Consider the following 110,853-nt stretch of genomic DNA (forward strand, 5'->3'; position numbering starts at 1 on the left):
GCCACGAGCGTAGGTCCTTGTGTCGTGCGAACTTTGGTCGGTTCAACACGGCAACCTACGCTCGTTTCCTTTTACACCGCAGCTCGGACGCGACCAACCCCTGTCGTTGTGGCCTTCGTTGTAGTAGCGGGCCTAGATCTTCTGCATCGCTCCCCCGTGGGCGACTCGCGGTTGGGTCGCCGGGGGGATGCCGTTAACGTCGCGTCACCCTGCTCCAGGCGCCTCGCGCCAGCCTGGAGCGGCCACTCTCCAATTCCTGGGCGCGCCCGTCGATCTATGCACATACTGGGCGCATGGAGCCACAAGATGCGTTTGACATGGTCATCAAGAAGAACGTCCCTCTGTGGACCCAGCTACTGGACCTGAGGGTGGAGGGTTTCTACAACAGTGCGCTGCTTATCAAGTTCCCCTGGTCCGACATCCTGGCCCTGCAACGCCTGACGCTGTCCACCGCGGCGATCACGGCAGCCGCCGACGTCGCCGGTCAGGTTGCAGTTGCCTGCGCGCTGGATGAGCTCGGTCAGACATGGGAGTCGATGCGGGTGTCAGAGTACGTAATGAAGAGCTACAGACCGATATCGAGACCGGACGGTGACTACTCCGAGATCTTGATCTTCGCCAGGGCGACGGGATGCACCAAAACAGACGCCCGCTGTGAGATCACCATAGGGTCGTCGAACATGGATGTGGATGATTTCCCGGTCGCAGCCACAGTGACCTACGCACTTCAGCCCTGACGACCGTCCCCGGCACTCACACGTCGGCACCGTTGGACCGGGCGCGGTTATGCCGGCCCGGCATCCAGGTGGGTGCCGCGTGGTACGGCGTCCGGGGACAGGTCGAGTCGCAGCCGCCGGTACCGCATCGGGTGCCGCCACCGGCCGCGCTCGTCGGCGACGTCGGCCAGGACCTCGACCACCAGTTCGGGCACGACCTGCTGGTAGGTGATCGGGTCGCCTTTGCCGGGCAGGTCGCTCGCCCATCCGTGAACGCACTTCTGGGCGTGGAAAGGGTCGTCGGGCGCCGCCTGGCGGGCGGCGGCCGGGACCGGCCGGAGAGCCGCATGCCCGGTCGGCCGATCCATCAGGCGGCGCCCGGCGCGGTGCGCGGTGAACTGGAGCAGATCGCCCCGGTAGGCGCGCACGGTGTGCGGGGAGGCGCCCGCGTTCTTCTGGTCGGTGAGGAAGTCGTCCAGATGCCGGGCGAGCGCGTGGTCGCGTCCGAGCTGTTCGACGATCACTGGATCCACTCTGGACCTTCCATCCGCCAGGGTGCCTGATAACTGGGAAACGAACCATCAGCGCGGGAGGTGCGGTCTCCAGCTCACGATTGGCGTCCGATCTTGTTCTTGCCAGATAACAAGGGCTATCTTGCAACCCCTCCGGAAGCTGCGTCTGGCGGCATCCCCCGGGGTCTCCAGTTCCGGCAAGTCGGCGTGGGGCTCAGTCGGTGAAGGCGACGGATGCCGCCAGGTCCTTCTGGGCTTCCAGCGCGGCCAGTCGCTCGGTGAGTGCGTTGTGCATGAGGTGGAGGCCGTCGGCACCGAGCGCGAGGCGAAGGGGCGGGTTCGGGTCGCGGGTGGTGTCGTAGATGGCGGCGGCGACCTTGGCCGGGTCGCCGGTGAAGATGCTGGGATCGGGGTTCTGCATGAAGCCCCGGATCTGCCCGACGGCGTTGGTGCGGTAGGCGCCCGTTTCGGTGGTGTAGCGCATGGCTGAGTTGAAGCCGGTGCGCATGGCGCCGGGCTCGATCAGGGTGAGGCGGATGTCGAAGTCGGCGACTTCGCCGCCGACGCTCTCGGTGAAGCCTTCGAGCCCCCACCGGCCCGCGTGGTAGGCGCTCTGTGCCGGCATGGCCATCTGGCCGCCGGCGCCGGACATCTGGATGATCCGGCCACCGCCCTGCTTGCGCATCGGCTTCAGGAAGGCCCGGGTGATCAGCATCGGCGCGAGCAGGAGGACCTCGATCTGGTCGCGGATCTGCTCGGCGGTCATCTCCTCGGCGGCGCCCATGAGGGCGTATCCGGCGTTGTTGACCACGATGTCCACCGGTCCGGACTGGAGGGTCCGGCTGATCACCGTGTCGATGTCGGCGGGCCGCGTGAGGTCGAGGCTCTCGACGGTCAGCCGGTCGCCGTAGGTCTCGCGCAGGCCGTTCAGGGCTTCGGCTTCGGTGGGGCGGACCGTGGCGGTGACGTGGTCGCCGTGGCGCAGGGCGTGCTCGGTGAGGCGGCTGCCCATGCCGCCGGAGGCTCCGGTGATGAACCAGCGGCGTACGGCCTTGTCGGCGAGGGTGGTCATGAGTTCTCCTGAGGTAGAGTCGTACCGGAATGCTTTCCGCTTAAGACCTTAAGCGGAACGCGTTCCGGAATGCAAATGGAGACGATGCCGGAGGTAACCGCATGTCCACCCCTCGCCGGACCAGGAGTGACGCGCTCCAGAACCGGGAGCGCCTGCTGGAGGTCGCCGCACGCGTCTTCGCCGAGCAGGGACTGGACACCGCTCCGGCCGCCATCGCCAAGCAGGCGGGCGTCGGCGTCGGCACGCTCTACCGGCACTTCCCGACCCGGGAAGCCCTCATCGTCGCCGCCCACCGGCAGCAGCTCGCCGGCGTGTGCGAGACGGCAACAGAACTCCTCGCCCGGCACTCGGCCGCCGAAGCCACCCGGGCCTGGCTGGAGAACTTCCTCGACTACGCCACAGCCAATACCGAGATGTGCGCGGCGCTCAACACCGTCATCGCCTCTGGAGCCGATCCCTACGCCGACAGCAGCACACTCCTCACCAGCGCCGTCGCCACCCTCCTCGACGCGGGCGCCCGCGACGGCAGCCTGCGAACCGACGTCACCCCCGCCGACGTCCTGCTCCTCATCGGTGGCGTCTCCTATTCGGTGCAGCACAGCACCAAAGAGCAGGTCCGTCGCCTCATCGACCTCCTCATGGACGCGCTGACCAAGAACGCGACCGTGAGTTGAACCCCACGCCCGTGGCCGGGTACTGGTCGATATTCCCTGACGGCGTCGGGAGCTACGCAACGTCCTCGTTGGGGAGATCGGGGATCTGCCCGAGCTCTCGCAGGCCATGCGCCCAGGCATGTTTTGCCTGCTTATCGTGGTTGCGGTCATGCAAGCGAGGGCGAATATTTCGTCTTGAAGGGTTCCGCGTGGAGCCGGCGCTAACCGGGCTCACCCCTTCCAGACCAGACACCATCAGGGTGCTTACCGGCGATCCGGGCCGGCGACCCACACAGACGGCAACCGTCACTGCGGAGGGAGCGATGCAGAAGATCCAGGCCCGCTACTACAACGAAGGCCACAGCGACAGGGGTTCACTGACCTGGGAAAACCCCGCTAACGCCGGATTCCGTTCCAAATCTCTCTGACCCCCACGCCCGCCAGGGCGTGCAGACCACTCGGTGGTGATAGTTGCCGATGGCATGCATGCGTACCAGCTCGGCCTGCTGCCGCGCGGTCTGTGCGGGGGCTCTATCCGAAGAAAGTTTTTGCAACGAGGACGTCGGCCCGTGCGTCCCTGGAAGGTGGAGTTCGAGGAGTTCGTCCGCGCCAGGAGTCATGCGTTGCTGCGCTACGGCCTGGTGCTGACCGGCAGCGCCGACGACGCGGCTGACCTGGTCCAGGAGGCTCTGCTCAAGTTGAGCTCCTCGTGGCGGCGTGTACGCAGCAAGGACGACCCCGAGGGGTACGTTCGGACGATCATGGCCCGGCAGCATGTGAGCTGGTGGCGCAGACGACGGCTGGAACACCTCACAGCGGAGGTTCCCTCGCCGGTCCATGAGGACGAACACGAGCTCGGCGAGATCTGGCAGCGCCTGCGGGCCTTACCGGCCAGACAGCGCACGGTGCTGATCCTGCGCTACTACGAGGATCTCGCCGATGAGGAGATCGCGGCGAGGCTCGGCATCTCGCAGGCGACCGTCCGCAGCCAGGCATCGCGCGCGCTGGCCACACTGCGCGTCCGCGCGGACGCACTCACGGGGAGGTGGAGATGACAACCGAGGAGAAGCTGGCTCAGGCGTTGCGCACCATTGCCGATCGGGCCGAGGACCAGGATGTGTTGCCCGGCGTGATGGCCGAGAGACGACGCCGGAGGCGTAGAAAGGCGAAGGGGGCGCTCGTGGCGGTCTGCGCGGCGGCCCTGGGATGGGGTGCGATGGTCGCCTGGCCTGCACCGCAAGTCGTCGTGGACACGGCTGAGCCGGGGCTGTCGCAGCCGGAGGGCAACGCGGTCGAGCGGGTGTGGCCGCAGGCCGTGTTCACGATGCCCGCGCGCTCCAGGCCGCTGGCGGCGATCAGCGCCACAGAGGTGCTGGTCTGGGGCGAGCGAGGGACGCTTGAGGTCTACGACGCCGCTTCCAAGGGTTCACGAATCGTCGCTGCCCTCAGGCAGGCGCCGCAGCATCTGGCCGTCGATCGTGAGCGGGTGGTCTGGCTCGTCGACGGGCAGGCCTGGGTCGCTCCCTTGCGGGCCGGTGGGCAGGCGAGGAAGGTCGGGCCTATCTCGGGTGAGAACGTCGATCGCATGGCGCTCGCCGGCCAGGATGTCGTCTGGTCAGCACCGCTGGACGGGGTCTGGCGGATGAGGATCGACGGCGGAGTCCCCGAACGGGTGCCCGGGTCCAAGGGCCTGCAGCTCGTGGAGTGGCCGTGGGCGACAGACGAACCTCTGGACGTTCGCACGAATCCGACCAAAGTCGTCAACCTGCAGACGGGAGTCACCATCAAAGTTCGCCCCGCAGTAGGCGTTGAGGGCCTGCGCTGCGGGCCGACCTGGTGTACCGGGAGGCGCGGAGACGACACCGTTGTCCAGCGCAGCGACGGCAGCTGGAACGACGTCCATCGAGGGCTGCGCGACTACCCGTATCGGGATCGGTTCTTCACCGGCTCCGGCGAAATCTACGACGCCCGCACGCGGACGACCGTGACCTTCGAGGGCGCCCAGCTGCCGTCGGGTGGCCAGCAGTGGTCGTCAGGTAGCGGTGTCATTTTCTGGACGCAGGACGCCGGCGTCCGCGTGGTGAACCTGGCTGCCGTTGCTCAGCCGTAGAACGCATCGACAACAGGTACGCGCAACCAGCCCGAGAGTAGCTTTCTGTAATCGCGCTCACGGATTGTGTTACCAGGGGCCATTCGGGCGGTGTTTCATAAGCGACGACGCATGAAACGCGATCAACGGCCGGTCGCGTCCAGGCGAACACCGTTTCATAGGTCAGTGCAAACAGGTGGTCGGTTGAAACGCCCCTATGCAACGCTTCCGAGGTGCGCGATAACGACTACCTCCGTGTGGAGGCCACGCCTGCCCGATGAGCTCCTGCGCCGCCCCTAGCCGACTCGCCCTGCCGGACCGGCAAGGACAAAGTGGCCGTCCAAAACCACATCGCCCGCTTCCGGCTCGTGCCCGCACTCGCCAAGGCGCTCACCGTGGCCACCCGGCCGTGCGTAAACCGGGCACTTTTGTGGATCGAGTTGCCCGCCCGACCACGCGGGGTGGTGTGGGTCGTCTTGCACGACGCCCCCGCCTGTCAGGCCTCGATGGCCAGCAGCGAGCGCAACTCCCCTACTGCTGGCCGGTCCCGCTGCTCTAGCGGTACCGCGCGCAGGACCATGCGCGCCGTCTCCAGGATGTGGTTGGTCTGGAAGCCAGCGGGCAGCGAGTCGATCAGCTCGGCTGCGAGTCTGGCGCCCTCGTCCGCTCCGCCAAGCGCAGCCGTGCTGATCGCCTCATGTAGTTTGGCGTTCATGCGGTACTGGTAGGACCGCTCGGGAATGATCTGAAGAACCTGGTCGCGAGCAGCGTCTGCCGCTGCCTCGTTGTGCGAGTAGGCCGCTACCCAGCTTTCGGCGAACGGGATCTGATCCGGCTTGAAGAAGTCCCAGCGATCGCCAGCGATCCCCTTGTCCATGTGATCATGGAGATCTCGCAGGATACCGGCCGCTTCCTTTGAACGATTCAGCAGCGCCAGCGCCTTGGCCCTGGCGGTCATGAGCCGAGGCCATGGACGACGACTGATCTGGCGAGCATTCTCGATCAGCCGTAGGACGGTCTCAGGCTCTCGCTGCCCGTAAAGACCGTGAATTGCCTCTTCGCTGCGAACCAGAAGGCGGAGCTCAAGGTCTCTGGAGGCGTCAGCGGTCTTACGAGCGGTGCTCCACCAGCGGATGGCGGCCCCGTGGTCGCTGACCCGGGTCAGCGCGTTGGCCTGGATGACGGCCAGCAGGGCCGCCACTCGGTACAGCTCGGTCAGCTCGTCGCCGGACGTGGTGTGCATCTGCTGTCGAAGGGCGTAGAGGTCGATCGACAGGTCCTTGATGACCTGGGCGGGTGGGCGTGTGCGCAGGGCGTGCAGGTGATCGGCCCGTGCGATATCCCAGTCCTCGGCACTGCGAGGTCGATCAGTCGTGTGATCGAGTTCCTGTCGAACGATCTCGTCGAAGCCGACGATTCCAACACTGGCGGCTAGCCCGAACAGCCGTCGGCGTTCCGTGGCGTCCTCCCCGGTCTCCCCCATACTGGTCGTTTATATCCAGAGTACGCACTGGACTCAGTGGGGCGATAGGAGGGAGGATCTCCGCATTTGGAGCGGATTTATTCTCATTTCTCTCAGATGCCTCGATAAGCGCGCCTTGCGCATTGGTCGCGGCTTCCAGCGCTTCGACCACTGTACGGGTTGGCTTCCTCTGCCCGTTTTCCAGCTTGTAGACGTAGCTAGTGGAGATGCCCGCCGCATTCGCCACCGCTCCCAGAGTGCGGTTGCCGCGTAGGTGGCGCAGGACCTGCCCGAACGTCTCTTCGCCCACCATCGCCTCCGTGCGCCCGAGATCTTTTTCCCTACCCGCAGCCCAGGGAACGGCGGGGAACGTGTGTCCAACGCGAAATATGGACTGCGACTCCCCGTGCTGGCCACGCTACTGCTGAACGGCGTAAACGTCGCACGGAATCACTTCGGCGCACCTCAATACGCATGCGGTCCACGTTTGGAGCCTGGAATGTCCCTCGTCAATGCCGAGTTGCACGCTCTCGCTGATCTCGCGGCCCATGACCCTGAGACCAGGGCGTTGCTCCACCTCGATCTGAAGGACTTCCAGCTCTCCGTCCTGCGCACCGCCTTTCAGAGTTGGGATATCTGGTACGGGCTCGACTCGTCAGGTCATTGGGTGTGGACGGCTCGGCCGCACTGGGTGCTGACGCTCGAGACGGCCAGGGCTGGCGTGCTGCCGGAGGTTCAGAGGGGCGACCCGATTGCTCTCATGGCCGTGCTGGCGACGCAGCAGGAGATCGTCCAGCGCCTGGCCGGTTCCCGCCCGTGAAGCCCCCGGCCCGCCGTGCCGGGCAGGCGGCGGGCTGGGCACCAGGCCGGGCCACGGTGTCCGGCGCCATCGAAGAATCAACTCAAGGGAGAACTCCCATGACAGCCAGATCGATTCAGCCCGACCTGTGGGGGGTAGCCGTGGAAGAGGCCAAGTTCACGCTGCTTGACGGCACGGGCATCGAGTACGCGGCGATCGGGGACAGCGACGACTACGCCGTTCGCGACAAGGACCGGCCGGAGGTCGAGCTCCGCCGGCCCGGTGGCGACTTCCGCACGCTGGGCGCGCTCCTCGGCCGCGGCCCCGGAGGCGGCTCCTCGGACGAGGACCTCCACGACATCGACGTGGATGAAGACCGGTACGAGGTAGCCGAGCAGACGCGACTGGAGTACGCCAGGGTCAACGACCACGACGCCTACAGCGTTCGCGACCAACAGCACCCGGGCGTGATTCGCAGGCCCGGCAACGACTGGCGCAGGATGGCCGGAGAGGGCAGGACCCCGCCGCTGGATCTCTACTCGGGTGTTTGTGCCCCTTCTGGAGCTCGCTGAGAGCTCGCAGTGCGGCTGGCCCCGACCACCCACAGGGTGGCGGGATCCGCGCGTTGACGACCGGCATGAAACCTCGTCACCGCGCCAGGCCGAAGTCCCTGGTTCGGTGACGAGTGGCCATTCAGCTGACGCTCTTGGCGGCTTCGATGATGAGCTCGGCCACGGCGTCGGGCTGGGAGATGGACGCGGCGTGGGAGGCCTTGATGCGCACGGCGTGCGATCCGGCGCGTTCGGCCATGAACTCCTGGGCCTGGGCGGGGATGGCGTTGTCCTCGGTGGCGATGACCGCCCAGGAGGGCAGGGTCCGCCAGGCCGGCTGGCCCGAGAGCGGGGCCGTCAGGGCCTTCTGGGACACGGGGCGCTGGGTGACCGCCAGGACGTCGGTGGTCTCGGTGGGCAGGTCGCCGGCGATGACGTCCTGGTAGTGCTGGGGCAGGATGCGCAGCTCCGGCTCGCCCTCGTGCTCGATCGCGCTGGTGGTGTCCGGGCCCATCTTGGCGCCGGGGAAGCGGGCGGCGTTTTCCAGGGCGCTCTCGCCCTCGTCGGGCTGGAACGCGGCGACGTAGACGAGCGTGTCGACGTTGGCGGCGTCGCGGGCGGCGCGGGTGATCACAGCGCCGGCGTAGGAGTGGCCGACCAGGACGACCGGGCCCTCGACGGCGTTGGTGACGGTGGCGACGTACGCCGCATCGGATTCGAGGTCGCGCAGCGGGTTTGCGGCGGCGACGGCGGTGTAGCCCTGGGCCTGGAGGTTGGCGATGACGCCCCTCCACATGCCGGAGTCACCGAAGGCGCCGTGGACCAGGACGATCGTGGGTGTGGTGCTCATGGTTCCTGTACTCTCAAGGAAGGGAGAATGATCGGTCTTTCTGCGAGAAAGACTAGTCGTTCTCTATGAGGGCTGCAAAGTGATCATCTTTGCTGACAAGAACGACTGATCTTTCTCTAGGCTGGATATATGAGGACCCCTTCGGAACTGCACCCCAAGGACCGGCTGCTGCACACCGCCTCCCGCCTGTTCTACGCCGAAGGCATCCACGCCGTCGGCGTCGAACGCCTCATCAACGAGGCCCAGGTCACGCGCGCCACCTTCTACCGCCACTACCCGGCCAAAGACGACCTGGTCGCCGCATACCTCACCACCACCGCCGAGGGCATCCGCGAAGCCGTCGCCGCAGCCCGGGAAGGCAAGCCCCCACACGAGGCGCTGCACGCGGTCATGGCCGTGCTCGGCGACGCGACGCTCGAGGACGGCTTCCGCGGCTGCCAGTTCCTCAACGCCGCCGCCGAGTACCCCGACCGCGCCCATCCGGTGCGCGCGGTCATCGACGACCAGCGGTCGTGGCTGTTCGGAGTCCTGCGCGACCTCGCGGCCGACCTCGACCACCCCGATCCCGACCACGCGGCACGCCTGCTCGTGCTCCTACACGACGGCGCGTTCCAGTCCGCCGAGCTCGACAACCCGACCGTCGTCCGCGAGACCCTGCGCCGCACGATCAACCAGCTCTTCCCCGCCCACGAGGCATGAAGGGCCCGCCTCGCACCGCGAACACCGCAGCGACGGGGCAAGCAAGCAAGTTCCGCCAGCTTCCATCGCATTCGTCGCTGTTCACTACTTGAGTCCGTTTGGAGTACACACCCGCCATGGCATTGTTCGACCTTCCCCTGGAGCAGCTCCGCGATTACCGGCCCGACATCCCCGAACCGGCCGACTTTGACCAGTTCTGGAAGACCACCCTCGCCGAGGCTGCCGCCCACGATCTCGACGCCCGGATCGAACCGTATGAAACCGACCTGGTCACCGTGGAGGCCTTCGACGTCGTCTTCGCCGGGTTCGGCGGCCACCCGATCAAGGCGTGGCTGGTCAAGCCCAAGGGCATCGACGGCCCGCTGCCGTGCGTGGTCGAGTACATCGGCTACTCCGGTGGCCGCTCCTACCCATGGGCGCACACCACCTACCCGGCCGCGGGCTGGGCGCACTTCGTCATGGACACCCGCGGCCAGGGCTACGGACACTGGAACCCCGGCGACACCGGCGACCCGTACGGGACCACCGGCCCCACCGCCAAGGGCTGGGTGACCCAGGGCCTGGAAGCCCCCGAGCACTACTACTACCGGCGGGTCTTCACCGACGCCTACCGCGCCGTCGACGTCGCCAAGGGTGCCGAGGGGATCGATCCGGACCGGATCGTGATCGCCGGCGGCAGCCAGGGCGGCGCGATCACCCAGGCCGTCGCCGGCCTGCGCGCCGACATTGCGGGCGCGATGGTCGACGTGCCGTTCCTGTCGCACATCCGCCGCGCGGTGACCATCACCGACGCACCCGTGTACGGCGAGTTCGTCGAGTTCCTCGCGGGACAGCGCCTGAGAGAGGACCAGGTCTTCGCGACCCTCGACTACTTCGACGGCGTCCATTTCGCCGCGCGCGCCACCGCCCCGGCGCTGTACTCGGTGGGCCTGATGGACGCCGACTGCCCGCCCTCGACCGTCTTCGCCGCCTACAACCGCTGGCAGGGCGAGAAGCGGATCACCGTGTGGCCCTGGAACCGCCACGAAGGCGGCGGCATCCGCCACCGCGGCGAACAGCTGAAGTTCCTGGCCGAACGCAAGTAGCAAGCGGCATTCGCAGATGAAGACAGGGGCGGGACCATCGGTCCCGCCCCTGTGCTTTGGACCGCATCGGGTTGTCCCGCCGCTTGCAGCCGCCCGGAGGTACCCGTGGAAGACAGGCGACTTGTCCGACCACACGCCGATCCGTCCCTTCTCGAAGATGACGTCTGGCCACCGCACCCCGACCCCCTCACCACGCCGCAGGCCGCGTACCGCGATCAGAAATGGCGGCTACCAGGAGACCGGGCGCGGCGGGGACGCCAAGACCATCACCACCGTCCACGCGACTCTCGTCACGAAGCACCAGACAGCCCATCGCCACCGAGGCCGACGGCGACCAACCGGGACACCACGTTCTCCTCGGCGCGTCCGGTGGACAGGAATGTTCGGCCCGGTCAGCGTGAACCCGCGCCGCACCAAGCCCCCTCCGCGAAGCCGCCGACCAGACGACACAACGCAAGGAGATCCATCTGTGAATGACGAGACCATCGACCAAGCGCGGGCCGCTGAGCTGAGGGACAAGCTCGCGGACGAACTCAAGGAAGCCGGATTCATCGCGTCGGCCCAGGTCGAAGCGGCGTTCCGCACGGTACCTCGGCACGCGTTCGTGCCGGCCGGCACCCCGCTGGAAGTCACCTACCAGGCCGACAGCGCCGTGGTGACCAAGAAGGACGAGCACGGGGTCGCGATCTCCTCCGTCAGCGCCGTGTTCATCCAGGTGGCGATGATCGAGCAGGCGCGGTTGGAGCCGGGCATGGCCGTGCTGGAAATCGGTTCAGGTGGCGTCAACGCGGCGATGCTGGCCGAAGTCGTCGGGCCGGACGGCCAGGTGGTCAGCGTGGACATCGACCCGGAGGTGACCGACCGCGCCATCGCGCTTCTGGACGCCGCCGGGTACGGCGACCGGGTCACGGTGCTCACCGCCGACGCCGAGCACGAGATTCACGGGTTCGGGCCGTTCAACGCGATCATCGTGACGGTCGGCGCGTGGGACCTGGCCCCGGCCTGGCTACGCCAGTTGGCCGAGGGCGGCACGCTGGTGGTGCCGTTGCGGATGAACGGCATCAGCCGCTCCATCGCGTTCCGCCGCACGAACGACCATCTCGTCAGCACGTCCGCCGTGGTGTGCGGGTTCGTCCCCATGCAGGGAGTTGGTCAGCACAACGACAGGGAATTCCGCCTACCGGAACCGCACGGCCACACCGTCACGCTCCGGTTCGACGACGGAGCACCCGACAACCCCAGTCTGCTGGACGGGGTGCTGGCCGGCGACCGCAGCGAGGCGTGGTCCGGCGTCACGGTCGAGCACGGGGTGTCGTTCGCCGACCTGCACCTGTGGTTCGCGAGCTTCCTGCCTGGCTTCTGCAAGCTGGCCGTTGAGGAGGGAAGCGAGCTGGCCCAGGAGCGCAAGAGCTGGTTCCCCTTCGCCGGAGTACGCGGCGACTCCTTCGCCTACCTTGCGGTGCGGCCCGCGTTGGAGGGCGCGGGCGTGGAGTTCGGGGCAGGAGCCTACGGTCCGCACGGCCCGGAGGCGGCGAACGCGATGGTCGCCCAGATCCAGGCGTCGACCTCCACATCGCCGTTGGACGTCGCCACGTTCACGCTCAGCTGGTGGCGGCGAGCCGCGTCGGTGATCTGCTGGGTCAGCCCCGCGAAGTAGGACGGCGTGATCTCAGGCAACACCAGCCCGACCGAGTCGGTGCTGCCCGTCTTCATGGCCCGCGCCACGACGTCGCGGCGGTAACCGAGCTCCGAGATCACGTCGAGCACCCGCTGCCGGGTAGCCGGCGCGACCTGACCAGGAACGTCGTTCAGCACATAGGAGACCACGGCAGTGGATACACCTGCCGCGCGCGCGACGTCCTTGCGCGTGACTGCCATGCGTCGATCTTACGGCAGGCTTGCCGGGCCACGACTGGCATCGCGACTACAGAGAGTTAGTTTTGGGCCGGCTGTACGGACCCGAGTGGAGGGCCTGGGAGGAGGGCCTCTGCACCCAACCGAACCCCCCTCTTCGCTAGCGTCGGTAGAGGGCCAGAAGTCGAACTCGCCCTTTTTCGCACCGTCAATGAATGTGGCCCATACCTCGGGCCGAACGACGAAGGGAGCCTGGTCAGGCGCTTCGGTGTCGCGAATGCCGACACGGCCGCCGGACAGTGGCGCGACTTCGATACAGTCTCCGCCGTTTCCGGTCGAGCGTGTCGCCTTGCGCCAGGCCGCCGTCTCCAGCTCGGCCGTCAGGTCCATTTCTCCACCATCTTCCTGATGAATTCGACCGACGCCCTCTGGGGGAGAGCATCCGCCCTGATGGCGTCCAGCTTCATGGTAACCAGCTCAACCACCTCGGCGTAGCTCGTCACGACGGGCTCGGTAGCGGTCTCCAGATAGACCGTGTGACGGACGCCGTTGGGCGCTTGCGCGATGACGATACCTCCGCTCAATGCCCTGCTGATCGGCTACCTCTCCGCCGCTATTCGGTCGATCCGCCGCGCCCGGCGAGCCGCCAACCGCCACCCGGCCCACCCGGAACACCCCCAGCCGCCGTACCCGCCCGCCTCGTGAACAGCAGGCACTTCCTCTCCCCACCACCTGTCCATTCTTTGGAGCCCGCCATGCCCGAGCCTGTTGCCCCCGCCATAGCTGCGCATGCCGCCGCCCACCTCAGCAATCTGCGGGAACTACTGCACGATCTCGGCCTGCACGCCCACCTGCTCACCCCGGACGAACGGCTACCGCGCCTACGGGCGATCAACCCCCCAAGCCGCCACCCTGTCGGAGCTCATCTTCGCTGCCCCGATGGACGACCAATGGCTGTTCTGGTGGTACATCGAGACGGCGTTGGACACCACGCCAATGCCAGGACGTACCCGGCCGTGCGACACGGAAGACCCGCCGCTGCGGGATTGGACGGGCACCGAGCAGCGGAAGAAGTTTCCCAGGAATTGGGCCGCGCCAGCCAACACCATCGCCGGGAATCCGCCGACGCGAGCGACGAAAGACGAGAAGGCGGACAACCGCGGCGTCTTCAACCACAGTACCTTCACCGTGAACGGCCAGCAGTACACCAGAAACTACTGCAGGTACTACTATGAGGATCGATACAACGACCCGGGTTATATCAGGTTGGTCGACCCGAAATACCAAGAGCTGCAGTGCGATGAATATCCCTTCGCCTCGACTAAGCAGGGTGCGAACAACGAATTCTACGATTATTCACTCAGAGCGCTCGGCAGACAGCACAACGGACTACAGGGCTCGGCCCTGAACTCCTTCTACACGAAATACCGGGTGGTGAATCCCGGAGACCCGTTCTGGGTCATGATCGATCCCTGATCTCCAGCGCGGAACCGGACGAATGACTCGCGTAACGAGAGGAACCGAGTGCCGAACAACGCTCATCCGCGTCCCGCCGAAGACCAATGGGGTCTCCTGTCCTCGCACGGCTTCTCGGAGCGCTTCGCAGGCACCTGGGTCGAAGGAAACGCCCCCGAGTCCGTGGCCCAGCAGCTTGGCGCCGACCTGGACAGCCGGCTGGTCTGCGATCTTCCGACCGCCATGCGGTGGTACGACCCGTACTCTCCTGAGGAGATCATCTGGGTCGGTCCGCACGCGCCCGGATGGTTGCACATCATCAGTCTCAGCGGCGGGCCCGTCGCCCCCTTCCCCATCAGCGGGAGCGGCCGCCGGCTGTTCTACCTGGAATACGATGACGGGGAGGGCGGAGCGCACGGCCTCTCCTACTGGCGTGACGGCCAGAACAGAGGTCAGTGCGGGCGCGACTCCAACTTCCTCGGAGAGCTGGAGCCGCTGCTCGGAGAGTACAACCTCGAATCGACCGCTACGGCCGGCTTCGCCGACGAGGAGGACGAACTCAACGACTACCTCCATCTGATCGGACTGGTCACCGGCCGCTACATCGACCACGAATGGTTCGGCACCTCCGGCACCCTGTACCACATCCCGGACGAAGCCTGAAGTCGACGGCGCCCCAACCCGACCGCATCTACCTCGCCGACCACGTCAACGATGGTCGCCTGCTCGTGGAAGATCGAAGGTGAGCAGCCAGAAGGGACCGATCATGTCTGTTCGCTTGAGCGCCGTCGTCAAAAGGCCGGACGGGCGGCTATTGGCCCTGGGGCAAGGCTTGCCGGACAACGCCCAACGCCACTTCTTGCCTGGTGGTGAGGTCGATGCTGCCACGACGACCTTCGAGGACGCTCTGCGACGCGTCCTGCACGAGCAGCTCGGCATCGAGTTGACAATCGGTTCGCTCATTCACGTCGACCGGACGGGCGACCACGATGAGTACGTGTTCGTGGCACATATCGCAGACCACGACGACACGCGATTCCGCATCCCAGCGCCCAACGGATGCTTCTGGGATGGCATCGAACTCACCCCTGCCGCTGTCCATGCTGCCAACTTCATGCCCAGGGGGATCGGCGCGCTCATCGCCGGTCACCTGCGTCACGGCCGGCCTCCGTGGGCCCTGCCCGACCTGCGATCGCGGCCCCAGGCGAAACGACGCCACCGCAAGACCCGCTGAGTGTCCCCTCGCCACCACCTCACACACGTTCGCGCGAACACCCGAGGCTGTCAGCGTCACCCGTCGCCTGACCGATCTCGAAGGGTCAGGCGGCGCGGCATGGGGTGCCGGTCCCGGTCGGCGGCGGGGCTCAGGGTGCCTGTCGGCCGAAGCCGGCCCGCCGCTCAGGGCGCGGGTTGACTTCAACCTAAGTTGAGGTTGAAGACTGCTCTCGCAGGCCTCGGAGAGGTCGAGTACCGCACATGCCAGCCGCTGCCGGATGCGCGGGGTGCCTGCTCGGTCGGCAAGACATCTGTGCGCTCTGGCAGGGCGACTCAAAAAAGGAGAACCGGCATGGCGACGCCACAGGCTGACACCGCGGATCAGCGACTGACGACCAGGCTTCTGCTGTTCTCTGGCGCGATCGGCCCGGTGGTCTTCGTGGCCGTGTATCTCATCGCCGGGGCTGCCCGTCCCGGGTACAGCACCTGGCACCACACCATCAGTACGCTCAGCCTGGGCGATCAAGGGTGGATACAGATCGTCAACTTCATGCTCTACGGATTGCTCACGCTGTGCTTCGCAGTGGGCCTGAGGCGCGTTTTACGGACCGGGGCCGGCTCCCTGTGGGGGCCGATCCTGTTCTTCGTCGTCGGGCTCGGCCTCATCGCCATCGGTCCGTTCGTGACGGACCCGATCCTCGGCTATCCGACGGCGACGCCCGCTGTCGCGAGCCTGGGCGGTTCCATCCACAACCTCACGAGTCTGATCGTATTCATCGCCCTCCCTGCCGCCTGTTTCGTGCTGGTAAGGCGATTTGCTCGCGACAAGTGGCGTGGATGGGCTTCCTACTCGATCGCGACGGGCACCCTTGCCGTCGTGTTCTTCGTGCTCTTCTTCGCCGGCGTTTCGGCTGCCGACGGTCAGGACGGGGGGACCTCGGCAGCCGGGCTGTTCGAGCGGATGCCCACCGTCATCCTCGGCGTCTGGCAGAGTCTGCTCGCGCTCCGGCTCCTGGGCGCGAAGACCTTCGAGCATGGCGCTTCAGCTGAGGTGACGACTGCGACAAGGTGATCGGGCAGCGAAGATGTGCGGGTGATGAGCAGGCTCGGGTTGCGGTTCACCTCCGTACCATGCCGTTACCCGAACGAGCCGTCCTCGCGGTCGACGAACCGTACGCAGCCGTCGTGCTCGAACCGCACCCGCCCGTCGAACGACGAGGCCGGGTTGGTGCAGGCCCCGTAGTCCAAGCCGAGCTGACCGCTCAACGCGATCCAGAAACGGCATCCTCCGCACTGGGCGTAGTACCACTCGTCCAGGTACTCGGGTTGGGCGGTGGAGCGATTCAGCGACGCGCCCCACCGCGCATGGCACTGATCGTTGTGAGCTCGATCATTACCCGTCCAAGGCTCACCAGTGGCCATTCTTGGCGCCTCCGCCCGAATCCGAAATCGCGGTGTTGCGTCGGCGGGTGGCAAGGCCTCGGTCGTCGTGGCCGGATCCCACGCGCGCCTCCAGCCCGATCTTGGCACTTCGGCGGGCGTGGAGAGTGCGTTCAGCCGAGTTCCGCAGGCCGGGGGGCGGTGGTCGGCGGATGGCGGGTGGCGGTCAGGTAGGCGATCGCCGCCCCGAAGACCAGCAGCGCGGTCCAGACGTTGAAGCGCAGCCCCAGGATGAGAGGGGCGGGGTCCATGCGCAGCCACTCGATCCAGGCGCGGCCGGCGGTGTAGGCCGCGGCGTAGAACGCGAACGTCCGGCCGCGGTCGAACCGGAAGCGCCGCTCGGCCCAGAGGACGAGCCCGGCCACGCCGAGGTTCCACAGCGACTCGTAGAGGAACGTCGGATGGTAGGTGGCCGTGGATTCCAGGCCGGGCGGCCGGTGGGCGGGGTCGATCTCCAGCGCCCAGGGCAGGGTGGTCGGCCTGCCGTACAACTCCTGGTTGAACCAGTTGCCCCAGCGGGCGATCGCCTGACCGAGGGCGATCCCGGGCGCGACGGCGTCGGCGAAGTCGCGCAGCGGAATGCCGCGCCGGCGGCAGGCCAGCCACGCGCCCAGCGCGCCGCCGGCGACGGCGCCCCAGATGCTGATCCCGCCCTCCCAGATCGCGAAGACGCGCAGGGGGTCCTTGCCGGGGCCGAAGTACTGCTGCCAGTCGGTGGCCACGTGGTAGATCCGCGCACCGACCACGCCGAACGGCACGGCCCAGGTGGCGATGTCCCCGACCGTGCCACGCTCGCCGCCGCGGGCGGTCCAGCGGCGCTGGGTGACCCAGATGCCGACGGCGATGGCGAGCACCATGAGCAGGGAGTAGGCGCGGATGGGCAGCGGGCCGAGGTACCAGACGGCCTGGGACGGGCTGGGGATGGCTGTCACGCCGTCGAGTCTGGCTCCGGTGCGGCCGCGCGCGCATCGAGCGGGACACCGATCGCCGGGTCAGTCGACTGGTTGATGCCGGAGCGGCGGGTGGTTGATTATCGTCGGTGCTGTGGAGTCCTGGGAGCGGTCCCGGCGCCGGTGGCAGCACGCCTTCTTCGTCTCGTGGCTGGTGCTGACCTCGGCCGGGCCACTGATGGAGGTGGGGCACGCCCTGCCGGTGGCGCTCGTGGCCGGGCTGGCCGCCTGGTATGCGGTGTGGTTCGTGCTGCGTACGCCTCCTGCGGGTGAGGTGCCCCTGCCGTACGTGGTCGGCGGCGGGTTGCTCTGGTTGGGGCTGTTCGCGATCGACTCGTCCTTCCTGGTGGTCTGCCTGAGCGTGCTCGTCCCGTACTGCATGGACGCCCTGCGCGTCGGGCTGGTCGCGGTGCTGTCGTGCGCCGGGGGCTGGTTGTGGCACAGCTACCACGAAGGCGGGTCGATCACCTGGACCGAGATCGCCATCACCGCGCTGATCGCGATCAGCGCGGCCACCGCGGTCGGATACTTCTATTCGGTGGCCCGGCAGAGCGACGAGCGCAAGGAGCTGATCGACCAGTTGCAGGCCGCCCAGGAGGCGCGGGCGACGGCCGAACGGCAGGCGGGCGTGGCCGCCGAGCGGCAGCGGCTGGCTCGCGACATCCACGACAGCCTGACCCAGGGGTTCGCCAGCGTGGTGATGCTGCTGGAGGCGGCGCAGGAGCGGTTGCCCGACGACCGGCACCTGACCCAGGCGTTGCGGGCCGCCAGGGAGAACCTCGCGGAAAGCCGCCGCGTGGTGCGGGCGCTGCGGCCCGGCGAGCTCGACGACGGCGGCCTGCCGGAGGCGCTGCGGCGGCTGTCGGGCCGGCTGTCCGACGAGACCGGCATCGAGGCGCACACCGTGATCACCGGCACGTTCCGGCCGCTGGAAGCCCAGGTCCAGGCAGAGCTGCTGCGCGTGGCGCAGGAGGCGGTCGCCAACGCCCGCCGCCACGCCCGTGCCGAGCAGGTCACCCTGACGCTGTCGTACATGGAGGATTTGGTCGTGCTGGATGTCCACGACGACGGCGACGGCTTCGATCCGGAGCGGACCGCCTCCGGCCACGGCCTGCTGATCATGCTTGAGCGGATGGAGCAGCTCGGCGGCACGCTCCTCGTGGAAAGCGCGTCCGGGGAGGGCACCACGGTCGTGGCCAGCCTCCCGGCGGTGGCGCGATGACCGCGCGGGTCGCCTCGGTCGTGGCCAGTCTTCCGGCGGTGGCGCGATGACCGCGCGGATCGCGATCCGGGTCCTGATCGCCGACGACCACCCGGTGGTCCGTGACGGCATCCGGGCGATGCTCGGCACCCAGGACGATCTGGAGGTGGTCGGCGAGGCCGTCTCAGGCTCGGACGCGGTACGGCTGGCGCGTGACCTGCGGCCGGACGTCACGCTGATGGACCTGCAGATGCCCGAGCTCGACGGCGCGACGGCGATCGGCCGGATCCGCGAGCACGACCCCGGCGCCAGGGTGATCGTCCTGACCACGTATGACACCGACAGCGACATCTCCCGTGCCATCGACGCCGGAGCGATCGGATACCTGCTCAAGGACACCCATCGGGAGCAGCTGTTCGACGCCATCAGGGCGGCGGCCCGAGGGGAGAGCGCCCTGTCGCCGGCGATCGCGACCCGGGTGTTGTCGTGGGCGCGCGCCGACGCGCCCGGCGCCCTCAGCGGCCGGGAGATCGAGGTACTGGGCGCGGTCGCCCAGGGGATGAGCAACAAGGCCATCGCCGCCCACCTGTGCATCAGCGAGGCCACGGTCAAGACCCACCTGCTGCACATCTTCGCCAAGCTCGACGTCGACGACCGCACCGCCGCCGTGACCGTGGCGGCCACACGGGGGATCATCCGCCTCGGCGGCTAGGAGAGGTCCTTCTCCGTGCTCGCCGAGCCGTGCGTCGCCATGAGCTGAGCGGCCGGCGCTCACGCGAAGCTCGGCCCCTCCCGTGTCGGAGCCGGCCGCCGTAACCGGTTCCCGACCGCGGTCAGCCGGCCGCCACAGCCGGTTCCCGATTGCGGTCAGTTGAGCCCAAAACTCGTCGGCCTGAGCCCCATTTCGGGCGGCAACGGGACCCGCAGGCCGTTCGCGGAGCGGGCTGCCCTCGTCAGCGGCCCCCTCAGGTCGCCTTGGACGAACGCGCGCCCACCTACCGCGTCATACCCGGTCTGAGCTGGCGTTTCCACCTGTCAAACGGCGCGTACGCCCGTACGGAGAAGTTCGTCGAACAGGCTGACAACACCGATCTGCTACCGGACACGCGAGCGAACCGAAACCTTGGATTCCGCCACACAGGAATCGCCCCAGCCCCTGAACCGGGAGTAACGATGAAGCTGCCCTCACGCGCCGCTGCCCTCTTGGCGGCCGCCCTCTTCGCTTCACTGACTGGAGTGTCCGAGGCGTCGGCGGCACAGACGGCTGACGCTGAGGCCCTTCCGAGCCTGAACATGGAAGCCGCCGTCAAGGCGGCCCAGATCGACCCGCGGCGGCCCGACAACACGCTGACCCCGGGCGCCAAGGCCAGCGTGCTCCTCGTTGAGCAGGCGCTGAGTGACCAACGTTTCCTCGACGCGAAGTGGGTGGACGGCTACTTCGGCACCACAACGGTCGCCGCCTACGCGAAATACCAGAAGTCGCTCGGCCTCACCGGTCTCGACGCCAACGGCCTGCCAGGCAAGACGTCGCTCACCAAGCTCGGCGCCGGCCGCTTCAAGGTCACCAACGTCATCGACCCGGGCGCCCGGGTGTCCACCGGCGGTTTCGTCATCAACGCCCGCACGCGAAGCATGCTGGCGGAGGCCAAGCGGCTGCTCGGCCGCGACCTCAAGCTGGATCAGGGTTCGTACAACCCCGGTGGCGACCCCACATCCGCGGGCACCCACGACGGCGGCGGCGTGGTCGACATCTCGGTAAAGGGGATGAGCTCCGCCACCCGCACCTCGGTCGTCCGCACGTTGCGCCTGGTCGGCTTCGCCGCATGGCTGCGTAACCCCCAGCAGGACGACTGGCCGTGGCACATCCACGCCACCGCCATCAACGACACGAGCCTCTCCGGCCAGGCGCAGCACCAGATCGGTGACTACTACCTCGGCTTGAACGGGCTCGCCGGCCGCGGCCCGGACGACGGCCCGAAGGTGACCATCCGTACCTGGGAGGAGTACCAGCGCCGCTGACTCCCCCATCCGAAACCCAGACTCCGCAAGCAGTCCGCAGACAGAAGGAGAACAGCATGAGCAAGCTGACCAGGATCCTCGCCACGGCGACCACCGCGATGGCGCTCGGCGGGACGGTCCTCGCCGCCGCACCGCCCGCCTCGGCCGCAAGCCGCGACGGCGTCTGCGATACCGGCGAGTTCTGCTACTACTTCAACAGCAACAACCAGGGATCGCTCTCCGACTTCACCGGGTCGATCGACGACTACGCCACCACCCAGCCCACCTGCTACGACTTCAAGGGGGCGGGCGAGGGCAAGGGCAAATGCATCAAGAACGCCGCCGCCTCCGTCTGGAACCGCAGCAGCAAAACCGTCCGCGTCTACTTCAACAGCGGCCACACCGGCACGTACCAGGACTTCGCCGCAGGCGCCAAGGGCAACCTGAACGCCTCCCTGAAGAACCAGAACGCCTCGCACCAGTTCAGCCCGGGGTCATCACCGTCGCGCAGCAACATGTCGACCTCGCTCTACAAGGCCGCCGGCACGATCACCTGCGGCTTCGACGGTTACACCTCCACCGCCGGCCGGCATGAAGGCATCGACATCGCCCGCGGCATCGGCTCGAATGTCTACAACCTGGTGGCGGGCAAGGTCATCAACGTCGTACGCGGATCCACCGGCAGGGCGGGACTTTCCACGATCGCCGTCTACAACGCCGCGGCGAACAAAACGGTGATCTACCTGCACTCCGCTCCGTCGTCCTCCCTGCGCGTGGGCCAGCAGGTCAGCCGCGGCCAGGTCATCGCCACCGAGTCGTGGCATGGAGTGTCGAGCCGTTCGTCCGCGCACACCCACGTCGAGATGCGTCCCGGACAGCAGACGCGTGCGGCCAAGAGCGTCGGCGACTCGCACCTGGAGAACCCGAACCCGACCTCGTTCTGGAACTCCCAGGGCTACACCGTCCGATAACGCTTCGCGGCCACCGACAAGATGAGGAAGACAACTGTGCCTTTACGAACTGTCCGGCTGATCTCGCGGCTCGCGGCCGCGGCGACCGCCGTGATGGCGCTCGGCGGGACGGTCCTCGCCACCGCACCGCCCGCCTCGGCGGCGAGCCGCGACGGCGTCTGTGACACCGGCGAGTTCTGCTACTACTTCAACAGCAACAACCAGGGATCGCTCTCCGACTTCACCGGGTCGATCGACGACTACGCCACCACCCAGCCCACCTGCTACGACTTCAAGGGGGCGGGCGAGGGCAAGGGCAAATGCATCAAGAACGCCGCCGCCTCCGTCTGGAACCGCAGCAGCAAAACCGTCCGCGTCTACTTCAACAGCGGCCACACCGGCACGTACCAGGACTTCGCCGCAGGCGCCAAGGGCAACCTGAACGCCTCCCTGAAGAACCAGAACGCCTCGCACCAGTTCCTGGGCTCCACGACGCCGACGCCGACGCCGACCGGGTGCAAGACCGACGGCACGGACACCAAGCTGCCCACGACGATCCTCGTGTACCGGAAGTCCATCGATCGCGTGGAGCGGGTGGATTTCAAGACCTACGTCAAGAACGTCCTGCCCAACGAGTGGGTGACGAGCTGGCCGAGCGAGTCCCTCAAGGCCGGGGCGATGGCCGTGAAGAACTTCGGCTGGTACTGGGCGCTGCACTCCAACCGCAAGACGTCAGACGGCCGGTGCTTCGACGTCTACGACCACACGTCGAGCCAGGTCTACAAGCCCGGCTCCGCGAAGGCGGTGACGAACGCCGCGGTCGACGCGACCTGGGGCGCCCGGCTGACCCGCAGCGGGAAGATCTTCCGGGCCCAGTACTGCTCCACGACGACGGCGTGCGGCAACTGGGTCGACGGCGACTGGATGTCGCAGTACGGCTCCCGCGATAAGGCCAGAGCGGGCTGGAGTTACTCCAGGATCCTCAAGAACTACTACACGGGGATCGTTCTCGGCTGAACCCCCTGAGCAGGTCGGACTCTGGTTCCCCGCCGTGTCACACATGGCGGGGAATCAGAGTCCGTCGACGATGATCTGGAAGTTGATCGGCCGGCTTCCGGGGAACACGACCGCTCCCGAGGCGTCTACCATCTTGAACCTCACGTAGCACAGGCCCAGCTTCCTGGGCGTGGTGATGACGGTCTGGATGTCGACCGTCTCGCCAGGTTGCGTGTCCTTGATCGGCACGTCGGAGATGGTCTGGCAGTGATCGGCTTGCTGCGTGGAGTCGAGGCGCCGCAGCGAATATCCCTTCCACGGCACGTCCCCGGCGTTCTTGAGGCGCCAGATCTTGGTCATGGTCTGGCCGGGACCGACGCGCGAGCAGTCGGCGAGCGTGACGTCCTCGATGAACACGGCCGCATCGCCCTTGTACAACGGCGGGGCCCACGGCGGGTTGGTCGAGCGCACCGGGCATTCGGCGGCCGCGGCAGGCGCGGCGATCGACGGGCTGCCGGTCGGGTGCAGGCTGTTTCCACCGGGCGTGGAGCCGCGATTGACGACGGCCGCGGCGACGATCGCCGCCCCCAGGATGACAGCCGCTGCCGTGAACGCGGCCGGGCGCGTCAGCCGTAATCGCTCTCTGCTCCCCGACGCAGGGCGCGGAGGCTGGACGTCGCCCGCGAAGGACAGTGGCGGCGTACGCACGAATGCCAAGGTCTCGCCGGCCGACCGGGGCGGTTGCGACCCGCTGGCGAGTTGCATGGTACGAAGCTCCGCGGCGCCTGTGACGGCGACGGCGAGCCCATCAGCCGGCCGGTCCGCCAGGGTGTCCACGCGCATTGAGGGATCCCCGGCGCTCGTCGACCTGACCGCCAGGTTCGCTCTCTCCCAGCGTTCGCGGTACGCCGCCGGGTCTGCGTCACACGCCTTGACGAATTCGACAGTGGTCTCCCAACTCGGGAGCCGGTTACCCTTCGTGGCTTCATGCAACGTCGTGTGAGAAATCGCTCCGGACCGGCCGGACATCTCACGGAAAGGTGGGTTACCGACCGCGTTGCGTAACTCCCGCAGGGTCCCCGCGAATTCCTCGATTATCTCCGCCCGTGCACGCTTGTCGTCCACCGTGCGAAGGTAACAGCACCCACGGTCTTCACTCAACTCAACCGGAGGAATCGGTCCGAAGCCAGACGCGATGAATGTGCAATAAGCCGTACGGCCCATCCCCGCCACGCCTTGAGACGGCCGCACACCAGGCCGAACAGGCCCGTATCCTGGTCTAACGCGCTGGAGGAGGCCGCGAAGCCGCCCGGACCGCCCTCCCCACCCAATAATCAGGAATATAGACGATTACACCTATTAGTCAGGACACTGCCGGGCCTCCACGTTGACCTGAACGCCCTTAGCCGAGCCGGTCTCGGCGGCGAATGCTCACGTCCCGGGTCCGTGACCGGGGACGGGACAGTACGCGACGGAGCGGCTCGGGTCAGGCGGCGAACGGCACGGGTCGAGTGCCTGATCAAACCTCCAGCGGGCGGCGAGGTCTGCTGTAAATAGGAACGGTCAAGGAACGCCCGCCGAATGCTTCCACCGACATTTACCGGCAGAGCGCTACATTTAACTACGACACAAAAGGCCCGAGATAATTCTGTCGGCTTTTAATCCGCAGGCAGGGCAGCGGGGACAGGATGCACGGCTGTCGACGTAGGCTGGGTGGTGCGCGCTCAGGGCGCGCCCGGTCCGCGGGAAGGGTCAAGCCCACCTGACGCTCGTCGAACGACCCGGCCCGACCTCTTTTCCGGCCTGATCATGCGGACACCAGGCCAGACGGAAAGGAGGCCCTTGTGCCCATCCATCGCCTGCCCGACAACCCCAGCATCGAACGGCTCCGCAAGCAGGCCAAGACGCTGCTCCAGTACGTGAAGGCGCAGGTCCCCGAGGCGCTCGGGCTCGTCGCCGAGTTCCATCCCCGGCCGCCGGAGACGCTCAGGCTGTCCGACGCGCAGCTCGTCACCGCCCGCATGTACGGCTTCGCGAGCTGGCCCAGGCTGAAGGAGCACATCGACGCCGTCAAGCGCTACTCCCGGTCGCCGCACCAGGTCGCGCCGAGCGAAGAGCTGCCCGAGGAGTTTCTACGGCTCGCCTGCCTCACCTACGGTTCGGACTACCCGGGACGGACCGAGGAGGCCGACCGGCTGCTCGACCGGCATCCGCACCTGGCCACCGCGAACATCTTCACGATGGCCGCCACCGGTTCTGCCGACGCCCTGGCCGGTGCGCTGGCCGGAGATCCCGGGCTCGCCCGCGCGCAGGGCGGCCCGTTCGGGTGGGAGCCGCTGCTGTACCTGGTCTACGCGCGCCTCAAGGCTCCCGGCCGCTCCGTGCGGGCGGCCCGGCTCCTTCTCGATCACGGCGCCGATCCCGACACCGGTTTCCTGTGGGACGGGCTGACCTCGCCGTTCACCGCGCTCACCGGCGCGTTCGGCGGCGGGGAGGGCGACCAGCCGCCCCATCCGCAGGGCCTGGCGCTGGCCAGGCTGCTGCTGGAGGCCGGCGCGAGCCCCAACGACAGCCAGACCCTCTACAACCGGGGGCTCGGCGGCTCCTTCTCCGACGAGACGACCCATCTTGAGCTGCTGCTGGAGTTCGGCCTGGGCCGCGGTGCGGGCGGACCGTGGCATGCCCTGCTGGGTCCGACGCTGCAGTCCCCCCGGCAACTGCTGCGCGAGGAACTGGCCACCGCGGCGCTGCGGGGCGGCCCGCGGCGAGCCCGGCTGCTGCTCGCCCACGGCGCCGAGGCGGACGGCCTCGGCGAGCATCCGGCGTACGGGGGCCGCACGCCCTACGAGCTTGCCGTGCTGAACGGGCACACCGAGGTCGCGGACCTCCTCGCCGCCGCGGGCGCCTCGCTGGTCCTGGACGAGATGGACGCGTTCACCGCCGCCTGCATGCGCGCCGACGCCGACGCGGTGGCCGGATTCGCCCCGTACGTACTGGAGCGAGCCCTCGCGCGATCCCCGGAGCTGATCAACCGCGCGGCCGAGCACCGCAAGCCCGCGGCGGTGCGGCTGCTCGCCGGGCTCGGCTTCGACGTGAACCACCCGCACCGAGCCACCCCGCTGCACCAGGCCGCCTGGAACGACGACGTCGAGACGGCCAGGACACTGATCGAGCTCGGCGCCGACCCCATGATCAAGGACACCGACCACGACGCGACCCCGCTCGGCTGGGCCGAGCACGGCGACAGGCACCGCGTGGCGGCGTACCTGCGAGCCGTTGGCCCGTAGCGTGCGGCGGCGGTCCGGCTGAGAGGGGTGGTCGAGGCCCGGACGGCGTCACGGCGCGCGTAGTGCCGGGCGGCGCGCCCAGGTGACCCATCGCCACAGCCACTCGATCGGCCCCTGCAGATAGCGGCTGAGCCAGAGAGTGGACCAGATCCATTGGACGGGCAGGATGACGCCCGCGATGATCAGGACCGTGGTGGCGGGCCATTCGTGCGGCGCGCCGCCCACCAGCGGGGCGGCGGCCAGCACGAGTACGGTGGCGCTCAGGTAGTTGGTCAGCGCCATCCGCCCCAGCGGCGCGAAGAGCACCTCCAGCGCGCGCCGCAACGGCGTCCTGAGCAGCACGAGCATCCCGCAGATGTACGCGCCCGCGATCAGCAGCCCGGCCAGGGCCAGGGTAAGGCTGAAGCGCACCTGCTCGACCTGCAGCTTGACCACGGGCACCGCCAGCACGGCGAACAGGACGGCGAGCAGCGCCGGCACGCGGGCGGAGTGCTCGATCCGGTCGATCACGCCGTACCGGGTCAGCGCCGAGCCCAGCAGGAAGAGCCCGGGGACCAGCGCGAACGGCCCGGCGGCCAGGGCCAGCGCGACCGCGAGGAACACGAACGCCAGCCCCGCCACCGCCCAGCGCGGCAGCCAGGTCGAGGGCAGCAGCACCACCAGCCCGACGACGGCGTAGACGGCCAGGATGTCGCCCTGCCACAGGAGCAGGTGGTGCGCCAGGCCCATCGCGAGCAGCGCCAGCAGCCTGCGCGACAGCAGCAGCCGCGGCCGGGCGGTCCGTTCTCCGGCCGAGCGCAGCAGGAGCGAGAACCCGACGCCGAACAGCAGCGAGAAGATCGGGTAGAAGCGTTGTTCGACGAGGAGGCCGAGCCAGGCATCCCCGGGGCTCGCCGAGGGCTCCGACACGGCCGGCGCGCCCAGACTGGCGATCGGCTGGACGTTGGCCAGCAGGATTCCACACAACGCGAACCCGCGGATCACGTCCAGCGCCGCGATCCGCGGCCGTCCTTGCCGTAGTTCAGGTGACATGAGGCCTCATCCTGCAAAACAGGACCAGCCACCCACATCGACAGAAAGCAGGGAACGCGACAGTACTTTCGGTCGATACAGGCTCCTGAACGTGGGGCTTGCGCCGACCATACATCACTGAGAGTATCGCTTTGATTACTCATTGCACATGAGGCTTTCGGGAGGCGCTGTGTCCGGTCCTGCCCTGCGATGACCTGCCCCCGGCCGGGCCCGGCGCGCTCGTCAATCCCGTCACGCCCAGGGAGGCCCCATGAACCGCCTGTCAGGCGCGCTGGCCGCCGTCGTCCTCGTGCTCGCCGCCGGCTGCTCCGACCCGACCAACACCCCCGCCCAGGGTTCCCCGCAGAACGTGATCAACATCTACCTGTACCAGAAGCCGAAGCGTTTCTCCCCGCTGGATTCGCCCAGCGGCCCCGACCAGCAGGTCATGACGCTGATCTACGACAACCTGCTGACCGTCGACGATACCTACGCCTACGCGCCGCGCCTGGCCGAGCGGTGGGAGGTGGACAAGGACCGGATCACCTTCCACCTGCGCCGGGGGCTGAACTGGAGCGACGGCGAGCCGTTCACCAGCAAGGACGTGCTGTTCACCTACAAGCTGCTGGCCGACGCCAAGACCGGCAGCGCGATGGCGGGCAAGCTGTCCGGGGCCGTCTTCGAGGCCCCGGACGACACCACGTTCGTGATCAGGCCGGCCAGGCCGAACATCGGCTTCCTCAGCCTGATCGCCGGGCCGTTCGCCTTCATCCTGCCCGAGCACGTGCTCGGTGAGGAGCCGGTGGACAAGATCGCGGGCAACGCCTTCTTCAACCACCCGACGGTCGGCATGGGCCCGTACACCTTCGTGAGGTACCAGACCGACCAGTACGTGGAGCTGGCCGCCAACCCGCACTACCGCAAGCCCGTCGCGATCCCCAGGATCTTCCTCAAACCCATCAGCTCGGACGTGGCGACCGCGCAACTCGGCACCGGCGAGATGGATCTGGTCCAGATCTCCCCCACCGATCTGCAGGTGGTGAAGACGTTCAAGGGCGTCACCGTCTCGGCCAAGCCGAGCTCCGGCTTCATCAGGCTGGCGGTCGACCAGAGCGACCGGCGCTTCGCCGACCCCCGGGTACGGCGGGCGATGCTCCACGCGATCGACCGCGAGGCGCTGGTCGCCAAGCTCCTGGCCGGCAAGGGCCGGGTGCAGAACTCCTCGTTCGTCACCCCCTGGGCGCTGCCCGGCACGCTGGAGGAGTACGCGTACGACCCGGCCAAGGCCAGGTCGCTGCTGGCCGAGGCGGGGTGGCGGGCCGGCGAGAAGGTGACGCTGTCGTGGGTGCCCGGCCAGCGCGACCGCGACGTGGCGGCCACGGTGGTGCAGGGCGCGCTGAACGCGGTGGGCATGACGGTCGAGCTCGAGCAGGTACAGGTGGCCGAACTGCTGGAGTCCTTCGAGGAGCGCACGTTCGACCTGGTGCTCTACGGCGGCGGCACCTACGCCGTGGACCCCACCAGCAGCGCCACGATCATCAGTTGCGGCACCTTCTACCCTGCCGGCGCGAACGTCAGCAACTTCTGCGACCGGTCGCTGGACGCCCTCACCACCCGGGCCGACGCCCGTACCGACCAGGACCAGCGCGCCGAGCTCTATCAGGAGGCCGCGAGCAAGGACAACGCCCAGGTCCCGTACCTCTGGTTGTACAGCCCCGACACCCTGTGGGCCACCAGCTCGCGGCTGCGCGGCTTCAAGCCCAGCGGCGACTTCACCGCCGGCTTCTGGAACGCCGACGAGTGGACCCTGGCCGGCTGATGCTCGCCTACCTCGTGCGCCGGCTCCTGGTCAACGCCGCCGTCTTCCTGCTCATCAGCGTCGCCGTCTTCCTCCTGGTCCGCGCCGCGCCCGGCGACCCGGTCCGGATGATGGTCAACCCCGAGCAACTGGCCTCGGGCGGCCCGGCGTTCGTGGCCGCCAAGCGCGCCGAACTCGGCCTGGACCAGCCGGTCCTGATCAGGTACGGCATCTGGCTGCGCAACGTGCTGGGCGGCGACCTCGGCTACTCCTTCGTCAGCCACCGCCCGGTGACCGAGGTGCTCGGCGAGCGGATGGGCCCCACCGTGCTGCTCATGGGCACCGCCCTGGCGATCGGCCTGGCGCTGGCGGTGGCGGCGGGCACGCTGGCCGCGGTCCGGCGCAACACCGCGGTCGACTACGCCGCCACGGTCGCCGGCCTCGGCACGATCTCGGTGCCCAGCTTCTTCCTGGGCATCGCCGCGATCTACCTCTTCTCGCTGAGGCTCGGCTGGGTGCCGTCCTCCGGCATGTCCACGCCGGGCGACGGCGGCGGCGCCGACATCCTGGCCCACCTGGTGCTGCCCGCGGCCATCCTCGGGCTGTCCATCGCCGGGCCGCTCACCCGGTACGTGCGGGCCGGGCTGCTGGCGGAGCTCAGCGCCGACTACGTGCGTACGGCCGAGGCCAAGGGCGCCGGTCCGGGCCGGGTGCTGATCCGGCACGCGCTGCGCAACGCGCTGGTCCCGCTCATCACCGTCGTGATGATCTACATCCCCCAGTTGCTGGCCGGGGCGGTCGCCCTGGAGCAGGTCTTCGCCTGGCCGGGCATGGGGCAGCTCGCCATCAGCTCGATCAGCCAGCTCGACCACCCGGTGGTGATCGGGTTCGCGATGTTCGTCGCGGTGCTCGTACTGGTCTGCAACCTCGTCGCCGACCTGCTCTACGCGCTGGCCGACCCGAGAATCAGCCTGTCATGACCGCCGCCCCCGCCCTGCTGGCCGCCCGGCGCTTCCGGCGCAACCGCATGGCGCTGGCCGGCGCCGTGTTCCTCACCGCCGTCGGCGTGCTGGCGCTGGCCGCGCCGCTGGTGGCCGGGCATGACCCGAACGCGGTGGACCTGGCCGCCTTCCGCGAGCCGCCGTCGGCGGCGCACCTGCTCGGCACCGACTCCACCGGGCGGGACGTGCTCGCCAGGCTCGTGCACGCCGGCCGGATCTCGCTGCTGGTCAGCCTGCTGTCGTCGCTGGCGGCGGCCTGCCTCGGCACGCTGCTCGGCGCCCTGGCCGGCATGTTCGGCGGGCCGGTCGACGCCGTCGTCATGCGCGCCGCCGACGTGGTGCTCTCCTTCCCGCCGCTGGTCGTCATCGTCGTGCTGGCGGGCGTGCTCGGGCCGGGCACCGCGATGCTCGTGCTCGTCTTCGCCGCGTGCAACTGGCCGACCGCCTGCCGGGTGGTGCGCGGGCTGACGTTGTCGCTGCGCGAGCAGGAGTTCGTCCAGGCGGCGCGGGCCTTCGGCGCCGGGCGGCTGGCGGTGATCGGCCGGCACGTGCTGCCCGCCGTCCTGTCGCAGGTCGCGGTGGTCGGCACGCTGCTGGTGGCGCACATGATCCTGCTGGAGGCGGTGCTGTCCTTTCTCGGCCTCGGCGTGCAGCCGCCCCGGGCCAGCTGGGGCAACATGCTGACCGACGCCCAGAACCTCACCCTCATCCAGACCATGCCGTGGTTGTGGCTGCCGCCCGGCCTGGCCATCGCGCTGACCGTCCTGGCCGTGAACTTCGTCGGCGACGGCCTGCGCGACGCCGTGGACCCGAAGGGAGCCCGCAGATGACGCCGCGGATGACGCCGCTGCTCACGGTCGACGACCTGGCGGTCGAGTTCCCCACGGAGGGCGGCGTGGTGCGCGCCGTCGACGGAGTCAGCCTGGAGGTGAGGCCGGGCGAGATCCTCGGCGTGGTCGGCGAGTCCGGCTCGGGCAAGAGCGTCACCGCGATGTCGGTGCTCGGCCTGGTCCGGCCGCCGGGGCGGGTGGTGCGCGGCAGCGTGCGCTTCGACGGCGAGGACCTGCTGGCCCTGCCCGCGCGCCGGCTGCGGCGGATTCGGGGCCGCCGCATCGCGATGATCTTCCAGGACCCGATGACGGCGCTCAACCCGGTCGTCCCGGTCGGCGCCCAGATCGCCGAGGCCGTCAGGCTGCACCAGCCGCGCCTCGGCCGCGCCGCCGTGCGGGCCCGCGTGCTGGAGCTGCTGGCCTCCGTCGGCATCGCCAACCCCGCCGACCGGTACGGCCGGCACCCCCACGAGTACTCCGGCGGCATGCGCCAGCGCGCGGTGATCGCGATGGCCCTCGCCAACGAGCCCGACCTGCTCATCGCCGACGAACCGACGACCGCGCTGGACGTCACCGTCCAGTCCCAGGTGCTCGGCCTGCTCGACACGGCCAGGCGGGAGGCCGGCGCGGCGGCGGTGCTCATCACCCACGACCTGGGCGTGATCGCCGAGCTGGCCGACCGGGTCGCGGTCATGTACGCGGGCCGCGTCGTCGAGCACGGCGACGTGCACCAGGTCTTCACCACGCCCCGCCACCCCTACACGCGCGGCCTGCTGTCCAGCCGGCCCGGCCTGGAGCCGGCGGCGGGAGAACTGGCGCCGATCCCGGGCAGCCCGCCCGACCTGCTGACGCCGCCGCCCGGCTGCGCCTTCGAGCCGCGCTGCGCGCTGGGCGCCGGCCGCGCCACCTGCCGGGCGAACCGTCCCGAACCGGTCGCGGTGGCCGGCGGTCACCTGTCGGCCTGCCACTTCCACGAGGAGCCGGCGTGAGCGAACCCGTGCTGGCCGCGGAGGGCCTGACCAAGCACTTCCCGATCCGCACCGGGATCCTGCGCCGTCGTACCGGGGCGGTCCGGGCCGTGGACGGCGTCGACCTGGCGCTGCACTCCGGCCGTACGCTCGGGCTGGTCGGCGAGTCCGGCTGCGGCAAGTCCACGACGGGCCGGCTCGTCGTGCGCCTGACCGAGCCCACCTCCGGCCGCATCCTGTACGGCGGGCGCGACCTGGCCCCCATGTCGCACACCGAGCTCCGCCCGCTGCGCGGCGAGATCCAGATCGTCTTCCAGGACCCGTACTCGTCGCTGTCGCCGCGGCTGACCGTGCACGAGATCGTCGCCGAGCCACTGCGCACCCAGGGCCGCTACCGCGACGGCGGCCGGGACCGGGTCGGCGAGCTGCTGGAGCTGGTGGGCCTGTCGCCCGAGCACGCCAACCGCTACCCGCACGAGTTCTCCGGCGGCCAGCGCCAGCGCGTCGGCCTCGCCAGGGCGCTGGCCCTGAGCCCGCGCGTACTGGTGCTGGACGAGCCCGTCTCGGCGCTGGACGTCTCGATCCAGGCGCAGGTCGTCAACCAGCTCGCCCACCTGCAGCGCGAGCTGGGCCTGGCCTACCTGTTCATCTCGCACGACCTGTCGGTCGTGCGGCATCTGTGCGACCGGGTGGCGATCATGTACCTGGGCCGGATCGTGGAGGAGGGCGAGCGTACGGAGATCTTCGCCCGGCCCGCCCACCCCTACACCAAGGCGCTCATCTCGGCCGTGCCGATCTCGCATCCGTCGCAGCGCGGGGAGCGGCGGCGGATCGTGCTCGCCGGTGACGTGCCCAGCCCGGCGGACCCGCCGTCGGGCTGCCGCTTCCGTACCCGCTGCTGGAAGGCCCGGGAGCGATGCGCCGCCGAAGAGCCGGCGCTGTCGGGGGCGGGACACCGCGTCGCCTGCCACTTCCCGGAGTAGAGCGACTCGCTGGGGCCGTGACGATCGCGCTGTCCGTGATGGTCATTCGCGTCGCTTTTATCGACATTAAATATGACCCCCTACTCGGGCCATCGATACTCACCTAACCTGGCTGGACGCGCGCGAGGAGGAGAGAGTCACGAGTGCACGACCAGCAGGGTGATCCAGATGTTGAGGGCCGGCGCACCGATCCTCTCGTGCGGCTGTCGCTCGGACAGCTTCGCAAGCGCACGAGCATGAAGTGGCGTGCGCATCCCGACGACGTGCTACCGCTCTGGGTGGCGGAGATGGACGTGCCGCTGGCTCCTCCCATCGCCGAGGCCCTGCACCGAGCGGTCGACCTCGGCGACACCGGATACCCGTACGGGAGCGCCTACGCCGAGGCCCTGGCGGAGTTCGCTCGCGAGCGGTGGCGGTGGGACGGCGTGCGAATCGAGCGCACAGCCGTCGTGCCCGACGTCATGATGGGCATCGTCGAAGTCCTGCGCCTGATCACCGAGCCCGGGGACGCGGTCGTCGTGTGTTCGCCGGTCTATCCGCCTTTCTACGCCTTCGTCACGCACGACTCCAGGAAGATCGTCGAAGCGCCGCTCGGCCCGGATCTGCGGGTCGATCTCGACGCTCTGGAAGCGGCGTTCGTACGCGCGCGGAGCCAGGGCCGTCGCGCGGCGTTCCTCATGAGCAACCCGCACAACCCGACCGGCGTCGTCCACACCCGCGATGAGTTGCAGGCGATCGCCCGGCTCGCCCGCAAGCACGACGTGCGGGTGATCTCCGATGAGATCCACGCCCCGCTCGTGTTGCCCGGAGCCGTCTTCACCCCGTTCCTCAGCATCGAAGGGTCCGAGAACGGCTTCGCGCTGACCTCCGCGTCCAAGGCCTGGAACCTCGCCGGTCTCAAAGCCGCCCTGGTCGTCGCAGGTCCCGACGCGGCCGACGACCTTCGGCGCCTGCCCGAGGAAGTCAGCCACGGCCCCAGCCATCTGGGCGTCATCGCTCACACTGCGGCGTTCCGCGAGGGCGGGATCTGGCTCGACGAGCTGTTGCGGGGCCTCGACGCGAATCGCACCCTGCTGGGGCAACTGATCGCGGAACACCTCCCTGAAGCGCGCTACCACCGGCCCGAGGGCACCTACCTCGCCTGGCTCGACTGCTCCTGGCTCGGCCTGCATGATGACCGGCAGCGCGACGAACTCGGCGTCGTCAGCGACGTCGCGGGACCGGCGAAGATGTTCCTCGACCGCGCCCGCGTCGCCCTGAGCTCGGGACATGTGTTCGGCTCCGGCGGGGCAGGGTGCGTGCGGCTCAACTTCGCCACCTCACCGGCCATCCTGCGCCAGGCGCTGTCCAGGATGGGACGTGCGGTGCGTGACCTGGACGGGCTCCCCGATCTCGACGGTTAAGGCCCGACCGGGAGAGCGAGATCGCCTGGCTGGCGATGGTCAGCTGCTCGTGACCGCGGCTCGCCCGGCGTCTTGAGGGCGATCATGGTTCGCGAGGCTGCACAGGAAGTCCTTCGCTTTCAGGCTATCCCGCCGGCCCCTGGAGCGCCTCAGCTGAGGTCGGGAAGCGTGAGGAGATGCAGGCCGCCCTCCGGCAGCCCGGCCGCCGTCACCTCCAGCACGCTGCCGCTGCCGTCGACCTTCGTGGCGCCGGCGTCCCAGACGCCCCCGGCGCTGCGCCCGCGATCCCACACCCCGGCCCCCGGCACCACGCTCTGCACGTGCAGGGCGCCGTCGGGCAGGGCCGCCGCCGACACGCGGGAGATGGAGCCGTTGTCGTCGATCTGCGTCGCGCCGGCGTCCCACGCTCCGGCGGCGCTGCGCGCGCGGTTCCAGACTCCGCTCCCGGGCACCACGGTCTGCACGTGCAGGGCGCCGTTCGGCAGCGCGGCCGCCGAGACGGCGCTCACGGCCCCGTTGCCGTCGATCTTCGTCGCACCGGCGTCCCAGACGCCCGCGGCGCTTCGGGTGCGATCCCACACCCCAGTCCCCGGCACCACGGTCTGCACGTGCAGAGCGCCGTTCGGCAGCGCGGCCGCCGAGACGGCGCTCACCGTCCCATTGCCGTCGATCTTCGTCGCACCGGCGTCCCACACACCGGCGGCGCTTCGGGTGCGATCCCACACCCCGGCCCCCGGCACCACGCTCTGCACGTGCAGGGCGCCGTCGGGCAGGGCCGCCGCCGACACGCGGGAGATGGAGCCGTTGTCGTCGATCTGCGTCGCGCTCGCGTCCCACGTGCCGGACGGGCTGCGGGTGCGGTCCCAGACCCCGCTCCCCGGCACCACGGTCAGCACGTGAATGCTGCCGTCCGGCAGCGCCGCCACGGCCACGTCCGAGATGGAGCCGTTGCCGTCGATCCGCACCGCGCTCGCGTCCCACGCGCCGGAGGAGCCGCGGGTACGGTCCCAGACCGTGCCGCGCAGGGGCCGGTCGACGGCCCCGTAGTAGGGGCTCCACACGCGTGCCTTGTAGAAGGCCGCGCCGGCGCGAGTGCGGCTCATGGCGGGCGCGAAGAAGTCCACGGTGTTCGTGCACCAGGTGTTGTAGGTGCACTTGGCCGAACTCGCCTGGGTCTGGACGATCTGGCCGGACGGCTGGTTGCTGATGGACTTGACGGCGCCCCGGTTCGCGCCGCCGGGGAGGGCGGCGTCGAAGGTCTTCCTGGTCTTGTCGTACAGGTAGGCGGCCGAGCCGGTGGTGAGCCAGAGTTTGTTCGGGTCGTGGGCGTGGGCGTACACGTCGTGGCCGCCGGGTGTCGGCAGGCCCGACCTGCGTGCGGTGTCCTCGCGCAGCTCCGGCTGGGCCGGGGTGCCCTCGACGGCCAGGGCGGTCAGGATGGGCTGCTCGGTGGCGGGGTCCTGGCCGATGACCCACAGCCGCCTGATCGCCGGGTCCCACAGGGCGGCGTGCGCGTCGGTCAGCTTGTACTCGGCGTACGCGCCGGCGTTGGGGCCCTGTGAGGACGCGTACACCCTGACCCAGCCGCCGGCGGAGGCGGCGACCGCGATGTTGCCGTCGGGCAGCAGCTCGGCGGCGTGCAGGTTGCCCGGCAGGAGGCGCGCCCACTGGCGGACGCCGTCCGGGTAGGAGACGACGGCGGCGATGCCCTGTCCGCCCCCGGCGGCGACGACGAAGCTCTGCGCGCCGGACGGGAGCTCGCGGAGCTTGAAGTCGGCGATGAGCCCGAACGCCGACACCTCGTCGCTCGTGAAGCGGCCGGGCGACACGCTGGGCTGCCACGTCCACTTCACGGCCGGGGAGCTGTTCCAGTCGGCGACGGCCGGGTCGAACGCGATCAGCCGCCGGGCCGCCTGATCCCCGCCCACCACCCAGTAGTCTCCCGCCGCGGCGGCGGCCCGCCCCGTGGGGAGCGCCATGCCCAACAACATGACGACGACCATTGCCGACCTCTTCATGCGGCCCTCCACGATCGATACTGATCATTGATCATGAAACGAGTTCGCCCCGGTTTCAAGAGCAGGATCAGGTCCCCCGATGATCACCTTCGTCCCCGGATGGACGGTGCGACTCGTTAGGCTGCGTACCACTGAGATCGCGAGCGGCGAGCTGAGAGGTGACGGTTGCCCGGGGAAGCAGCGCGGTTGCTGGTGCGCTTCGGCCGCCGGTACGCGGCCGCCGTGCGCCTGGCGACGCTCGTTCCGATCTGCGCGATCGCCCTGTTCCGCGCCCCTCCCGAGCACTTGACGAGCACCGCGTACGTGGTCGGCGTCGCCGCCGCCTGGACCTGCGGGTACGCGTGGTGGCTGCGCGCGGGCCGGGGAAACGCGCCGGTGGCCCTCGACGTGATCGTCCTGCTGGGGCTGTTCATGAGCGTGTTCTGGACCGGCGCCGTCGAGGACAGGAACACCGGGTGGCTGCGGCTGCTGGTCACTTTCGCCTGTGTGACGTGCCAGTGGCACACTCCCGCGCTGGCGGGCGGCGCGGCGGCGCTGGTGGCCGGGGGTGGAGCGGTGGCCACCCTCGTCGTGGCAGGAGCGCTGGACGCGGACTCGACCCTGGTGACGGGGACGATGTGGGCGATCCCGGCGGCGGCGCTGTCCAGAGCGGCCTGGGTGCTCGTGCAGCGCGCGGCCGGACGGGCCGACCGGATGGCGGCCGAGGCCGCACGGGCACGCGGCGAGTCGCTGGTGGCCGCGGCGGTCCGTACGGAGGAGCGCGAGCACGCCAACTCGCTGCACGACACGGCGGCGACGACCCTGCTGATGGTCGGCATCGGACAGGTGCAATCGGACGCGGACTGGCTGGCGCCGCAGGCCCGCCGCGATCTGGACCGGCTGCGCTCCGACAGCAGGCGGGCACCGCAGTACGCGGACCTCGTCGACCTGCTGCGCGCCGACTTCGCTGTCACCCATCTGACCGTGGAGTTCGACGCCCCGGCGCAGGTGCGGCTGCCGTTCGACGTCGCCAGGGGGATCGCCGACGCGGCACGGGAGGCCCTCACCAACGTACGCCGCCACGCGGGCACGACCCGCGCGACCGTCCGGCTGCGCGGGGACGAGAGAACGCTGTGCCTCGACATCACCGACCAGGGAAAGGGGTTCTCGCCGATGGACGTGCCGGCCACCCGGCGCGGCATCCGCGAGTCCGTACGCGGCAGGATGGATCGCGTCGGCGGCACGGCCACGATCACCTCCGCCGAGGGAGAGGGCACCCTCGTACGGCTGGAATGGCGAGCCGGCCATGACTGACGCCGTCGAGGAGGTGACGCGCGCGCAGCTGCGGCACGGCCTGCGGATCGCGACGGCGATCGTCGCCATGGCGACCGTGTTCGGGCTCGGACTGGCCAACCTGCTCGGCCACCGGGAGGCCCATGAGTCACTGGGCACTCAGCTGGTCGCGTTCGCGGCGCTGGGGGCCGTGCTCGTCGGCGAGCTTGTACTGCTCGTCCGGGGGCGTGCGTGGGGCCGGCTGCGTGGGCCCGCCATCGCCGTCGTGCTCGGCGCGTCCGTACTGTCGTACGCGGCCCTGCCCGAGGGACGCACGTCGACGGGCGTGGACTGGATCTTCGGCGCGGCCAACTGGGTGGGCGTCGTCGTGCTGCTCGACCGTCCGCTGCGGGCGGCGGCGTCGTTCCTGCTGGCCCACGAGCTGATCGCCCTGCTCCACCTGGTCCTGTTCGACAACCTCAGCCGGGGGGCGCTGGCCAGGTTCGCCACCGGCTCGGTGTCCGTCATCGGCTTTCCGCTGTGCCTGGCCGTGGTGGCGGCCGTGCTGCTCCGGCTCAGCGCGGCGGCGGCGAGCTCCCAGAAGGAGATCGAGCAGGTACGCGTCGCCGAGGCCGTCGCCGTGGAGTCCCATCGCCGCAGGCAGCAGCGGTTCGTGGAGCTGTCGGCCACCACGGTCCCGCTCCTGGAGGGGCTCGCCGACGGCTCGATGCGCCCCGAGGACCCGGCGGTCCAGCGGCACTGCGCCATCGAGGCGGCCCGGATGCGCAGGTTGTTCGCCGAGGCCGACAATGTCGCGAACCCCCTGCTGCACGAGCTGCGCCACTGCATCGACGTGGCGGACCGCAAGGGCGTCGTGGTGGAGCTGGACACCCGCGGACACTGGCCCGAGCCGCCCCTGGCCGTTCGGCGCGACCTCACCGAGGCGGTGCTCGTCGTCCTCGCCACCACCGTCTCCCGGGCCCGGGTCACCGTCCTCGGCGGTGCGGACCTGGTGTCGGTGAGCGTGGTCGCGGACTGCGGCGAGATGGACCTGCCGAGCCCGGCCACACCCGGCGTGCAGGTCGAGGCGTTGAACAACGACGACACAGTCTGGGTGGAGGCCCGATGGCAGCGGACGAGCTGATCACCGCGGTGATCGTGGACGATCACGCGGCCATCTCCGCGGGTGTGCTCCTGTGGTGCTCCCAGGCCGTGCCACCGATCGACCTCATCGACGCCGGCGAGCGGCTCGCCGACGTCTGGACCGGCCCCGGCGCGCTCGCCGACGTGGTGATCTTCGATCTGGAGCTGGTGCCGCGCCGGCCGGACTTCGGCGAGCTTCGCCGGCTGGTCGACAACGGGCGGCGCGTGATCGTGTACTCCCAGCACACCGACGACGCGACCGCGATCAAGTGCATCGACCTCGGCGCCCTCGCCTACCTGACCAAGCGTGAGGGGCCCGAGCACCTGGTGCCCGCCATCCGGGCGGCCGCGCGGGGCGAGCCGTACACCGCGCCGTCGCTGTCCGGGGCGCTCATCGCCAACGACGATCCCGGCCGGCCGCGCCTGTCGCAGCGGGAGACCGAGGTGCTGCGGGCGTGGTTCGTGTCGTCGTCCAAGGAACTCGTCGCCGCCAAGCTCAACATCACGGTCAAGACCGTGGACACCTATATCGCGCGGGTGCGGGTGAAGTACGCCAACGTGGGGCGGGCCGCCCGTACCAAGAGTGAGCTCGTCGGCCGCGCGCTCGACGACGGGCTCATCACGCTCGCCGAGCTCAACCAAACGGTGACCTCGTTGTAGGGCGTTCACCGGACACCAGCGCGCCCCGTGCCTTCGTAGAGTGGCGATCAGTCGCGGCGAGGCCGCGCGGACACCCCCTGCGGGGGGCAGCGGGGGTGACGTACACCAGCACTCGAACGGGGGCCGGCGGCGGCGTTGACGCCGTGCCGGCCTGATCGTCAACGTCGCGCGTCCGCTCACTGATAGGGACAGCCGCCGGCGCGGCCCGGCTGTCCTGCTCCTACGTGCGGGCGTCGCCTTCCACTTGTGTCGGCTATCCACTGTGACAAGGAGAGCCTTGATGGGATTGGAGATCAAAATCCTGGGGCCGTGGGAGACCACGGCCGACGGCGCGCCGGTGGGGGTCTCCGGCGAGCGGCGGGTCGGGGTTTTGACCAGATTGGCACTGAGCGCCGGGCAGCCGGTCCCCGCGGACGAACTCCTCGCCCAGGTGTGGGGCCACAGCACGGCCACCACAGCGGGCAAGCAACTGCACATCGTGGTGTCGAAGCTGCGGGCATTGCTCTCGCCGCACCACGACGACGAGATCATCGCGACCGTCGCCGGCGGTTACCAGCTGAACCTCGCGTGTGAGCGCGTCGACGCCCACCTGTTCACGCTCCTGGCCCGCCAGGCACGGGCGGCGCGGGACCGCGGTGCGGTCGCGACGGCCGACGCGCTGTTCCAACGGGCCCTGGCGCTGTGGCGGGGCAACGCGCTGGCGGGCATGACCGCCTTGTGGGCCCAGGTCGAGTCCGCCCGGCTGGAGGAGGAGCACCTGACCACGCTGGAGGACCACATCGACCTGCGCCTGGCCGCCGGTGATCACCACGCGGTGGTGCCGGTGCTCACCACCCATGCCGAGGCGAACCCGCTGCGGGAACGTCCCCGCGCCCAGCTGATGCTGGCGCTGTACCGGGCCGCTCGGTCGTCCGAAGCCCTCGCGGTGTACCAGGAGACCCGCCGCGTCATGATCGACGAGCTGGGCATCGAGCCGGGCGCGGCGTTGCGCCGGATGCAGCAGGCGGTGCTGCGCCGGGATCCCGCGCTCCACCTCGCCCCCCGGGCGCAACGGCCCACGCCCGCCAGGCCTGTCGTCCCGATCGAGCTCCCCGCCGACACCCGGGCGTTCACCGCCCGTACGGCGGAAGTCGCCTGGCTGCGCCGGACGCTCTCCGACACCGTGCCCGGACTGCCGACCGTCGCCGCGATCCACGGTCCCGGCGGGATCGGCAAGTCCGCGCTCGCCATCCACGTCGCGCACCGCGTCGCCGGCCGCTTCGCCGACGGCGTGCTCTACCTCGACCTGCGCGCCGCCACCGCCGGGCGCGAGCCGCTGTCGCCGTACGAGGCCCTGAGCCGGCTGCTGCGCTCGCTCGGGCTGGACGGCGGCGCCGTACCGGCCACGCTGGACGAGGCCGCCGCCCGCTACCGATCGCTCACCTCGACGCGCAAACTGCTCGTCATCCTCGACGACGCGCTCGACGCGGGCCAGGTCCGGCCGCTCATCCCCGCAGGGCCCTCGTGCGCGGTCATCGTCACCAGCCGCCTGGTCATGGCCTCGCTCGACAACGCCAGCCACCTGCGCCTGACCGGGCTGGAGGAGGCCGACGCCGCCGCGCTGTTCGCCGGCATAGCGGACGCCGGGCGGGTCCGCGCCGAACCGGAGGCGGCGCGGCAGATCGTCCGCCAGTGCGCCGGCCTTCCTCTCGCGCTGCGCATCGCGGCGGCGCGCCTGGCCGCCCAGCCCGATCGCACGCTGGCCAAGCTGGCCGATCAGCTCGCCGACCCCGACCGCCGCCTCGACGCCCTCGAACACGCCGACCTGGCGATCCGCGACAGCATCGCGGTCAGCCTCCAGCATCTCCCGGGCGAGCCCGTGGGGCACGACGCCGCGCACGCGTTCCTCCTGCTCGGCCTCCTGGAAACCCCCACCCACACGGCGGCCGCCGCCTCCGCCCTCACCGACTGGCCGGAGCACCGCGCGGAGAGCGCGCTCAACCACCTCATGGACGCCCGCCTGCTCGAACCCGCCGGACCCGGCCGCTACCGGATGCACGACCTGATCCGTCTCTACGCCCGCGAGCAGGCCGCCCGGCACGTGCCTGAGCCGGTGCGCGTCAGGGCCACCCACCGCACGTTCCATCACCACCGGGCCACCGCCGGGAACGCCTGCTCCTGATCGGCTCGCGCGGCTCCACCGTCGTCAGGATCGTGCGCCCGGCAGCTGTCGCAACGTCGCCTCGATCCAGCCGTACGCGATGGTGGGCTCCGACGGCCAGGGCCGGTCCTCGATGATCGCCACCAGCTCCCACAGCCGCGCCGCCCGCGGGTCGTGCTCGTCGAACACGCGCAGCATCTCCTCGCGGCTCTGCCCCAGGAGCCCCAGGATCCGATCGAGAATCGGCTCGGACTCGGGCGAGCCGGGCTCGACTCCCGCCCGCGCGGCGGTCAGCGCCTCCCGCATGACCTGGGCGTTGAGCTCGTGCCAGGCGTCGAAATCCCTTTCCTCGCTCCAGAAGTCCCTGCTCTGCCGGCGCAGGCTCTCGCGGTGGTCCTCGTCGGCGAGCAGCTCGGCCAGTTCGAGCCAGGCGTCGAGCTGTGCGGCGGTCGGCTCCTCGGGCAGCTCGGGGAGCATGGCGTCGCGCAGGTTGGTCAGCCACTCGTGCCGGGCCTCGATGTCGCCGCCGACCTCGTCGACGAACTCGTCCAGCAGCAGCTCCATCTCGGCCGCGCCGACCCGGCCCAGCGCGTGGAGTCTTTGCAGATCCTCCTCGGCGGGATCGCCGTCCCGGGCGAGCGTCGCCCTGAGCACCGCCCTGGTCCGCTGGAGCGACTTGAGCTGCGTCTCCACCGCCTTGAGGTGAAGATCGAGCACGTCCCTCAACCGGCGGTCGCCGAGCGAGCGGATCGTGGCCAGGTCGACCCCGATCTCCCTGAGCGTACGGATCAGCTCCAGCCGCGCCCGATCCTCATCGCCGTAGATCCGGTAACCGGCGGGAGTGCGTTCGCGCTCGGGCAGCACGCCCGCGTCCGAGTAGAAGCGAATCGTCTTCACCGGCAGGCCGGTCAGCTTCGCCAAGCGGCCGATCGTGTAGCTCATAATTCCCTTGAGATTCCAGTAACTGGAGACTTTAGCGTAACCGGCATGGCGAAGAACAAGGTAGCCAGGGTCGTCACCCTGCACATTCAGGCCGGTGAGGCAGGCCCGGCGAACGTCGGCAAGGACCTCGGCCCGCTCGGCATCAACCTCATGGAGTTCTGCCGGCAGTACAACGCGCAGACCCAGGACCGGCGCGGGTTCGTGATCCCCGCGGTCATCACCGTCTACGAGGACAGGTCGTTCGAGGTCGTCACCAAGCAGCCGACCACCGCCTCGCTGATCCGCCGGGTCGCCGGGCTCGACGGCGGCAGCCCGCGCCCCGGCCACCAGAGCGGCGGCTCGATCACCCGTGCCCAGCTCCGCGAGGTCGCCCAGGCCAAGCTCCCCGACCTCAACACCGCCGACCTGGACCAGGCCGAGAAGATCGTCGCCGGCACGGCCCGCTCCATGGGCCTGACCATCCGCGACTAGCCCGAAGCGATGACAATCTGGTCGGCATGGGAACCTGCGTCTTCTGCGAGATCATCGCCGGGCGGGCCGAGGCCAGCGTCGTTCACGAGGACGACAGTGTGGTGGCCATCCTGGATCACAAGCCGGCCACCGTCGGCCACGTCCTGGTGATCCCGCGCGTGCACCTGGTCGGGCCGGCGGACGCCGGCGACGCGATCGGCGCGGCGATCTGGCGGGCCGCGCGACGGGTGTCGGGCGCGCTGCGGGCGTCGGGGCTGCGCTGATCCGGGGCGCGTTTGGGTGAAGGCGAGCCCGAGCCGGGGCGTTCAGGAACAGGTGATGTTGCTCGGGCCGGTCGTGGACGGGCCGTTGGCCTGGAAGCCGAAGGTGGCCGTCGCGCCCGGTGCGAGGCTCGTCGCCCAGGTCGGCGGCTTGATCGTCCAGGTGGCGCCCGACGCCGTGATGGTGGAGCTCCATGCGCTGACCAGGCTCACGCCGGACGGCGCGGTCCACGTGATCGTCCAGTTGTTCCAGGTCGTGGTGCCCGTGTTCCGCACGGTGACGTTGGCCGTGAAACCGCCCTGCCATGAGCTGGCAACCTGATAGTTCACGTTGCAGGAGGCGCCGGTCCCACCCGTGGGGGTCACCGTCGGGGTCGGGGTGGGCGTGGGCGTGGGCGTGGCGGTCGGGCCGTTCGAGGTGGTGTAGCTGACCTTGGTGTACGGCGTGCCGCACGGGTTGCAGGCCGACGGAAGCGTGAAGCTGTACACCCGCCCGCCGTTGATCAGCGTGTCCGTGACGTCCCGCACCCGGATCTGGAACTGGTTGGAGCCCGACGTGATCCCGCCGATGACGTAGGACTGGCCCATGTCGCCGTTCATCTGGGCCGGCTGCCACGCGCCGTTGGCGAAGTACTCGACGCCGTGGATGCCGTTGGCCAGGTGCGAGACGGAGATCGCCGGCCACCAGACCTGGGCGGACTGCAGGAAGCCGATGTTGATGTCGCCGCTGTAGTTGGGCGCGGGGACGAACGACCAGGTGACGTGCCGGTTGTTCCAGTGGCTGGGATACATGTCCCCGATCGCGGAGCCGTTCTTCACGAACCGGTTGAGCGAGTCCTTGGACAGGTCCAGGTGGTAGGGGTCGTCGCGGCACCAGCCGTTGGAGTCGCCGCAACTGTCGGCGACCAGCATGGTCAGCTTCGCGCCGTTGTAGGCGTCGGAGACCCAGGAGCCGCCCCGGCAGAACGCCTGGTTCTGCGCGCCGTCGTTGGTGCCCGTGCAGAAGTCGGAGATCTCGACCTGTACGTAGCGGCCGCAGTTCAGGCCGTTGTTCCATAAGCCGGCCTTGCTGAGATTGGCCCCCGTCAGCGGCCGGGGATAGAAGGTGTAGTCGCCAGGGGTGTTGTAGACGTTGAGCGCGACGAAGTCCTGCGAGTCGAGGTTGGCCTGGGGCACCCCGCAGCCGCCGTACGGCATGCCGAGCCCGTCGAAGTAGGTGGCGTTGCCCGTCACGGGGCCGGGCGGGTCGCTGACCGCGCCGGCGGACTCCTCCATCAGGGGCACCAGGCCGCACAGCGCGACCAGGAGACCGGGAAGCAGGATGGACAGCCAGCGGCGACGAAGGTAACTCATCGGACTCCCAACCCCAGAAGGTTCGGAACGACTCTTTCCGCGCGGCGGCGGCCCGGTCAAGTAGAGGCGCTCGCGACCTGGGGAAACACGCCGAAGACCCTGTAACTTTCATCGACCGAAGATCGTCGAGTGCCCCCGGGTCGTCGGCGAGCCGGAGCCGAGGGCGGTCGCGCCGGCCCGCCCTATCGCGTCACGGGGGGCGCTAGGCTACCGCGCCTTCCACGAGCTGCTGGACCCGCGCGGGGGTGTAGATGCCGTCGACCAGCAGTTGCGCCAGGCCGAGCACGCCCGCGTGCGGGTCGAGGTCGCTGCGCACGATCTGGAGGTTGCGGGTGGCCAGCGGGAGCGAGCGCCGGTAGACGATCTCGCGGATGCCCGCGAAGAGCTGCTCGTCGGTGTGGGCGAGCTGCCCGCCGATGGCGATGACGCGCGGGTTGAACAGGTTGACCGTGTCGGCGATCGCGCCGCCGAGGATGCGGGCCGCGCGCCGGGCCAGCCGCACCGCGACGAGGTCGCCGCTGCGGATCAGGCGTACGGCGTCGTCCACGGTGGTCACGTCGCGGCCCGCCTCGCGCAGGTCGCGCACTATGGCCCAGCCCCCGGCGTACGCCTCGACGCAGCCCGCGTTGCCGCACCGGCAGATGGGCGGCTCGGCCACGTCGTCCACCGTGACCTGGATGTGGCCGACGTCGCCGGCCGCGCCGTCGGCGCCGCGGTGCACCTTGCCGCTGGCGATGAGGCCGGTGCCGACGCCGGTGCCGATCTTGAGCATGAGCAGGTGGGGCACGTCCGGGTAGCGCAGCCGCTGCTCGCCGTACGCCATGGCGTTGACGTCCTTGTCCACCAGGACGGGGCACTCGAAGCGGGTGCGGAACCAGCCGGGGATGTCGTAGCGGTCCCAGCCGGTCATGATCGGCGGGCTGACGACCCGCCCGCTCTCGAAGTCCACCGGCCCCGGCACGTCGAGCCCGATGCCGAGCACCTCGCCCGGCTTGCGCCTGGCCGCGGCGAGGACCTCGGTGAACAGGTCGTCGACGATGGTGAGGATAGCCTGGGGGCCGGCCGTCACCTCGGCGCGGACCTCGCGCTCGGCCCGCACCTCGCCGGCCAGGTCGCACAGGGCGGTCCGCAGCCCGGTCGCGCCGATGTCGGCCACCAGCAGCACCCCGCGGTCGCGGTTGACCACGAACTGGCCCGCCGGGCGGCCGCGCGTACGCGCCTCCTCCTCGGCGGGGATCAGCAGGCCGGCCGCCAGCAGGCCGTCGAGTCGCTGGTTGACGGTGGTTCGCGACAGGCCGGTGTGGCGCATCACGTCGGCCTTCGTCAGGCCGTCGGGGGCGTCGCGGAACAGGCTGAGGATCTCGCCTGAGCTGGCTCCCAGCCGCGTGCCGGGCAGGCTCGATGCATCCATACGGGTCACTTTAGCTATGTCTCCCACTAGACGGAAGTTAGCCATGTTTCGACATAAAAAGTCGAAAGAGGTGTTGCAATCTATCGGAAACACTGGTTACGGTCATGCCATCGACGCTGAAAGGGGCATCCGATGATGGCCAACACCCGAGGTCGCCGCGCCGCGGCCCTCAGCGCGGTCCTCGCCGCGGGCGCGCTCGCGCTGGCCGCCTGCGGTTCCGGCGAGACCACCGGGGCCACCCCCGCGGCCGGCGGGGAAGGCACCGCGACCCCCAAGATCGCCGCTGTGATCAAGGGCCTGGACAACCCGTTCTTCCAGACGATGAAGCAGGGCATGGACGACCAGGCCGCCACGGCCAAGGTGCCCGTCACGGTCCAGGCGGCCAACGCCATCACGGACACGACCGGCCAGGCGGACAAGCTCAACGGACTGGCCGGGCAGGACTTCTCCTGTTACGTGGTCAACCCGATCTCCGGCACCAACCTGATCCAGGGCCTGGCCCAGCTCTCCGCCCAGAACAAGACCGTGGTCAACATCGACAGCCCGATCGACGCGGCGGCGGCCAAGAGCGCGAACGTCAAGCTCGCGACGTACATCGGGACCGACAACGTCGAGGCCGGCAAGATGGCCGGGCAGCGCATGACCGAGCTGCTGTCCGACGGCGGCAACGTCGCGGCCATCGGCGGCATCGCCGGCGATGTGACCAGCGGCGCGCGGGTCGAGGGCTTCCAGCAGGGACTCGGGCCCAAGGTCAAGATGGTGCAGACCGTCGCGGCCAACTGGGAGCGGCAGACCGCGCTCACCGCCGCCACCGACGTGTTGCAGGCGCACCCCGACCTGGCCGGGTTCTTCGTCGCCAACGACGACATGGGGCTGGGCGTGGCGCGCGCCGTCGCCAACGCCGGCAAGACCGGCAAGGTCAGGGTCATCAGCGTGGACGGCATCAAGGACGCGCTCAACGCGGTCAAGGCCGGCACCCTGGACGGCACCGTCGCCCAGTACCCGTACGCGATCGGGCTGATGGGCGTCGAGGCGTGCCAGGCGGCGGCGACCGGCAAGACGCTGCCCGCCAACGTCAAGGCCCCGGTCGAGCTGGTCACCAAGGAGACCGCGGACAAGGCGCTGGCTGCCACGCCCAAGCCGTTCGGCAGCTACGACGACCCGTTCGCGTCCCTCATCAAGTAGCGCCTACGCCGTCCTGCCCGGCCGTCCGGCCCGGTGGGACGAGGAGTGACAGACATGGCAAACGCAACGCTCGCGGCCCGTGACGGAGAGCACTGGGCCGCGAAGCTGAAAGACGTCGGGTTCTGGGCGGAGTGGGCGGCCCTGGTCGGACTGGTCGTCCTGGTGATCGTGTTCCAGGCGCTCAACCCGACCTTCCTCAGCCCCGGCAACATCACCTCCATGCTGCTGGCCGCCGCGATCCTGATCGTGCTGGCCGTGGGCCAGACGTTCGTGATCGCCACCGCCGGCATCGATCTGTCGATCGCCTCGGCGATGACGCTGGGCGCGGTGGTCTTCGGCCAGGCGTACACGGCGCAGTGGGGGCTGGCGCTCTCCTGCGTGGCGGGCGTGCTCGCCGCGGCGGTGGCGGGCGTGGCCAACGGCCTGATCGTCGCCTGGGGGAAGATCGCGGACTTCATCGTGACGCTGGGCATGCTCTCGGCGGCCTCCGGTCTGGCGCTGATCCTCTCCGACGGCAAGCCGGTCACGATCATCGACCCGGCGCTGCTCACCCTGTCCACCGGGCGGGTGGGGATCTTCGGGTACTCGTTCCTGATCGCGATCGTGGTCGCGATCGTGGCGCACGTCGTGCTGTTCCACAGCAGGTTCGGCACCTATGTGCTGGCCACCGGCGGCTCGCCGGAGTCGGCCAACGCGATGGGCATCAACACCCGGCGGATCAAGGTCGCCGTCTACACCATCAGCGCCGCGCTGGCCGGGCTGGGAGCGCTGCTCCTGGTCGCCCGCGTCGGCGCGGCCGAACCCGCCTCCAACACCTCCTTCCTGCTCAACTCCGTGGCCGCGGTCGTGCTCGGCGGCGTGAGCCTGTTCGGCGGGCGGGGCACCATCATCGGCCCGGTCATCGGCGCGCTGCTGCTGGTCGCGCTGGTCAACGGGCTGACCCTGCTCGGGGTCTCCCAGTTCTACCAACCGCTGGCCGTCGGCGTCGTCGTGGTGCTGGCCGCCCTGCTCACAAGGTTCCAGCGATGACCGAGAACGGCACTCCCCTGCTCGAGACCCACGGGGTCTCCCTGGCCTTCGGCAGCGTACGAGCGCTGGCCGACGTCTCCATCACCCTGCGCCGCGGCGAGATCACCGCGCTGGTCGGCGACAACGGCGCCGGCAAGTCCACCCTCGTCCGCTGCATCTCCGGCATCCACCGGCCGCAGAGCGGGCGCATCGTCTTCGACGGCGCCGAGGTCGACTTCCGCTCCCCCGAGGACGCCCGCGAGGCCGGGATCGAGACCGTGCACCAGAACCTCGCGCTGGTGGAAGACCTCACGGTGTGGCAGAACCTGTTCCTCAACCGCGAGATCGTCCGCCGAATCGGCCCGATCGCCCTGCTCGACCGGCGCGCCATGCAGGCCCGCGCCCGCGAGATGGTCTCCACGCTCGCCGTCAACGTGCCCGCGGTGAAGTCCCGGGTACGCCGGCTCTCGGGCGGCCAGCGCCAGGCCGTGGCCATCTGCCGCGCCGCCGGGTTCAGCTCCAAGCTCGTGATCATGGACGAGCCCACGGCCGCGCTCGGCGTGCAGGAGACCGCCCGGGTCGAGGAGCTGATCCTCAAACTGCGCGACGAGGGCCACGCGGTCCTGCTCATCAGCCACAACTTCGCCCAGGTCATGCGGCTCAGCCAGCAGGTCTGGGTGATGCGGGCCGGGCAGTGCGTGGGCGGCCGGCGTACGGCCGAGACCACCGGCGAGGAGATCGTCGCCCTGATCACCGGCGCGCTCAGCAACTGACGCCCCAGAAAGGCAGCTCATTCAGATGACCACCAACCCCATCGGCGTCCACGCTCTCGTCTGGGTCGGGGACACCAGCCCGGCCTCGCTGCAGTACGCCATCGAGAAGACCAAAGCGACCGGCTTCGACCTGCTGGAACTCTCGCTGCACGACTCGGTGAACCTCGACGTCGCGGCGGCGCGCGAGGCCCTGCGGGCGGCGGGGCTGGGCGTGGCCTGCTCGCGCGGCCTGGCTTTCGACGCCGACGTCTCCAGCGACGACCCGGCCGTGGTCGAGCGCGGCGAGAAGCTGCTGCACGACTCCCTGGCCGTCACGCGCGGGCTCGGCGGCACCCACTTCACCGGCGCGCTCTACAGCGCGCTCGGCAAGTACGGCCGTCCGCTCACCGAGGCGGGCCGGCGCAACGTGGTCGCGGTGCTGCGCCGCCTGGCCCAGGAGGCGAGCGGCCACGGCATGACGCTCGGCCTGGAGATCTGCAACCGGTACGAGACCAACGTCATCAACACCGCCAGGGACGCGCTGCGGCTGGCCGACGACATCGGCGAGGACAACGTCCTGATCCACCTCGACACGTACCACATGAACATCGAGGAGGACGACCTCGTACGACCCGTGCGCGAGGTCGGCGACCGGCTGGGCTACGTCCACATCGGGGAGAACCACCGCGGGTATCTCGGCTCCGGCCACCTCGACTTCACCGCGTTCTTCCACGCCCTGGGCGACATCCGGTACCAGGGCCCGATCACCTTCGAGTCGTTCTCCTCGGCGGTCGTGATGGAAGGGCTCTCCAACGACCTGGCGATCTGGCGCAACCTGTGGGACGACGGCGAGGACCTCGCCCGGCACGCCCGCGCCTTCATCGCCGGCCAGCTCCACACCAGCCCGGCCCGATGAGCCTGGACGACCTCCTTGCCCGGGCCCGCGCCTGGGGCGGCCGACGGGCCCTGCTGGGCATCACCGGCAGCCCCGGCGCGGGCAAGACCACGCTCGCGGTGACCCTCACCCGCCTGCTCAGCCAGGAGCCGCCCCCCGGTCTCACCGCCGACTGGGTGGCCCACGTCCCGATGGACGGCTTCCACCTGGCCGACGTCGAGCTCGACCGGCTCGGCCGCCGCGACCGCAAGGGCGCCCCCGACACCTTCGACGCCGCCGGCTACGCCGCCCTCCTCCGCCGCCTGCGCGAGGACGAGGAGGACGTGGTCTACGCCCCCGCCTTCGAACGCGACCTGGAGCAGCCCGTCGCCGGCAGCATCCCGGTCCCCCGGGCCGCCCGACTGATCATCACCGAGGGCAACTACCTGCTCTTCGACACGGGCGACTGGGCGCGCGTACGCCCCTGGCTGGACGAGGTCTGGTACTGCGACCTGGACTCCACCGAGCGCCTGCGGCGGCTGGTCACCCGGCACGTGCGCTTCGGCAAGCCGCGCGACCACGCGGTGAGCTGGGTGGAGGAGGTCGACGAGCGCAACGCCGAACTGATCGCCGCCACCAGGCCGAAGGCCGACCTGATCGTCCCCGACGCCGTCATCCGGTCCATCGAGCACCCCGGGGGCATGTGACCGTCAGACGTCGTTCCCGGTTCAGGAGACCGACGCCCCACCTCGTGCACGGCGGGTCGGCCGCGTGACCACCGAATCGTTTATGGTGACCGTGGGTGACAGTGCTCGGTTCGGGGGCTGGGATGAGCGAGGAAGCGTGGCCGTACGCCGCCGATTCTGATCCGGCGAGCCTGGATGCGGCGAGCGCGGACTTCGGGCACCTGATCAGGCGGCGGCCCGCGGCCGTGTGCCGGCCGGGGTCGGCCCAGGACGTGGCCGCCGCGGTGCGCTGGGCGGCCGGGCGGCGGATGCCGGTGGCCGCGCGCGGGCAGGGCCATTCCGTCTACGGCCGGGCGCAGGCCGGGGGCGGTCTCGTGATCGACATGAGCGAGCTGGGCGCCGTGCACGCCGTGGAGGCCGATCGCGTGACCGCGGGCGGCGGTGCGACCTGGCGGTCGGTGCTCGACGCCGCCCTGCCTCACGGGCTCACGCCGCCGGTGCTCACCGACTATCTCGACCTGTCGGTCGGCGGGAGCGTCTCCGCGGGCGGCGTGGGCGGCATGACGTTCCGCCACGGCTTTCAGAGCTGCAACGTCGTCGAGCTCGAGGTGGTGACGGGCGAGGGCGAGATCGTCACGTGCTCGGCGAGCACGCACGCCGGCCTCTTCGACGCCGTACGCGCCGGGCTCAGCCAGTACGGGATCATCACGCGGGCCGTCCTCCGGCTCGTCCGCGCTCCGGAGCTGGTCCGCCTGCACACGCTGTTCTATCCGGACCACCGGGCGATGACGGCCGACCAGCGCCGCCTGCTGTCCACGGGCCGGGTCGACTACCTGGAAGGCGCGATCCGGCCGCATCCGCCGGGCTGGCAGCACGTGATCGAGGCAGGGGTCTGGCACGCGGCGGACTCGCCGCCCGATGACGACGAGACGCTGGCCGGCCTGTCCGACCTCCGCGCCCGGGCCGAGAGCGTCGACCTGCCGTATCCGGAGCTGTTCCGGCGGCTGAGCAAGCTGGAGAGCAGCCTGCGGGCGGCGGGCACCTGGCACGATCCCCACCCCTGGCTGCATTCCTTCATCCCGGACGCGTCCGCCGACGACCTGGTCGCGGAGCTCCTCACCGACCTGCGCCAGGAGGACCTGGGCGAGTTCGGACGCCTCCTGCTCTACCCCATCCACCCTGGCCGTGCGCGAACGCCGCTGATGCGGCTGCCGGAGGGGGAGGTCGCGTTCCTCTGCGGCTTCGTCCGCTTCCCCGCCGACGACCCCTCGCTGACGGACCGGCTGGTCAAGGCCAACCGCACGGCGTACGACCGGATCCGCGCCGTCGGCGGGCACCTCTATCCCGTCAGCGCCGTCGCGCTCACGCAGGCCGACTGGAAGGACCACTACGGCCCGTGGTGGCCCGCCGTCGAGAACGCGAAGGCCCGCTTCGACCCGCGCCACCTGCTGACCCCCGGGCAGGGGATGTTCCCGGACTCACCCTGACGTCTCGCGTCCGAAGAAAATCTTGAAAATTCTTCCGGGCGCGTGTCGAAACCGCCTCTCCTCGTTCGCAGCGTATCCAGAGGGCCGGACGGGCCGGCCCCGCCGACACGAGGTTGACGACCATGACCCAGCAGCTTGCCCACTCACCCGCCCGTACGATCTCCGTCCAGCGCCTGCTCCTGGGCTGCGGCATCGTCGCCGGCCCGTTCTACGTGACCGTCGCCCTGGCGCAGGCGCTCACCCGGGAGGGCTTCGACCTGGCCCGCCACCCGTGGAGTTTCCTGGCCAACGGCGAGCTCGGCTGGATCCAGACCGCCAACTTCGTCGTCACCGCCCTGGCCACCATCGCCGCCGCCGCCGGCCTGCGCCGCGCCCTGGCGCCAGGACGGGGCGCCCGCTGGGCGCCGATCCTGGTCGGCGCGTTCGGCGCCAGCATGATCGGCGCCGCGATCTTCCGCGCCGACCCCGCGATGGGCTTCCCCGCCGGAACCCCGGAAGGCCCCGGCACGGTCACCCTGTCGGGGACCCTGCACCTGGCCGCCGGCGGCGTCGGGTTCCTGTGCCTGGTCGCGGCCTGCTACGTCATCGCCTCCCGGCAGTCCCGCGGGGGCCGCGGGGGCTGGGCCCTGTACTCCCGCGTCACCGGCACGCTCTTCCTCGGCTCGTTCGTCGGCATCGCCTCCGGCGGGGGCGTCGCCTGGTCCAACCTGCTGTTCGTCGCCGGCATCGTGGCCGTCTGGAGCTGGCTGTCGCTACTGTCGCTGAACCTGTCCCGCCACACCGCCTGACTTCCCCTTCCAACCCATACAGAAAGGCAGTTCACGATGCGCTACCTGATCACGCTCAGGGTCGCCGCCCAGCCCGACGGGCCCCCGCCGGCCGACCTCATGGAGGCCATCTTCAAGCTTGGCCAGGAGGCCACCGAGGCCGGGGCCCTGCTCGACAACAGCGGCCTGGCCCCCAGCTCCGAGGGGGCGCGGGTCGAGGTGAGCGGGGGCCGGCTGACCGTCAGCGACGGCCCGTTCGCCGAGGCCAAGGAACTGATCAGCTACGCGCTCTACGAGGTCAGGACCAAGGAGGAAGCCGTGGAATGGGCCACCCGCTTCCTCAAGCTCCACCGCGACCTGTGGCCGGGCTGGGAGGGCGAATCGGACGTGCTGCGGCTGTTCGGGCCCGAGGACTTCGCCCCGCCGGCCTGACCCGGCGCTCCATCCGGCCGCGGACGTCGTCCGCGGCCGGATGCTGTATGCAGGACGCATGACGGTAGCTGACTCGCACCGGGCGGTGGAGGCGGTCTGGCGGATCGAGTCCGCCCGTGTCATCGCCGCCCTGGCCCGCATGGTGAACGACATCGGGCTCGCCGAAGAGCTGGCGCAGGACGCGCTGGTGGCCGCGCTCGAAGAGTGGCCGCGTAAGGGCGTACCCGACAATCCGGGCGCCTGGCTGACGCTCGCCGCCAAGCATCAGGCCATCGACCAGTTCCGCCGCCGCGACACCTACCAGCGCAAGCTGCAGGAGCTCGGCCGGGACCTGGAGCTCCGCCAGGAGTCCGCGGAAGCCGAGCTCGACGACGCCCTCGACGACCACATCGGCGACGACCTGCTCCGCCTGATCTTCACCTCCTGCCATCCCGCCCTGCCCGCCGAGGGCCGGCTCGCGCTCACCCTCCGCCTGCTCGGCGGCCTGTCCACCGCCGAGATCGCCCGCGCCTTCCTCGTCCCCGAGCCCACCGTCGGGCAGCGCATCTCGCGGGCCAAGCGCAGCCTCGCCGAGCGGAAGATCCCGATCGAGCTGCCGCCGCCCGCCGAGCTCCCCGCGCGGCTGGCCTCCCTCCTGGAGGTCATCTACCTGATCTTCAACGAGGGGTACGCGGCGACCGCCGGCGACGACTGGATCCGCCCGTCGCTGTGCCAGGAGGCCATGCGCCTCGGCCGCGTCCTGGTCGGGCTCATGCCGGCCGAACCCGAGGTCCACGGCCTGCTCGCGCTCATGGAGATCCAGGCCTCGCGCATCCCGGCCAGGACCGCCCGCGACGGTTCGCCCATCCTCCTGCTCGACCAGGACCGCAGCCGCTGGGACCGGCTCCTGGTCCGCCGCGGCCTCGACGCGCTGCGCCGGGCCGAGGAGCTCGGCACGCTCGGGCCGTACGGGCTGCAGGCGGCCATCGCCGCGTGCCACGCCCGCGCGCTCACCCCGCAGGCCACCGACTGGGAACGCATCGCCGCCCTCTACCGGCTGCTGGCCCACCTCACGCCCTCGCCGATCGTCGAGCTGAACCGGGCGGTCGCGGTCGGCATGGCGTACGGGCCCGCGCGCGGGCTGGAGATCGCCGACACCCTCCGGGACGAGCGCGCCCTGCGGGAGTACGCGCTTCTGCCCGCCGTCCGCGGCGACCTCCTGGCCAGGCTCGGGCGCGCCGAGGAGGCGGCCGCCGAGTTCCGGCGCGCGGCCGAGCTGACCAGGAACGCCCGCGAACGCGACCTGTTCCTGGAACGCGCCGCCACGCTGTCACCTTGACGCCGGTGTCACCAGGTGACGGGCAGCCGGTAGGCCCCGTAGTTCCGGCCCACCTGGCACGACACCGCCGACGGCCTCATCGACGCGATCGTCGCGCTGTGGCAGGCGCCCGTCACGAACGACGCGTAACCCCCGAACGATCTCAGGACGTGGTCCGGCCGAACAGCCGGCCGGCGAGGTCGACGCCCACGACCGTGCCGCCGTCGTCGCGGGTGAAGAAGCCGCGCTGCCCCTTCAGCCCGCCCTCGGTGACGATGTACTCGTCGCCGCCGCCGGGCAGGAAGCCGATGGCGGCCGGCGGGTAGTCCGGGGGCATCTCGGTCTCGGACGCCTGGCGGAGCTCCGGCTTGATCCCGACCTCCAGGGTGAGCCGGGTGCCGTCGATGGCGAGGTCGAGGTTCATCGCGGCGATCTCGTAGCGGCCGGCCACCTCCCGTGCCCGCGCGTGGTCGTACGGGATCGGCTCGGGGTCCCGCTCGACCACGCCCAGGTAGTGCTCCAGCGCCCAGCGCACGACGGCCTCGTTGCAGCGGTAGCCGTCCGGGCCGGCGTTGGCCAGCGAGACGACGGCGAAGTCGCGTTCGGGCACGATGAGCAACTCGGCGAACTGGCCGTTGCCGGACCCGCCGTGCCCGATGGCGCGCACCCCCTCCACCTCGCGCAGGAACCAGCAGATGCCGACGGCGTCGCCGAGCGTGCTGGCCCGCAGCTCGACCGTGGGCTCTTGCATGCGCCGCAGCGCCTCGGCGGGCAGCACCCCCTCCGCCGCGCCCAGGTGGAAGCGCGCCCAGGCCAGCAGGTCGCTGACGGAGGAGACGATGCCGCCGCCGGGGTCGTTGCCGCGCAGGCCGGCCCGCCACGCCTTCCACGGCTGCGCGAAGCGCAGGGTGCCGTCCTCGTCGGGGTTGTGGCCGACGGCGAAGCGGCGGACCAGGACGTCGTCCAGCTCGAAGAAGGTGTTCGACAGCCCGGCCGGCTCCAGGACCAGCGCGGACATGGCCCTCTCGTAGCTCAGGCCGGTGACGTTCTCGATGATCCGGCCGGCCAGGTTGTAGCCCGCCTGGCTGTAGGAGGCGCGGGCGCCGGGCGGCGCGATCAGCGCCAGGCCCGGCAGTTGCGCCACGAACGCGGCCAGGGAGCCGTCCCCCTCCTCGATGTCGATCAGGTTCCAGTCGAGCCCGGCGGTGTGGTTGAGCAGGTTCAGCACGGTGATCCGCGCGGCGGCGGCCTCGTCGGCGAGCGTGAGCTCGGGCACGTAGCGGCGCACCGGCGCGTCCAGCTCCACCCTGCCCTCCGCGACCAGGCGCATCAGCGCGGTCGCGGTGAAGGTCTTGGTCACCGAGCCCAGATGGAACAGCGTCCTGTCATCGACCGGCAGCGGGTTGTCCAGGCTCGTCACGCCATGGGAGGCGCGGAACTCCCGGCCCCCGGCCAGCACCCCGACGGCCACGCCGGGAATCCCGAACTCCTCGGCCGTCACCTCGACGAACTCCGACAGCTTCTCCTGCGACATCGCGCCCACCCTTTCGTCTTCGTGTATTTCCGGCGTGCGGGTAAGACGATGGCCGCCGTCACTGACACGGGTCTGACAGCGCGCTGTCACCCCCGCCACGGCGGCCGGCCGTTCCGCTCGCGCGCGAGGTAGCGTTGGATCAAGCCGTATGTCGTACGCGAAGTCGGAGGTGATCACGGTGCACCCGGTCTTATGACGGCCCCAGCCAGGGGCGTCACGGAGCCGAAAGGTGACCGTATGAGCAGGACCGACAAGACCCGGCCGTGGTGGGTGGGGATGGCCGACGTCCCGATGGTGACGTGCCGGCCCATACATGATCATCGATTCGGGGGCTGCACGCTGCCGGACGAGATCACCTCCGACAGCGCGTCCCTCAACCGCACCATCGGTGGCTGCTACTGGGGTGCCACCGACTACTACCTGTTCGAGTGCGGCCCCATCAGCGGGGGCCGGGAGTGGTACGACCTCCGGCGCGAAGAGCGCCGCCGCAGCCGTCGCCAGGCGCGCCGCGAGCTGCGCGCTTATCGCGGCGAAGACTGACCCGACACGACGTTTCGTGGGGGTCCCTCGGACCCCCACGACCCTCGAAGGAAAACGCTCCCCCGCGCGGGGGACGCGCTTCCCCTCCGGGAGGGAGCGCGCTGGGCGCGGATGGTGACGTGGGCGGCGGGTGCCGCGGGTCGTCGCCGTGGTCGGCTACCTCCGCACCACCGCCCCGAGCCCGGTCACCTCACGGTCACGATGACGCGCTGGTACGCGGTCAGCGCCGGGCTGCCGTCGTCCTTCACCTCGACGATGATGTGGATGGTGCTCCCCGGCCGCGCGTCCGCCGGCACGGTGAAGCTCGCCCTCGAAGAATGGCGGCCCGTCACCGCGTCACCGGCTGTGGTGATCTCCACGGCGCCCTGATACCTGCCGGCCTCCCGGTACTGCCACCAGCGGGAGCCGAGCCCGTCGCCGTCGGGATCCGTCGCCCGGGCGGAAAGGCGTACTTCCTGCCCTGGCCGGGCGGTGATGTCGCGGCGCCCCGCCGGCAGGGTGACCTCGGGCCGGTGGTTCGCGTCGCGGAAGTGCGGCGTCACGCTCCATCGCAGGCGCGCGGCGAAATCGAGCTGCGCGGCCTCGAACCAGCGTGCCGCCGCGTAGTCGGCCGGCGCGTTGCCCTGGGGATCGTGGTCCACGGCTTTCGAGGCGAGCCATTCGGACGGGTCGTCGGGGTTCTGCTCCTGACGGCCGCCCCATCCGCCGTAGCCGGCCTGCTCGTAACCGCGCAGCCCGTTGTCCACGAGGTTCATGAAGTTGGAGGTGTCGCCTTCGGAGATCCAGGAGCCCTTTTCCTGGATCGGCATCCAGATCTTGTATCCGCGTGCGCGCAGCTCGTCCTCGCCGAGATAGGAGAGGCCGAAGTGGTCCCAGACGTCGCCCGCCACCATCTGCTTCCCGTCGCCCCAGACCCGGTACAGCTCGCCGAAAGGCCCCTTGGCGGACACGTTCTCCGCCGTCCACTGGGCCGACAGGTATCCCGTGTGCTCGGGAAGGACCGTGCGGCGGGCGAAGTAGCCCCAGATCGTGGTCGCCACGTCCCGCGCCTCGATGTCCGGCCAGTTGGGGACGATGTAGTCCTGATAAGTGGCGTCCTGCGAGGCGAACTTGGTGATGATCGCCTTCCGGGACACCTCGCGGCGGATGCGCTCCCATCGGGGCGTGCCCTCGTACTGTTCCTGGATCGACTTCAGGGCGCGGGCGATCGTGCTCGTCCCGCCCCACGCCTGCAGGTAGACGGGCCCGCCCTTGTCGTCGAGGAGGACGTCCTTGATGAGGTTCGACCCCGGGGTCTCCTTGGAGAGGTCCCCTTCGAACTCGACGTTGCCCACGCGGATCTTGGAGTACAGGCCGCGGGGGTCGGGATAGTCGCGGTCATGGCGGACGAGGTTGGGATAGACCTCGGCGTACGCGTCCACCGCCTTGTGGATGAACCGCTCGTCCGGCGCCCACCGCCACGACGTCTGCGGAGTGGTGTACTCCCGGCCCGGCAGGAAGAACTCCGTGCCCTTGCCGTCGCCTTTCCAGTGGAACCGGCTGCTGGCGTAGACGAGACCCTCGGTCGTCACCTCGTTGCTGTAGAGGAGGTATCGGATCAGCGAGTTGGCGTCGTCCAGCTCCGGGTCGGCGGTGACGATGGTCCGGGGCCGGGGGCTGTTCCGGGCGGAGTCGGGGTTCGCCGCCGAGGCGGAGGAGTGGGTGGCGGCTTTGGCCGGGGGCGCCGCCATGCCCGCCGCGAGCGAGAGCAGCAGGACGGTCCCGAGGGAAATGGCCGTGACGTTACGCGCGCGCATGCTCTCTCCTGCGTGGAAGGTCAACGAGAGAACTATGAATATCTATTCGCTAACGACTGGACATATTCAACGTTACGTACGGTGCGTGATCATGTCAACGGTGCCGGTCGACTCGCGGGCCACGACCGTGAAGCGGCTGACGAACTCGCGCGCGACCTCCCGCCTCTTGCCCTTCTCCGTGATCCGCTTGACCAGGAACCGCACGGCCGTGCCGGCCATCAGCTGGTGGTCGGGGTCGATCGACGACAGGGAGGGCACGGTGTAGGCGCCTTCGGCGATGTTGTCGAAGCCGATGACCTTCACCTCGTCGGGCACACGTACCCCCCGGTCGGCCAGCCCGCGCAGCACCCCGATCGCCACCGTGTCGGTCACGCAGAACACGCCGTCGAAGTCCACCCCGTCGTCCACCAGGCGCCGGGCCGCGGCGGCCCCGCCCTCCATCGTGAACTGCGAGGTCGGAGCCACGAGCCGCGGGTCCGACGCGATGCCGGCCTCGTCGAGCGCCTCGCGGTAGCCGGCGTAGCGCAGGCTGGAGACGTTGACCTCCTCGCCCTGGGCGCCACCGTCGACGAGCGCGATGCGGCGGCAGCCCCGCTCGATCAGGTGGGCGGTGGCGGCGCGGGCGCCTTCGACGTTGGGCATGGCGACGTGGTCCACGGGCCCGTCGAAGATGCGCTCCCCCAGGATGACGATGGGGTAGTCGACCTTGAGCAGGTCGGTGTCGGTCGGCCCGAGCCCGACGGTGCTGAGGATGAGCCCGTCGTAGAGGCGGTTGCGCGACAGGGCGAGCGCGTCCAGCTCGCCCTCGCGCGAGGCGCCGGTCTGCTCGATGGCCACCTTGAGGTTGTGCCGGGCCGCCGCCGCGATGATCTCGGCCGCGAGCTGCCCGAAGTACGGCCGGTCCACCTCGGGCACGGCGAGCCCGATCGTGCCGGTCCGCCCGGTACGGAGGTTGCGTGCCGCCACGTTGACCCGGTAGTCGAGGTCGGTGATGGCCTGCAGCACGCGTGCCCGCGTCTCGCTCCTGACATGGGGGTGATCGTTGAGCACGTGGGACACGGTCATCGCGGACACGCCCGCGGCCCTGGCCACGTCCTGGATCGTCACCATTCCCGGATCACCCGCACGGCCCGCATCCTCTCACGCGTCAACCCTTGACGCTCCCTCGCAGCAGCCCGTTGACGATGTGACGCTGCATCGCCACGAAGAAGATCACGACGGGGGTCAGCACGATCACGCTGAGCGTCATGAACGCCGGCCAGTCCACCCCGAACTCCCCGACCGCCTTGTAGACCTGCAGGACCAGCGTCTGCTTGTCGGGCGAGCTGATGAACACGTTCGGCGTGATGAAGTCGTTCCAGATCCACATGGTCTGGAACACGCCGACCGTGATGAGGATGGGCCGAATGAGCGGCAGCACGATCCGCCAGTAGATCTGCCACGGGCCCGCCCCGTCGATGCGCGCCGCCTCGAAGATCGAGATCGGCAGTGACCGCAGGTAGCCCTGGATGAGGAAGTAGCAGAAGATCGAGCCGGCGGCGTACAGGAAGATGAGCCCTTCGAGGCTGTCGACCAGCCGCAGCTGCACGAGAATCCGGTAGACCGGGATGAGCGTGGCCTGCCCCGGCACCAGGAACGCGATCACGAGCAGCGCGCCGGCCACCCGGTTGACCAGGGTCTTGCGCAGCAGCATCGCGTACGCCGCCATCGACCCGATGATCAGCATGATCACGATGGAGACGGCGGTGACGTACAGCGTGTTGAGGAAGGACTGCAGGATCGGCGTGCTCTCGAAGACCCGTGCGTAGTTGCCGAGGTAGAGGCTCGTCGGCGGCGCGAGCGGCGAGGCCGAGGTCTCCCGCTGCGTCTTGAACGTGTTGACGACGATGTAGTAGAACGGCACGCCGACCAGCGCGGCGGCGAGGATCATCCCGAGGCTGAGCAGCGGCCTTCTCATGACAGGCGCCCTTCGAGCCGGCTCGACAGGACCAGCTGGACGGCCACGATCGCGCCGACGACCAGCATGAAGACCACCGCCAGCGCCGACGCCTGGCCGAACTTGGCCTGCGCGATGCCGCTCTGGATGATCGACTGGGTGATGGTGAACGTGGCGTACCCGGGGCCGCCCTTGGTGAGGGTGTAGGGCAGGTCGTAGACCTTCAGGCCGCCGGTCATCAGCAGCAGCGAGCTGATGGTGACGGCCGGCGCGAGCAGCGGCAGCGTGATGGAGAAGAACGACTGGCGCGGCGAGGCGCCGTCGACCCGCGCGGCCTCGTAGTAGTCGTCGGGGATCGACTGCAGGTACGCCAGGTAGAGGATGGCGTGCCAGCCGGTGGACGACCAGACGGCGACCAGGATGACCGACAGCTGGGCCAGGGTGCCGTTCGACAGCCACGGCACGGGGCCGAGCCCGGCCACCGCGTCGAGGGTCCAGTTGATCGCGCCCGAGCCGAGCGGCGACAGGATGAACGCCCACACCAGGCCGAGGATCGCGATGCTGGGGATGGCGGGGAAGAAGAAGACGGCCCGCACCACGTTCCTGCCGAAGAAGCGCCGGTTGAGCAGCACCGCCAGCGGGATCGCCAGCAGGGTGACGATCACCGTGGTGCCGATCGCGAACACCAGCGTGAACCCCAGCCCGGCCAGCATCGACGGGTCCGAGAAGATCCTGCGGTAGTTCTCCAGCCCGACGAAGTTGACCTCCGTCGAGTAACCGTTGAAGTCGGTGACGCTGAAGTAGAACGACTGCGCCAGCGGGATCGCGAACAGCACCGCGAACACGATCCCGATCGGCACCAGGAACGCCTGCAGCCGCAGGCCCTCCAGCCGCTTCGGCGAGATCAGCCAGGACAGGGCGCCCGTCGCGGCGGGCGCCCTCGTGCCGAACGCGGTCATGTCAGCTCTGGCCCTTGAGCCGGTCGTCGAGCGCCGCGGCCACGTCGGCCGGCTGTTTCTGGCCCTGTGCCATCAGCTGGAGCTGCGCCACCGCCTCGGTGTTGAGCGCGTCCTGCACCCGTGGCCAGGCGATCTGCGGCAGGTAGAAGGTGCCCTCCTTGAGCGCCGCCAGGTTGGGCTCCAGCACCTTGTCGATCTCGGGCGTGACGTCCGACGTGGTGGTCATGGCCGCCGTCTGCTTGTTGAAGAGCGTGACGCCTTCCTTGCCGCCGAGGTACGTCAGGAACGCCTCGGCCTCCTTCTCGTGCTCGGTCTTGGCGTTGATGGCGTAACCGGGCGAGGCCGCCCCCGACCAGAACGGCTTGCCGTCGGGCGTCGGCACGCCGACGAAGGCCATGTTCATCTTCGGCGCCTTCTCCCGCAGCGTGGACACGTTCCACGGGCCCGCGGAGATCATCGCGACGCGGCCGTTGGCGAACTCGTCCACGATCTGGTCGCCGGACAGGCCCACGACGTCCTTGCTCATGACCCCGCTGGTGAACAGCTGGTTGAAGTTCGTCAGCGGCCCGAGCCACAGGTCCCCGAACTTCTTCTTGCCCGCGAAGATCTGCGCGTCGACGTCGCCGCCCTGGCGGGCGTTCTCGCTGCCGACCAGGGCGGCGAGGGTGAGCGGCATGCCCGTCACCGAGTCGTAGTACGGCGTCAGGCCCGCCGCCTTGAGCTTCTGGCACAGCGCCAGGAAGTCGTCCCACTTGGTGGGGAACTCGGTGACGCCCGCCTTGGCGAGCAGGTCCTTGTTGTAGAGGATGCCGGCGGACCACGACGAGATCGACATGCCGTACGCCTTGCCGTCCTGGGAGTAGGTCGCGGTGTTGAACTTCGACATGTTCGCCAGGTACGGCTTGCCGGTCAGGTCCTTGACGAAGCCGCCCTGGATGAGGTTCGTCTTGTTCTCCGCCGCGATCGCGAACACGTCCGCGGCGGTGCCCGAGACGAGCCGGGTCTGCAGTGTCGAGATGTACTCCGCCACGGGCGGCGCCGTGGAGAACTCGACGTCGATGGTGGGATTCTGCTTCTCGAAGGCCTCGATGATCGGTTTCATCGACTGCTCGTTGTCCCAGGAGAAGAAGGTCAGCTTGGTCTTCCCGCCGCCTTCGCTCCCCGAGCCGCATCCGGCCAGGACCAGGACGGCAGCCGCCAGGACCGCGGCCGATCTTGTGAGCAGGGGCATCGCGCACCTCTTACTTCGGGGGATGGAGGTCCAGCCCTTCGTACGCTGGGGGGTTGTATCGATAAAACATGTATCGACACAAATCGCAGCGTGTCAAGAGCGCGTTACCGAACGCTCAGCACGCCGGACGTCCGTCAGTGAGCGCGAGCCCCCGTCCAGCGCTGTAACGATAAGAAGCCTCTTGCGGAAAGGACGGTCGCCCCGGCATCATGCCGACCATGACCATCTCATGGAAGGGCGGCCACCGCCCGGGCCGATGAGCCCCCGCTCGTGGCGGCCGGGCGACGACCGGCCCAGCTTCCTCGCCCACGCGCTGACCATGTCCGCCAGCTACGGCCCCGGCCCCTGGCCCGCGACCGACCTGTCGGACGAGCCTGCCCGCCCATCGGGCGGCGTGTTCATCTCCAGCACCGTGATGGACGGCATCCGCTCCCATCACTCCGGACCCCACGGCGACGACACCACCGTCGAAGAGGTCGCCGACCTCCTGCACACGCTCACCGCGTCGCCGACGCCCGAGCTGATGTCGCGCCTGCACGACCTCCTGGCCGAGTCCCAGGCACTCGACCTCGCCGACGATCTCCTCACCGAGCTCGGACGCCGGCGACTGCCCGGCGACCGGCTGCGCGCCATCGGCCGGGACCTCGCCGAGTACGGCACCCGCCGCGAGGCCACCAAGATCGGCATCGCGCTGGTGGGCGCCTGCGGCGACGAACGGGACCGCGACCTGCTGCTCCTGCTCGGCGCCCTCGAAGAGTTCACCCTGTACGCCGTGGTCGCGCTGATGCGCGGCCAGCCCGACGGCCACCGGGCGGTGTACGAGCTGGCCCGCCGGGTCGACGGGTGGGGCCGCATCCACGCCGTCGAACGACTGCGGGACTGCGACGATCCCGAGATCCGGGACTGGCTGCTGCGCGAGGGCTGGCGCAACGCCGTCATGGACGAGTACCTCGCGCCCATCGCCGCCACGACCGGCGGCCTGTACGCCGCCCTCCTCGACCCGGCCCCCGACGACGACCTCCTCGCATCGGCGGGCGGCGTGCTGGCCACGCTGGTGCGGGGCGAGGACGGCCCGACCACCGGGATCTCCCGCTATGCCGACGCCGTGCCCGCCCTGGCCCGCTTCGCCGACCTGGCGGCGGGCCGCGAGGCGACGCTCGGACTGGTGAACAACAGCCTCACCATCAGGGCGTACCTCCACGGCGACGATCTCCGCTGGCCGGAGGGTGACGTACGGGCCCTGCGCCGGCGCTACGACGAGCTGGCCGGCCGGGACGACTGGCGGACACTGGTGCTCACTCGCCTGGCCGAGCCGGGCACGGACCTCTTCCGAGCCGCCCTGAACGCCGCCGAACGCCTGGCGCTCCCGGCCGTCCCCGAGGTGATCGCGCACCTGCGGATCCAGCCCGACGACCTCTACTGCTGGCACACCGCCATCGGCATGGCCGATCACGCCCAGGCCGCCCAGGTGGTGGCGACCGCGCTGGAGTTCCTGCCGGTGGACGAGCTCGCCAACGGACCCGGCACGGAGCTCGGGTTCGGGCCAGGATACGAGGCCGAGATGGTCCTGGAGGCCGTGCTGGCCGGCTTGGGCAGGCACCCAGGCGTCGGGATCCCCCTGATCCGGGCGGCTCTGGGCAACCGCGTCACCCGGCTGCGCTGGGGCGCGTTGCGCGCCTTGTCCGGATGGCCGGAGGTGCCCGACGAGGCGCTCGGCTGGATGCGCGCGGCCGCCGACGCGGAGCCCCACCCCGAGCTCCGCGAGGAGCTGCGAACCTTCGCCGACACCAGAGGAGGCGGGGAGCGCTAGGCCCGCCGGAGGGTGGGGAGCGCTAGGCCTGCCAGAGGGCGGCGAGCTGGCGGGTGGCCAGCCTGGACGGGATGGCGCGCAGCAGCGTGTCGCGCAGCCAGGCGGCGAGGCCGGTCTGGGAGGTCAGCCGCGATTGCCGGGACGCCGCCCGCATCATGCGGTTGGCGCTGGGCCTGCGCTCGGCGTCGTAGCGCAGGAGCCGCTGGGCGGCGTCCGCCGGCCCGGCGCCGGTCAGGTGGCGGGTGAGCGCGGCAGCGTCCTCGAAGGCCTGGCTGGCGCCCTGGCCGAGGTCGGGTGGCATGGCGTGCGCGGCGTCGCCGAGGAGCGCGATCCGGCCGGCCGCGAACGAGGGCAGGGGTTCGGCCAGGCGGGTGATCGGGTCGACGTAGATGTCGCCGGGCGGAGTGGCCTCGATCAGGGCCGTGACGAGGGGGTGCCAGTCGGCCATCAGGGACAGCAGCTGCCGGCGGGCCTCGCTCGCGCCGGGCGGCGTGCCGTTCAGGACGGAGTCGGTGAACCAGTACAGGCGGCTCTCGCCGACGGGGAACAGGCCGAACATCGCCCCGCTGCGACGGTCGACCAGCTGGCTGGCCAGCAGCTCAGCGGCCAGGCCGGGCGGACGGGGCAACATGCCGCGCAGGTCCATCCGGCCCGTCCGCCGCAGCCCGGGGTGGCCGGGGAAGAGCTGTGCGCGCAGCCTGCTGCCGATGCCGTCGGCGGCGATCACGGCGTCCGCTCTCGCGACGGGGTTTCCGTCGCTGATCACGGTCACCCCGGTGGCGTCGGGCTCCAGGCGCTCGACCGGGGTCGCGGTCCGCACCAGGCCGGGGGGCAGCGGGGCACGCAGCACCCGGTGCAGCTCCGCCCGGTCGACGATGGCGGGCGCCCCGATCTCCTGCTGCGCCTGGGCCAGGTCGGTGATCAGCAGCGGCCGGCCGCGCCAGTCGCGCAATCCCCCGTGGGTCGCGCGCACGACGTGCCCGCGGACGTCCTCGGCCAGCCCCACCGAGTCCAGAGCGCGAAGCCCGTTGGGCATGACCACGATCCCGGTGCCGGCCTCCCGCAGCTCGGCGCCCCGTTCGAGGAGTGTCACCTCATGGCCCACGCGGTGCAGCCCCACCGCGGCCGCCACTCCTCCGAGCCCGGCGCCGACCACCACGACCCTCATGGGACCTCCTCGACCATTCACTACGATCGTACTAGTACGGATATTGGTACCATGGCCGCATGCCGCCCACCAATCCGGCCCGTCGCCAGGCCCTGGCCGACGCCGCCATCGAGCTGCTGGCCTCCTCGGGCGTGCACGGGCTGACCCATCGCACGGTGGAGAAGGCGGCGGACCTCCCGCCGGGGACGGCCTCCAACTATTTCCGCAACCGCGAGGCGCTGCTGGTGGCCGCCGCGGAGCGCATCGCCGAGCTGCACCACGCCGACACCGACCGGGCCATCACGCGGCCCGCGACGCTGGTCGACCTGCTGACGGAGTCGCTGCTCACAGCGGCGACCACCCTGCGCGGCCGCTACCTGGCGATCTTCGAGCTGCAGCTGGAGGCCGCTCGCCGGCCCGCGCTCGCCTCGGCCCTCGCGCGCCTGCAGGACACCGCGCTGCTGGTCACCGCCGGGCACCACGATCAGCTCGGCCTCACCATCGCGCGCGAGAAGGTCCCGGCCATGATCGCGCTCTACGGCGGTGCGCTGTTCACCCTGGTCAGCGCGCCGCCGGGGAGCGTCGGCAGGGACGCCGTCCGCAGCGTGGTCGAGGTCATCGTGTACGGCTGCGCGCCCCCTGAGCCGGGAAAAGGTCAATCGGCGGCAAAAACTAGCGATACACGGCAATGAACGCGAAAACCTCCGTCACCCTGCGCGAGAAGCGTGTGATAGGGTTGCGCGTGTTGCAGTTGCGGTACCCATAAAAGACTTTGTGCGCGCCCGCCGAATACGATCTACGGGCGCGCTTTTGTTTGCCGGTAATTTCCGGATGGGTCAGGTTCTCTGCACTTATCCAAAGGAGATCAGCATGGCTACCGGAACCGTGAAGTGGTTCAACTCTGAAAAGGGCTTCGGCTTCATCGCGCAGGACGGCGGCGGCGCCGACGTCTTCGCGCACTACTCCAACATCGTGTCCAACGGCGGCTACCGTGAGCTGAGCGAGGGGCAGAAGGTGTCCTTCGACATCGTCCAGGGCCAGAAGGGCCCGCAGGCGGAGAACATCGTCCCCGCCTGACACGGCACGCACGTCTGAGACCGGGCTCGCTTGCGGGCCCGGTCTCTGCGTTTTTCCCAAGAATTCACTTTTCCGCCGCGCCGCGATATTGGGCGGCGAGGGCGATCGTCTGCTGCGCGGTGTACGGGTCGAAAGTACGCAGCGCCCTGGGGTCGAGCGCGGCCAGCATTCGCGCGGCCTGTGCGGGGTCTCCGTCGCGGCGGACGTACTCGTCGTCCTGGAACCGGATCGTCGGCCGGGCGGCGTCGAGCGCGGCGGTCCGGACGATCGACGCCACGACGGGATCGTGGATCCCGGTCTCGGCCTGGCGGCGCTCGCGTACCCCTTCCAGCGCTTCGCCCGCCGAGGCGAGGGCGGCGCTGCCGCCGAGGGCGAACCACGCGCCCACGTCCGGCGCCCGCAGCACCTCCGCGTCGCGCTCCTCCGCCACGCCCAGCGGGGGTGTGACGCGGACGCGCAGCGGCTCGCCGGTGACCACCCACTGCACGGGCTCGCCCGCCGGATCGCGGGCGGGGATGGCGAGGACCGGCGTGATGTCGTATTCGCCAGGTTCGGCGAAGGTGAAACCGGCCGAGCCGAAGGTGAGGTTGACGTTGTTGCTGATCGCCCCGCCGGGCGGGAGGGTGAGCTTGGCGGTGGAGTCCATGGCCGCCATGCACCGCTGGGCGATCGGCGTGAACGCGGTCACGTCCTCCGGATCGGTGCGGCGGCGCACCAGGATCTCCAGCGGCCCGGCCTTCGGGTCGAGCACCCAGCGCTCCACCTCCAGGTCCGCCCCCGTGCGGTTCTCCAGGGTGACCTTGAGGAACACCGGCTGGCCGAAGGCGAAGACCGGCCCGGAGTCGGGGGCGTCGAGCGTCAGCCGGTATCCGTCGAACGGGATCTCCGGCGCGTACGGCGAGTGCCCGCCGCCCCCGTCGGCCCAGTAGCGGACGGTGTGGAAGGGCTCTCCCCCGGGGATCAGCGACGTCAACGGCCCGTGCCGAAGAAATGTCAGTTCGTCGGCGTCGAAGGTGAACGCGAACTCCCGCCAGTAGTCCTGCTCGTGCCCGCCGCCCAGGTATCGCCAGTCGTAGTTCATGAAGGAGGTCGAGTCGGCCCGGCCGACCACGCGCTCGAAGCGGTGCGCGAGGTTGAGCGCGTGCCCGAGCTCGTGGACGATAGTCCTGATGATCTTCTGATCCCTGGTCGCGCCCTGGAACCCGGCGGTGAAGACCGCCGCGCCCTGCCGCTGGAGCAGCCCTTCGGCGTCGAACATCACGCCGGCCAGCCCGGGGATGGCCGCCCTGGACAGCAGGAGCAGGTGCAGCTCCCACGCCCTGGCGCGCAGCGACGCGTCGCCCGTGATGAGCATGAGATCGCTCAGCATGGTGTAGAGCTGCGAGTCGTCCCACGCTCCGGCGATCCCGGCGGGGATGGAGCTCTGCCGCCCGACCTCCTTGACCGCGAACCCGGCGCCCCGCAGGCAGCCGTTGACCGTGCGCTCCACGCCCTGGAAGATCACCGGGCTCGGCGCCGGGACGTTCTGCTCCAGCTCGATCTCCAGGCCCAGCTCGCGCAGCGCGTCGTCTTTGTGCTCGGCCGGGACGACCACCTCGGTCCGGGTGGGCAGCCCGTTCAGCGGGGCGTCGAGGGTGAACGTGACCGTCACGCCGTCGGTCTCCGCCTGGGCCAGGGCCAGCGATCCCGTCGTCTTGTTCGCCGGACCGGCCTGCCAGATCGCCGGCCACGTGCCGTCGTCGAGCGCGACCTTGGTGCCGGGAGCGGTGCGCGCCGACGCCAGGTACGTCTTCCGCCCGCCGTCCGGTGCGACCTGGAACACGTCCGCGCTGATCACCCCCGAACCGCCCACGTCCACCCGCAGCGTGACCGAGATGCCGCCGCTCTGCCCCTCGTAGCGTCCGTCCCTGATCATGGGATCTCCTCGACCGTCGAATGCTCCGATCCCACGATGCGGCGGGAGGGCGGGGATGGCATGAGTAACCCCTACTCAACCGCCGCCTCGGCGACGGAGCGCTCGTCGTCCATCAGGAAGCCGCCGGACTGGTGGCGCCAGAGCCGGGCGTAGGGGCCTTCAGCCTGGAGCAGCTCGCCGTGGGTGCCCTGCTCCACGATGCATCCCCGGTTGAGCACGACCAGCTGGTCCATGCGGACGACCGTGCTCAGGCGGTGGGCGACCACGAGCGCGGTGCGGTCGCGCATCAGGTGCCACAGGGCCTCCTGGACGAGGAGCTCGCTCTCGGAGTCGAGGGCGCTGGTGGCCTCGTCCAGCAGCAGGATCGGCGCGTCGCGCAGGATGGCGCGCGCGAGGGCGAGGCGCTGCCGCTGACCGCCGGAGAGCTTGACGCCGCGCTCGCCGACCAGGGTCTCGAACCCGTCGGGCAACGACTCGACGAACTCGGTGACGTGCGCCGCCCGCGCCGCCTCCAGGATCTCGGCGTCGGTGGCGCCCGGCCGGGCGAACGCGATGTTGTCGCGCACCGACCGGTGGAACATGGCGGGCTCCTGGGGGACGTACGCGATGAGGCTGCGCAGGTCGGCCTGGCGCAACCGGGAGATGTCCTGGCCGCCGATCAGGATCCGGCCCTCGTCGACGTCCATGAGGCGCAGCAGCAGCCGGGTGAGGGTGGTCTTGCCGCCGCCGGACTGACCGACCAGCCCGATCTTGGTGCCGCTGGGGATGTCGAGGTCCAGGCACTCGAACAGGGGCGAGCCTTCGGTGTGCGCGAACCTCACCCGCTCGAAGCGGACACTCGAGTCGGCCGGGCGCAGCGGCTGCGGGTCGGGGGGATCCAGCACGGTCGGCGGCACGAGGAGCAGCTCGGTGAACTGGGCGGCCTCGGTGAGCACGCTCTCGATCCGCCGGTAGATCTGGTTGAACTCGAACATGATGCTGATCGTGTTCGAGTAGTAGGAGAACACCACCACGATGGCCTCCACGCCCAGCCCGCCCCGGAGCACCACGGCGAGGAGCAGGCCGACGGCGCTGGTGAGGACCGAGATCGGGGCGACGACCGTGTCCACCCGCAGGTTGCCGTAGTCCCAGGAACGCAGCGTCAGCCGCTGCTGCTCGGCGAGCCTGACCCGGTGCTCGGTGGCTTCGCGGTCCTCGGCGGCGAACGAGCGGACCGTCTCCATGTTGGCCAGCACGTCGGCGACGTGGCCCGACACCAGCACCTTGGCGGCCTCGCGCTTGTCGACCAGCGCCTGGCGGCGGCGGATCAGCGGGGCGACGAGCACGCCGGTGACGAGGATGAGCCCCACGAGGACGAGGACCAGCAGCGGGTGATACTGCCACAGCACGACCGAGGCGAAGAGCAGCGGCACCAGCTTGGCCATGATCGAGAAGGTGAGCAGGTCGGCGAACTCCTCGAACCGGGAGGAGAACCCCAGCACCCGTTTGGTCAGCGACCCGGCGAAGTTGTTGTGGAAGAACGAGGCGTCCTTGATCAACAGCTCGTCCATGCCCACCACGCCGAGCCGCTCGATGCCCCGGGCGTCCGTACGGTTGAGGAAGTGCAGCCCTATCCGCCACAGCACCTCGCCCGCCAGCAGCATGCCGCCGAAGCCGAGCACGTACGGCAGGAGCGCGGAGACCGAGCCGTCCCCGCCCCCGGCCAGATGCCCCACCAGCCCGGCCACCGCCAGCGGCGCCAGGTAGAACAGGCAGATGTTGCCCATCGCCGGCATCGTCATCGCGGGCACCGCGACCCGCCACTGGCGGATCACCTCACCGCTGTAGTAGCGCAGCGCCAGCAGAACCGCCGACTTCCGCACAGACGGAGCAACTTTGGAACTCTGAAGTGATGCGAGCACAGCCATCCGCCCTCCCCGAACGCAGACACCGCCCCGCTCATGCTGCCGTCCGGGGGCACGAGGGGGCGAACGGTTTTCCGGCCGCCGCCCCCTCGTACGAGGCGGAATTTACTGAATTGCGCCGGATTGGGAGAGAAGGTTCTGGTACCAGGTGTCGTACGGGTGGTTGGTCGCCGGGTAGTTGGCGAGCGGGCTGGTCGCGTCGCCCGTCGAGTCGAAGTCCCAGCCGCGTACGAGCCGTCCCGCCTGCCGTGCCGCGGTGATGAACGAGGACTGCGAGGCGGGCGCGGCGTAGAACAGCGCGCCCTCCTGGAGCTCGGCGCTGTCACCCTGCTGGAACTCGTCGAAGGCGACCTGCGGGTAGCTGATGCGGTCGCCGGTGCGCCTGTCGGTGTCGACGCGCAGGGTCTGCGACGGGGTCGGGCCGTCGGCGCCGGTCCACACGCGCACCTGTGACGTGCCGCTGGCCGAGGTGGTCTTGTCGAAGCGGGCGTCGGAGGTCTTGGCGTTGCCGCTCCACGAAACCGTCATCGCGCCGGCGTCGAGCGCGCCGTCCCAGGTCCAGTTCTGGCTGTTGCTCTGGCTCTTGTGGATCTCGCGCAGCTGAGTGCCCGCCGCGTCGGTGAACTTGATCGTCGGCTGGACGCCGTCGTCGTACTTGCGGCTGGCCGACCAGGTGATCTCGCCGTCGGCGCCGAGGCGGCCCACCCGGGTCCACAGCGTCGTCGCGGTCTGGGACTGGTGGACCTCGACGAGGTCGCCGTTGTCGTTCAGTGCGACGGCCGGCGTCACGCCGTTGTCGTACTTGCCGTGGCGCAGCCAGGTCACGCGGCCGTCGGCGCCGTACGTGCCGGACCAGTACCAGAGCGCGCCCGCGCCCGAGTCGTGCACCTCCACGACCTGGCCGCGGCCGTTGATCGCGATGGCCGGGCTGGAGCCGACGTCGCGTTTGTACAGGGTGCGGGTCTTGCTGTCACCGGAGATCAGGGGGAGCACCCGGCCGCGCAGCGCGTCCACCGTGGGCGGGCTCGCCGGGTAGTCCTTGGCCTGGAACAGCCGCGAGCCGAAGACGGAGACGAGCTCCTGGTTGAGAGCCGCGAGGTTGCCGGCGGCGTACGAGGTGTTGTCGGTCAGGTCGTCCTTGATGTCGAGTGCGACGACGATCGGCGCGGCGGTGGGGTGCTGCGCGGACCAGGTGTTGATCGCGTTGAGCCAGTCGCGCAGCAGGTTCGAGGCGGGGTTGCCCGTGTGGTCGACCTGGTCGCCCGGGGAGTCGTGGCCGATGGCGTAGTCGCGGGAGGTGGCGTAGCCGTTGTCGTGGATGTCGAGCTCGATGAAGCGGATGCCGTGGTCGAGCTGGTAGGCGATCGAGTTCTTGGCGCCGGCGACGTTCCCCGAGTAGCTGTTGTGCGTGGCGCGGAAGATCGCCGAGGGTAACGGCTGATCCGCCAGCGCTTCGGCGGGTCCGCCGATCAGCAGCGCGGAGGCGGCGATGGAGAGCACCGACAGGACGGTTCGTGATCGGATCATGCTCTGATCCTCACGTCGAAGATCTTTCCCGACAATACGAATCCGCATAAACACCACGCGTACGTTGCGTTCCCGATCATGGACGGGCCGCGCCGGGCATGTGGTCAACTGGCGGTATGACGGCAGAGAGCTGGGACGGCGGGGACGGAATGGGTGTGCGTGAGCTGGGCCACACCGGGCTGCGGGTGACACCTGTCGGGCTGGGGCTGGCCGCGCTGGGCCGGCCGGCGTACATCACGCTCGGCCGGGAGGAGGATCTCGGCGATGATCGCAGCGTCGCCGCGATGCGGGCCCGGAGCTGGGCGGTCCTGGACGCGGCGCTGGCGGCCGGGGTGCGCTACTTCGACGTGGCCCGCTCCTATGGCCGGGCGGAGGAGTTCCTCGGCGGCTGGCTGCGCGAGCGCGCCATCGCGCCCGGGACGGTGACCGTGGGGTCGAAATGGGGGTACGCCTACGTCGGCGACTGGCGGATGGAGGCCGACCGGCACGAGGTGAAGGAGCTGTCGGCGGGGCAGCTGCGCCGACAGCTCGGCGAGACCCGGGCGCTGCTGGGCGAGCACCTGTCGCTCTACCAGATCCATTCGGCCACCGTGGAGAGCGGCGTGTTCGACGACCAGGGCGTCCTCGCCGAGTTGCGCGAGCTGCGCGCCTCCGGCGTGTCGGTCGGCCTGTCCACGACCGGCCCGCGTCAGGCGGACACCGTCGACCGGGCGATCGAGCTCGGCCTGTTCGACACGGTCCAGACGACCTGGAACCTGCTCGAACCCTCCGCCGGCCCCGCCCTGGACCGGGCCCACCGAGCGGGCCTGGGGGTGATCGTCAAGGAGGGCGTGGCGAACGGCCGCCTGACCGCCCACGCCGCCCCGGACGCGCTCGCCCGCGCCGCCCGGGAACGCGGCCTCACCCCGGACGCCCTGGCCCTGGCCGCCGTCCTGGCCAGGCCGTGGGCCGGGGTGGTGCTGAGCGGGGCCGCCTCGGTGGCACAGCTCCACAGCAATCTCGCCGCGGCGCACGTCGGCTGGGACCCGGAACTGGACGAACGTCTCGCCGCGCTGGCCGAGAAGCCCGAGACCTACTGGGCGACCCGGGGCTCGCTGGCCTGGCAGTGACGCCGCACATCGTATGGGGAAAGTGGATGGCTTCCATGGGAGGAATGCGATGATCGAGCAGATGCTGGTCGACCTGGAAGAACTCGTCCTGCGCGAGTCGTTCTCCGGCGACCTCCCGGCGGTGCGGCACAGCGCCGAGGCGGTCGCCGCCCAGGGCGCCCGGTTGCTCGGCGCCCGGCCCGAGGTGATCGACGGCATCCACCTGCGCTGGAGCTTCGGCACGCCGCGGGTGCTGCTGCTGGGCCACCACGACACGGTCTGGCCGGTGGGCACGCTGGCGCGGATCCCGTGGTCGGTGACGGACGGGATCGTCCGCGGCCCCGGGGTCTTCGACATGAAGGCGGGGCTGGTGCAACTGTTCCACGCGCTGACCCTGCTGCCGGCCCTCGACGGCGTCAGCGTGCTGATCACCGGTGACGAGGAGATCGGCTCGTCGAGCTCGCGCGCGCTGATCGAGGACGCGGCGCGCGGCTGCGCCGCCACGCTCGTGCTGGAGGCCTCGGCCGGCGGCGGCGCGCTCAAGACCGCCCGCAAGGGCACGTCCTGGTACGAGGTCAAGGTGCACGGCAAGGCCGCCCACGCGGGCCTCGAACCGGAGAAGGGCGTCAACGCGGCGATCGAGGCGGCTCACCAGATCCTCGCCCTCGCCGGGCTCGCGGAGCTCGCCGGTGGCGCCGGCACGACCGTCACCCCGACTCTGGTCTGGGCGGGCACGACCGGCAACACCGTCCCTGACGACGCCCAGGTGTCCGTGGACGTACGGGTGCCGACGATCGCCGCGCAGGAACGCGTCGACGAGCTGGTCCGCGGCCTGACCACCAGCCTGCCCGGCGCCCGGCTGGAGGTCCTCGGCGGGCCGAACCGGCCGCCGCTGGAGGCGTCCGCCAGCAGGGAGCTGTTCGACCTCGCGCGCAAGGTGGCCGCCGACCTCGGCATGGAGCCGCTGAGCGGGGCGGCGGTGGGCGGGGCTTCCGACGGCAACCTCACCGCGGCGGTGGGGTGCCCCACCCTCGACGGGCTGGGCGCCGTCGGCGGCGGCGCCCATGCGGACGACGAGCACGTCATCGCGGCCGAAATGCCGGTCCGAGCGCGACTCCTGGCGGGCCTGATCACGGAACTGACCCACTGACGCCAACCGCCACCGCCCGGGCGGGGTTCAGGTCATAGCGTGGCGGCGTAGATCCGTGCCGCCCGATCCCGGTACACGGCCTCGCGCTCCAAAGCGAGGCCGATCTTCTCGGCGACGCGCTGCGAAGGAACGTTGCCGGGGGCGATGATTGCGATGAGCCGGTCGAGCCCGAGGACCTCCCGCGCATGATCGCGGCAGGCCGCCGCCGCCTCGGTCGCGTAGCCGTTCCCCTGGAGCTCTGCCCGGACCAGGTATCCGACCTCGGTGTGGACGACGCCTTCCACGTCCTGCCGGGTCAGGCCGCAGTTACCGACGAACTCGCCGGTGCTCCGAAGTGTGACCAGCCACAGGCCGTGGCCGTGCTCCCGGTAGCCGTGCTGACTCCACCTGATCCAGCCCAGCGCCTCGTCCCGGGTCTTCGGGCGCGGGTAGTGGCGCATGACCTCGCTGTCGCCCAGGAGCGCGGCCATGTCGTCCAGGTCGTCGGGGGTCATCTCCCGGAAGGCGAGGCGTGGTGTCGGCTCGGGAGGACGGCGGTTCGGGCTCACGCGCTTCCTTTCACGAGTGCCATCGATGATCACATCGTTGCGCATCCGGCTGGTCGGCGGGGAGGTCGTGGGGTGATCGAGGAGGCGCCCGGCCGACCTCACGTGACAGCCCGCGCGACCTCACGTGACGGCCCGTGCGGCGTCGAGGCGGTGCCGGGCCAGGTCCGTCGCGGCTCGGGCGGGGGTCACGTTCCGGTGTTCGGCCTCGTGGAGCAGGCCGGCGACGGTGTGCTCGATGGCCTCGACGCGTACGCGTGCCTCCTCGGGAGCCTGGTGGCGCAGCTCCACGGCGAGCGCGTTGATGACGCCGCCCGAGCCGACGACGTAGTCCGGCACCCAGACGATGCCGCGCCCGTGCAGGAGGTCGGCGACGGACGCGGTGGCGAGCTGGTTGTTGGCGGGCCCGGCGATGGCGGCGCAGCGCAGCTCCGGTACGACGTCCGCGGTGAGGACGCCGCCGAGCGCGGCCGGGACGAGGATGTCCGTCTCCGCGGTGAGGGCTTCGCCGGGCGCGGCCCAGGCGGCGCCGAGTTCGCCGGCCGCGGCCCGCTTGGCGGGGTCGATGTCGCTGACCAGGAGTTCGGCTCCCTCCTCGGCGAGCAGGCGCGCCAGGCGCAGGCCCACGCTGCCGAGCCCCACCAGGGACACGCGCGCGCCCTTTAGCGCCGAGGTGCCGTGGAGGCGATGGCGTACGGCACGCAGGGCCGCCAGCGTGCCGAGCGCGGTGGCGGGCGAGGAATCGCCGCTGCCGCCCCGGTCCGCCGGCTTGCAGAAGACATGGGCGGTACGTTCGCCGATGACCGCCATGTCCTCGGGACTCGTACCGACATCGGGACCGGTCGCATACGTGCCGTCCAGGGACTCCACGGCGTCCGCCACGTCCGCCAGCACCTTGCGGCGCAACCCCGGATCCAGCTCGGTGCCTTCGGGAACGGCGACGACGGTCTTGCCCCCGCCGTTGGCCACCCCGGCCACGGCGCACTTGGCGGTCATCCCGGCCGACAGGCGCAGCGCGTCGGCGAGCCCGTCACGCCAGTCGGCGTAGCGCCAGACGCGGCATCCGCCGACCGCCTGACCGAGCGCCGTCGAGTGGACGGCGACGATCACCGGCAGCCGGGAGCGCGGGCCTGTGCGGATGGCGACGTGTTCGTGGTCGAGTTCGGGCACGGCTCCGGTCCTTCCGGTTGAGCGGCATCAGGGCTCAAGCGTCCGCCGGGCGGCCACGCGTGCACCCCTCCGCCCGAACGAACGGCCGGAAATCGGCGCGACTCCGCGAATGAGACGAACTTCGTTTGGCAATCGGGCAGCTTCGCCGACCGATTGCCAAGACATCGGATGAACGATCCCGCCAGACCTGCCATGCCCCGGAAAGATTCCGGAAATCGCCTCTATAGCTCCGATCTAAGGCATTGACGTCTGCCCCATCGCAGGGTCATATCGGTTGTAACACCCTACGAAAGGCAGGTACGCACATGTCCCAGCCGAAAGAGCAGGGCAAGAAGCAACCTCGCAGAATCCACGAGAAGAAGGTCAGGAGCCGCGGCGAGGAGACGACCTGGCACAAGCCGGACTACCAGATCGTCGAGGCATCGATGGAGATGACCGCGTACTTCCTGGCCACCCGGTAACCGGGCGCCGCCATGCGACTGCAGGTGCTCGGCACCGCGGCCGGGGGCGGCGTGCCCCAGTGGAACTGCGCGTGCCCCGGCTGCTCCGGGGCACGCGCCCATCCGGGCCGCCGCCGACGTCATGCCAGCCTGGCCGTCCAGCTCGACGACGGCGCCTATGTCGTCAACGCCACCCCCGACATCGCCGAGCAGATCGAGGCGTGCGCGTGGCTGCGCCCGGGGCCGGGGCCCCGCGAGTCGCCGCTCAAGGGCGTGATCCTCACCGATGCCGAGCTCGACCACACGATCGGCCTGCTCAGGCTCAGGGAGGCCGACGCGCTGGAGGTGCGTTCCACCCCGGTCGTACGGCACGCGCTGCGGCCCTTCGCCGAGCTCCTGCGCCCCTACCTGCAGCTGACCTGGGCCGACGCCGACACGGTACCGGTGTCGGGCAAGCGTCCCCGCTACGCCGCCGGCTCCCCTGAGGCCGCCGGCTGGGTGTCGGCGCTGCGCCTCGGGCCGCTGGTGTACGCGCCGGCCATGGGGGTGTGGCCGGACGAACTGGACGAGGCGTTCCGGCAGGCCGCGTGCGTGATCGTGGACGGCACGTTCTGGGACGACGAGGAGCCCCGCCGTACCGGGATCTCCGCCAGGACCGCCACCCAGATGGGCCACCTGCCGATCGAGGCGACCATGAAACGGCTCTCCAAGCTGCCCGGCCGCCGGCTCTACACCCACCTCAACAACACCAACCCCCTCGTGGACCCGGCCGCCGAGCAGCACAAGGTGCTCGCCGAGCTGGGGATCGAGGTGGCCGCCGACGGGATGGTGATCGACCTTTGAACGGCTTCGAGGCGGAGCTGCGTGCCGTACCGGAGAAGCGTTACCACCACCTGCACCCGTTCAACCAGCGCATGCACGCGGGCGAGCTGAGCCGCGACGAAGTGCGGGGCTGGATACTCAACCGCTTCCACTACCAGCGGCACATCCCGGTCAAGGACGCGTTCATCATCGCCAAGCTGACCACGTCCGAGCTGCGCAGGATGTGGTTGCGCAGGATCCAGGACCACGACGGCGCCGCGCCCGGCGAGGGCGGCATCGAGCGGTGGCTGCGCCTGGGCGAGGCGGCCGGGCTGGAGCGGTCGCTGCTGCTGTCGGGCGAGGGCGTGCTGCCCGGCGTGCGCCTGGCCGTCGACGGCTACGTGAACCTGTGCCGCAACGGCTCCGCGCTGGAGGCCGTCGCGGCGTCGCTGACCGAGCTGTTCGCCCCGGACCTCATGCGTACGAGGATCGCGGCCTTCGAACGGCACTACCAGTGGATAGACCCGGACGGACTGCGATATTTCCAGGTACGCGTCTCCCAGGGCCGCCAGGACAGCGGCGAGGCCCTGGCCCTCGTGCTCGACTGGGCCAGAACGCGCGCCGACCAGGACAAGGCGGTCGCGGCGCTCGCCTACAAGTGCGACCTCCTGTGGTCCCTGCTCGACGCGGTGGACGGGGCGTACCGATGACCTGGCGCCCGGTGTTGTCGCGCTCCGCCATGCTCCGCCACGACCCCGTACGCGGCGCTGACCTGCTGATCGTCCCCGAGCGGATCGTCGTGCTCAACGCGGAGGCGGCGGCCATCGTCGCCCTGTGCGACGGCGCGCGGACCGTGGCGGACATCGTCGCCGAGCTGCCCGAGGGGCCGGAGTCCGACATCGTGGAGTTCCTGGAACGGGTCCGGGCCGAGGGCTGGCTCCGGTGAACGCCCCCTGGGCCATGCTGGCCGAGCTCACCCACGCGTGCCCGCTGCGCTGCCCGTACTGCTCGAACCCGACCGAGCTGGCGGCCAGGTCGAGCGAGCTGAGCACCGAGGAGTGGCGGCGGATCTTCCGCGAGGCGGCGGCGCTGGGCATCGTGCACGCGCATCTTTCCGGCGGCGAGCCGCTGCTGAGGCCCGACCTGGCGGAGATCGTGACGGCGGCCGACCGCGCGGGCGTCTACACGCAGCTGGTCACCAGCGGCGTCGGACTGACCGAGCGCAGGACGGGCGAGCTCGCGACGGCGGGGCTGCGCAGCGTGCAGCTCTCGGTCCAGTCGGCCACGGCGCGGGAGTCGGACCGGATCGCGGGAGTCGCGTCGTTCGCGCGGAAGGAGCGGGCCGCCGCGGCGGTGGTCGCGAGCGGGCTGCCGCTCGGGCTCAACGTGGTCCTGCACCGGGCCAACCTCGACGTCATCGGGGAGATCATCGAGCTCGGGCTGGCGTGGGGGGTGGAGCGCATCGAGCTGGCCAACACCCAGTTCTACGGGTGGGGGCTGCTCAACAGGTCCGCGCTGCTGCCCACCAGGGAGCAGCTCGCCCGCGCCGAGGCCGTGGTCCAGAACTATCGGGACAAGACGGACGTCGAGCTGATCTGGGTGATCCCCGACTACTTCGACGGCGTGCCCAAACCCTGCATGGGCGGCTGGGGCGCGATCTCGATCACCGTCGCGCCCGACGGCCGCGTGCTGCCCTGCCCGGCCGCGTACGACCTGCCGCTGGAGATCCCCAATGCCCGCGATCACCGGCTCGGCTGGATCTGGGAGCACTCGCCCGCCTTCAACGCCTACCGGGGCACCGGCTGGATGCGCGAGCCGTGCGCGAGCTGCCCCAGGAAGGCGCTCGACTTCGGCGGCTGCCGCTGCCAGGCGTACGCGCTGACAGGCGACGCGACCCGCACCGATCCGGCCTGCGGGCTCTCCCCCGACCACCACCTCGTCACGGAGCCGGCGGCGGGCGGCACGTTCACCTACCGGCGGCCGGCGCCTTCCGGAACCGCGCGCCCCTGAGGACGCGGAATCCTTATTCGCGCATATACGGATTACCCGATTCCGGTATGCGCGGCATCAATCCATTATGGAGGCCCGCGTCATACGGTCGGTGCGATCGTCCTCCCGTTTTCCGCCGACCGAGAAAGGCATTCCATGTTCCGCACTCCCTTCCGCCGAGGTCTCGCCGCCGCCGTGGCCTGCGTGGCCCTCGCCGGGTTCGCGAGCGCCTGCGGTGGCGGCGGTAACGCCGAATTGTGCACCGAGACTTTCAAGCTCTACGAGGAATACACAAAGCAGGCACAATCCGCGGCCGGCGACGCCGACAGCATGAACAAGTTGAACGCCGATATCGGCGCGAAGGTGAAAGAACTCGCGGGAAAGGCCGACGGCGACCTCGCGACGGCCCTGAACGGAATGGCCGACACCTTCACGGGTGCCCAGATCGACACGTCCGACAAGGACGCGGCCCTGGCCAAACTGCAGGAGGTGCGGACCGACATGAAAGCCGCCCTCGACAAGGTCAACTCGCTCTGCACCTGATCTCGGCGGACGGCCACGCGTGGACGTGGTGAGATGTCGGGGAAAGGGGTGATTTCTCCATATGTGGTTCACGCTGCTGGGCCAGGTGCGGGTGCTGCGGGAGGAGCGCGAGCTCCGGCTGGGCGCGCCGCAGCAGCGTGCCTTTCTGGCCCTGCTGCTGGCCGCCGGAGGTCAGCCGGTCGGCGTCGAGGACCTGGTCGACGGGCTGTGGGGGCAGGACCCGCCGCCCACCGCGCTCAACGTGCTGCATCGGAACGTCGGCATGCTGCGCCGGACGCTGGAGCCGGGGCTGGCGGCACGGGAGACGGGCCGCTGGCTCCTGCCCGCGGCGGGAGGTTACCGGCTCGCGGTGGACGCGGCCAGCGCCGACCTCCTCCAGTTCCGGCAGCAGGTCGCGCGGGCCTGGACGGCCGCCGCCGAGGACCGGCCCGCCGAAGCGGTGGACTGCTACGTGCGGGCGCTGCGGCTGTGGCGGGGGTCCGCGGGCGCCGGGATCCCGCCCGCGGTTCGTGCCCGGCCGGTCTTCGTCACCCTGGACCGCGAGTACGCCGCCACGGTCGGCGAGGCCGCCAAATACGCGCTGGCCGCCGGCATGCCCGCGCCGCTGCTGCCGGCCGTGCGGGCGGCGGCCGAGCGGGAGCCACTGGACGAGCTGCTGCAGGCCCGGCTGGTCCAGCTGCTGGCCGCGACCGGCCGCCAGAGCGAGGCCCTCGATCTCTATCGCGAGGTCCGCGCCCAGCTGGCCGAGGATCTCGGGATCGACCCCGGGCCCGAGCTGACGGCCGCGGGAGAGAGCGTGCTGCGCCGCCCGGCCGCCCGGCCCGTGGCGCGGGCGGGCGTGACCAGGCCCGCCCAGCTGCCCGCGGATCCGCCGGTCTTCGCGGGGCGCAGCGCGGAGCTGGCGCGGCTTCCGGCACCGGAGAAAGGGCTGCCGGAGACAGGGCTGCCGGTGGAGGAACGGCCGGTGGAGCAGCGGCCCGTGGAGGCTTGGGACGGTGACGGTGACGGGCCGGGTGCCACGGGGATCAGGGTCATCTGTGGCATGGGCGGCGTCGGCAAGACCACCCTGGCCGTGCACTGGGCGCATCGGGTCGCGCACGACTACCCCGACGGCCAGCTGTTCCTGAACCTGCGCGGCTTCCACCCCACCGAGCAGGCGATGAGCGCCGGTGAGGCGCTGAACGCGCTGCTGGCCGGCCTCGGCGTGGCCGCGGAGGAGATCCCGGTCACCGTGGAGGAGCGGGCCGCCCTGTTCCGTGGCCGCGTCGCCGGACGGCGGCTGCTCCTGCTGCTCGACAACGCCCGCGACGCCGCGCAGGTGCGCCCGCTGCTGCCCGCGTCCGCCGGTTGCCTGGCCATCGTGACCAGCCGGAACCGGCTCGACGGGCTCGTCGCCGACGAGGACGCGCACCCGCTGGCCCTGGAGCCGCTGCCGGACGGCGAGGCCGCCGACCTGCTGCGTGCCCGGCTGGGCGCGGCGCGGGTGGAGGCGGAGCCGGACGCGACCGCCCAGATACTGTCCCTGTGCGGCGGGCTGCCGCTCGCGCTGGTCGCCGTCGCCGCCTACGCCCTGACCCATCCGTCCTTCACGCTGGCGTCCATGGCGGCCGAGCTGCGCCGGGCCCGCGGCAGCCTGGACGGCTTCACGGGGTTCGACGCGACGGCGGCGCCCCAGGCGGTGTTCTCGTGGTCCTACCGCGCGCTCAGCCCGGCGGCGGCCCGGCTGTTCCGGCTGCTGGGCACCGCGCCGGGGCCCGACATCAGCGCGTCGGCCGCAGCCGGGCTGGCCGGTGCGCGGCTTTCCCGCGTGCGCCCCCTGCTGCTGGAGCTCACCGCCGCCCACCTCCTCACCGAGCACGCGCCGGGCCGCTTCACCTTCCACGACCTGTTACGCGCGTACGCCGCCGAGACGGCCGCCGAGGAGGAGACGGATCAGGACCTCACGGCCGCCCTGCACCGGCTTCTCGACCACTACCTCCGTACGGCCCACCGCTGCTCGGAGCTGATCAAACCGGGCCAGAACGCGATCCCCTGCCCAGAACCGCAGGACGGCGTCGCCCCGGACCGGATCGACGACACGATCCAGGCGCTGGCCTGGTTCGGCACCGAGGAGAACGTCGTACTCGCCACCGTCGAGCACGCCGCCCGGCTCGGACTCGACCACCATGTCGCGCACCTGGCCTGGTCGGTGCACACGTACCTGATCCTGATGTCCCCCGCGGAGCGCGTGCTGGCCCTGGCGCGGACCGCGGTGCGGGCCACGGCGCGGCTGGGCGACCCGCGCATGCACGCCCACGCCCTGCACGCCCTGGCGTCGGCGTGCACGCGCGCCGGGCTGCCCGACGAGGCGCACGACACCTACCGGCGCTCGTTGCGGCTGTTCACCGAGCTGGGGGACGTGAAGGGACAGTCCGTCACGCATCTCGAACTGACCCGCCTGCACGACCAGCAGGGCCGGCACCAGGAGGCGCTGCAGCACGCGCGGCGCTCCCTCGCGCTGTCCCGTCAGGACGGAGCGACCCCGTTCGAGGAGGCCGGCGCGCTGAACGCGGTGGGCTGGGTGCTGATCCGGCTGGGCCGGCCCCGCGCGGGCCTGGCCTACAGCCGGCGGTCGCTGAACCTGCAGACCAACGTGGTCGGCCAGAGCTTCGTCCGCTACACCATCGGCTGGGCGCATCACCTCCTGGGTGAGTACCGCGCGGCCATCGACAACTACCGCAGGTCCCTGGCGCCGGGCGACGGCCAGAGCTGGCACGGTCGCGACCACGACGCCCTGGTGCTGGAGCGGCTCGGCGACGCCCTGCGGGCCGTCGGCGACCTGGAGGCGGCCAGGGCGAGCTGGCAGGCCGCCCTGGACTGCCTCTACGACTCCCGAACCGAGGCCAGGGCGGCCCTCGCCGCCAAACTCAGCGGCGGATCAGCCCAGGGGAAGGGCCGCCGGTCGCCGTGAGTGGAAGCGCAGCAGCCGGCTCAACGCGGCGTCGCACCGCTGGACGCCCTCGCGTGCCCAGGCCTGCCGCCTCGCGAACGCCTTGACCAGGCCGTGGTACCGGTAGGTCCCGCCGGGCCCGGCCAGCAGCAGGTGCGCGTCGACCAGTGACTCCAGCAGCCGATGGGCCCGCGGTCGCGGCACCCCGAGCAGCGCCGCGACCGTCTCCGCCGTCAGCTCGCCGTAGTCGGGCAGCGCGGCCAGCCGGAAGGCCGTGGCCTGCTGCGCGTCGAGCAGGCTCTGGGCCAGCAGCAGGGGCGCCTCGATCAGCGCGCAGCCGTCGTTCGCGCCCGCGGGCCGGTGCAGGTCGTCCTCCAGCCGCATGCGGACCTGCCGCACCGTCCAGTGCGGCCTGGCCTGCAGCAGGTCGGCGGCCACGCGTACGGCCAGCGGCTGGTGCGAGCACAGGTCGGCCAGCTCCACGGCCTCCTGACGCTCCGCGAGGACCCGCCGGTGGCCCGCCAGCCGGGCCAGCAGCTCCAGCGCGTCCTCAGGAGGCAGGGTGTCGAGCCCGATCCAGCGGACGCCGGGCAGGTCGATCAGGTGCCGCCAGGTCGTGACGATCGCGGCGCTGCCGAGGGCCGCCGGCAGCAGGTGGCGTACCTGGTTCGCGTCGCCGGCGTCGTCCAGCACGATCAGCGCTCGCCGGTCGGCCAGCACGGTCCGCCACAGCGCCGCCCGCTCCTCCAGCCGGCCGGGCAGCCGGTCCGCCGGCACGCCGAGGGAGCGCAGGAAGAAGCCCAGGACCGTGGCGGGGGCCGCCGGTCGGCCGGTGGACGCGCGCAGGTTCGCGTAGAGCTGGCCGTCCGGGAACCGGTCCCGCATCGCGTGCGCCGCCTGGACGGCCAGCGCGGTCTTCCCCACGCCGCCGATCCCGGTGATCGCCACCACCGGCGTCCACCCGTCGGAGCCGAGCGTGTCGTGGACGGCGGCCAGCTCCGCCTGCCTGCCCACGAAGCCGGGTGGCACGGCGGGCAACTGGGCGGGCGGCCGCTCGGCCGCGACGGCCGGAGCCGGGCGCGGCGGGGCGAGCCCCGGGTCCGCGCGCAGGATGCGCTGATGCAGCTCGCGCAGGCCGGCGCCGGGGTCGATGCCGAGCTCGACGGCGAGCAACCGCCGTACCTCGTCATATGCCGACAGCGCCTCCGCCTGCCGGCCGGACCGGTAGAGGGCGATCAGCTGCAGCTCGCGCAGCCGCTCGCGCATGGGCTCGGCGGCGACGGCCGCGGCCAGCTCCTCGCTCGCCTCGGCGTGCCGGCCGAGCTCCAGGTCGAACGACAGCCGCTCCTCCAGCGCGGCGACCCTGCGCTGGACCAGGCGTGTGCGCTCCCGGTCGACGTAGTCGCCGCGGGCCCCGCCCAGAGGCATGCCCTGCCACAGGTGCAGGGCGCTCCGCAGCAGGCCGGCCGCCTCGGCCACGTTCCCCCGGGCGCGCGCGGCCTGCGCCTCGCCCACGTGCTCGCGGAAGGAGTGCCAGTCCACCGACACCGCGCCGGCGGATATGACGTAGCCGCAGCCTGACGACCTGATCACCTGATCGTCGTCGGCGCCGGACGACACGATGCGGCGCAGCCGGCACACGTAGGTGCGCACGACGGCGCGCGCGCTTTCAGGCGGCCGTTCCCCCCACAGCGCGTCGATGATCTCGTCGATCGACGCCGCCTCGCCCTCGCGTAACAGCAGGAAGGCGAGCAGCGCCCGCTGCTGGGGTGAGCCGAGGTCGAGCTCCGTCGCGCCGCGCCACCCCCTGACCGGTCCCAGCAGGGCGAACCGCAGGCCCGTGTTCATGATCGATCGTTCCTCCACCCGAGCTTCATCGCGTGATCCTCGTCTCCGCGGCGACCTCCTCCCCAAGGCCCCCGCTTGCCGGTCCCGGTCACCCCTGACGGGCTGCCGCGTCCACCAGTTCGGCGATCGACTCCAGGGCGTCGAAGCGCGTGAACTCCTTGGCGAGCTCCTGCGCGCGGGCGCGATAGGACGGCGTCGACAGGACGGTGTTCACGGCCGAACGGAGTGCCGCGTCGTCGGGTCGCGCGGTGCCCAGGTCGATGCCCGTACCGCTCCACGCGACCCGGGCGGCGATCAGCGGCTTGTCCTCGGTGACGCCCCCGACGACGAGCGGGACACCGTGCCGCAGGGCGGCGTGCACCCCGCCGTAGCCGCCGTTGGTGACCAGCACATCGGCGTGGGGCAGCAGCAGGTCGAAGGGGATGAAGTCGGCCGGCCGGGCGTTGCCGGGAATATCGCCCATGATGGCCCGTACGTCCTCGACGCCGCCCGGCCGCGCGGTGGCGGCGACGACGAGCGCGCCGGAGTCGGCCAGGACGCGCAGCGTGGGGATGACCAGCTCCTCCAGGTCCACGTTGGCGAACGTCCCCTGCGTCGTCACCACGACCGGGCGTCCGTCCGACAGTTCCTTCCACCACGACGGCCGCTCGAAGGTGCCGGTGGGCGCCGACGGCAGCGGGCCGACGAAGCGGAAGGAGCTCGGGAGGTCGTCACGGGGGAACTCGAACCCGGGCACGGTCAGCTGCAGGTAGTGGTCGGGGACCGTGATCAGGCTGGTGAGCGCGAACCCGGGAAGGGTCACCCCGACCGACTCGAACAGCTTCTCCAGATACTCCTGCGCGTCCACGTGGATCTCCGGGCCCCAGCCGGTCGCCGGGGGCGGCGGTGAGACGCCTACGCTGACGGTGACCGGGCGGGTGCCGGGCCCGGACGCCAGGGACAGCGGCAGGGCGCCGAGGAACAGGTTGTCGCTGATCACCACGTCGGCCGGGATGTCGGCCAGCAGCCGCCGCAGCGCCTCGTACTGGGCCGGAACCGGGTCGCCGAAGATGTGCTTGACGTCGAATCCGAGCTGGACCGGGCCGGGCGGGAGCTGGCCGCGCATGGGGAACTCCCGATCCATTCGCCGGTCGTCGTAGTCGGCCTCCGCGGGCAGCGCCGTGAAGTACGCGCCGACGGCCTCCACCCGCTCCTTGAACCTCGCGCCGCCGAGGAAGACGACCTTGTCACCGCGCCGCACCAGGTCGGCGGCGATGGTGAGGAGAGGAGCCACATGCCCGTGCGCGGGCGTGGCGGCGATAATGATCTTAGACATTGACACTCCGCTGTCAGAACCTGAGAAACAGCCGAGATCGTAGGGCGGCCTTGTGGACAAGAAGTGATCGCGTCTTCCACCGGATACACAAGAGCGGCCGCCGCCGGAGCCCGATGCTCCGGCGGCGGCCGCCCCGCTGCCTCAGGACCTGCTGCTCTTCTTGCCCAGCATGCTCGTGACGGCGGCCACGCAGAGTACGGCGAGGACGAGCTGCAGCACGATCACCAGCCAGGTCCTGTCCTGGAAGCCCAGAAGGTAGGCGATCCCGGTGCCCACGCCGGAGGCGACGATGCCCGCCGCGATGGTGGCGAACCAGCCGATGTCCTGGCGTCCGGGCAGGATCAACCGGCCCAGGCCGCCTACGATGGCCCCGCCGATCACCGCGCCGATCAAGAGAGTGAGCATTCCGATCTCCTTGTGTGAGTGTTTCCGATGAGCTGCGCCAACGAGCGCGGCTAACTGCCGTCGCCCTGCTGCGCGGTGTCCTGCTCGGCGAGATCGCCGCAGGTGAAGCCCTCTCTGCGCTCGGGATCGAGCTGGATCCGGCTGAGGTTTGTGGTCTCCATGGGCCTGCGGAAGGTTTCGAGCTTGTCGCAGTCGTACATGACGTACGTGCCGTCGCTCTCACCCAGCAGCATCATCCAGCGGCCGTCATAGAGCGGCTTGTCGTCCTCGGCGTTCTTCACGATCGTCCACTGGTCCTGGAAGCCGACCGCGCTCAGCAGTTCGTTGGCCTGCCCGGTCTCCTGGACCTGGACCGCACCCTCGATGAGGCTCAGGATGAGCACGAACCCCAGGCCGACGCCGGTCAGGCCGCCGATGATCACCTTCGTCCCGGCGCGCCCGACGGGCTTGCGGCGCAGCAGCCGGAACGGGATCAGGAAGGCCAGCACGCCCAGCCCCACCGCGACGACGACCATGACGAACAGGTCCAGCGTGCCGAACATGCGGAAGATGCCCCAGTACGTCGCCCCGCACCACAGCGCCGCGAGTGTGGCGGCGATCCAGGGCCGCTTCCTGGCCCCCTGGAAGAGCCGGTTCGCCCCGCCACCGGTCAGCTTGTCGATCAGCCAGCCCAGGCCGGCGAGGACGCCGAGCAGCGGGAGGGCGATCAGCAGGAGCAGGACCAGCGTGCTCGTCAATCGGCCGAGCAGGACCGACTGGTCGACGCCCACCTGCTGCGGATTGACGCCGAAGACGCCGTACATCTGCTCGACGCCGATGTAGAGGACCGCGTAGAGCGCCACCGCGATCGGCACGACGACGGAGCCGATGCGCTCGAGCAGCGCCATGACGCCGCCCCCGCCCTCCTGCTCCTCGGGGGCGTCGCTCTCCGGAGCTTCGGGACTGTACGGCCGCTCCGGCGAAATCCGATGACTCGACATGGCGAACGACCGTATGGCCCGCCCGCATGCGGAAAGTTGACGGCGCGTATACGTGAGGTCCGGCCGGTCGCCGAGCCCGGCTCAGCGGGCGGGCTCGGCGACCTGGCAGTGGTCAGAACTTGAGCTTGCGCAGGTAGCGGTAGCCGACCTCCGCCGTCTGCCGGGGCGTCACGTCGGGAGTGTCGTTCTCGACGATGTACTCCTTCACCTTGTGCTTCTCGAAGATCCGCCGGAAGTCGATGGTCCCGGTGCCGAGGTCGGCCATGTCGCCGTCGAGGTGCCGGTCCTTGACGTGGAACTGCAGCACGCGCTGCGGCGCCCTGCGGATGACGTCGAGGGCGAAGCGCACCGGGTCGGCGGCGCCGCGTCCGACGCCGCCGGTGACCGCCCAGTAGATGTCGATCTCCAGGTGGACCAGGTGGGGATCGAGTTCGGAGGTGAGCACGTCCCAGGGGGTCCGGCCCCCTCCGAGGTCGGTGGTGAACTCGTGGGCGTGGTTGTGGTAGCCGTAACGCAGGCCGGCCGAGCGGGCGGCCCGCGCCTCGACGTTCATGCGCTCGGCCCAGGCCTTCCACTCGTCCAGGCTGGTGGAGTTCAGGTAGGGGACGACCATGTAGGACTGGCCGAGGGTCAGCGCGTTGTCGATCTTCGTGTCCAGGGCGGCCTGGTCGGTGGTGAGGCCGTCATGGCTGGAGCTGGCGCGGATGCCGAGCCCGTCGAGGAACGTGCGCAACTGCTGGGCGGTGCGGCCGAAGTAGCCGAGCGCGAGCTCGACCTTCGGGTAGCCGGTCTCGGCCAGGTAGGCGAGGGTGGCGTCGTAGTTCTTGGCGAGGTCGTCGCGTACCGTCCAGAGCTGGATGCTGATCTGGTCCCGGGGGATGCGCTCCTTGCCGGGGTGGTGCGTCGTCGCCGCCGCGGCGGCCGGGGAGGCGGCGGCGACGGCCGCCGCCCCGAGTCCGAGGCCCGCGGCGAGCAGGGAGCGCCTGCTGGGGCCGTATCCGTAGCACATGGGTTCTCCTAATGTGTGGGCTGGAGGACGACCTCGTCGCTGCCGGTCAGCGGGGGCAGGTCCGCGCCGCCCGGGTCGGTGTAGGTGGCGACGAAGACGCCGGTGAGGTGGTCGGTATCCGGGTCGTGCCCGCCCGGCACGGAGGTCTGGATGGAGCCCGTGCAGCCGCGGGCCGTGGTCTGCGGATGGCCGTGCTCGTCGTGGCCGAGGATGTAGTCCACGGTCACGTTGGCGCAGTTCACCGGCTGGTCGTCGGTGACCCGCACCTCGAACTCGACCGTGTCCCCGAACGTGAACGTCTGCCCGTCGGCGGGCTTGACCAGCTCGACGACCGGTGTGGCGTTGCCGACCACGATCCGCACCGAGGTCGCCGCGGACCTGCCGACGTCGTCGGTGACGCGCAGCGTGGCCTGGTAGAGGCCGTTCTGCCGATACGTGTACGACGCCTGCGGGCTGCGGGAGTCGACCCGGCCGTCGGCGTCGAAGTCCCAGGCGTAGCTGATCCGGTCACCGTCGGCGTCGGTCGTGCCGGCACTGGTGAAGTTGACGGCGAGCGGCGCGTGGCCGGCGGTCACCGACGCGGCGGCGACCGGGACGGGAGTGTGGTTGCCGGTGTTGCCGATGTAGTCGTAGCGCGAGAGCTGGGCGTCCGGGTTCTCCTGGAAGTAGCCGTCGCCGTACTCCAGCACGTAGAGCGCGCCGTCGGGGCCGAACTCCATGTCCATCGGGTTGTCGAACACGAGCGACGGCAGCACGTCCTCGATCCGCCCGTTGCCGTGCATCGCCTTGACGTAGTCGCGGGTCCACTCGTAGAAGAGCGGGACGCCGTCGAAGTACTTGGGCCAGGCCACGGTGGTCCGGCCGCGCGCGGCGCGCGGGTCGAAGTCGTACGCGGGCCCGGCCATCGGGCCGATCCCGCCGGTGCCCAGTTGCGGGAACTCCTGCGACGCCCCGTACGAGTACCACACGTCCGGCTGGACCACCGGCGGCAGTTTGCGCAGGCCGGTGTTGTGCGGCGACTCGTTGACGGGCGCGGCGCAGGCGAACGCGCTGCCGGACGCGCCGGTCGCGAAGTCGTAGTCGACGTACGGCAGCCGCGCCGTCGCGCAGTACGGCCAGCCGTAGTTGCCCGCCTTGCGGATCTTCGTCCACTTGCCGGTCCCCGCCGGACCGCGCTGTGGATTGGCCTCCCTCGCGTCGGGCGAGTAGTCGGCGACGTAGAGGTCACCGGTGGACCGGTTGACCTCGATGCGGAACGGGTTGCGCAGGCCCATCGCGTAGATCTCGGGCCGGGTGCCCGCGGTCCCCGGCGGGAAGAGGTTGCCGCGCGGGGCCGTGTAGGACCCGTCCGGGCGGACCTTGACGCGCAGGATCTTGCCGCGCAGGTCGTTGGTGTTGCCGGCGCTGCGCTGGGCGTCGAACGCCGGGTTCCGGTCGGACCGCTCGTCGAGCGGGGTGTAGCCGTCGGAGAAGAACGGGTTCGTGTCGTCTCCGGTCGACAGGTAGAGGTTGCCGGCGGCGTCGAAGACGATGTCCCCGCCGACGTGACAGCAGATGCCGCGGTCCACGGGGACGTCGAGGATGCGCTGTTCGGTGCGGAGGTCGATGGTGGCGCCGGTGAAGCGGAACCGGGACAGCCGGATCAGCCCCTTGAAGGGGGCGAAGTCCGCCGGTGCGCCGGTGAACGGGGCGTCGCCCTCGTTGACGCCCGGCGTGGCCGGGTCGTCGACCGGGGTGTCGAGAGGCGGCGAGTAGTAGAGGTAGACCCAGTCGTCCTTCTTGGAACCCTTGCCGAAGCCGGGGTCGAGCGCGATGCTCTGCAGTCCTTCCTCGTCGTGCCGGTAGACGTCGAGCCGGGCGGCCAGCGTGTTGAGGCCGGTCTTCGGGTCGTTCAACCAGACCTCGCCGCCCCGGGTGGTGTGCAGGACCCTCGAGTCCGGTAACACCGCCAGGTCCATCGGCTCGCCCGGATTGTCGTTGAGAGTCACTTTCTGGAAGGCGCTGTCGGGCGGCGGGGCCGCGGGGCTCCCGGAGGCGTGAGCGGTGGCGGGCAGGAGGATCACGGCAGCGAACATGGCCGCGATCACGGTTTTCACTCTCATTGCCTCTCCCTTCGGTCTACTCGGGGGGATAAGAGAGGGCAAATCAAGGTGAATGTAACCCGAGTTACGCCGATAGAGGAGGGGGTAATCGCGGATGATCGAGCAACTTTCGCCTTCCGCTCGGCCTAAGTGGCATGCCAGGGCATGCCGAACAGGGCGGAAGACGGCGAGCGTCGGCCGCGTCAGCTCAGCAGTTCGCGGGCCAGTGCCTCGCTCCACCAGCGCTCGACCCGGTCGGGTGACCAGCCGCGCTCGGCGGTGAGCGTGGTGTAGACGTCGATGCTGCACATGCCCGCGTAGACGTCCACGGCCGCCGGCACGTCCAGGCCCGGGCGGAGCACGCCGTCGGGCCAGGAGGAGAACACCGCCGCGCGGGTCTCGTCGGCCCGCCTGCGGCCGTCGCGGTAGACCGTGGCCAGCTCGGGCTCGACGCGCCCGGCCTCGCGCAGCAGCGTGATGACGTCTCCGGCGCGCTCGTACAGGCGCCGGTCGAAGCCGGCCATCGCGGCGAGCTGCCGCTGGGGATCGGTCTCGGGGGCCTCCAGCTCCGCGAGCTGCTGGGACGGGTCGGCCGACAGGTCGGCGGCGTCGGCCAGGGCCCGGGTCAGTCCGGTCTTGTTGCCGTACACCGAATAGACCGTCGGCACGGAGACGCCCGCCTCGCGGGCCACGTCGCGCACGGTCGTCGCCGCCCACCCGCGGTCGACGAAGAGCCGGCGCGCGGCGCGGGCGATCTCGGCCCGCGTCTCCAGCGCCTGCGTCGTGCGGCGCAACGAGTCGTAACGGCGCGGGCCCGCCTCTGCCTCCATGCCTAGCACCCTAAGGCTCCGGCCGGCCTGCCCGGGCGTGGTGGCGGCACACCTGGAGCTCCCGGTCGGCCTCCCCCGGCGCTTCCACGGGCCCCGCCTGCGGCGCCTGGCTCACACTGTCCCCATGTCCACGGCGATCGTGCTGTTCAACCGGGACCTGCGCGTCCACGACCATCCCGCCCTCGTCGCCGCCTGCGAGCGGGCCGAGCGGGTGGTGCCGCTGTTCGTGCTGGACCCGGCCGTGCCGGAGGGGAACCGGCACGGCTTCCTCCTGGAGTGCCTGGCCGAGCTGCGGGCCGCGCTGCGCGCCCGCGAGGGCGACCTGTTCGTACGGCAGGGCGACGTCGTCCACGAGACGATGAAGCTGGCCGCCGAGGTGGACGCGACGACGATCTGCACCGGAGCCGACGTCAGCGCGCTCGCCAGGCGGCGGGAGGAGCGCTTCGCCCGGGAGCGGATCGAGTACCTGCTCTTCCCCGGCGTCACCGTCGTGCCCCCGGACGCGCTGCGGCCCTCGGGCGGCGGCGACCACTACCGGGTCTTCACCCCCTACTGGCGGGCGTGGAGTCGCCACCCCCGCCGCCCGGTGCTGCCGCCGCCGCGCACCGTGCGGACGCCGTCCGGCCTGGCCGCCGGGCGGCTGCCCGGTCACCGGGGGCCCGGACCGATGCCGGGCGGCGAGTCGGCGGCCCGCGAGCGCGCCGACCGCTGGCTGCGGCATGGACTGGACGGCTACGCCGACGGGCACGACGACCTGGCGGGCGACCGCACCTCGCGGCTCAGCCCGTACCTGCGCTTCGGCTGCCTGTCGCCGCTGGAGCTGGCCTGCCGCGCCGCGCGCAGCGAGCCCTTCGTCCGCCAGCTCTGCTGGCGCGACTTCCACCACCAGGTGACGTACGCGTTCCCGCGGATCAACCGCGAGAACTACCGCCACCCCGAACGGCGCTGGCGGCACGACCGGGACGCGCTGGAGGCGTGGCAGGCCGGGATGACCGGGCTGCCCATCGTGGACGCGGGAATGCGTCAACTGCTCGCCGAGGGCTGGATGCACAATCGGGCCCGGTTGATCACTGCCGCCTATCTCGTCAGGCATCTCGGGCTCGACTGGCGGGACGGCGTACGGCATTTCTTCGATCACCTGCTCGACGGTGACGTGGCCGATAATTCGGGCAATTGGCAGTGGGTCGCCGGCACCGGGAACGACACCCGCCCCAATCGCACCTTCAATCCCTTGCGTCAGGCGAAGCGCTACGACCCGGCGGGCGACTACGTCCGGCGGCATGTACCCGAACTCGCCGGCCTGTCCACCCCGTACGTCCACGAGCCCTGGCGGCTGCCCTCGCCGCCCGCCGGGTACCCCGCGCGGCTCGACAGTGCCGATGACCAGGGAGGACTCGCGGACGATCTATCGCAGCGGCCGTGTCGCGAAGATTCTGGTAACAAACATTTCCCGAAATAACCGGTCTATCGTATTGTCATTGACTGGAATTGTTGGAACATATGGTCAGAGTCATCGAGTGAAGTCCAAAGATCGCTTACCGCAAAAAGGTCAGCGGCGAGGGGAAAGGGGCAACGCTCATGCACCGACGTGCTGTCCGAAACCTGGCCAGGCTTGACACGACGCAAGCCAGAATCACTCGGATATTCGACGCTGCCGCAGGTGGGAAGGACAACTTCCTCGCGGACAAAGACGTGGTGCGCCATTTTGATCAAGTGACACCTGCCCTCACGACCGCGGCCCGCGCTGTTCTACAATTCCTGTCGCGCGTGGTGGCAGACCTGGCGGCCGACGGCGTGGACCAATTCATGATCGTGGGCAGCGGCGTCCCCAGTGGCCTCTCGGCCGGGAACCGGTTACACGACATAGCCCGCCGCGCCTCGCCCGGCTCCGCCGTACGGGTCGTGTACGTGGAGAACAACCCGATGGTGGTGGCCACCGCCCAGGCCACCATCGAGCCCTTCACCGACCTGGTCCGCGTGGTGGACGGCGACGTCCGGGAGATCGACGAGATGCTCCAGGACCACGTGGTGCAGACGTTCATCGACTGGGACCGGCCCCTGGCGGTGCTCCTGCTCTCGTCGCACAGCCTCGACGACGACGAGTACGCCCACTACGTCATCAAACGGCTCCAGCACACCGCGCCCAAGGGCAGCTTCCTCGGACTGCTGCACACCACGTTCGACGCGATCCCGCCGGAGCTGCTGCCCGCCATCCGCGACATGGTCGCCATGACGCTGCCCCGCCTCGCGATCCGCTCCCGGGAGGAGGTCGCCGCCCTGCTCGACGGCCTCGACCTGGTGGCGCCGGGGCTGGTATGGGTGCCGGAGTGGCGTCCCCGCGGGCGCGACCTCGCCTGCGCCGACCAGCCGAGCGCGTCGGGCAACTACGGCGCGGTCGCCCGCATCCCCTGACGCGTCTCTCCGAGCCCGGAATCGTAACAAAATCGCATTCACATAAGTGAAGGTGAGCGATTATCGTGGAGTTGGGAGCGCTCCCAATTCGAGAGACGTGATGCGTATGTCCCCCCGTCCCGGCTCCTTGTCCGCCGCTCCGACTCGCGCGGTCGCGTACCTGCTGCCGTCGGTGCCGGCCGGCGTCGGCGAGGCGCGCTCCCTGGTACGGACGGAGCTGACCGGCTGGGGCCTCGAAAGGCTGATCGACGACTGCGTGCTCATCGTCAGCGAACTGGTGACCAACGCCATCCGGTACGGCGGGTCGGCCTACGCGCTCCGCCTGGAGGACCGTACGGACCGGTTGTACGGGGAGGTCTTCGACCCGGGCGACGGCGAGCCCCGCCCGTGCTCGCCCGACGCCGACGCGCTCTCGGGACGGGGGCTGCAGATCGTCTCGGCCATCGCCGACGACTGGGGAGTGGCCCCGGCGGACGGCGGCAAGGTCGTCTGGTTCTCGGTCCTGAGCACCGCCTGACGGACCCCGGGATCGGGCTGCCGCGTCAGCGGGCGAGGGCTCGGGCCAGGGCGTGCAGGGTCTCCGGCGGCGTGCCGGGCGGCGGGGAGACGCGGAGCACGGGTTCACGCAGGTCCAGCGGAGCGCGGGCGGTCGGTACGACGTTGACCAGCAGGGACGCCTCGGCGGCCCGGGCGGCGGCGGCCTGCGCGGAGTCCCCCGGCGGTGGCCGGAGCGTGACGAGGGCGGACGGCTCGTCGAGCGGCTCGACCACCCGCCACCCGCCGGCCCCGTCGAGCACGCCACGCGCCGTGCGACCGAGGTCGGCCAGGTGCGCGTGGACGGCGGAGGGTCCGAGCGCGTGATGTTCCAGCACGGCCGCCCCGAGCCCGGCCCGCGCCGCGATCGCCGCCTCCGCGCTCTCGAACCGCGCCATTCCGGCCACCGGCGCCGGGCTGCCCACGCTCTCGTACCGCATCGCTCCGGGCACCGGCGTGCCCGCGCTCTCGTGCCGCATCATTTCGGACACCGGCGCCGGGCCGTCCGGGCTCGCGGGGTCCGGGGTCCACAGGTGGCCGCCGAGGGTGGGGACCGCGGCGTCCATGGCCGGCGTGAGTTCGGGGACGATCAGGAAGCCGACGCCGCGGGGCCCGGCGAGCCACTTGCGGGAGGTCCCCACGTACGCGGTCGCGCCCGCCCCGCGTACCTCGACGTGGCCGAGTGACTGGCAGACGTCGAGCACGAGCGGCACCCCCGCCGCGCGGCACAGCGCCCCGATCTCCGCCGCGGGCTGCACGACGCCGCGGTGGGAGGCCACGTGGGAGACGATCACCAGGTCGAGCCCCGACGCCAGCCGGGCCCGCAGCTTTTCGAGGTCGAGGCGGGCGTCGCCGTCTACCGGCAGCTCGACCGGCCGCCAGCCCCGCTGCGCGGCCAGGCGGTGCAGCAGCATCAGCGTGCTGCCGTACTCGGTGCGCGCGTGGCCGACGCGGCTGCCCGGCGCGAGCCGCCACCCGCCCAGGAGGGCCGCCATCGCCGCCGTGCCGCTCTCCAGGAACGCCACGTCCCCTGGACCGGCCCCGGCCAGCCCGGCCAGGGCCGACCTGGCCGGGGTGAGGTCCGGGACGGCCGCGTAGCCGCCGCGCTCCCGTTCCAGCCGCAGGTGCGCCACGACCGCGTCGAGCACCCGGTCGCTGGGCACGTTGCACCCGGCCGCGTCGAGATGGCCGGGCGGCACGACGCTCCGGGCGGCCCGCCACATCTCCCCGACCCCCGCCACCCACCCGGCCCCGCCAACGGACGCACCGGGCCCGGCGCCGGACGGGTCGGTCCCGGCGGCGGACGCGCCGGGCCCGGCGACCGGCGCGTCCGGCGCGGCGTCCGGCTCGGTGGGTGGGGTCGCGTGTCCCGTTCCGGGGGTCACGCCTCCGCCAGAATCAGCGTGAAGTCGCCGTCCGGGTCGGTGTAGCCGCGGCGGACCAGGAACCCGGCCGCGGCCAGCTCGCCGCGCAGCCCCTCCTGCCGGAACTTGGCGCTGATCTCGGTACGCATCTCCTCCCCCTCGGCGAAGTCGACCTCGAGCCCGAGCTCCGCGACCCGCACCCGCATGTCCCGGACGGCCCGCAGCCGCATCTCGATCCAGTCGTGCCGCTCGTCGTAGAGCGCCACGTGCTCGAACGCCTCCGGCTCGAAGTCGGCCCGAAGCTGCCGGTTGATCACGTGGAGCACGTTCCGGTTGAAGGCGGCCGTCACTCCGGCCGGGTCGTCGTAGGCGGCCACCAGCCGCTCGGTGTCCTTCACCAGATCGGCCCCGAGCAGGAACGTGTCCCCGCGCCGGAGCGTGGCCCGCAGTTCCTTCAGGAACGCCCGGCGGGCGACGGGTTCGAGGTTGCCTATCGTGCCGCCGAGGAAGGCCACCATCCGCCGCCCGGCCCGCGGCAGCAGCCCCAGGTGGCGCTCGAAGTCGGCGCACACCGCCCGCACGTCGAGCCCGGGGAACCGCCCGGCCACCCGCCGCGCCGCCGCCTCCAGGGTGACGGCGTCGACGTCCACCGGCGTGTACGCGCGCAGGGTCCCCGCAGCGGCGAGCGCCTCCAGCAGCAGCTCGGTCTTCTCGCTGGTGCCCGACCCCAGCTCGACCAGCGTGTCCGCGCGGGAGGCGGCCGCCACGTCCGCGGCACGGGCCCGCAGGATGGCCAGCTCGCGCCGGGTCGGGTAGTACTCGGGCAGCCGGGTGATCCGGGAGAACAGCTCGCTGCCCGCCGTGTCGTAGAACCACTTGGGCGGCAACCACTTGGGCGACGACGTCAGACCCGTCCTGACGTCACGTTCGAGCGCCTGCCGCAGGTAGTCACGGTCGAGATGGTTGATCACGTGCACGGTCGACTGACTGACGGCCATGAGGCCTCCTATGGTGAGATCACAACGGCTGCACGGCAACGCGGTCAGGGGTGACGGTCAGCAGGCTGTGCTCGGGAACGGCCTGCCAGCCCGGCAGGTCGTCGAGCGGCTCGCTGGCCACGCGCACGCCGTCGTGGTGTTGGTGGTAGAAGAGCGTGTCGCCCCAGACGGTCGCGGCGATCGACCCGCCGTCGCAGGCGAGCAGGTTCAGGCGGGCGCCGGGGTCCTTCTTCCCGGCGTGGACGACGACTTCGGCCAGCGCCTCGCCCAGCCCCAGCCCGGCGCGCCCGCGCAGGAACACGGCGGTCGCGATCCAGGCGGCGTCGCACGCGCTCTCCGCGCGACCGGCCAGGTCGTCGGCGAGCTCGCGCAGCGCGTCCTTGCTGACGCGCCCGTTGTGGCTGAGCAGCCACCCTTTGTCGGTGAACGGCGCGGTGGCGCTCTCCTCGATCGGCATGCCCGCGGTGGCCGAGCGCACGGCCGCGAGCAGGCAGGCCGAGCGGGCGACCTGGGCGAGCGCGGGCAGGTTGGCGTCGGACCAGATGGGCACGGTACGGCGGTAGCGGACGGGCTCGGGGCGCGTGGAGTCGTACCAGCCCATGCCGTACCCGTCGGCGTTGATCAGGCCCTGGCGCTGGTGCCGGGGCGCGTACGACTGCTTGAACAGGCCGTGCTCGGGTTCGTGGATGAGCCAGGTGAGCGGGCGGGGCTCGCCCAGCCAGGCCGCGTGCCTGCACACCTCAGACCAGCTCCGAACGCGCACAGCGGAACCCGGTGAAGATCTGCCGCCGGATCGGGTAGTCCCAGTTCCTGAACGTGGTGCGGACCGCCGCCGGGTCGGCCGCCCAGGAGCCGCCGCGCAGCACCCGGTATTCCTGGCCGAAGAACACCTCGCTGTACTCCTTGTACGGGAAGCTGCGGAAGCCCGGGTAGGGCTGGAACCAGGAGCCGGTCCACTCCCACACGTCTCCGACCAGCTGCTCGACCCCGTACGCGCTGGCCCCGGCCGGGTAGGCGCCCAGCGGCGCGGGGTGGGCGGCGCGGTGGCCGAGGTTCGCCCTGGTCGGGTCCGGGCTCTCCTCGCCCCACGGGTAGCGCCGGGCGCGGCGGGCCTCCGGGTCCCAGCCGCAGGCCTTCTCCCACTCGGCCTCGGTGGGCAGCCGCTTGCCGGCCCAGCGGGCGTAGGCGTCGGCTTCGTACCAGCTCACGTGCTGGACGGGCTCGTCCATCGGGACGGGCTCGGTCCGGCCGAAGCGCCTGCGCCACCAGGCGTCGCCGTCCCTGACCCAGAACAGGGGGGCGGTCACCCAGCTGCGCTGCCGCCACTGCCGGCCCTCGGCGGACCACCAGCGCGGGTCGTCGTAGCCGCCCTCCTCGATGAACGCCGCGTACGCGCGGTTGCCGACGGGGAGCCGGTCGATCCAGTACGCGGGCAGGTCCACCTGGTGGGCGGGGCGTTCGTTGTCGTAGGCCCAGGGCAGGGTGGCGGTGCCCATCATGAAGGCCCCCGCGGGCACGTAGACCTCCTCGGGGCCGCCGGCCCGGCCCTGCGGCAGGTCGCCGTCGCGCACCAGACCGGGCTGCCCGGACAGTTGCAGGGTGGCGAGCATGGTCTCGTCGTGCTGGTGCTCGTGCTGGATCACCAGGCCGAACACGAAGCCGTCGCGGTGCAGCGGCGCGGCGCTCTCCAGGTCGATCGCGTCGAGGACGTCGAGCACGCGCCCGCGTACGCCCTCGATGTAGCGGCGGGCCTCGGCCGGGCCCAGGAGCGGCAGGGTGGGGCGGTCCTTGCGCGGATGTTTGAAGGCGTCGTAGATGTCGTCGATCTCGGGGCGGAGCGGGTCGATGCCGGCGGCCTCGCGCAGCACCCACAGCTCCTCGTAGTTGCCCACGTGCGCGAGGTCCCACACCAGTGGCGACATCAGCGGGGAGTGCTGACGCACCAGCAGGTCGTCCTCCGCCTCGGTATAGGTGAGCGACCGGTCGCGCACTGCGAGAAGCTCGGCCGCGATACGTTCCTTGATGTCGTTCATTGCCGTCCTTCTCCGTTCAGCCAGGCCGGGACGCGCCGCCCCGGCACCGGATCCATCAGGTCGGCCGCCGGTGAGCGGCCCGGTGTCACGTGCCTGTCGGCGAACGCGGCCACCTCGCCGATCAGGCCGGGGTCCGCGCCGAGACGGGGCAGCGCCTCCAGGGCGGCGCGGAAGCACGTCTCGGCGGCCCGGCCCAGGCGCGGCTCGGCCAGCCCGCACCGAGCCGCCTCCCCCCACAACTCCCGGTACGGCCCGCGCCCGGGATCCAGGTACGGCTCCACGGCGGCGAGCGCGGCGTCGGCGGCCCGGTCGTCGGTGACGAGGGCGTGGGTCACGGCCACGCACACCGGCCAGGCCGCCGGATGCTGGGCGTCGAGATAACGGATCTCCAGCCAGCCCCTGGGCCGCACGGGGGGGAAGACCGTCGTGGCGTGATAGGCCAGGTCGCCGGCGGTGGGGCGGCGCTCGCCCGCGCCGTTCAGCCAGTCGCGGAACGTCGAGCCGTCGCGCACCGGGCGACAGCGCTCGTCGTCCTCGCGCACCAGCATGAGCCGGGCGTCCAGCAGGTATTCGGCCCAGTCCGCGGCGGGGTCGCCCGAGGCGGGCACGGGCGAGGTCCGGGTGCGGTCGAGGCGGTCCCAGACGGCCTGACGGCCCGACATCCAGCCGCACGGCCGGCCGCGGCTGAGCGGCGAGTTGGCGAAGGCCGCCATCAGCACGGGGCCGAGCGCGTGCGCCCGCTCCCAGCGGGCCTGCGGCCGCTCCCCCAGGTCCAGGTTGACCTGGACGGACGCGGTCGAGCACATCATCAGCGCCCCGTACGGCTCGCCGAGGAACTCGGCCATGGCGTCGTACCGGGGCACGCGGAGCTGGCGGCGGGCCGGGCGCACCGGGTCGAGGCCCACCCCGGCCAGCACCAGCCCGGCCGGGCGCAGGGCGGCGCGCACGGCGGACACGTCGGCGGCCATGCGGTCCAGCGCGTCCCGCAGCGAGGCCGCGGGGCCGGACAGCTCCAGCTGGCCACCCGGCTCGAACGTCACCCGGCTGCCGCCCGGCAGCGCCGGAATGACCCGCTCGACCTCGGCCATCGGGACGTGCGCGGCCGCCGCCCCACGGTCGAAGACCAGGAACTCCAGCTCTACGCCCACCCGCTCCCCGGCGTCCGGGCGTTCCGCGGCCGGCTGGAAGCAGCGGCGCGCGAAATCCGCCACCTCGGAGGCGTCTCGCAGCGGCGTGCTCTCGGACGTCAGCCCGATCATCGTCGTCCCCTTCGCGTGGCGCACAGGTCTACAGACCCGCGAGCCGCGCGAACGTTACAGACGGATTTTCGCGTAACGGATAGGGCGCGACCGGGACTAGGTCATATGGAGCGAGCAGCGGACGACCTCAGGTGCGATGAGGTGCTCGCGCTGCTCACCGACTATCTGGAGGAGGCGCTCCCGGCGGGACGACGGCGGCTGGTCGCGGACCATCTGGGCGCCTGCCCGGCGTGTTCGGGGTGGCTGGCGCAGGTCCTCGCGACGATCGCGGCACTGCGCTGCCTGCGGGACGACGTCATGCCGGCGCCGGTGCTCGCCGCGCTGCGGGCGAGCTTCCGCGGGTGACCCGGCCGGAGCCCATGGCCCCGCGGGCTCATAACCGGCGCCGCTCGCGGAAGGCGGAGATGAGCCGGTCGCGCACGTCGGCGGGCAGCTTCTCCGGAGGCGGGTCGCCGAGCGCGCCGATGGTCGCGCGGAACTGCTCGACGTAGCGCCCGCACCCCTCGCAGCAGGCCAGATGCGCCCGCACGCCGTCGCTGGCCGGCCGGTCGAGGGCGTCATCAAGGTAGGCGGTGATGAGTTCCGCCAGTTCGTCGCAGGTGAACCGCTTCACGACGTCGACCGCCTTGCCTCTGGATATGAACCGTTTCACTTATTGTCGCCGCTTCGCCGCCCAGGAGAAGCCCACGCGCTACTCCGGCTGCTTCACGGACTCGAAATAGTCGGCGAGCCAGCCGCGCACGGCGGTGCGGGCGCGATGCAGCAGCACCCGCTGGTTGGCCTCGGAGATCTCCAGGATCTCGCACACCTCGTCGGACGTGCACCCTTCCACGTCCCGCAGGGTAATCACGATCCGCTGCCGGGGCGGCAGCCTGGCCAGCCCCTCGGCGATCAGCCCGCGCACCTCCGAGGCCAGCGCCTCGCTCTCCGGCGTCGGCCAGGTCACGGGGAGCTCCTTCCAGCCGCCCGGCAGCACCGCGTCGAAGCCCTGGTCCGCCACCGAGACGCCGTCGTGCTCGAAGGCGCTCCACGGCAGCGTGCGGCTCTCGCGGGCGCCGCGCTTCTTCGCGGTGTTGATCAGGATGCGGTAGACCCACGTCTTGACCGACGAGCGGCTCTCGAAGGCGTCGATCCCGCCGATCACCGCCAGCCAGGTGTCCTGGACGACCTCCTCCGCGGAGTGGTCGGTGGACACGTAGGACCTGGCCACCCGCAACATGCCGCCGGACCAGGTGTCGAGCAGCGCCGCGAACATCGCCTCGTCCCCGGCGCGCAGGGCTGTGACGACGACGTCGTCCGGGGGCAGCTCACCGCCCACGAAAGACCCCACGATCGATTCCCTCCGCTCGAACGCTGCCACATCCATGGCGTCGGGACCGATCGCCGGCCCTAGCCCGGGACGTACCGCCCCACGCTAATCCTTCCCACTGACGTTCTTCCGTCTCGGCGATCGCCCACAATATGCGTATTTTTCGGATAAACAGGTCAGACGCTTCCCAAAGCCGCAGTTCGCCGCCCTCCTGGCCCCGCGATCCCGCCTCCTTAGGACCAGACTCCCAAGGTTCCGGACAACCTCGGCGCCACATCATGGTGCGGGCCCGCTCTGACGGCGATAGTCGCAGCATGTCTGATATCACCGTCATCACACATCACCGGCCCACCCTCACCGTCCAGGGAGCCTGGACAGACTGACACCGACCTGACGCAGCCACGCACGCGCCCTGATCGCCCCGGCGGTCAGGGCGCGTCGTCGTCTCCTACGTCCAGCAGTCAGAGCAGGCACGACGCTTACGGTCGGCCACGGGTTCACTTGCGGTCGATCAAAAAAGCTTGAGCGTCGCGTTCCGGGGTGGCTCGCGGTGTAGCAGCCCGCACGTAATTACTTTCTGTCGTGGCATACATCTGTCTGTAACCGAGGGGGACTTCATGCTCCGTCGTATCCTGGCGGGCGGGCTCGCTCTGACCGCCACCGGTCTCGTTCTGGCCGTCGGCTCCGCGGCGTACGCCGACGAACTCAAGGCCCCGTACGCGCGGGCCGGGGCGGTCGTCGACGCGGACGGCCGGCTGAACCTGGGCAAGAACATCGTCGCGACCTGGCGGGCCGCCACCGGCAAGTACTGCGTGCAGGTCACCCACGACGTCGACGTGACCGAGGCAGTCATCCAGATCACTCCGCGTCACGCGCTGCGGCTGCCGCACATCGCCTTCAGGAACCCCTCGGCGACCTGCCACCGGGACAACACCATCACGGTCAACGTCTACAACCCCCACACCGCGCGGCTCGCCGACTCCGGTTTCGACCTCTCCATCTCCTGATCTGGACCGAAGGGACAACCAATGAAGAACATCAGGCGTATAGCCGCAGGGGTGCTCGCCGCAGTCGCCGTCCTGACACCTGCCGCCGCCTACGCGGACACGCCGTACGCCCAGGCGTCGGCCGAGGTGGACCTGGACGGTTCCCTGGTCCAGAGCAGCCACGTCACCGACGTCTGGCACCCGTACAAGGGCGTCTACTGCGTGGCCGTCGACGAGAGCGTCGACCTGACCGGCACGGCGGCGATCCACGCCACGCCCATCGGCCAGTACGCGGCTCCGCGCTCGCTGTCCGTCGAGCTCGAACCGTCGGTTTGCGGCCAGAACCGCCTGGACACCATCGCCGTCTACAGCCAGGTCTCCTACAGGGTGCGGGCCGACGCGGCGTTCTACCTGACCGTCTCCTGACGCCGCCAAGGCCGCGCGCTGCGAACAGACGCGCGGCCTTGCCGCCACCACCGCCACGTCCCCTCCGTCGCGGCCCCGTCAGCCGCCGATCCGCAGCACCCGCATCTGGACGGCCAGCAGCCGGTAGTAGCCGATCAGCGTGATCAGCCCGTAGAGCCGGGCCTGGCCGAGCGAGTCCAGCGCCGCCGCGAACGTCACGTCCCCCAGGTCCCCCGTCTCCAGCAGCTCGCGGGCGGTCTCCAGCACGAGCCGTTCCGCCGGGTCCTCGAAGGGCGCCGGACCGCCGCGGCCGAGCGGACCCCTTCCTCGCGCTCGCCGTCCCGGCGCCGCGCGGCGGACGTCACGGTGATCGTCGATCACCTGGCCCGGGTGGACCTCCACGACGAGGAGGCGGTGACGACGCTGCTGGGACTGCTCGACGACCCGACGGCGGCGTTCGGCTTCTAGCAGAGGAGTTACGCCACATTTCCCGGCAAAAGCGCTGATCAGCGACCCGCAGTCGGCGCGAATCCCCTCCGGATCGGAGGTGAATACAGCATCCTGGGCATGCCATCACGCTCACCCCGCCCCCTTCAACCGAGGAGGTCGCGTGACCCGGTACGCCATAGACCACAGCCGCAACATGCTCATCGCCCAATGGAGCACGGGCATCGGCGACACGGCCACCACCGTGGCCGAGCTGCCCCCGGCCCGCTCCGCCTGGGACGGCCTGCGGCTGGCCACCTCCCTGACCGACCTGTCGCAGGCCTGCTGGCGCTGCTACACCCATCCGGCCAGCACCGCGGAGCGGCACGGACCGAACAGCCTGGGCTGGTTCCGGCAGTGCGAGCGCGACGCCTTCGCCTCCATCGTCCCGGCGCTGACCAGCCCGGGCCCTGCCGCCGGCAACCCGTTCCCCACGGCGACCACCAGGGTCGAGGACAGCGCCCAGCGCGTCGGCCGTTCCCTGCGCGCCTTCGACACCTCGCAGCTCACGGTCCGCATCATCACGGAGGTCACCGACGAGCTGGCCGCCATCGAGCAGGCCGAGCTCGGCGACCTGTCCGACCGCGCGCAGCAGGCCGTCGTCCTCAGCCGCGAGGACGCCTCCCCGCTCCAGGTCTCCCAGGCCGACGGCCTGCTGCGCCGGCATCCGTTCGGTCCCGAGGAGCTGTTCACCCAGGTGGACCCTGCCGCGGCCGCCATCGCCGCCGCGCACTGGCTCTACGCGGCGGCCTCCACCACCGCCCGCCGCGCCCGCCTGCACCCCGCGCAGGTCGTGGCCAGGGTCGACGGCGTCAAGCCCCTCATCCTGGAGAGCCTCATCGAGATCGTGACGGCGATCGGCACGGGCACGTCCCCGCGGCAGGCCGTCATGCCCATGATCCGCCACGCGCTGCACATCGCCGAGGGGCACCTGAGCGGCGTCACGGAGGCCAGGCACCGGATCACCGCGGCCGAGGAGTTCGCCGAGCGGGCCCACGCCGACCATCCCGAGCTCGGGCTCGACTTCGACGCCGTCTACCTGCCGATCACCCCGCTCGACCCCACCCGCCCGGCCCTCGACCTGCTCGACAACCTGCTGGCGGGGATCCACGGCTGCTGGCTGCTGGACGTGCAGCGCGTGCACCCGCTGGGCACCCTCGCCGGCGAGCGGACCGGCCCGCTGCGGCGCAGGCCGGTCGAGGCGTTCCTCGCGGAGGTCAGGCAGGAGGCGGCCGTCCGCCGCGACGATCTGCTGTAGCGCGGCCGACAGTTTCAGGCCTTTCGAAATGAGCCGGCCCCGTGGTCACCGTTCGTTAGTGTCGCTCTCCTTGATCACCTCACTGGGGGAGCAACATGCGAAAGATGTCGGCATATCTGGGGGCGCTGGCTCTGGCGAGCGCGGTGGTCGTGGGCTCGGTCGCGCCCGCCGCGTCGGCGGCGACGGCCCACAGCGCCACGGCCAGCGTCGAGCGTACGACGTGGTTGAACCCGGGCCAGCTGCTCAAGGCGGGTGACTCCGTGCGGTCGTCCGGCGGCGACTACGTCCTGCAGCAGCAGGAGGACGGCAACCTGGTCATGTACCGGGGCACCACGGCGCTGTGGAGCAGCCAGACCGGCGACAGCCCCGGCGCGTTCGCCGCCATGCAGGAGGACGGCAACCTGGTCGTCTACCGCGGCAAGACCCCGCTGTGGGCCTCGAACACCGACACCCCCGGCGCCCGCCTGACCGTACAGGACGACGGCAACCTGGTCATCTACGCCGGCAAGACCCCGCTGTGGACCCGCCACGCCACGATCAGCGTGCTCAAGCCGGGCTACGGGCTCAAGGCCAACCAGTACGTGCGCTCCCGCAACGGCGACTACCAGTTCGTCATGCAGGAGGACGGCAACCTCGTGCTCTACAAGGCCGGCAAGCCCCTGTGGAGCTCGAAGACGGGCGGTAACCCGGGCGCGTCCGCGCAGATGCAGAAGGACGGCAACCTGGTCGTCTACAAGGGCACGACGCCGCTGTGGGACTCCAAGACCGGCAAGAACCCGGGCGCGCGGCTGGAGATGCAGGACGACGGCAACGTCGTCATCTACGACGGCAAGCGCCCGCTCTGGTCCACGGAGACGGGCCGATAGCTCGAGGCGTGGGTGCGGCCATCGCTTGGTCCTCCAAGCGTCTATGACCTGGACCGCCGAAGGGCGATGGCCGCAGGTAACAGTGTCGCGTCTACGTGTGATCGCCGCAGCTCATCACCGCAACCAGACGGGCGCCCCGCCCGGCCCCTCGGTATCGCCGTCGATTCGTCCTATATCAATATGTGCATGCCTTGAGGAAGATAGTTAGCGCCATACGTACCTCCAAGCGGCAGATTCCGGTTTCAGGAGGTACGTATGCATCGCAGAGTCGTCCTGCTCTCCGCGGTCGCGCTCGCTCTGGCGGGCGCACTGGTCCCGGCGGGCGCCGCCCAGGCGAGCGCCCCGAGCGGCCTCGGCCCCAGGCCCGTCGGATGGTCCGGGGCGGACTCCTGGTCGGAGTACAGGAGCGTCCTGCAGTACTGGACACCGCAGCGCATGCTGGCGGCGCAGCCGCTGGGGACTCCCCCGCCACGCCGGAGCCAGTCGGGCGGGCCGACCGTCGGTGACCCGTGGGCCAGCCGGAACGGCTCGGTCCAGCGCTCTTCCTGGTCCACCGGCGGCGGCGCCACCACGCAGGGCGCGGCCTGGTCGGTCCCCGGCACCCAGGCGGTCAACAACACGCGACTGCAGGCCGTGGTGCCCAACAGCCCCGGCCTGCGCTGGGTCGACGGCGGCGCCGTGGTCCGCACCACCGGGCGCGTCTTCTTCACCACCGCCGAGGGCGGCAACGCCTCCTGCTCGGGCTCGGCCGTGACCAGTGCCAATGAGAGCGTCGTGATGACCGCCGGGCACTGTGTGAAGCAGAACGGGGCCGCACACCGCAACTGGGTGTTCGTGCCCGGGTTCGACCAGGGGCGGCGCCCGTTCGGCACCTGGGTCGCCTCCAGATTGCTGACCACGCAGCAGTGGAACGCCAATGAGGACATCAACTTCGACGTCGCCGCCGCCGTGGTCGCGCCGCTGCAGGGGCAGACGCTGACGGACGTGGTCGGCGGGCAGGGAGTGGCGTTCAACCAGCCCAGGGGACGGCAGATGTTCTCCTTCGGCTATCCGGCGGCGGCGCCCTTCGACGGCTCCCGGTTGATCTACTGCAGCGGGCGCACGTTCAACGACACCGTCCAGACCAGGGACCAGGGCCTGCGCTGCAACATGACCGGCGGGTCGAGCGGCGGCCCGTGGTTCCAGGGGTTCAACGAGTCCACCGGGCTCGGCTGGCTGAACTCGGTCAACAGCTTCAAGTACGACTTCGCCCCGCAGTTCATGTTCGGCCCCTTCTTCGGTAATGAAGCCATGGCCGTCTACCAGGCCGCGCAGCGCACCAACACGCTCTGAGGCCGTCCGGTGCGGGCGCCGTCGTCAACGGCGAAGACGGGAGGAGCGGAACGCCCATTTCAAGGCGATTGCCTTAATAAGGCGGCCGACTTATATTCGGAGGGTCAGGCTTCCGAGCTGGAGGACTCATGACCGCTGACGCGATTCCCGATTTCCCGTTCGACCGCCCCACCGCCCTGGAGCCGCCGCCACAGCTGGCGGAGCTGCGGGACAAGTGCCCGGTGTCGCACGTACGGCTGCCGAGCGGAGACGTGGCCACACTGGTGACCAGGTACGACGACGCACGTGCCGTCCTGGCGGACCCGCGCTTCAGCCGCAACCTCGCCAGGGAGGGCGCCGCGCGGCTGTCGACCACCGAGGACGGCGGCCTGTTCAACCGGCGCACCGAAGGCACCATGAACATCAGGGAGGGGCAGGGCCACATGCGGTGGCGACGCCTGCTCAGCCGCTGGTTCACGGCGCGGAAGATGGAGGTGTGGCGGCCCAGGGTCCAGGCGATGACCGACGACCTGCTCGACGCGATGCTGGCCAAGGGCTCCCCCGGCAACCTGTCGGCCGCGCTGAGCCTGCCGCTCCCGGTGCGGGTCATCTGCGCGCTGGTCGGCGCGCCGAGCGAGGACCAGGACAAGTTCGCGCACTGGTCCCGCACCATGCTGACGCTGACGCGCAACACGCAGGAGGAGGTCGACCAGGCGCACGCGGAGTTCACCGCGTACGTGTCCGACCTGGTCGACCACAACCGGGAGCACCCCGGCGACGACCTGCTCAGCGAGCTGACCCAGATCACCGACGCCGAGGACGGCCGGCTGAGCCAGGCCGAGCTCATCTCCACCGTGCGCGGCCTGCTGCTGGCCGGCCACGAGACGACCTCGAACATGATCGCGATCATGGTGGCGATGCTGCTCGCCGACCGGGAGCGCTTCGAGGCCGTGATCGACGACCCCGACCTGATCCCGGGCACCGTCGAGGAGGTGCTGCGCCTGGACAGCACGCTGTCGGTCGTCGGCGGGGTGCCCAGGTTCATCACCGAGGACGTCGAGCTCAGCGACGTCACGGTGCCCGCGGGCAGCACGCTGATCCCCAACATCCCCGCCGCCAACCGCGACCCGGCCAAGTTCTCGGACCCCGACCGGTTCGACGCGCGGCGGCAGAACAGCAACCAGCACCTCACCTTCGGCGCGGGCCCGCACTACTGCCTCGGCCAGCCGCTGGCCAGGCTAGAGCTCCAGGTGGTGCTGGACACCCTGACGCGCAGGCTGCCCGGCCTGCAGCTGCGGGACTCCCCTGACGACCTGCGCCTTCGCACCGGAGGGATGTCGGGAGGGCTCCAGGACGTATGGGTCACCTGGTGACCCCCTGAGCACGGCGCCGGGGCCCGCCAGGTGGGCCGCCGGCGTCATCGCGTGCTCGTGGCGAGGGCGATAATCGATCGGGGGACGGCACAGCAAGACGAGATCAAGGATCCACCATGAAAGTCAGCACGGCGGTCGCCACGCCGTCACCCCGCTCGCTGCGCGCCCGGGACAAGCTCATGCACACCGCCGAACGGCTGTATGCGGAGCACGGGTTCGCGAACGTCTCGATCAGGATGATCCGCGAGGCGGCGGGCCAGCGCAACAAGTCCGCCGTCCAATACCACTTCAGCACCCGCGACGAGCTGATCCAGGCGATCCTCGCCCGCCACGCGGCCGAGATCGACCGGCTCCGCGCCCCGATGGTGGCCGAGCTGGAGTCCTCGGGCGAGGTGTCGCGACGCGACCGGATCGCCTGCGTCATCGCCCCGAGCATCGAGCACTACATCGAGCTGGGCACCCCGTCCTGGTACGGGCGCTTCCTCGCCCAGGCCGTCGTGGAGCCGTCCCTGCGCGACTTCACGACCGAGGCGAACGTGAGCACGCCCTCGTTCCAGCGCCTGGAGCAGCTGCGGCCCCGGCGCGGGCAGGAGCGCGACCCCGCGCTGTTCGAGCGCTACTCGTCCATGACCCGCCTGCTCATCGTGCACATGTGCGCCGAGCTCGAAGGCGACCTGGCCACCGGGCGGGTCGACCCGGCCACCGCCGAGCGGTCGTGGCGCGAGCTGGGCGAGACCCTCGTCACGGCCGTCTGCGGCCTCAGCTCGGCCCTGCTCGACCAGGAGACCGACGCGGCGGGTTGATCAGCGGTGACGACGTGGCCGGGCCAGGAGGATGACCATCGCCCCGGCGCCGATCGCGAACAGCGCGCCGGCGGTGACCAGCCAGGGCATGCCGGTGTACCCGGTGAGCCGGTACGCCGCCGCGGGCCTGGGCTGACCGGCGGCCGCGGCGGCGGCGGGCGCGGTGTTGCGGAAGACCACGTCCGAGCAGGAGTAATAGGTGTCAGGCGTGTCGGAGTTCTGCCAGATCGTGTAGATCAGGTGGCGACCGGTCCGGCCGGAGGGCAGGCGGCCCTTGATCACGTACGAGCCGTCCGTCAGCTTCGGGTCGGTGGCCTTGAGGAAGGGCTTCGCCTCCAAGGAGGACCATTTCAGGGGCTTGGTCGGGTCGTAGCCCTTCTTCGTGACGTACATCCGGAACGTGCCGCTGTGCGGGATGGTGCCGCGATAGCGGAAGGTGAAGCGCGTGCCCGGCTTGAGCGTGGTCGCGGGCCAGTCGGCACGCGCGAGGTCGAGCCCCTTGAACGCGGGGATGCCGGCGCTGCACAGCTTGCCGTCCGGGATCGTCTGACGGTCCCTGCCCGCGACGTCCGCCACCCGCAGGTTGTCCCATTCCTCGGTCATGGACTTGCCCCCGGCCGCCACGGCGGCGCGGCAGGCGGCGGCTCGCGTCTTCAGCGGACTGTCGGACCCGCAGGCCGCCGCCCGGCTGAGTGGACTCTCCGGCGCTCCGTGCGCCTCCGCCGGGGCGGTGATCAGACCCACCGACAGCAGCAGTCCGACGCCTACGCTCGTGATCCGGTGCCGCACGTCGGCCGACCTCCTCGCATCGTCTTACAGCGAGGTACGGCCACCCGGCCCCACCGGTTCATTCCGTCAATGACACACATGAGGATGAGCTGGTAGAAAGGCAGAAAAAATCGCAGATGCGACATATGAGGTGAAGCTCTCGTGACAGATGATTCACCCCTGGATCCCGCACTCCTCTCCAGGATCGACACCAGCAAGCCGCATCAGGCCAGGGTCTGGAACTTCTGGCTGGGCGGAAAGGACAATTACCCGGTCGACCGGCAACTGGCCGAGAGGCTCCGGGACATCTACCCGGGCATGGAGGACATCGCCCGCCATTCTCGGGTCTTCTTGGGGCGAGCTGTCCGATATCTAGCTGGAACAGTGGGTATCAGGCAGTTTTTGGATATTGGTACTGGTTTGCCGACCGTTGATCATACCCACGAGGTGGCGCAACGGGTGGACCCCACCAGCCGGGTGGTCTACGTGGACAACGACCCTCTCGTCCTGGTGCACGCGCAGGCCCTGCTCACCAGCGACCCCCGCGGTGCCTGCGACTACATCGAGGCCGACGTCCGCGAGCCCGCCACCATCCTGGAGTTCGCCGCCAAGACGCTGGACTTCAGCCGGCCGACCGCGCTCATGCTGCTGGGCGTGATGGGCACGGTCTTCGACGACGACCAGGCGTACGCGCTGGTCCGGGACCTGCTCGATGCGCTGCCCGCGGGCAGCTATCTGGTGTTCGAGGACGGCACGAACACCGTCAAGCCCGACGCCGCCGCCGAGGCCGAGGCGCTGCGCGACAAGGGCGAGGTCTACGACTACCGGCTGCGCACCCCCGAGGAGATCGCGCGCTTCTTCGACGGGCTGGAGCTGGTGGAGCCGGGCATCGTGTCCGTCTCCCGCTGGCAGGTGGAGTCGGAGGTGTTCGGGCTGCCCCCGGAGGTCGACGCGTTCTGCGGGGTCGCGCGCAAGCCGTGACCTGTGGGGTCGCGCGCGAGCCGTGACGGTCAGAGCTCGGCGATGAGCCGACGCAGCATCGCCGGGGTGGCGGACGCGGGCGAGGCGTGCACGCCGAGCTCATCCATCAGCCGTTGGTACGGCAGGACGTCCGTCTCCTTGGTGAGGTATTGGGCGTTGGTCAGCTGTTCGAGGTAGACGACGTCGTGCAGCTCGGACTGGGCGAAGCGCATGATGGTGACGGGCCCGACGCCGCCCATGGCCCAGCCGCAGCTGAACGGCAGCACCTGCACGGTGATGTTGGGCCGCGCGGCCATCCGGGCGAGGTGTTCGAGCTGGCCGCGCATGATCTCGCGGCTGCCGACCCGGTGCCGCAGCACCGCTTCGTCCAGCACCACCCAGAGCTTGCGCGGCTCGGGCGGCTCCAGGACGCGCTGCCGGCGCATCCGCACCTCGACCCGGCGCTCGATCTGCTCGTCCGAGTCGCTCTCGTTGCCGATGGCGAAGATCGCGCGGGCGTAGTCTTCGGTCTGCAGCAGGCCGGGCACGAACTGGACCTCGTGCATGCGGATCACCGAGGCGTCCTGCTCCAGCCCCAGGTACGCCTCGAACCAGTCGGGGAGCACGTCGCGGTAGTCGTGCCACCAGCTGGGCTCGTTGGCCTGCCTGGCCAGCGCGAGCAGGGCCTCGCGCTCGGCCTCGCCGGCGACGCCGTACATGATCAGCAGGTCGGAGACGTCACGCAGCTTGAAGCTCGTGCGCCCGCCCTCCATGCGGCTGATCTTGGAGTGTGAGCTGCGGATGTGGTAGCCGGCGTCCTCCCGCGAAATCCCGGCGGATTCGCGCAGCCGTCGCAATTGCGCACCCAGAAGAATACGCAGCGCGGTCGGCCCCGACTGGGCGGCATCGCTGCCGAGCGTTTCCGCCAGGTCACTCATACCGTGAGCAGTCGGCATCCATATCCTTACTCGGCAGCTCGCCACAGTCCGGTCCCGCCGTCAATAGTGCCACGGGAGTCGCGACGGAGCGGATATTTCCTTGTGGCGCCACACGGACCGGGGTACGCCTACACGGTAACGTCCCCGCACACGTGCACTTCCACACCGAGGCGGTGGAAGAACGCCGCCTTCGCCACCAGCGCCTTGTCGGCCGTGGCGGCGTCGGGAGCGTAGGCGACCTGGACGTGGTTGGCCTTGTGGCGGGCCATGAACTGGTCGCGGTCGACCCCGTGGTGCACGACGTGCGCGATCGGCCACTCGGGGTT

Annotated in this window: 111 protein-coding genes and 1 pseudogene (1 of these 112 only partly in view); 66 read left to right on the forward strand and 46 right to left on the reverse strand. The window is 70.6% G+C overall.

Features of this window, described 5'->3' with window-relative positions:
- Positions 1-317 precede the first annotated feature (317 nt).
- The gene (locus ABZS69_RS02760; protein ID WP_355365338.1) at positions 318-737 is read left to right on the forward strand and encodes a hypothetical protein; all 420 of its coding nucleotides are present in this window, start codon (positions 318-320) and stop codon (positions 735-737) included.
- Positions 738-784: 47 nt separating this feature from the next.
- Here the strand turns inward: ABZS69_RS02760 and ABZS69_RS02765 are convergent, their stop codons facing one another.
- Both ABZS69_RS02765 and ABZS69_RS02770 read right to left on the reverse strand, forming a co-directional pair.
- Positions 785-1,240: a hypothetical protein gene (locus ABZS69_RS02765; RefSeq protein WP_355365341.1), complete on the reverse strand. Its 456-nt coding sequence runs from the start codon at positions 1,238-1,240 to the stop codon at positions 785-787.
- 202 nt (positions 1,241-1,442) lie between these two features.
- Entirely contained in the window at positions 1,443-2,300 is an 858-nt protein-coding gene (locus ABZS69_RS02770) for an SDR family oxidoreductase (RefSeq protein WP_355365344.1), read from the reverse strand.
- Between the two features lie 101 nt (positions 2,301-2,401).
- On the opposite strand from ABZS69_RS02770, the gene ABZS69_RS02775 reads away from it, so the two are divergent.
- From ABZS69_RS02775 to ABZS69_RS02785, 3 genes are all read left to right on the forward strand, one after another.
- Positions 2,402-2,974, forward strand: a complete 573-nt coding sequence (locus tag ABZS69_RS02775; RefSeq protein ID WP_355365346.1) for a helix-turn-helix domain-containing protein — start codon at positions 2,402-2,404, stop codon at positions 2,972-2,974.
- A gap of 548 nt (positions 2,975-3,522) precedes the next feature.
- Entirely contained in the window at positions 3,523-4,008 is a 486-nt protein-coding gene (locus ABZS69_RS02780) for a SigE family RNA polymerase sigma factor (protein ID WP_355365349.1), read from the forward strand.
- A complete protein-coding gene (locus ABZS69_RS02785) occupies positions 4,005-5,063 on the forward strand; it encodes a hypothetical protein (RefSeq protein WP_355365352.1) in 1,059 nt (352 codons plus the stop codon). Before ABZS69_RS02780 ends, ABZS69_RS02785 begins: the two co-directional genes overlap by 4 nt.
- A 475-nt stretch (positions 5,064-5,538) precedes the next feature.
- On the opposite strand, the gene ABZS69_RS02790 is transcribed toward ABZS69_RS02785, so the two are convergent.
- Together ABZS69_RS02790 and ABZS69_RS02795 are read right to left on the reverse strand one after the other, a co-directional pair.
- Complete coding sequence (locus tag ABZS69_RS02790) at positions 5,539-6,525, reverse strand: hypothetical protein (protein ID WP_355365355.1); 987 nt, start codon at positions 6,523-6,525, stop codon at positions 5,539-5,541.
- Positions 6,410-6,817: a helix-turn-helix transcriptional regulator gene (locus ABZS69_RS02795; RefSeq protein ID WP_355365358.1), complete on the reverse strand. Its 408-nt coding sequence runs from the start codon at positions 6,815-6,817 to the stop codon at positions 6,410-6,412. Before ABZS69_RS02795 ends, ABZS69_RS02790 begins: the two co-directional genes overlap by 116 nt.
- Before the next feature lie 186 nt (positions 6,818-7,003).
- Between ABZS69_RS02795 and ABZS69_RS02800 the strand changes: the two genes are divergently transcribed.
- Together ABZS69_RS02800 and ABZS69_RS02805 are read left to right on the forward strand one after the other, a co-directional pair.
- A complete protein-coding gene (locus ABZS69_RS02800) occupies positions 7,004-7,324 on the forward strand; it encodes a hypothetical protein (protein WP_355365361.1) in 321 nt (106 codons plus the stop codon).
- A gap of 98 nt (positions 7,325-7,422) precedes the next feature.
- Positions 7,423-7,875, forward strand: a complete 453-nt coding sequence (locus ABZS69_RS02805) for a hypothetical protein (protein WP_355365364.1) — start codon at positions 7,423-7,425, stop codon at positions 7,873-7,875.
- Positions 7,876-7,996: 121 nt separating this feature from the next.
- Here ABZS69_RS02805 and ABZS69_RS02810 read toward each other — a convergent pair whose 3' ends face one another.
- Positions 7,997-8,704, reverse strand: coding sequence for an alpha/beta hydrolase (locus ABZS69_RS02810; RefSeq protein WP_355365367.1), 708 nt, complete (start codon positions 8,702-8,704; stop codon positions 7,997-7,999).
- Positions 8,705-8,833: 129 nt separating this feature from the next.
- Between ABZS69_RS02810 and ABZS69_RS02815 the strand changes: the two genes are divergently transcribed.
- From ABZS69_RS02815 to fxlM, 3 genes are all read left to right on the forward strand, one after another.
- Complete coding sequence (locus tag ABZS69_RS02815; RefSeq protein WP_355365370.1) at positions 8,834-9,403, forward strand: TetR/AcrR family transcriptional regulator; 570 nt, start codon at positions 8,834-8,836, stop codon at positions 9,401-9,403.
- Positions 9,404-9,519: 116 nt separating this feature from the next.
- Entirely contained in the window at positions 9,520-10,488 is a 969-nt protein-coding gene (locus ABZS69_RS02820; protein ID WP_355365373.1) for an acetylxylan esterase, read from the forward strand.
- A gap of 469 nt (positions 10,489-10,957) precedes the next feature.
- Positions 10,958-12,145, forward strand: a complete 1,188-nt coding sequence (gene fxlM, locus ABZS69_RS02825) for a methyltransferase, FxLD system (protein WP_355365376.1) — start codon at positions 10,958-10,960, stop codon at positions 12,143-12,145.
- A gap of 86 nt (positions 12,146-12,231) precedes the next feature.
- Here the strand turns inward: fxlM and ABZS69_RS02830 are convergent.
- The 3 genes and pseudogenes from ABZS69_RS02830 to ABZS69_RS02840 form a co-directional block, all read right to left on the reverse strand.
- Positions 12,232-12,366 (reverse strand): annotated as a pseudogene (locus tag ABZS69_RS02830) (LacI family DNA-binding transcriptional regulator); the annotation flags it as partial.
- Positions 12,367-12,375: 9 nt separating this feature from the next.
- Complete coding sequence (locus ABZS69_RS02835; protein WP_355365379.1) at positions 12,376-12,732, reverse strand: DUF397 domain-containing protein; 357 nt, start codon at positions 12,730-12,732, stop codon at positions 12,376-12,378.
- A complete protein-coding gene (locus ABZS69_RS02840) occupies positions 12,723-12,845 on the reverse strand; it encodes a hypothetical protein (RefSeq protein WP_355365382.1) in 123 nt (40 codons plus the stop codon). Before ABZS69_RS02840 ends, ABZS69_RS02835 begins: the two co-directional genes overlap by 10 nt.
- A 61-nt stretch (positions 12,846-12,906) precedes the next feature.
- On the opposite strand from ABZS69_RS02840, the gene ABZS69_RS02845 reads away from it, so the two are divergent.
- The 5 genes from ABZS69_RS02845 (at position 12,907) to ABZS69_RS02865 (ending at position 16,084) form a co-directional block, all read left to right on the forward strand.
- Positions 12,907-13,047, forward strand: coding sequence for a hypothetical protein (locus tag ABZS69_RS02845; protein WP_355365385.1), 141 nt, complete (start codon positions 12,907-12,909; stop codon positions 13,045-13,047).
- Between the two features lie 234 nt (positions 13,048-13,281).
- The gene (locus ABZS69_RS02850) at positions 13,282-13,818 is read left to right on the forward strand and encodes a NucA/NucB deoxyribonuclease domain-containing protein (protein WP_355365388.1); all 537 of its coding nucleotides are present in this window, start codon (positions 13,282-13,284) and stop codon (positions 13,816-13,818) included.
- A gap of 162 nt (positions 13,819-13,980) precedes the next feature.
- A complete protein-coding gene (locus tag ABZS69_RS02855) occupies positions 13,981-14,460 on the forward strand; it encodes a hypothetical protein (RefSeq protein ID WP_355365391.1) in 480 nt (159 codons plus the stop codon).
- Between the two features lie 79 nt (positions 14,461-14,539).
- Positions 14,540-15,031, forward strand: a complete 492-nt coding sequence (locus tag ABZS69_RS02860; RefSeq protein WP_355365394.1) for an NUDIX domain-containing protein — start codon at positions 14,540-14,542, stop codon at positions 15,029-15,031.
- A gap of 333 nt (positions 15,032-15,364) precedes the next feature.
- On the forward strand, positions 15,365-16,084 hold the full coding sequence (locus tag ABZS69_RS02865) for a DUF998 domain-containing protein (RefSeq protein ID WP_355365397.1): 720 nt from the start codon (positions 15,365-15,367) through the stop codon (positions 16,082-16,084).
- Between the two features lie 65 nt (positions 16,085-16,149).
- On the opposite strand, the gene ABZS69_RS02870 is transcribed toward ABZS69_RS02865, so the two are convergent.
- Both ABZS69_RS02870 and lgt read right to left on the reverse strand, forming a co-directional pair.
- Positions 16,150-16,434, reverse strand: coding sequence for a DUF3027 domain-containing protein (locus tag ABZS69_RS02870; RefSeq protein WP_355365400.1), 285 nt, complete (start codon positions 16,432-16,434; stop codon positions 16,150-16,152).
- Between the two features lie 131 nt (positions 16,435-16,565).
- A complete protein-coding gene (gene lgt / locus ABZS69_RS02875) occupies positions 16,566-17,384 on the reverse strand; it encodes a prolipoprotein diacylglyceryl transferase (RefSeq protein WP_355365403.1) in 819 nt (272 codons plus the stop codon).
- A gap of 112 nt (positions 17,385-17,496) precedes the next feature.
- On the opposite strand from lgt, the gene ABZS69_RS02880 reads away from it, so the two are divergent.
- From ABZS69_RS02880 to ABZS69_RS02900, 5 genes are all read left to right on the forward strand, one after another.
- Positions 17,497-18,624 (forward strand): sensor histidine kinase, encoded by a 1,128-nt coding sequence (locus tag ABZS69_RS02880; protein WP_355365406.1) that lies wholly within the window; start codon positions 17,497-17,499, stop codon positions 18,622-18,624.
- Positions 18,625-18,670: 46 nt separating this feature from the next.
- Entirely contained in the window at positions 18,671-19,315 is a 645-nt protein-coding gene (locus tag ABZS69_RS02885) for a response regulator transcription factor (protein ID WP_355365409.1), read from the forward strand.
- A gap of 263 nt (positions 19,316-19,578) precedes the next feature.
- A complete protein-coding gene (locus tag ABZS69_RS02890; RefSeq protein WP_355365412.1) occupies positions 19,579-20,622 on the forward strand; it encodes a peptidoglycan-binding protein in 1,044 nt (347 codons plus the stop codon).
- Positions 20,623-20,678: 56 nt separating this feature from the next.
- Positions 20,679-21,572 carry a peptidase inhibitor family I36 protein gene (locus tag ABZS69_RS02895; RefSeq protein ID WP_355365415.1) on the forward strand — a complete coding sequence of 298 codons (894 nt, stop codon included), beginning with the start codon at positions 20,679-20,681 and terminating at the stop codon, positions 21,570-21,572.
- A 36-nt stretch (positions 21,573-21,608) separates the two neighbouring features.
- Positions 21,609-22,568 (forward strand): SpoIID/LytB domain-containing protein, encoded by a 960-nt coding sequence (locus tag ABZS69_RS02900; RefSeq protein ID WP_355365418.1) that lies wholly within the window; start codon positions 21,609-21,611, stop codon positions 22,566-22,568.
- Between the two features lie 54 nt (positions 22,569-22,622).
- Here ABZS69_RS02900 and ABZS69_RS02905 read toward each other — a convergent pair whose 3' ends face one another.
- Entirely contained in the window at positions 22,623-23,672 is a 1,050-nt protein-coding gene (locus ABZS69_RS02905) for an NBR1-Ig-like domain-containing protein (protein ID WP_355365421.1), read from the reverse strand.
- 719 nt (positions 23,673-24,391) lie between these two features.
- Between ABZS69_RS02905 and ABZS69_RS02910 the strand changes: the two genes are divergently transcribed.
- Complete coding sequence (locus ABZS69_RS02910) at positions 24,392-25,834, forward strand: ankyrin repeat domain-containing protein (protein ID WP_355365424.1); 1,443 nt, start codon at positions 24,392-24,394, stop codon at positions 25,832-25,834.
- Positions 25,835-25,882: 48 nt separating this feature from the next.
- Here ABZS69_RS02910 and ABZS69_RS02915 read toward each other — a convergent pair whose 3' ends face one another.
- Complete coding sequence (locus ABZS69_RS02915; protein WP_355365427.1) at positions 25,883-26,866, reverse strand: DUF418 domain-containing protein; 984 nt, start codon at positions 26,864-26,866, stop codon at positions 25,883-25,885.
- A 250-nt stretch (positions 26,867-27,116) separates the two neighbouring features.
- Here ABZS69_RS02915 and ABZS69_RS02920 point away from each other — a divergent pair, with 250 nt between their 5' ends.
- From ABZS69_RS02920 to ABZS69_RS02945, 6 genes are all read left to right on the forward strand, one after another.
- Positions 27,117-28,664, forward strand: a complete 1,548-nt coding sequence (locus ABZS69_RS02920) for an ABC transporter substrate-binding protein (protein ID WP_355365430.1) — start codon at positions 27,117-27,119, stop codon at positions 28,662-28,664.
- Positions 28,664-29,623, forward strand: a complete 960-nt coding sequence (locus ABZS69_RS02925) for an ABC transporter permease (protein ID WP_355365433.1) — start codon at positions 28,664-28,666, stop codon at positions 29,621-29,623. Before ABZS69_RS02920 ends, ABZS69_RS02925 begins: the two co-directional genes overlap by 1 nt.
- On the forward strand, positions 29,620-30,474 hold the full coding sequence (locus ABZS69_RS02930) for an ABC transporter permease (protein ID WP_355365436.1): 855 nt from the start codon (positions 29,620-29,622) through the stop codon (positions 30,472-30,474). The genes ABZS69_RS02925 and ABZS69_RS02930 overlap by 4 nt, the downstream gene beginning before the upstream one ends.
- Positions 30,471-31,463: an ABC transporter ATP-binding protein gene (locus ABZS69_RS02935; RefSeq protein ID WP_355365439.1), complete on the forward strand. Its 993-nt coding sequence runs from the start codon at positions 30,471-30,473 to the stop codon at positions 31,461-31,463. Before ABZS69_RS02930 ends, ABZS69_RS02935 begins: the two co-directional genes overlap by 4 nt.
- The gene (locus ABZS69_RS02940) at positions 31,460-32,425 is read left to right on the forward strand and encodes a dipeptide ABC transporter ATP-binding protein (protein WP_355365442.1); all 966 of its coding nucleotides are present in this window, start codon (positions 31,460-31,462) and stop codon (positions 32,423-32,425) included. The genes ABZS69_RS02935 and ABZS69_RS02940 overlap by 4 nt, the downstream gene beginning before the upstream one ends.
- 236 nt (positions 32,426-32,661) lie before the next feature.
- Positions 32,662-33,828 carry a MalY/PatB family protein gene (locus ABZS69_RS02945; RefSeq protein WP_355365445.1) on the forward strand — a complete coding sequence of 389 codons (1,167 nt, stop codon included), beginning with the start codon at positions 32,662-32,664 and terminating at the stop codon, positions 33,826-33,828.
- Positions 33,829-33,977: 149 nt separating this feature from the next.
- Here the strand turns inward: ABZS69_RS02945 and ABZS69_RS02950 are convergent, their stop codons facing one another.
- On the reverse strand, positions 33,978-35,846 hold the full coding sequence (locus tag ABZS69_RS02950) for a DUF6528 family protein (protein WP_355365448.1): 1,869 nt from the start codon (positions 35,844-35,846) through the stop codon (positions 33,978-33,980).
- A 165-nt stretch (positions 35,847-36,011) separates the two neighbouring features.
- Here ABZS69_RS02950 and ABZS69_RS02955 point away from each other — a divergent pair, with 165 nt between their 5' ends.
- The 4 genes from ABZS69_RS02955 to ABZS69_RS02970 all read left to right on the forward strand — a co-directional run bounded on the left by ABZS69_RS02955 (position 36,012) and on the right by ABZS69_RS02970 (position 41,061).
- Positions 36,012-37,139 carry an ATP-binding protein gene (locus tag ABZS69_RS02955; protein WP_355365451.1) on the forward strand — a complete coding sequence of 376 codons (1,128 nt, stop codon included), beginning with the start codon at positions 36,012-36,014 and terminating at the stop codon, positions 37,137-37,139.
- Positions 37,132-38,241 carry a hypothetical protein gene (locus ABZS69_RS02960; protein WP_355365454.1) on the forward strand — a complete coding sequence of 370 codons (1,110 nt, stop codon included), beginning with the start codon at positions 37,132-37,134 and terminating at the stop codon, positions 38,239-38,241. Before ABZS69_RS02955 ends, ABZS69_RS02960 begins: the two co-directional genes overlap by 8 nt.
- Complete coding sequence (locus tag ABZS69_RS02965; RefSeq protein ID WP_355365457.1) at positions 38,223-38,900, forward strand: response regulator transcription factor; 678 nt, start codon at positions 38,223-38,225, stop codon at positions 38,898-38,900. Before ABZS69_RS02960 ends, ABZS69_RS02965 begins: the two co-directional genes overlap by 19 nt.
- A 280-nt stretch (positions 38,901-39,180) precedes the next feature.
- Positions 39,181-41,061 (forward strand): BTAD domain-containing putative transcriptional regulator, encoded by a 1,881-nt coding sequence (locus tag ABZS69_RS02970; protein ID WP_355365460.1) that lies wholly within the window; start codon positions 39,181-39,183, stop codon positions 41,059-41,061.
- Positions 41,062-41,085: 24 nt separating this feature from the next.
- On the opposite strand, the gene ABZS69_RS02975 is transcribed toward ABZS69_RS02970, so the two are convergent.
- A complete protein-coding gene (locus ABZS69_RS02975; protein WP_355365463.1) occupies positions 41,086-41,982 on the reverse strand; it encodes a MerR family transcriptional regulator in 897 nt (298 codons plus the stop codon).
- Positions 41,983-42,027: 45 nt separating this feature from the next.
- On the opposite strand from ABZS69_RS02975, the gene rplK reads away from it, so the two are divergent.
- On the forward strand, positions 42,028-42,453 hold the full coding sequence (rplK, locus tag ABZS69_RS02980; protein WP_355365466.1) for a 50S ribosomal protein L11: 426 nt from the start codon (positions 42,028-42,030) through the stop codon (positions 42,451-42,453).
- Positions 42,454-42,479: 26 nt separating this feature from the next.
- Positions 42,480-42,716 carry an HIT domain-containing protein gene (locus tag ABZS69_RS02985; protein ID WP_355365469.1) on the forward strand — a complete coding sequence of 79 codons (237 nt, stop codon included), beginning with the start codon at positions 42,480-42,482 and terminating at the stop codon, positions 42,714-42,716.
- Between the two features lie 42 nt (positions 42,717-42,758).
- Here ABZS69_RS02985 and ABZS69_RS02990 read toward each other — a convergent pair whose 3' ends face one another.
- Both ABZS69_RS02990 and ABZS69_RS02995 read right to left on the reverse strand, forming a co-directional pair.
- Positions 42,759-44,066, reverse strand: a complete 1,308-nt coding sequence (locus ABZS69_RS02990) for a cellulose binding domain-containing protein (protein WP_355365472.1) — start codon at positions 44,064-44,066, stop codon at positions 42,759-42,761.
- A gap of 202 nt (positions 44,067-44,268) precedes the next feature.
- A complete protein-coding gene (locus tag ABZS69_RS02995) occupies positions 44,269-45,477 on the reverse strand; it encodes an ROK family protein (protein ID WP_355365475.1) in 1,209 nt (402 codons plus the stop codon).
- A 132-nt stretch (positions 45,478-45,609) separates the two neighbouring features.
- Here ABZS69_RS02995 and ABZS69_RS03000 point away from each other — a divergent pair, with 132 nt between their 5' ends.
- From ABZS69_RS03000 to ABZS69_RS03040, 9 genes are all read left to right on the forward strand, one after another.
- Positions 45,610-46,662, forward strand: coding sequence for a substrate-binding domain-containing protein (locus tag ABZS69_RS03000; RefSeq protein WP_355365478.1), 1,053 nt, complete (start codon positions 45,610-45,612; stop codon positions 46,660-46,662).
- Between the two features lie 54 nt (positions 46,663-46,716).
- Positions 46,717-47,691, forward strand: a complete 975-nt coding sequence (locus ABZS69_RS03005; protein WP_355365481.1) for an ABC transporter permease — start codon at positions 46,717-46,719, stop codon at positions 47,689-47,691.
- Positions 47,688-48,443, forward strand: a complete 756-nt coding sequence (locus ABZS69_RS03010) for an ATP-binding cassette domain-containing protein (protein ID WP_355365484.1) — start codon at positions 47,688-47,690, stop codon at positions 48,441-48,443. The genes ABZS69_RS03005 and ABZS69_RS03010 overlap by 4 nt, the downstream gene beginning before the upstream one ends.
- Positions 48,444-48,468: 25 nt before the next feature.
- Entirely contained in the window at positions 48,469-49,338 is an 870-nt protein-coding gene (locus ABZS69_RS03015) for a sugar phosphate isomerase/epimerase (RefSeq protein ID WP_355365487.1), read from the forward strand.
- Positions 49,335-50,003: a nucleoside/nucleotide kinase family protein gene (locus ABZS69_RS03020; RefSeq protein ID WP_355365490.1), complete on the forward strand. Its 669-nt coding sequence runs from the start codon at positions 49,335-49,337 to the stop codon at positions 50,001-50,003. The genes ABZS69_RS03015 and ABZS69_RS03020 overlap by 4 nt, the downstream gene beginning before the upstream one ends.
- Before the next feature lie 122 nt (positions 50,004-50,125).
- Positions 50,126-51,469, forward strand: coding sequence for an FAD-binding protein (locus ABZS69_RS03025; protein WP_355365493.1), 1,344 nt, complete (start codon positions 50,126-50,128; stop codon positions 51,467-51,469).
- A 122-nt stretch (positions 51,470-51,591) separates the two neighbouring features.
- Positions 51,592-52,257, forward strand: a complete 666-nt coding sequence (locus ABZS69_RS03030; protein WP_355365496.1) for a DUF998 domain-containing protein — start codon at positions 51,592-51,594, stop codon at positions 52,255-52,257.
- Positions 52,258-52,293: 36 nt separating this feature from the next.
- A complete protein-coding gene (locus tag ABZS69_RS03035; RefSeq protein WP_355365499.1) occupies positions 52,294-52,668 on the forward strand; it encodes a YciI family protein in 375 nt (124 codons plus the stop codon).
- A 58-nt stretch (positions 52,669-52,726) separates the two neighbouring features.
- Positions 52,727-53,986: an RNA polymerase sigma factor gene (locus ABZS69_RS03040; protein WP_355365502.1), complete on the forward strand. Its 1,260-nt coding sequence runs from the start codon at positions 52,727-52,729 to the stop codon at positions 53,984-53,986.
- A gap of 142 nt (positions 53,987-54,128) precedes the next feature.
- Here ABZS69_RS03040 and ABZS69_RS03045 read toward each other — a convergent pair whose 3' ends face one another.
- A complete protein-coding gene (locus ABZS69_RS03045) occupies positions 54,129-55,499 on the reverse strand; it encodes a serine hydrolase domain-containing protein (RefSeq protein WP_355365505.1) in 1,371 nt (456 codons plus the stop codon).
- 237 nt (positions 55,500-55,736) lie between these two features.
- Between ABZS69_RS03045 and ABZS69_RS03050 the strand changes: the two genes are divergently transcribed.
- Positions 55,737-56,039, forward strand: coding sequence for a hypothetical protein (locus ABZS69_RS03050; RefSeq protein ID WP_355365508.1), 303 nt, complete (start codon positions 55,737-55,739; stop codon positions 56,037-56,039).
- A gap of 185 nt (positions 56,040-56,224) precedes the next feature.
- Here ABZS69_RS03050 and ABZS69_RS03055 read toward each other — a convergent pair whose 3' ends face one another.
- The 5 genes from ABZS69_RS03055 to ABZS69_RS03075 all read right to left on the reverse strand — a co-directional run bounded on the left by ABZS69_RS03055 (position 56,225) and on the right by ABZS69_RS03075 (position 61,961).
- On the reverse strand, positions 56,225-57,835 hold the full coding sequence (locus ABZS69_RS03055) for a nucleoside hydrolase-like domain-containing protein (protein WP_355365510.1): 1,611 nt from the start codon (positions 57,833-57,835) through the stop codon (positions 56,225-56,227).
- A 72-nt stretch (positions 57,836-57,907) separates the two neighbouring features.
- Complete coding sequence (locus tag ABZS69_RS03060) at positions 57,908-58,945, reverse strand: LacI family DNA-binding transcriptional regulator (protein WP_355365513.1); 1,038 nt, start codon at positions 58,943-58,945, stop codon at positions 57,908-57,910.
- 37 nt (positions 58,946-58,982) lie between these two features.
- Positions 58,983-59,792: a carbohydrate ABC transporter permease gene (locus ABZS69_RS03065; protein WP_355365516.1), complete on the reverse strand. Its 810-nt coding sequence runs from the start codon at positions 59,790-59,792 to the stop codon at positions 58,983-58,985.
- Entirely contained in the window at positions 59,789-60,730 is a 942-nt protein-coding gene (locus ABZS69_RS03070) for a sugar ABC transporter permease (protein ID WP_355365519.1), read from the reverse strand. The genes ABZS69_RS03065 and ABZS69_RS03070 overlap by 4 nt, the downstream gene beginning before the upstream one ends.
- Before the next feature lies 1 nt (position 60,731).
- Complete coding sequence (locus tag ABZS69_RS03075; protein ID WP_355365522.1) at positions 60,732-61,961, reverse strand: extracellular solute-binding protein; 1,230 nt, start codon at positions 61,959-61,961, stop codon at positions 60,732-60,734.
- Positions 61,962-62,217: 256 nt separating this feature from the next.
- Here ABZS69_RS03075 and ABZS69_RS03080 point away from each other — a divergent pair, with 256 nt between their 5' ends.
- Positions 62,218-63,771: a hypothetical protein gene (locus ABZS69_RS03080; protein WP_355365525.1), complete on the forward strand. Its 1,554-nt coding sequence runs from the start codon at positions 62,218-62,220 to the stop codon at positions 63,769-63,771.
- 22 nt (positions 63,772-63,793) lie between these two features.
- Here ABZS69_RS03080 and ABZS69_RS03085 read toward each other — a convergent pair whose 3' ends face one another.
- Positions 63,794-64,939 carry an FAD-dependent monooxygenase gene (locus ABZS69_RS03085; RefSeq protein WP_355365528.1) on the reverse strand — a complete coding sequence of 382 codons (1,146 nt, stop codon included), beginning with the start codon at positions 64,937-64,939 and terminating at the stop codon, positions 63,794-63,796.
- Between the two features lie 59 nt (positions 64,940-64,998).
- On the opposite strand from ABZS69_RS03085, the gene ABZS69_RS03090 reads away from it, so the two are divergent.
- Positions 64,999-65,610 (forward strand): TetR family transcriptional regulator, encoded by a 612-nt coding sequence (locus tag ABZS69_RS03090; RefSeq protein ID WP_355365531.1) that lies wholly within the window; start codon positions 64,999-65,001, stop codon positions 65,608-65,610.
- A gap of 178 nt (positions 65,611-65,788) precedes the next feature.
- Complete coding sequence (locus ABZS69_RS03095; protein ID WP_355365534.1) at positions 65,789-65,995, forward strand: cold-shock protein; 207 nt, start codon at positions 65,789-65,791, stop codon at positions 65,993-65,995.
- A 64-nt stretch (positions 65,996-66,059) separates the two neighbouring features.
- Here ABZS69_RS03095 and ABZS69_RS03100 read toward each other — a convergent pair whose 3' ends face one another.
- The 3 genes from ABZS69_RS03100 to ABZS69_RS03110 form a co-directional block, all read right to left on the reverse strand.
- Positions 66,060-67,910 carry a hypothetical protein gene (locus tag ABZS69_RS03100; RefSeq protein WP_355365537.1) on the reverse strand — a complete coding sequence of 617 codons (1,851 nt, stop codon included), beginning with the start codon at positions 67,908-67,910 and terminating at the stop codon, positions 66,060-66,062.
- A gap of 71 nt (positions 67,911-67,981) precedes the next feature.
- Positions 67,982-69,772 (reverse strand): ABC transporter ATP-binding protein, encoded by a 1,791-nt coding sequence (locus tag ABZS69_RS03105; RefSeq protein WP_355365540.1) that lies wholly within the window; start codon positions 69,770-69,772, stop codon positions 67,982-67,984.
- A 147-nt stretch (positions 69,773-69,919) separates the two neighbouring features.
- The gene (locus ABZS69_RS03110; protein ID WP_355365543.1) at positions 69,920-71,341 is read right to left on the reverse strand and encodes a phosphatidylinositol-specific phospholipase C domain-containing protein; all 1,422 of its coding nucleotides are present in this window, start codon (positions 71,339-71,341) and stop codon (positions 69,920-69,922) included.
- A gap of 116 nt (positions 71,342-71,457) precedes the next feature.
- Here ABZS69_RS03110 and ABZS69_RS03115 point away from each other — a divergent pair, with 116 nt between their 5' ends.
- Both ABZS69_RS03115 and ABZS69_RS03120 read left to right on the forward strand, forming a co-directional pair.
- Entirely contained in the window at positions 71,458-72,450 is a 993-nt protein-coding gene (locus ABZS69_RS03115) for an aldo/keto reductase (RefSeq protein WP_355365546.1), read from the forward strand.
- Between the two features lie 49 nt (positions 72,451-72,499).
- Positions 72,500-73,579, forward strand: coding sequence for a M20 family metallopeptidase (locus ABZS69_RS03120; protein ID WP_355365549.1), 1,080 nt, complete (start codon positions 72,500-72,502; stop codon positions 73,577-73,579).
- A gap of 32 nt (positions 73,580-73,611) precedes the next feature.
- On the opposite strand, the gene ABZS69_RS03125 is transcribed toward ABZS69_RS03120, so the two are convergent.
- Positions 73,612-74,127, reverse strand: coding sequence for a GNAT family N-acetyltransferase (locus tag ABZS69_RS03125; protein ID WP_355365552.1), 516 nt, complete (start codon positions 74,125-74,127; stop codon positions 73,612-73,614).
- Between the two features lie 120 nt (positions 74,128-74,247).
- Complete coding sequence (locus ABZS69_RS03130; protein WP_355365555.1) at positions 74,248-75,294, reverse strand: Glu/Leu/Phe/Val dehydrogenase dimerization domain-containing protein; 1,047 nt, start codon at positions 75,292-75,294, stop codon at positions 74,248-74,250.
- A gap of 305 nt (positions 75,295-75,599) precedes the next feature.
- Here ABZS69_RS03130 and pqqA point away from each other — a divergent pair, with 305 nt between their 5' ends.
- The 7 genes from pqqA to ABZS69_RS03165 all read left to right on the forward strand — a co-directional run bounded on the left by pqqA (position 75,600) and on the right by ABZS69_RS03165 (position 82,017).
- A complete protein-coding gene (pqqA, locus tag ABZS69_RS03135; protein ID WP_355365558.1) occupies positions 75,600-75,755 on the forward strand; it encodes a pyrroloquinoline quinone precursor peptide PqqA in 156 nt (51 codons plus the stop codon).
- A 12-nt stretch (positions 75,756-75,767) separates the two neighbouring features.
- Positions 75,768-76,577, forward strand: a complete 810-nt coding sequence (locus ABZS69_RS03140) for an MBL fold metallo-hydrolase (RefSeq protein ID WP_355365561.1) — start codon at positions 75,768-75,770, stop codon at positions 76,575-76,577.
- A complete protein-coding gene (pqqC, locus tag ABZS69_RS03145) occupies positions 76,574-77,245 on the forward strand; it encodes a pyrroloquinoline-quinone synthase PqqC (RefSeq protein ID WP_355365564.1) in 672 nt (223 codons plus the stop codon). Before ABZS69_RS03140 ends, pqqC begins: the two co-directional genes overlap by 4 nt.
- Positions 77,242-77,481, forward strand: coding sequence for a pyrroloquinoline quinone biosynthesis peptide chaperone PqqD (pqqD, locus tag ABZS69_RS03150; RefSeq protein WP_185069146.1), 240 nt, complete (start codon positions 77,242-77,244; stop codon positions 77,479-77,481). The genes pqqC and pqqD overlap by 4 nt, the downstream gene beginning before the upstream one ends.
- Positions 77,478-78,545 (forward strand): pyrroloquinoline quinone biosynthesis protein PqqE, encoded by a 1,068-nt coding sequence (gene pqqE, locus ABZS69_RS03155; protein ID WP_355365567.1) that lies wholly within the window; start codon positions 77,478-77,480, stop codon positions 78,543-78,545. Before pqqD ends, pqqE begins: the two co-directional genes overlap by 4 nt.
- Before the next feature lie 135 nt (positions 78,546-78,680).
- A complete protein-coding gene (locus tag ABZS69_RS03160) occupies positions 78,681-79,067 on the forward strand; it encodes a hypothetical protein (RefSeq protein ID WP_355365570.1) in 387 nt (128 codons plus the stop codon).
- Positions 79,068-79,128: 61 nt separating this feature from the next.
- Complete coding sequence (locus ABZS69_RS03165; protein ID WP_355365573.1) at positions 79,129-82,017, forward strand: BTAD domain-containing putative transcriptional regulator; 2,889 nt, start codon at positions 79,129-79,131, stop codon at positions 82,015-82,017.
- Here ABZS69_RS03165 and ABZS69_RS03170 read toward each other — a convergent pair.
- From ABZS69_RS03170 to ABZS69_RS03200, 7 genes are all read right to left on the reverse strand, one after another.
- On the reverse strand, positions 81,985-83,844 hold the full coding sequence (locus tag ABZS69_RS03170; RefSeq protein ID WP_355365576.1) for a BTAD domain-containing putative transcriptional regulator: 1,860 nt from the start codon (positions 83,842-83,844) through the stop codon (positions 81,985-81,987). The genes ABZS69_RS03165 and ABZS69_RS03170 overlap by 33 nt on opposite strands.
- 88 nt (positions 83,845-83,932) lie before the next feature.
- Positions 83,933-85,159, reverse strand: a complete 1,227-nt coding sequence (locus ABZS69_RS03175) for a nucleotide disphospho-sugar-binding domain-containing protein (protein WP_355365579.1) — start codon at positions 85,157-85,159, stop codon at positions 83,933-83,935.
- 141 nt (positions 85,160-85,300) lie between these two features.
- Positions 85,301-85,564 carry a GlsB/YeaQ/YmgE family stress response membrane protein gene (locus ABZS69_RS03180; RefSeq protein ID WP_355365582.1) on the reverse strand — a complete coding sequence of 88 codons (264 nt, stop codon included), beginning with the start codon at positions 85,562-85,564 and terminating at the stop codon, positions 85,301-85,303.
- A 50-nt stretch (positions 85,565-85,614) separates the two neighbouring features.
- Positions 85,615-86,544 (reverse strand): hypothetical protein, encoded by a 930-nt coding sequence (locus ABZS69_RS03185; protein ID WP_355365585.1) that lies wholly within the window; start codon positions 86,542-86,544, stop codon positions 85,615-85,617.
- A gap of 112 nt (positions 86,545-86,656) precedes the next feature.
- Positions 86,657-87,553, reverse strand: a complete 897-nt coding sequence (locus ABZS69_RS03190; protein ID WP_355365588.1) for a sugar phosphate isomerase/epimerase — start codon at positions 87,551-87,553, stop codon at positions 86,657-86,659.
- 8 nt (positions 87,554-87,561) lie between these two features.
- Positions 87,562-89,655 (reverse strand): PQQ-dependent sugar dehydrogenase, encoded by a 2,094-nt coding sequence (locus ABZS69_RS03195; RefSeq protein WP_355365591.1) that lies wholly within the window; start codon positions 89,653-89,655, stop codon positions 87,562-87,564.
- A 182-nt stretch (positions 89,656-89,837) separates the two neighbouring features.
- Positions 89,838-90,464: a helix-turn-helix domain-containing protein gene (locus ABZS69_RS03200; protein WP_355365594.1), complete on the reverse strand. Its 627-nt coding sequence runs from the start codon at positions 90,462-90,464 to the stop codon at positions 89,838-89,840.
- 124 nt (positions 90,465-90,588) lie between these two features.
- On the opposite strand from ABZS69_RS03200, the gene ABZS69_RS03205 reads away from it, so the two are divergent.
- The 3 genes from ABZS69_RS03205 to ABZS69_RS03215 all read left to right on the forward strand — a co-directional run bounded on the left by ABZS69_RS03205 (position 90,589) and on the right by ABZS69_RS03215 (position 93,393).
- Positions 90,589-91,923, forward strand: a complete 1,335-nt coding sequence (locus ABZS69_RS03205; RefSeq protein ID WP_355365597.1) for a deoxyribodipyrimidine photo-lyase — start codon at positions 90,589-90,591, stop codon at positions 91,921-91,923.
- 119 nt (positions 91,924-92,042) lie between these two features.
- Positions 92,043-92,876 carry an SAM-dependent methyltransferase gene (locus ABZS69_RS03210; protein WP_355365600.1) on the forward strand — a complete coding sequence of 278 codons (834 nt, stop codon included), beginning with the start codon at positions 92,043-92,045 and terminating at the stop codon, positions 92,874-92,876.
- 106 nt (positions 92,877-92,982) lie between these two features.
- Positions 92,983-93,393, forward strand: coding sequence for an ATP-binding protein (locus ABZS69_RS03215; RefSeq protein WP_355365603.1), 411 nt, complete (start codon positions 92,983-92,985; stop codon positions 93,391-93,393).
- Between the two features lie 25 nt (positions 93,394-93,418).
- On the opposite strand, the gene egtE is transcribed toward ABZS69_RS03215, so the two are convergent.
- The 5 genes from egtE to egtA are packed head-to-tail and all read right to left on the reverse strand — an operon-like array spanning position 93,419 to position 99,064.
- Positions 93,419-94,795: an ergothioneine biosynthesis PLP-dependent enzyme EgtE gene (gene egtE / locus ABZS69_RS03220; protein ID WP_355365606.1), complete on the reverse strand. Its 1,377-nt coding sequence runs from the start codon at positions 94,793-94,795 to the stop codon at positions 93,419-93,421.
- Positions 94,792-95,772 (reverse strand): L-histidine N(alpha)-methyltransferase, encoded by a 981-nt coding sequence (gene egtD, locus ABZS69_RS03225; protein ID WP_355365609.1) that lies wholly within the window; start codon positions 95,770-95,772, stop codon positions 94,792-94,794. Before egtD ends, egtE begins: the two co-directional genes overlap by 4 nt.
- Before the next feature lie 19 nt (positions 95,773-95,791).
- Complete coding sequence (egtC, locus tag ABZS69_RS03230) at positions 95,792-96,511, reverse strand: ergothioneine biosynthesis protein EgtC (protein ID WP_355365612.1); 720 nt, start codon at positions 96,509-96,511, stop codon at positions 95,792-95,794.
- Between the two features lies 1 nt (position 96,512).
- Positions 96,513-97,805, reverse strand: coding sequence for an ergothioneine biosynthesis protein EgtB (gene egtB / locus ABZS69_RS03235; protein WP_355365615.1), 1,293 nt, complete (start codon positions 97,803-97,805; stop codon positions 96,513-96,515).
- Positions 97,802-99,064 (reverse strand): ergothioneine biosynthesis glutamate--cysteine ligase EgtA, encoded by a 1,263-nt coding sequence (gene egtA / locus ABZS69_RS03240; protein WP_355365618.1) that lies wholly within the window; start codon positions 99,062-99,064, stop codon positions 97,802-97,804. Before egtA ends, egtB begins: the two co-directional genes overlap by 4 nt.
- Before the next feature lie 105 nt (positions 99,065-99,169).
- Here egtA and ABZS69_RS03245 point away from each other — a divergent pair, with 105 nt between their 5' ends.
- On the forward strand, positions 99,170-99,409 hold the full coding sequence (locus ABZS69_RS03245; protein ID WP_355365621.1) for a zf-HC2 domain-containing protein: 240 nt from the start codon (positions 99,170-99,172) through the stop codon (positions 99,407-99,409).
- Between the two features lie 28 nt (positions 99,410-99,437).
- Here ABZS69_RS03245 and ABZS69_RS03250 read toward each other — a convergent pair whose 3' ends face one another.
- Positions 99,438-99,677: a zf-HC2 domain-containing protein gene (locus ABZS69_RS03250; RefSeq protein ID WP_355365624.1), complete on the reverse strand. Its 240-nt coding sequence runs from the start codon at positions 99,675-99,677 to the stop codon at positions 99,438-99,440.
- Positions 99,678-99,755: 78 nt separating this feature from the next.
- Entirely contained in the window at positions 99,756-100,394 is a 639-nt protein-coding gene (locus ABZS69_RS03255) for an RNA polymerase sigma factor (protein WP_355365627.1), read from the reverse strand.
- A gap of 596 nt (positions 100,395-100,990) precedes the next feature.
- Here ABZS69_RS03255 and ABZS69_RS03260 point away from each other — a divergent pair.
- Together ABZS69_RS03260 and ABZS69_RS03265 are read left to right on the forward strand one after the other, a co-directional pair.
- Entirely contained in the window at positions 100,991-101,380 is a 390-nt protein-coding gene (locus ABZS69_RS03260; RefSeq protein WP_355365630.1) for a hypothetical protein, read from the forward strand.
- Between the two features lie 21 nt (positions 101,381-101,401).
- A complete protein-coding gene (locus tag ABZS69_RS03265; protein WP_355365633.1) occupies positions 101,402-101,785 on the forward strand; it encodes a hypothetical protein in 384 nt (127 codons plus the stop codon).
- A 78-nt stretch (positions 101,786-101,863) separates the two neighbouring features.
- Here ABZS69_RS03265 and ABZS69_RS03270 read toward each other — a convergent pair whose 3' ends face one another.
- Entirely contained in the window at positions 101,864-102,031 is a 168-nt protein-coding gene (locus tag ABZS69_RS03270; protein WP_355365636.1) for a hypothetical protein, read from the reverse strand.
- A 343-nt stretch (positions 102,032-102,374) separates the two neighbouring features.
- On the opposite strand from ABZS69_RS03270, the gene ABZS69_RS03275 reads away from it, so the two are divergent.
- The 5 genes from ABZS69_RS03275 (at position 102,375) to ABZS69_RS03295 (ending at position 107,861) form a co-directional block, all read left to right on the forward strand.
- Positions 102,375-103,508, forward strand: a complete 1,134-nt coding sequence (locus ABZS69_RS03275) for a hypothetical protein (protein ID WP_355365639.1) — start codon at positions 102,375-102,377, stop codon at positions 103,506-103,508.
- Between the two features lie 104 nt (positions 103,509-103,612).
- Positions 103,613-104,374 carry a hypothetical protein gene (locus ABZS69_RS03280; protein ID WP_355365642.1) on the forward strand — a complete coding sequence of 254 codons (762 nt, stop codon included), beginning with the start codon at positions 103,613-103,615 and terminating at the stop codon, positions 104,372-104,374.
- A gap of 255 nt (positions 104,375-104,629) precedes the next feature.
- The gene (locus ABZS69_RS03285; RefSeq protein WP_355365645.1) at positions 104,630-105,706 is read left to right on the forward strand and encodes a peptidase; all 1,077 of its coding nucleotides are present in this window, start codon (positions 104,630-104,632) and stop codon (positions 105,704-105,706) included.
- 128 nt (positions 105,707-105,834) lie between these two features.
- Positions 105,835-107,058 carry a cytochrome P450 gene (locus ABZS69_RS03290; protein WP_355365648.1) on the forward strand — a complete coding sequence of 408 codons (1,224 nt, stop codon included), beginning with the start codon at positions 105,835-105,837 and terminating at the stop codon, positions 107,056-107,058.
- Positions 107,059-107,174: 116 nt separating this feature from the next.
- Complete coding sequence (locus ABZS69_RS03295; RefSeq protein ID WP_355365651.1) at positions 107,175-107,861, forward strand: helix-turn-helix domain-containing protein; 687 nt, start codon at positions 107,175-107,177, stop codon at positions 107,859-107,861.
- Here the strand turns inward: ABZS69_RS03295 and ABZS69_RS03300 are convergent, their stop codons facing one another.
- A complete protein-coding gene (locus ABZS69_RS03300; RefSeq protein WP_355365654.1) occupies positions 107,862-108,650 on the reverse strand; it encodes a lytic polysaccharide monooxygenase in 789 nt (262 codons plus the stop codon).
- Positions 108,651-108,791: 141 nt separating this feature from the next.
- Between ABZS69_RS03300 and ABZS69_RS03305 the strand changes: the two genes are divergently transcribed.
- Positions 108,792-109,610, forward strand: a complete 819-nt coding sequence (locus ABZS69_RS03305) for an SAM-dependent methyltransferase (protein ID WP_355365657.1) — start codon at positions 108,792-108,794, stop codon at positions 109,608-109,610.
- A gap of 29 nt (positions 109,611-109,639) precedes the next feature.
- On the opposite strand, the gene ABZS69_RS03310 is transcribed toward ABZS69_RS03305, so the two are convergent.
- Both ABZS69_RS03310 and ABZS69_RS03315 read right to left on the reverse strand, forming a co-directional pair.
- Entirely contained in the window at positions 109,640-110,527 is an 888-nt protein-coding gene (locus ABZS69_RS03310; RefSeq protein ID WP_355365660.1) for a helix-turn-helix transcriptional regulator, read from the reverse strand.
- A gap of 128 nt (positions 110,528-110,655) precedes the next feature.
- Positions 110,656-110,853: the end of a hypothetical protein gene (locus tag ABZS69_RS03315; RefSeq protein WP_355365662.1), read on the reverse strand. It continues 1,443 nt past the right edge of the window; only the last 198 of its 1,641 coding nucleotides appear in the window; the start codon falls outside the window, past its right edge; the stop codon is at positions 110,656-110,658.

Origin of the sequence: Nonomuraea sp. NPDC005650 (genome assembly GCF_040605375.1) — a bacterium.
In the GTDB taxonomy this organism is placed as follows: domain Bacteria; phylum Actinomycetota; class Actinomycetes; order Streptosporangiales; family Streptosporangiaceae; genus Nonomuraea.

Excerpts from the sequence above, each read along its gene's own strand:
- ABZS69_RS02760 (WP_355365338.1), top strand. The coding sequence starts at position 318 with ATGGTCATCAAGAAGAACGTCCCTCTGTGGACCCAGCTACTGGACCTG.
- ABZS69_RS02770 (WP_355365344.1), bottom strand. The coding sequence starts at position 2,300 with ATGACCACCCTCGCCGACAAGGCCGTACGCCGCTGGTTCATCACCGGA.
- ABZS69_RS02775 (WP_355365346.1), top strand. The coding sequence starts at position 2,402 with ATGTCCACCCCTCGCCGGACCAGGAGTGACGCGCTCCAGAACCGGGAG.
- ABZS69_RS02785 (WP_355365352.1), top strand. The coding sequence starts at position 4,005 with ATGACAACCGAGGAGAAGCTGGCTCAGGCGTTGCGCACCATTGCCGAT.
- ABZS69_RS02790 (WP_355365355.1), bottom strand. The coding sequence starts at position 6,525 with ATGGGGGAGACCGGGGAGGACGCCACGGAACGCCGACGGCTGTTCGGG.
- ABZS69_RS02795 (WP_355365358.1), bottom strand. The coding sequence starts at position 6,817 with ATGGTGGGCGAAGAGACGTTCGGGCAGGTCCTGCGCCACCTACGCGGC.
- ABZS69_RS02800 (WP_355365361.1), top strand. The coding sequence starts at position 7,004 with ATGTCCCTCGTCAATGCCGAGTTGCACGCTCTCGCTGATCTCGCGGCC.
- ABZS69_RS02805 (WP_355365364.1), top strand. The coding sequence starts at position 7,423 with ATGACAGCCAGATCGATTCAGCCCGACCTGTGGGGGGTAGCCGTGGAA.
- ABZS69_RS02810 (WP_355365367.1), bottom strand. The coding sequence starts at position 8,704 with ATGAGCACCACACCCACGATCGTCCTGGTCCACGGCGCCTTCGGTGAC.
- ABZS69_RS02815 (WP_355365370.1), top strand. The coding sequence starts at position 8,834 with ATGAGGACCCCTTCGGAACTGCACCCCAAGGACCGGCTGCTGCACACC.
- ABZS69_RS02820 (WP_355365373.1), top strand. The coding sequence starts at position 9,520 with ATGGCATTGTTCGACCTTCCCCTGGAGCAGCTCCGCGATTACCGGCCC.
- ABZS69_RS02835 (WP_355365379.1), bottom strand. The coding sequence starts at position 12,732 with ATGGACCTGACGGCCGAGCTGGAGACGGCGGCCTGGCGCAAGGCGACA.
- ABZS69_RS02845 (WP_355365385.1), top strand. The coding sequence starts at position 12,907 with ATGACGATACCTCCGCTCAATGCCCTGCTGATCGGCTACCTCTCCGCC.
- ABZS69_RS02850 (WP_355365388.1), top strand. The coding sequence starts at position 13,282 with ATGGACGACCAATGGCTGTTCTGGTGGTACATCGAGACGGCGTTGGAC.
- ABZS69_RS02865 (WP_355365397.1), top strand. The coding sequence starts at position 15,365 with ATGGCGACGCCACAGGCTGACACCGCGGATCAGCGACTGACGACCAGG.
- ABZS69_RS02870 (WP_355365400.1), bottom strand. The coding sequence starts at position 16,434 with ATGGCCACTGGTGAGCCTTGGACGGGTAATGATCGAGCTCACAACGAT.
- ABZS69_RS02885 (WP_355365409.1), top strand. The coding sequence starts at position 18,671 with ATGACCGCGCGGATCGCGATCCGGGTCCTGATCGCCGACGACCACCCG.
- ABZS69_RS02895 (WP_355365415.1), top strand. The coding sequence starts at position 20,679 with ATGAGCAAGCTGACCAGGATCCTCGCCACGGCGACCACCGCGATGGCG.
- ABZS69_RS02915 (WP_355365427.1), bottom strand. The coding sequence starts at position 26,866 with ATGTCACCTGAACTACGGCAAGGACGGCCGCGGATCGCGGCGCTGGAC.
- ABZS69_RS02920 (WP_355365430.1), top strand. The coding sequence starts at position 27,117 with ATGAACCGCCTGTCAGGCGCGCTGGCCGCCGTCGTCCTCGTGCTCGCC.
- ABZS69_RS02925 (WP_355365433.1), top strand. The coding sequence starts at position 28,664 with ATGCTCGCCTACCTCGTGCGCCGGCTCCTGGTCAACGCCGCCGTCTTC.
- ABZS69_RS02930 (WP_355365436.1), top strand. The coding sequence starts at position 29,620 with ATGACCGCCGCCCCCGCCCTGCTGGCCGCCCGGCGCTTCCGGCGCAAC.
- ABZS69_RS02935 (WP_355365439.1), top strand. The coding sequence starts at position 30,471 with ATGACGCCGCGGATGACGCCGCTGCTCACGGTCGACGACCTGGCGGTC.
- ABZS69_RS02945 (WP_355365445.1), top strand. The coding sequence starts at position 32,662 with ATGAAGTGGCGTGCGCATCCCGACGACGTGCTACCGCTCTGGGTGGCG.
- ABZS69_RS02950 (WP_355365448.1), bottom strand. The coding sequence starts at position 35,846 with ATGAAGAGGTCGGCAATGGTCGTCGTCATGTTGTTGGGCATGGCGCTC.
- ABZS69_RS02960 (WP_355365454.1), top strand. The coding sequence starts at position 37,132 with ATGACTGACGCCGTCGAGGAGGTGACGCGCGCGCAGCTGCGGCACGGC.
- ABZS69_RS02965 (WP_355365457.1), top strand. The coding sequence starts at position 38,223 with ATGGCAGCGGACGAGCTGATCACCGCGGTGATCGTGGACGATCACGCG.
- ABZS69_RS02970 (WP_355365460.1), top strand. The coding sequence starts at position 39,181 with ATGGGATTGGAGATCAAAATCCTGGGGCCGTGGGAGACCACGGCCGAC.
- ABZS69_RS02975 (WP_355365463.1), bottom strand. The coding sequence starts at position 41,982 with ATGAGCTACACGATCGGCCGCTTGGCGAAGCTGACCGGCCTGCCGGTG.
- rplK (WP_355365466.1), top strand. The coding sequence starts at position 42,028 with ATGGCGAAGAACAAGGTAGCCAGGGTCGTCACCCTGCACATTCAGGCC.
- ABZS69_RS02985 (WP_355365469.1), top strand. The coding sequence starts at position 42,480 with ATGGGAACCTGCGTCTTCTGCGAGATCATCGCCGGGCGGGCCGAGGCC.
- ABZS69_RS02990 (WP_355365472.1), bottom strand. The coding sequence starts at position 44,066 with ATGAGTTACCTTCGTCGCCGCTGGCTGTCCATCCTGCTTCCCGGTCTC.
- ABZS69_RS02995 (WP_355365475.1), bottom strand. The coding sequence starts at position 45,477 with ATGGATGCATCGAGCCTGCCCGGCACGCGGCTGGGAGCCAGCTCAGGC.
- ABZS69_RS03000 (WP_355365478.1), top strand. The coding sequence starts at position 45,610 with ATGATGGCCAACACCCGAGGTCGCCGCGCCGCGGCCCTCAGCGCGGTC.
- ABZS69_RS03005 (WP_355365481.1), top strand. The coding sequence starts at position 46,717 with ATGGCAAACGCAACGCTCGCGGCCCGTGACGGAGAGCACTGGGCCGCG.
- ABZS69_RS03010 (WP_355365484.1), top strand. The coding sequence starts at position 47,688 with ATGACCGAGAACGGCACTCCCCTGCTCGAGACCCACGGGGTCTCCCTG.
- ABZS69_RS03015 (WP_355365487.1), top strand. The coding sequence starts at position 48,469 with ATGACCACCAACCCCATCGGCGTCCACGCTCTCGTCTGGGTCGGGGAC.
- ABZS69_RS03020 (WP_355365490.1), top strand. The coding sequence starts at position 49,335 with ATGAGCCTGGACGACCTCCTTGCCCGGGCCCGCGCCTGGGGCGGCCGA.
- ABZS69_RS03025 (WP_355365493.1), top strand. The coding sequence starts at position 50,126 with ATGAGCGAGGAAGCGTGGCCGTACGCCGCCGATTCTGATCCGGCGAGC.
- ABZS69_RS03030 (WP_355365496.1), top strand. The coding sequence starts at position 51,592 with ATGACCCAGCAGCTTGCCCACTCACCCGCCCGTACGATCTCCGTCCAG.
- ABZS69_RS03035 (WP_355365499.1), top strand. The coding sequence starts at position 52,294 with ATGCGCTACCTGATCACGCTCAGGGTCGCCGCCCAGCCCGACGGGCCC.
- ABZS69_RS03040 (WP_355365502.1), top strand. The coding sequence starts at position 52,727 with ATGACGGTAGCTGACTCGCACCGGGCGGTGGAGGCGGTCTGGCGGATC.
- ABZS69_RS03045 (WP_355365505.1), bottom strand. The coding sequence starts at position 55,499 with ATGTCGCAGGAGAAGCTGTCGGAGTTCGTCGAGGTGACGGCCGAGGAG.
- ABZS69_RS03050 (WP_355365508.1), top strand. The coding sequence starts at position 55,737 with ATGAGCAGGACCGACAAGACCCGGCCGTGGTGGGTGGGGATGGCCGAC.
- ABZS69_RS03055 (WP_355365510.1), bottom strand. The coding sequence starts at position 57,835 with ATGCGCGCGCGTAACGTCACGGCCATTTCCCTCGGGACCGTCCTGCTG.
- ABZS69_RS03060 (WP_355365513.1), bottom strand. The coding sequence starts at position 58,945 with ATGGTGACGATCCAGGACGTGGCCAGGGCCGCGGGCGTGTCCGCGATG.
- ABZS69_RS03065 (WP_355365516.1), bottom strand. The coding sequence starts at position 59,792 with ATGAGAAGGCCGCTGCTCAGCCTCGGGATGATCCTCGCCGCCGCGCTG.
- ABZS69_RS03070 (WP_355365519.1), bottom strand. The coding sequence starts at position 60,730 with ATGACCGCGTTCGGCACGAGGGCGCCCGCCGCGACGGGCGCCCTGTCC.
- ABZS69_RS03075 (WP_355365522.1), bottom strand. The coding sequence starts at position 61,961 with ATGCCCCTGCTCACAAGATCGGCCGCGGTCCTGGCGGCTGCCGTCCTG.
- ABZS69_RS03080 (WP_355365525.1), top strand. The coding sequence starts at position 62,218 with ATGAGCCCCCGCTCGTGGCGGCCGGGCGACGACCGGCCCAGCTTCCTC.
- ABZS69_RS03085 (WP_355365528.1), bottom strand. The coding sequence starts at position 64,939 with ATGAGGGTCGTGGTGGTCGGCGCCGGGCTCGGAGGAGTGGCGGCCGCG.
- ABZS69_RS03090 (WP_355365531.1), top strand. The coding sequence starts at position 64,999 with ATGCCGCCCACCAATCCGGCCCGTCGCCAGGCCCTGGCCGACGCCGCC.
- ABZS69_RS03095 (WP_355365534.1), top strand. The coding sequence starts at position 65,789 with ATGGCTACCGGAACCGTGAAGTGGTTCAACTCTGAAAAGGGCTTCGGC.
- ABZS69_RS03100 (WP_355365537.1), bottom strand. The coding sequence starts at position 67,910 with ATGATCAGGGACGGACGCTACGAGGGGCAGAGCGGCGGCATCTCGGTC.
- ABZS69_RS03110 (WP_355365543.1), bottom strand. The coding sequence starts at position 71,341 with ATGATCCGATCACGAACCGTCCTGTCGGTGCTCTCCATCGCCGCCTCC.
- ABZS69_RS03115 (WP_355365546.1), top strand. The coding sequence starts at position 71,458 with ATGACGGCAGAGAGCTGGGACGGCGGGGACGGAATGGGTGTGCGTGAG.
- ABZS69_RS03120 (WP_355365549.1), top strand. The coding sequence starts at position 72,500 with ATGATCGAGCAGATGCTGGTCGACCTGGAAGAACTCGTCCTGCGCGAG.
- pqqA (WP_355365558.1), top strand. The coding sequence starts at position 75,600 with ATGTCCCAGCCGAAAGAGCAGGGCAAGAAGCAACCTCGCAGAATCCAC.
- ABZS69_RS03140 (WP_355365561.1), top strand. The coding sequence starts at position 75,768 with ATGCGACTGCAGGTGCTCGGCACCGCGGCCGGGGGCGGCGTGCCCCAG.
- pqqD (WP_185069146.1), top strand. The coding sequence starts at position 77,242 with ATGACCTGGCGCCCGGTGTTGTCGCGCTCCGCCATGCTCCGCCACGAC.
- ABZS69_RS03160 (WP_355365570.1), top strand. The coding sequence starts at position 78,681 with ATGTTCCGCACTCCCTTCCGCCGAGGTCTCGCCGCCGCCGTGGCCTGC.
- ABZS69_RS03165 (WP_355365573.1), top strand. The coding sequence starts at position 79,129 with ATGTGGTTCACGCTGCTGGGCCAGGTGCGGGTGCTGCGGGAGGAGCGC.
- ABZS69_RS03170 (WP_355365576.1), bottom strand. The coding sequence starts at position 83,844 with ATGAACACGGGCCTGCGGTTCGCCCTGCTGGGACCGGTCAGGGGGTGG.
- ABZS69_RS03175 (WP_355365579.1), bottom strand. The coding sequence starts at position 85,159 with ATGTCTAAGATCATTATCGCCGCCACGCCCGCGCACGGGCATGTGGCT.
- ABZS69_RS03180 (WP_355365582.1), bottom strand. The coding sequence starts at position 85,564 with ATGCTCACTCTCTTGATCGGCGCGGTGATCGGCGGGGCCATCGTAGGC.
- ABZS69_RS03185 (WP_355365585.1), bottom strand. The coding sequence starts at position 86,544 with ATGTCGAGTCATCGGATTTCGCCGGAGCGGCCGTACAGTCCCGAAGCT.
- ABZS69_RS03190 (WP_355365588.1), bottom strand. The coding sequence starts at position 87,553 with ATGTGCTACGGATACGGCCCCAGCAGGCGCTCCCTGCTCGCCGCGGGC.
- ABZS69_RS03195 (WP_355365591.1), bottom strand. The coding sequence starts at position 89,655 with ATGAGAGTGAAAACCGTGATCGCGGCCATGTTCGCTGCCGTGATCCTC.
- ABZS69_RS03200 (WP_355365594.1), bottom strand. The coding sequence starts at position 90,464 with ATGGAGGCAGAGGCGGGCCCGCGCCGTTACGACTCGTTGCGCCGCACG.
- ABZS69_RS03205 (WP_355365597.1), top strand. The coding sequence starts at position 90,589 with ATGTCCACGGCGATCGTGCTGTTCAACCGGGACCTGCGCGTCCACGAC.
- ABZS69_RS03210 (WP_355365600.1), top strand. The coding sequence starts at position 92,043 with ATGCACCGACGTGCTGTCCGAAACCTGGCCAGGCTTGACACGACGCAA.
- ABZS69_RS03215 (WP_355365603.1), top strand. The coding sequence starts at position 92,983 with ATGTCCCCCCGTCCCGGCTCCTTGTCCGCCGCTCCGACTCGCGCGGTC.
- egtD (WP_355365609.1), bottom strand. The coding sequence starts at position 95,772 with ATGGCCGTCAGTCAGTCGACCGTGCACGTGATCAACCATCTCGACCGT.
- egtB (WP_355365615.1), bottom strand. The coding sequence starts at position 97,805 with ATGAACGACATCAAGGAACGTATCGCGGCCGAGCTTCTCGCAGTGCGC.
- egtA (WP_355365618.1), bottom strand. The coding sequence starts at position 99,064 with ATGATCGGGCTGACGTCCGAGAGCACGCCGCTGCGAGACGCCTCCGAG.
- ABZS69_RS03245 (WP_355365621.1), top strand. The coding sequence starts at position 99,170 with ATGGAGCGAGCAGCGGACGACCTCAGGTGCGATGAGGTGCTCGCGCTG.
- ABZS69_RS03260 (WP_355365630.1), top strand. The coding sequence starts at position 100,991 with ATGCTCCGTCGTATCCTGGCGGGCGGGCTCGCTCTGACCGCCACCGGT.
- ABZS69_RS03265 (WP_355365633.1), top strand. The coding sequence starts at position 101,402 with ATGAAGAACATCAGGCGTATAGCCGCAGGGGTGCTCGCCGCAGTCGCC.
- ABZS69_RS03280 (WP_355365642.1), top strand. The coding sequence starts at position 103,613 with ATGTCGGCATATCTGGGGGCGCTGGCTCTGGCGAGCGCGGTGGTCGTG.
- ABZS69_RS03285 (WP_355365645.1), top strand. The coding sequence starts at position 104,630 with ATGCATCGCAGAGTCGTCCTGCTCTCCGCGGTCGCGCTCGCTCTGGCG.
- ABZS69_RS03290 (WP_355365648.1), top strand. The coding sequence starts at position 105,835 with ATGACCGCTGACGCGATTCCCGATTTCCCGTTCGACCGCCCCACCGCC.
- ABZS69_RS03295 (WP_355365651.1), top strand. The coding sequence starts at position 107,175 with ATGAAAGTCAGCACGGCGGTCGCCACGCCGTCACCCCGCTCGCTGCGC.
- ABZS69_RS03310 (WP_355365660.1), bottom strand. The coding sequence starts at position 110,527 with ATGAGTGACCTGGCGGAAACGCTCGGCAGCGATGCCGCCCAGTCGGGG.